Origin of the sequence: Streptomyces sp. NPDC041068 (assembly GCF_040647455.1) — a bacterium.
Taxonomy (GTDB): Bacteria; Actinomycetota; Actinomycetes; order Streptomycetales; family Streptomycetaceae; genus Streptomyces.
Genome location: NZ_JBEZCG010000011.1, coordinates 281,496 through 374,978, shown reverse-complemented (window position 1 = coordinate 374,978; position 93,483 = coordinate 281,496). Strand labels below are relative to the sequence as shown.

Below are 93,483 nucleotides of genomic sequence, written 5' to 3'. Positions count from 1 at the left end.
CGTGCGGCGGTTTTGCGGTGCGCCCCGGCGGGGTCTGATACTCGGCCCGCGGGGCAGTTGGCCGGTGTTTCCCGCGGGGGCGCCCCCCCCCGCCCCCCTTCACTCCCCCGCCCCCACCGGAGCCCTCTTGAACCGCATGCCCAGCACGCATCGCATGCCCAGCGCCGATGTCCTGGACCGGGTCCGCGACATCCCCCTCTACCGCGCGTCCGTCGAGCGCGGCGACTTCCCGATCCTGGAGAAGCCGGAGATCGCCCGGGGCTTCCCCGACAACTGGATGACCCCCGAGCTGTCCCGCGCCCTGGAGACGGGCGAGGCCGAGTTCGTGCTGTCCACCGGGACCAACCACGCCCGCATGCAGCTCATCCGGCCGCCGTACTTCCTGCTCCGCTCCTACTACCGCCTGTGGAGCGAGCACCCCGATCTCGGCCCCCTCTGGCACGAAGGGGCCCGCCGTGTCTCCCTGACCACGGTCCTCGCCACCGAGCACGTCGCCCGCGTCAACGCCGCGAAGCCCGGCACGACGCCGGGCGAGCGCTGGCTCGACGACCGCACGCTTTACCTCAACCGCCGCCTGGACCCGGCCGGTTGGGAGCGATCCGAGGTCGAGCGCATCCTCAAGGAGATCCGGGAGGCGGCCGCCGCGCACCCCCGGGGCGCGTACCTCCTGGACTGCTCCGGCTACCACCTGGCACACCTGGTCCGCAGGGTCACCGAGTGGGACCTGTGGGACGCCTTCCCCCGGCCGGCCGGCATCATCCACGCGTACGAGTACACACCGCTGAACGTCCGCGCGTATCTGCGCGACCACTTCGACTGCCCCGTCGTCGACCTCTTCGGCAGCACGGAGCTGGGCTACCTCTTCTACAGCGAGGCGGACGGCCGCTACCGGCCCTATCTGCACGACATGAGCGTGGAGTTGATCCCGGTGGAGCCGGGCAGCGGCATCCACAGCCTCATCGTCACGAGCGTCCGCAACCCGTACATGCCCCTGGTCCGCTACCGCTCCGGCGACTGCGTCCGCACCCACGACGGCGGCGCCGACCCGGAGAAGATCGCCTCGTTCTGCGGCCGCGAGAAGGAGCTGCTGCCCACGCCCGACGGGCCGGTGGCGCAGGCCGATCTCGACACGCGCGTGGCCGACGCCTCGCCCCGCGTCTTCCTGCACCAGCTGCACCTGAGCGGCGAGGGCCACGCCCTCCTGTGGTGCACGACCTTCGACGGCGCACCGCTCACCCCCGGAGAGGAGGCCGAACTGTCCGCTACCGTCGGCGAGTTGACCGGGCGCCGCTGCCGAGTGGAGCACCGCGCGCACATACCGATCGGACGCTCCGGCAAGTACGCCTGGCTGACCACGCCCTAGCGACGACCGACAGGAATCCCCCATGCACACGACCGCACCGCCCGCCGACACCACCTCCGCCGCGGCCCCCACCGCCGAGGAACTGCTGGGCACCGAGCTCCACGAAGAAGTGGTACGGCACTTCGCGACCAAGCCCGTCGCCCCGAGCATCCCCTACGTCACCCACCAGGTCCGCGAGTGTCTCCGCTACCTCTACCTGGTCTCCCGCCACCCCGACCGGCTCGGCGGTCTGTTCCTCCCCGTCGAGCAGGACATCGACGAGATCTGGCACTACCTCATCCTGCAGACCCGCGAGTACCGCGAGCTGTGCGAACAGCGGCTCCCCGGCGGCCACTTCATCCACCACCGCAGCATTTCGTACGACGCCTACCAGGAGGCTCCGGGACGTGCGACGGCCGCGGAGGAGGCGCTGCGGTGGATCCCCCTGTACACCGCCGCGTTCGGGCCCTTCGACGAGGACGCCCTGCCGCACTGGACCGTCGTCCGGTTCCTCCACGACGAACTGGGCCTGTCCCTGGCGGAGATCGCGGCCCACGCCGAGGGCTCAGACGGCTGACCCGGCCGAATCGGCGGTGCTCTCAAGACCGGCCGTCCGGGCGAGGAGCCACGACGTCAGCCGCCCGACACGCTCCTCCCGCTCGGGCGGGCGGCGGCTGAGCAGGTGGTAGCTGGTCCCGTCGGGCACGAAGCCGAAGGGGGCGACGAGTTGCCCCCGCTCCAGGTCGTCGTGGACGACGGCGTACGGCGCGATCGCGACCCCGACACCCGCCGTGGCGGCCTGGAGCGTCAGATAGAAGTGTTCAAGGGTCTGTTCGGACACGGGCTCCGCCCCCAGGCCGGTGATGCCGCGCCAGTCGTCCCAGGCCCGTGGGCGTGTGCCGGTGTGCAGCAGGACTGCGTCCCTCACCCCGGCGCCGTCGGTGAGGCGCGATGCCAGGTCGGGTCGGCAGACCGGCCCGATCCGCTCCCCGAACAGCCGTGTGCGGCTTGCCTCTTCGGGCAGCGCGAAGTCGTCCCTGCGGATCGCGAGGTCGATGCCGTCCCGCTCGAAGAAGACGGGGCCGCCGCCCGCCGACAGATGGACGGTGAGGTCGGGGACGCTCTCCGTCAGGTCGGGCAGCCGCGGGATCAGCCAGCGCATCAGGAGCGTCGGCTCGCACGAGAGCGTGAGCGGTCCGGCGGGCGTACGCCGTGAGATCTGCCGGGCCGCGCCGTCGATCTGGTCGAGCGCGTCCCTGACGACGGCGGCCAACTGGCGCGCCTGCGGGGTCGGCCGCAGGGTGCGTGCCCCTCGTACGAACAACGAGACGCCGAGGGCCCGCTCCAGGTTCTGTATCTGCCGGCTCACCGCGCCGTGCGTCACATGCAGTTCCCGTGCCGCCGCGGTCATGCTCGCGTGGCGGACGGTTGCCTCGAAGGGCAGCAGGGTGTTCAGAGGGGGAAGGGCCGACCAGCGCATCCGTGAACTCTAGTCACAGCTCTCGTGACAATGAATCGTTTGTCCAGGGCTTTTTCCTGCACGACCATTGATTCCGTCACAGTCACAGGCGCTGTCACGTCACCGGCACATCCACAGTCACGGCCACGGCCACGGCCACGGCCACGGCCACGGTCACAACGGCAGCCGACCGACGGAGGGATGGGGCATGACAGCGCTCGACGGTTCCCGGCACGGCGGCATCGCCGTGCTCGCGGACGACCTCACCAGTGCCGGGGACGGAGCCGCGCCCTTCCGCCGGGGCGGCCACGCCGCACGCATCCTGTTCTCCGCCCCAACGGCACCGCTCCCGGGTGGTCCGGGCGTGACCGCGGTCGACCTCGGGACCCGGCTCCTGGACGAGACGGCCGCCGCGGCGCGGACCGAACGGGCGGCGCGTGCGTGCACCGCTTCCCGACTGCTGCTCAAGACCGTGGACTCCACCCTGCGCGGCCATGTCACCGCGGAGGTCCGTGCGGCGTGGGCGGGTTCGCGGCGCAGTGCCGTCGTCCTCGCCCCGGCCTTTCCCGCCGAGGGCAGGGTGACGGTGTCGGGGGTCCAGTACGTACGTGGTGTGCCGGTCCACGAGAGCGAGTACGCCCGCGATCCGGTGCACCCGGTGCGCTGCTCGGACCTCGCGGCGGTGTTCCCCGAGGCCGTGCGGGCCACCCCCGACCGTGCGGCGGAGCTGCCCCGACTCATCGACAGGGGCGGCCTGATCGTCTGCTCCGCCCGCACCGACGCCGACCTCGACCGCCTGGTGGCGGCGGTGCCCGACCTCGCCGACGTGCTGTGGGTCGGCTCCCCCGGGCTCGCGGCCGCCCTGGCGCGGCGGTGCGCGCGCACGGACGGCGACGCGCTCCCCGTGCCCCTGCCCGCGCTGCGGCCGCTCGTCGCCGTCGGCAGCGCCAACCCCGCCACGAGGCGGCAGCTGACGGCGCTGCGTGCCCGCGCCGACGTCCAGGGGGTCACCGTCGGCGACGATCCTGCCGGGGAGGCCCGGACGCTGCGCTCCCTGACGGCCCCGGTCCTCACCCTGGGGACGCCCGACGCGCGCCGCCCCGCGCCCGTCGCGCAGACCCTCGCCCGCTCGCTCGCGGCACACGTGCGCGCCCTGGTCGACGAGCGCCTCGTCGACGCGCTCGTCGTGACCGGCGGGGAGACCGCCGCGACCGTGCTCCACGCCCTCGGCACCACCGGCATCGACCTCACCGACGAGCCCGAAACCGGCGTCGCCCGCGGCACCCCGCTCGAACGGCCCGACCTGCCCGTGCTGGTCAAGGCGGGCGGCTTCGGCGACGACGACCTGCTCCTGCGGCTGTGCCACCTCGTCCGGCACCCCGCCGACACGCCCCTGCGACCGCGAGGAGAGCACGCATGACCCCGATCGCCCTCACCATGGGTGACCCCTGCGGCATCGGCCCCGAGATCACCCTCAAGGCATGCGCCGACCCGCGGCGGACCGTGCCCGTCGTCGTCATCGGCGACCCCCAAGTCCTCGCCCGCGCCGACGCGTTCACCGGCACCGGCCTCATCTCGCACCTCATCACCTCCGTCGAACAGGCGACGTACGCACCGGGCACGGTGGATGTCATCGCCGGGAGCGATCTGCCCGCCGACCTGCCCTGGGGCGCCGTCGACGCACGGGCGGGCGCCGCGTCCTTCGCGTACGTCCGCCGCGGCGTCGAACTGGCCCTGGACGGCGCGGTCCGCGCCCTGGTGACCGCGCCCGTCAACAAGGAGGCGCTGCGCCTGGGCGGTGTCCCCCACCCCGGGCACACCGAGATCCTCGCGGACCTGTCCGGCACCCGTGACTACGCGATGATGATGGTCAACGACGACCTGCGGGTGGTGCTCGTGACCGTGCACCAGTCCCTGCGCACCGCCCTCGACGCGATCGACACCGCGCGCGAACTCGACGTCATCCGGCTCACTCATCGCACGCTGGCGCGCGGTGGCCTGTCCGCGCCGCGCATCGCGGTCGCGGGCCTGAACCCGCACGCGGGCGAGAACGGCCTGTTCGGCCGCGAGGACCTGGATGTCATCGCCCCTGCGGTCCGCGCGGCACGGAGCGAGGGGATCCTGGCCAGCGGACCCTGGCCGGCCGACACCGTCTTCATGCGGGCCCGCGCCGGGGAGTTCGACGCCGTGGTCGCGCAGTACCACGACCAGGGGCTCATCCCCGTCAAGTACCTCGGGCTCGAACACGGCGTGAACGTCACCGTCGGACTGCCCTTCGTCCGCACCAGCGTGGACCACGGCACCGCCTTCGACATCGCGGGCCTGGGCAGGGCCGACCACACCAGTCTGCTCACCGCCCTGCGGCACGCCGCCCAACTCACCGCCACCTGAGCCGGAGGACCACCGTGGACTTCATCTTCATGCTCACCCGCGACGACCGCACCGTCACCGACTGCCTCGACGTCCTCGACGCCGTGCGGGGCCTCGGCATCACCCACATCGGATTCAAGGACGTCGGGGTCGACCGCGAGACGCTCACGCAACTGCACGACTCCCTCAGGGAGTTGGGGGTGACCACCTACCTCGAAGTCGTCAGCACCGACCGCGAGCAGGCCCTCGCCTCGGTCCGCACCGCCGTCGAACTCGGCGTCGACTGGCTCATGGGCGGCACCTGGATCGAGGAGACCCTCGCCCTCCTGGACGGCACGCCCGTGCGGTACCTGCCCTTCGCCGGAGAGCCCCTGGGCCATCCCACGCGTCTGGCCGGTGATCCGGCGCGCGTCGCCGACGACTGCCGGCGGGCGCGCGCGGCGGGCTGCGCGGGCGTCGACCTGCTCGCGTACCGTGCCGTCGACGCCGAACCGCTCGCCCTGGTCCGCGCCGCCCGTGCCGCGACCACCGGCCGTCTCGTCGTCGCCGGTTCGATCACCACCACCGATCAGATACGGGAGCTCGCGGCGGCAGGAGCCGACGCCTTCACGATCGGCTCCGCCGTCTTCGACGGCTCCCTGCGGCCCCGCACCGGGACGCTCAGGTCCCAACTGGCCGCGGTGGTCGGCGTGAGCGACTGGTCCTGACGGCTCCTAGTCCTGGTAGACCTTGTTCGTGCCGGGGCCGCCCGACAGGGTGTCGTTGCCCGGACCGCCGTGCAGCAGGTCGTCGCCACTGTTGCCGTAGATGACGTCGTCGCCCGCCTCGCCGTACAGCTTGTCGTTGCCGCGGCCGCCGAGGATCTTCTCGCCGTCCTTGCTGCCGCGGATCGTGTCGTCGCCGTCGCCGCCGGTCAGGGTGTGCCCCTGGCCGCCCGAGATCCCCTGCAGGGTGTCGTTGCCCGCGCCGCCGTCGCAGTCGTAGCGGCAGCGGGTCAGCGTGTCGTCGCCCGCGCCACCGAAGGAGCCCTCGCCGTAGACGCCACCGCCGCCCTCCAGGCGGTCAGCGCCGTCCTCGCCGTACTGAGAGGTCGAGCCGTCCCCCTTGAGGACGTCGTTGCCGGTGCCGCCGTGGGTCTGGAGGTAGGCGTGGTTGCCCGCGGCGACGGTCAGCTTGTCGTCCTTGTCCCCGAGGTAGCTGCCGAGGGTGATGAGGTCGGAGGCCCGGTCGCCCGGGTCCGCGATGGTGCACGTCACGGTGGTGCGGTCGGAGCCGTCCGGGTAGGTGCACTCGGTGTCGGTCGCCACGCTGATCGCGACGCGGTCGTCGATGGTGACGTCGAAGACGTACTCGTACTCGTCGATCTGGCGGTACTTGGTGGTGACGGTCACGTCGTTGACCTGGCCGGGGGCCGCGGTGTAGCTCAGGCGTGAACCCGAGACGGCCTCCACCGTCGCGGTCGTGGCATCGGCGGCCTGCGCCTGCGGGCCGGTGAGTCCGACGACCGCGGCCGTACAGGCCAGCGCGGCGGCGACGCCGAGCGGGCGCAGGCCGTGGGTCCGTAACGAACGAGCGAACATGCTTGATTCTCCAGGGAGTTCAGTGGTGCGTACGGCACTGCGTGTGCCGCGGGTGGCGTTCCCACCTCACCCAGGTCAGACGTGTTCCTCGGAACTCCGTTGTGTGCGGGCACCGCTTGTTCACCAGGGGTTCATCGCCCGACGCGGAGGGTTCATCACGGGGCCGCGGTCACTTTCCGGTGGCCGCCCGGTGGTCCAGCGTGCCGTGGTCGACCTTGCCGTTGGGCAGGCGCGGCAGCGCGGGCACGGCGATGACGCGGGCGGGCAGCGCGGTCGTGGGCAGGGTCCGCAGGAGCTGGGTCCGGATCCGCTGCACGTCGATCGCCTCGTCGGCGGCGGTGACGACGAAGCCGATCGGGCGCGGCCTGGCCGTCGCGGTGAGGCCGACGCCCGCCTCGACGACGCCGTCGCACGCGGTGAGGGCCTGCTCGATCTCGCCGCGCTCGACGCGCAGGCCGCCGAGTTTGAGCTGGTGGTCGGAGCGTCCGTGGAAGAGCAGTTCGCCGCCGTCCCCGAGCGTCACCAGGTCCCCTGTGCGAAAGCAGCGGGTGCCGTCGCGGGTGACGAAGCGGTTCCGCGCCGTGGGGGCGTCGGTGTCCGCCAGGCCGGGGCCCGCGAGCCACAGCTCCCCCGGCCCGCCGTCCGCGCCCGGGGCGAGGTAGGCGCAGACTCCCGTGACGGGGCGTCCGATGGGAACCGTGCGGGCGCGCGCGTCGGCGGGGGTGCAGGTGTGGACGGTCGCCCACACCGTGCATTCGGTCGGCCCGTACTCGTTGTGGAGCTTCGCCTGCGGGAGTTCGGCCATGTGCCGGGCCACGAGGGCGGGCGGGCAGCTCTCCCCGGCCACGATCACGGTGGTGAGCGTCCGCAGCCGCGGCGCGAGCCCGCCGCGCAGCGCAGCCCCGTACAGCGAGGGGACCATCAACAGGTGGGTGGCGCCATGGCGTTCGGCCGCGCGGGCCGTCGCGAGGAGGTCCCCCGGCCGCCCCTCGGGGATGACCAGAGTTCCGCCGGTGGCGAGGGTCCACCAGATGCCCGCCATGGAGCTGTCGAAGGAGATCGACGAGCAGAGCAGGAACACGCCGACGGGATCGGTGTAGTGCCGCAGGCGTGCGGCGGTGGACCAGCCCAGGGCGGTCGCGGGCACCGTGACGGGTTCGGGCAGGCCGGTCGAGCCGCTGGTGAAACAGGTGTACGCGAGGGTGCCGCGCCGCCCGGTGAACGCTCCGTCGGCCGCGGGGCCGAGATCCGCGGGGCCGAGGTCCGCGGGGCCGAGATCCGCGGGGCCTAGATCCGCGGGGCCGCAGGGGACGCGCTCCGGGCCACTGTCGCCCCAGGGGCGCTGTTGCGCATCGGTCTCCCCAGGCTCATCCGGCACGAGCGCGAAGCGGGCGCCGCTCCGCTCCGCCATGCGGCGCTGCCGGTCCTCGGGGAAGCCGGCGTCGACGGGCACGTAGCGACTGCCGGCCCGCAGGACGCCGAGCATCGCCGCGACCGCCCAGCGGGAGGCGGTGGCATGCACGACGACCGGCTCGTCCCGCCGGACGCCACGGGCGAGCAGCAGGCGGGCGACCGCCCCGGACGCCTCGTCGAGGGCGCGGTAGCCGAAGACGCCCTCACTGTCGACGACGGCGGCCGCGGCGGCACCGAGGCGCGGTTCGACGAGGTCCAGGATGTGCGGCGGGGAGCCCGCGAACGGCGGACCCTTCACCCACCGCCCCACGGAGGGGAGTTGGTCACCGATGGGCGTGCCGTCCACTTCAACAGACCAGTTCTGTCAGGGCGTTGACATAGGTCTCCACGGCTCGCTCCATCCACGCCGCGCTGAACAGGTGCGCGTCGTAGGTGACGTATCCGCCCGGCTCCTCGTCCCAGCGCATGGTCCACAGGAAGGTCAGCGGGATGGGCAGCGGAGGCTGGGCGTCCAGCGGCACGCGGTCGAGCGCGAGGGCGGGCGGCCGGTCCGACGCACGGGTCGGCGGGCGGACGATCATCTGGAACGCCGGGGCGACACGGTCCCGCGCGGTCATCCGCTCCAGGAGCCGCGGGCTCTGGCGCAGGACGGGGATCAGCGGGATGTCGTTCGCGTACGCCTCGCGGCACCGCCGGTCGACGCGGGGGCACAGCTCGCTCAGGCCGCCGGGGCCCGGGTTGTCGACACGGATCTGCAGGACGTTGAGCAGGAAGCCGACGGTGCCCCACTCCGACGGGATGCGGCCTGCGGTGATCACGGGGACCATCGCGTCCCCCGGTGGCAGCAGCGCGCCGACGAAGGCGGTCAGGAGCAGCGTGAACGGAGTGGTGCGCCCTCGCCTGGCGGCGGCCCGCACGGCGTCGCGCAGCCCGTCGTCGATCCGGAAGGCGTGCACGGCGGTCGGCCCCTGCGGGGCGTTCGGCGTCTGTGCGGGCAGGCCGAGGCCCTCGGCCCCGGCGAGCCGGTCGCTCCAGTACGGCAGGGCCTCGCCGATCCGGGCCTGCCACTTGTCGCTGCGGTCCTCGGCGGCGATGTCGGCGTACTGCATGACGTCGACGGGCAGGGGCCCTTCACCGCTCAGGCGGGCGGTGTAGGCGGCGACCAGATCGCGGGCGATGACGTCCTGCGACCAGGCGTCGGCCGCGATGTGATGGGCGACGAGCACGAGCAGCGACGTTCCTTCGTCGCCCTCGCGGCGGCCCAAGTAGGCCCACAACAGCGGGGGTTCGTCGCACGGGTGGGGCCGGGTGGTGACCGCGCCGATCCAGTCGTCGGCCGACTGCTGCGGGGCGAGGCGGTCGACACGGAGCCGGGCGGGCATGGGCGGAAGGACGCGCTGGCGAAGGACGCCGTCGTGGTCGCGCAAAAGCAGGGTGCGCAGCGCGCCGTGGCGGGCGACCACGTCGTCGAGCGCCTGCCGCAGCACCTGTTCGTCGACCGTTCCCGCCACCCGGTAGGCGGCGCGGACCAGGAAGCCCGGCTGCAGGACGGCGCCCGGAAGCAGCGTCTCGACCAGGTCCAACAGATCCTGGGCGTACGTCGCTTCGAACATCCCCTGGCTCGCGCCATGCGCTCCCCGGCTCGCTTCGTACGTCGACTGGGTCGCGCGGCCGTTCGTGTCGTCTGTCCCGCGGGGCGTGGCTGCCATCACCGCGCCACCTCCTTCCGCCTCGGCCGAACGCGTACGGGCAGGTGTGTGATGCCGGAGAGGAACGTGGAGCGCGCCCGCCGGGGCGCGCCCGTCACCTCGATCTCCTCGTACCGGGCGAACAGTTCCGCGAAGAACAGCCGCAGGGTGACGCGGGCGATGCTCGCGCCCGCGCAGTAGTGCGGGCCCGCGCCGAACGCCAGGTGACGGTTGGGGCGCCGGGACGGGTCGAAGACCCGGGGCCGTTCGAAGACCGCGGGGTCGTGGTTGGCGGAGCCGAGCCATGCGACGACCGCGTCGCCGCGCGCGACGGGCACGCCCGCGAGGTCGAGCGGTCGGCGTGCGTGCCGCATGAAGTGGCTCGCGGGCGAGGCCCAGCGCAGGGCCTCCTCGACGCAGCCGTCGATGAGTTCGGGGCGTGTGGCCCAGTGGGCGTAACGGCCGGTGCGGGAGAGTTCGAGGACGGTGGCGGGCGGGACATGGGCGAGGGTCACGCTGGCGCCGAGGAGCAGGCTGTAGCAGTTGGACAGGACCTCGCCGGGTGTGAGGCGCCGCCCGTCGACCTCCATGGCGAGGAGGACGTCCACGAGGTCGCCGTGGCCGTCCGCCGGTTCCCCTCTGCGTCGCCGGTCGCGCACCAAGTCGGCGAAGTACGCGAAGAGTTCGCGGTGTCCGCGCTCCAGGGTCGCCGCCGGGCCGCCGGGCAGCTGGTGCTCGGGGTCGTCCTCAGCCGCGCACATCATCGCCAGGCGGACCAGGCGGGGCCGGTCGGCTGCGGGCAGTCCGAGCAGCGGTCCGAGCACCACCAGCGGGAGCTGGGCGCAGGCCGCGGAGAGGTCGAAGGTGAGCTCTTCGCCGGGTGGGGCCTCGGGCAGCAGTTCTCGGACGCCGGCCCGGATCAGGTCGGCGTGTGCTTCCGCGGAGCGCAGGCGCAGGGCGCGGTGCAGCGGCGCCCGCATCCTGTCGTGGCGGGGCGGGTCGGTGACTGCCATCTGGCGTCCTGCCGCCGGGTCGTCGCGGCCCAGGAGGCTGAGCAGGGTGCCCTGTTCGGAGGTGAAACTCGCGTGGTCCTCCAGGACCCGTTCGACGTCCGCGTACCGGGTCACGGACCAGAATCCGAGGGTGTCGCTGACCGGCTGCCAGTGGACGGGCGCGCGCTCGCGCAGCGTGCGCCAGGCCGCGTGCGGGTCTCCTTCGGCGTACAGGTCCGGATCGGCGAGGTTCACCTCCGGGAACCCGGTGCTCACGGGCTCGGCTCCGGGGCCGCGCCGTTCTTCGCCGCCGCTTCGACGGCCTGCGCGAGGGCGGCGACGGTGGGCGTCAGGAACAGCGCGGCGGCGGGCACCTCGACGCCGAACTCCTGGTCGATGGCCAGCTGGAGCTCGGCGGCGAGCAGGGAGTCGCCGCCGAGTTCGAAGAAGTCGTCCTCGACGCCGATGGGAGCGATCTCCAGGCCGGCGTTCCAGAGTGCGGCGAGTCTGTGCTCGGTGGACGTACGGGGTGCGATGTAGTCGGTCGTCATGCCGAGCGCGTCGCGCGCGCCTGTGCCGTCGATTGCGAGACGGTCCTCCACCGGCATCAGCCTCCCCCAAGGCAGATCAGAACGGCGTTGGTTGATGCTGACATCACTGTGGTGACGCGGCAACGACGCTTTCCGGCCAAAAGGAAATCAGTGATGAACCGGACGAAGTGGTTCCCACCTGAGGGGAGTTCGGCCGCTCGGGGGCCCCTGCCAGGCGGGGTCTCTCTGCCAGGCGGGGGCTCCCTGCCGAAGGCCCTGCTACTCGGGGGCGTCGAACGTCCACGTCGCGGTGGCACCCTGGCCCACGACCAGCGTCGACCGGCCGATCCGCTCCGTGTGCCGCTGCTTCACGGGCTCGTTCAGGGCGAACGTGATCTTCTTCAGGCCCGCCTGCTCGCGTGTCGTCGCGTCGAGCCGGATCGTGGTACCGCCCCGCACCGCGACGATGCCGCCACCCGGAACGTCCTTCACGACGAACCCTCCGGCGCGCAGCAACGGCTCCGTACTGGTCACGTCGCGCCGGGACATCGCGAGGTGGATGGAGGTCACGTCGCGCATCCGGTGGTCGCGGTACTCGTCGTTCAGGTAGCGCTCGCGGCCCACGTCACCGGGGTAGTTGGGCGGCTCGGTCCTGCCGCGCGGGTCGGCGAAGTACTCCGGCCGGTACTCCATGCTCCAGGCGCCGAAGGAGTCGTACTCATTGGCGGGGAAGGCGAAGAAACCGTCGAACCACGGCACGGGGACGCCGTCGCCGAAGTCGCGCGTCTGGAGGAACTCGGTCGGGGTGATCCCCAGGTCGCGTACGCGTTGGTTCACCGTCGCCAAGTCGCCCGCGCGCTCGACCGAGAGCGCCGTACCCGTGGAGCCGAACGCGCCGTCCTTGCCCTCCAGGTCTCCGACTCCGAAGAGTTCGAAGTAGGTCTCGCGGCCCATCAGATAGCGGCCTTTCCATGTCCGCCCGTCGGACCCGGTGGTGGTGCGGACCTGGAAGTTGGCGAAGTCCCGCAGATAGGCGGAGTGCTCGACGGCGTCGGCGGTCTCGCGGTCGACCACGCCGTAGGCATGGTTGTAGAACAGCAACTGCCGTTCGGGAGAGGGCTCCTCCTCCTCGACCGGCGCCGCCCGGGCACTGCCTTGGACCGCCCAGACGAGGGCGGCGGCGAGCGCCACGACGAGGGCCATGACCATCCGCAACTTCCGGCGCAGCAGCATGCAGGCGATCGTAGGTCGGACAGAATCGCGGACGCTGTCGCTCCGGCCAGGACGGCGCAAAACCATCGGCGCGGTGCCTTGCGTGCTGTGGTGCGAGGGATCCTTGGGGTCATTGCGATCCATGGGGCGAGGGGTGTCTAAGGTCGCCTCCATGATCAGGAACACCTCATGACCCGGACGACGCCGCCCCGACCCCTCGACGTCGAGGCGCTCTTCCCCGAACTGGCCGCGCACCGCGGGACGACGACCCGGCTGCACCCGCGTCCGGGCAGCCCGGACGTTGCGTCCAGCTCCGTGGGCGGCCCCTTGCTGTGGCCCGCCCATGAGCCGTGGCCGGTGTGCACGGAACCGCACCGGCGCGGCCGCGGCCGCCGCATCGACGACATCCACCGGGAACGGCACGTCCTGTCCACGGCGACCGAGCGAGACCCGCACGCGCCGCTGACGGACGACGAGCGCCGGCTCCTGGACGAACTCGGCAAGGAACACCGCGTCACGGGCATCGCGGACACCGACCCGATCCCGATGATCGGCGTCGCTCAGCTGTACCGGCGAGACGTCCCCGACCTGCGCGATGGACCCGACGGCAGCGATCTGCTCCAGGTCTTCTGGTGCCCCTTCGACCGCCACGGCAGGACCGGGTACGGCATGTCCCTGGACCTTCGCTGGCACCGTTCGTGGGAGATCACGGAGGCCCTCACGACACCGCCGGTGCCCCAAGTCGTGGGCTACGAGGGGTATGTGGCCGAGCCGTGCGTGCTGCACCCGGAACAAGTCACCACCTACCCCTTCGCCGGTCTGCTGCCCGAGGAGCTGTGCGCCCGCATCGACGCCCGGGAAGAGGCCCTGGAGGAGGCGGCGGAGGAGGCCGATGCGCAAGACGATCCGGAAGAAGAGGCAGCCCCCGAACCACCCGCCTATCAGTACGACTTGTCCATTCCACCCGGCTGGCGCGCGGGCGGCTTCGCCTCCTGGCACCTGACCGATCCGGCCCGCATGGACTGCCTCACCTGCTCGACGCCGATGCACCTGCTGCTGACGATCGACAGCTCGGAGTGGGACGGCGGCAGCGGGAGCTGGACCCCGGTGGAGGACCGGGGCAGGCCCCCGTACCCCGCGGCCACACCGACCAAGGTCGTGGTGGGGCGCGCGGGCGAACTCAACGTCTTCGCCTGCCCGGCCGACCCGGGACATCCGCACCGCCACAGCATCCAGTAGCGGCCGATTTCCCCACGGCCGCTTCCCTGGGGTACGGTCTTTCACGTGCTCACCGCCGAACTCACGGCAGCGGGCCCGGCGTTGGTCGTCCAAGGAAAGACGCCCCGCTTCCTGCGGGGAAATGCAGGTGCAAGGCCTGCCCAGCGCTCGCGAAGGAAGGCCCCGGATCCCACGAGGAATCCGGGGCTTTCTGCTCGGCACACTCGCCCCCCCAGACGCCGCCGGTCGGCTGAACCGCCTGCGTTCCGGTGGTGACGCGAGAGCGCTGCGCGGTGCTCCGCACTTCAATCGGTGTGGGATTCGTGCCGGGGGTAGGCGTGAGGGTGAGCACGTGCACGAAAGCCCGTACGTGGGCGCCATCGACAGGATGCTCCTATTGCCCTCGGTGAACTCCCGCGCATCGAGGCAATAGTTGAGGCGGGTCGGCCGCGCCATAAGGGGGGAGCCGGGCGCGGCCGCGCCTGCATGTCCGTACCTCCGTCAGCGCAGCAGACCGGTGCGCCCCGCCCGTGCCGTGGAGACGAGCTCGGCCACCGTGGCCAGCTTGACCCGCGGGCGGCCATCGCCGCGGCCGCGCGTGACCTCGGCCCGTTCGATCGCGGCGAGACCCTTGGCGTCGACGACGTGGCGGTTGCGGCGCCGCACGAGACGGTGGAAGGCCCGCGGCGCGTGCCGCGGGGCGGGGAGCGCGCCCGCGACCGCGTCGGCGAGGAGCGTGGAGACGGTCTCGGCGGCGCAGGTGCGGTTGGCCCCGATGCCGCCGCTGGGCCCGCGCTTGATCCAGCCCACCACATAGGCGCCCGGCAGGCCCGTGACCCGGCCTCCCTCGTGCGGCACGGTGCCCGTGGTCTCGTCGAAGGGCAGTCCGGTGACGGGCACGCCGCGGTAGCCGATCGCGCGCAGCATCAGGCCCGCAGGAATCGTCCGCTCCCCGGCGTCCGCCGCAACCCGCACGCCCTCGACCCGGTCCGCGCCGACGACCTCGGCGGGTTCGCAGTGGAAGCGCAGCACGATCCTGCGGCCCGGCTCCGGCGGCGCGGCCCAGTCGGGGCGAGCGCGCGTGACGCCTTGCAGGACCGCCGCCTTGTCCTTGGCGCCGGCCGCTTCGACGGCGGGCGCGACGCGGGGGTCATGGTCGTCGACGACCAGGTCCACGCCGGGCAGGTGCTTGAGGGCGAGCAGTTCGGACCTGGTGTACGCGGCGTCCTCGGGGCCGCGCCGGGCGAGCAGGACCACCTCGTGCACCCTGCTGTCGCGCAGGGCCCGCAGCGCGTGGTCGGCGATGTCGGTGCGGGCGAGGGTGTCGGGGTCGGCGAGCAGGATCCTCGCCACGTCCAGGGCGACGTTGCCGTTGCCGACGACGACCACGCGCTCGGCGGACAGGTCGATCGCGTCCGGCGCCGCGTCCGGGTGGGCGTTGTACCAGGCGACGAACGCGCTCGCGGAGATACTGCCGGGCAGGTCCTCGCCGGGGACCCCCAGGCGGCGGTCGGCGGATGCCCCGACGGCGTAGATCACCGCGTCGTGGTGGGCCGCGATCTCCTCCGGGGTGACGTCGGTGCCCACGTCGAGGCCCAGGTGCATCCGCACCCTGGGGTGCGCGTGGAAGCGGGCGAAGGTCTCGCCGACCTTCTTGGTCGCGGGGTGGTCCGGCGCCACGCCGTAGCGTACGAGGCCGCCCGCCACCGGCAGCCGGTCGATGAGCGTGACCTCGGCGCTGGTGTGCAGCAGCAGGTCCTGGGCGACGTACATGCCCGCGGGTCCGGTGCCGACGACGGCGACCTTCAGCGGGGCGAAGTCGGCGGGCAGGACACGCGGAAAGGACGGCTCGCCCCAGACGTGGAAGTTCGGCCCGGCGGGCGCCGGTTGGGGGGCCTCGTCCTCCGCCTCGCCCTCGAAGTACGCCGCGTTGATGTCGGCGTACTCCTTCTGTGCGAGCGGCAGGCTGTCCACCGGGAAGATCGCGTCGACGGGGCAGGCATCCGCGCAGGCCCCGCAGGCGATGCAGGTCTTCGGGTCGATGTGCAGCATCTCCGTGCTGCCGAACGCCCGCTCCTCCGGTGTGGGATGAATGCAGTTGACCGGGCACACGGCGACGCAGGTGGCGTCGCTGCAGCAGGTCTGGGTGATGGCGTAGGTCATGTCCGTCTTCTCGGCTCGGCTCGTCTCGGCTCGTCTCAGATGAGGTGGGCGCGCTTGTAGAAGACCAGGGCCGGCCTGGTGAGCAGACCGCACGAGGCCAGGAACTCCATGAGGCCCGAACAGCTGGAGCGCATCATGGACTTGTGGTGCTCGTTGGCCCTCGCCTCGGTGACCGCGCGTTCCTCGTCGAGCCCCGCGTTCGCGTAGACCTTCCGGTTCACCATGCTGGTGACGATGACGTACGACGCGATGGCGATGATCAGGGCATTGATCTGGCGGCGTGCCCGGCCTGCGCCCGCCAGTTGCTTGCGCGTCTGGTCGCGGGCGAACTTCATGTGCCGCGACTCCTCGACGACATGGATGTTGTTGATGGTGCGCACGAACGGCACGACCCGCTCGTCGCGCATCCAGTCGCGCTGCATGACGTCGAGCACCTCTTCGGCCACCAGGATCGCCGCGTAGGCGGCCTCGCCGAAGGCGACCGACTTGAAGACCCTGCCCAGTTCGGTGGCGAAACGGTGCGGGCGGTAGGCGGGGGCGCCGAGCTTCTGGGCGCCGCGGGCGAACATGATGGAGTGGCGGCACTCCTCGGCGATCTCGGTCAGCGCCCACTGGACCTCGGCGCCGGTCGGGTCCTTGGCGTAGACGTCGCGCAGCACCATCTGCTGCAGGATCATCTCGAACCAGATGCCCGTGCTGGCCACCGACGCGGCTTCCTGCCGGGTCAGTTCCTTGCGCTGCTCCTCGGTCAACTCCCGCCAGTAGGCGGTGCCGTAGAGCGTGCTCCACTCCGGGCTCGCGCCGTGGAAGTCGCGGTCCAGCGGCGTCTCCCAGTCGACCTCGGTCGCCGGGTCGTACGCCAGCACGGCGGCCGAGTCCAGCAGCCGCCGGGCGACGTCGCCCTCCGGGGAGTCCCCTGAGGAGCCCTCCGGGGAGTGGCCCTTCGTGCTCGGCCGAACAGTGCTGCTTGCCATGCTGCGGCTCCTTGACTCAGACGTCCGGGCAGCGGAACGCAGCGCCCCCGCAGGGCAGGCCGCGACCCCCTTGTTAGACAGAACGTATAACAAGGGGGTCGGGCGCGCCTACCCTCGGGTAAGTACGAGATTGAACGGACCTCGCGCGGGATTCACGCGGGCCGACTCGTGGCTCACTCGGACAGGGCCGACTCCGGAATACTCTCGGCGGCCCGCCTGCTCGGGGCCGGCCATGTGATCTGCGTACTGCACGCGGACACGACCAGCGCGGACGCGGCGACGGCCGCCAGGCCCCACACCAGGCTGCTCGCGTTCGCGATGAACCCGATGAGCGGCGGCCCCGCGAGCAGACCCGTCGTCCCCATGGCGGCGACCAGGGTCAGCGAGTCCGAGCCCTGTCCGGCCGCGGCCACATAGACGCACGGTGTGACGGCCGCGATGCCGAGGCCGACGCAGGCGAAGCCGAGCAGCGCGGGTACGAGGCCGCCGCTGAGCAGGGCGAGGGCCAGACCCACTCCGGCCAGCGCGCTGCCGTACAGGACGATGCGGCCGTCGCCCCAGCGGCTGCGCCAGCCGTCGGCGAAGAGGCGGGCGACGACCATCATTCCGGAGACGACGGCGATGCCCAGGGGCGCCAGTTCGGGCGAGGCGTCGACGACGTCCTTGAGGTAGAGGGCCGACCAGTCGTTCATGGAGCCCTCGGTCACGGTGCCGAACGCCATGGCGACGCACATCCACAGCGTCACGCGGGTCGGCATGGCCCACTTGCGGGACTTCTTCTTCGCCGACTGCTCCTGGTCCTGCTGCGCCTCCTTCTCCCTCCCCTTCTCTGCGGTCCGGTCGTCCGTCAGGAGTCCGGTGCGCGCCAAGCCCACCAGCAGCAGCATGAGCAGCGCGGCCGCGCCGAAGTGCACGGCCACCGTCGACGTCACCGCGTTCATGCCGGAGGCGAGCAGCGCGGCGAGCAGGGAGCCACCGCTGAACGTCGCGTGCAGCCGGGCCATGGCGTTGCGCTCGTACCGGCTCTCCAGCGCGGCGCCCTGCGCGTTCATGGCGACGTTCAGACAGCCCACCAGGACACCGTCGACGCACATCACCAGGAGCGCCACGGGGTAGTTGGGCGCCGCGGCGAGCGCAAGGAGGATCAGCGCGAGCAGGAGCGCGGAGACGAGCGCGAGGCGCTGCGAGCCCAGGCGCCTCATCAGCACCGCCACCACCGGGAACGACACGGCCGCGCCGACTCCGGCGGCCATGAGCAGCACGCCGACCTCCGCCGCGGTCAGGTCGAGGTCGGTCTTGATGGCGGGGATCCGCGACGCCCAGGTCGCGTACTGGAAGCCGAGCGAGCAGAACAGGGCTGCGATCGCCAACTGGCCGCGGTGGAAGGGATCACGCACGCGGAGCACCCGCATCAGCCCACATTCCTGTTTCTCCCGGCGACGACACCTCGGCCGTCACCGCCTTGGACATGTACACAGCGGTCGGGCCGTATCCCGCGGGGGCGGCGCCGTCCCGCGCGGTGAAGCCGCGGGCCGACCAGAACGTCTCGCTGCCGCCGACCGCGATCAGGGAGATCCGCTCGTACCCCTGGGCCAGGGCCGTGGCGGTGAGGTGCCCCAGGAGGTGACGCCCGAGCCCCCGGTGGCGCACGTGCTCCGCGACGACGATGTCGTGCAGGTGCAGATTGCGCGAGGGGAGCGCCGCCCCCTCGGTCCCGCGCAGGTCCGGGTATGCGGACTCCGGGTAGGGCAGGGCCAGCAGATAGCCCGCGAACTGCCACCCCAGGTCGAGCGCGAAGCACGTGGAGGGCGACGCCCGCATCCGGGACTCCAGCTCGGCCCGGCCCTCGGAGAGGCCGAGCGGGGTGTAGGCGCGGGACTCCAGCGCCGCGATGTCGTCCCAGTCGCCGTCGGCTATGGGACGTACGCGTATGTCGTCGATCATGCGCTCTCGCCGTCTATCCAGGTGTACGGAAGCGGGCTGAAGCCGTTGAAGCCCTGCGTCATGTAGCTCGTCGCGTACGCGCCGCTGGAGAGCACCCACACGGGGTCGCCCGACGCGAGCTCCTTGGGCACCGGGATCAGGCCGTGCTCGTGGGAGTAGGCGTCGTCGCTGTCGCAGGTGGGGCCCGCCACCACGGCGGGGACGGACTCGGCGCCCTGGTGCGAGGGGAAGACCAGGCGGTACTGCAACTGGTCCATCTCGTAGAGGCCGTTGAACTTCCCGCAGCTCAGATAGAGCCAGTACTGGCGCTCGCCGTCGGGCCTGCGCCGCGCGGACAGACGCGAGACGTGCGCGCGGATCGCCCCGTGGTCGGCCACGAGATGGCGCCCCGGCTCGACGACGAAGTCGAGGCGGTGGCCGGGGAGCTCACCGAGGCGGGCCATGCCCTCGCGGATGACGGCGAAGATCTTGTCCATCGGCGGGTCGAGCGGGGTGCCGTGCTTGTCGCGGTACCCGCGCGCGGGCAGCCCGCCGCCGAGGTTGACGTGGTCCAGGGCGATCCCGCGCGAGGCGAGGGCGTCCAGGACGTCCGCGATGAGGTCGAAGGCGCTGTGCCAGGCCTCGGCCGTCATCTGCTGGGAGCCGACGTGCACGGAGAGACCGGCGGGCACGAGGCCGAGCTCCCGCGCCGTCTCCAGCACGGTCACCGCGTCGTCGGGCGAGCAGCCGTACTTGTTGCTGAGCCCCCAGAGCGCTCCCTCGCCGCTCGTCGCGAGCCGGCAGAACACCCGGCTGCCCGGGGCGTGCCGCGCGAGAGCCCGCACGTCCTCCAGGCTGTCGGTGGCGAAGTCCCTGATGCCGAGCCGGAACGCGTCGGCGATGTTCCGATCCGACTTGACGGTGTTGCCGTAGTGCATCCGGCCGATCGGCACACCGGCGGCCAGGGCCTGCTCCACCTCACGGGGGCTCGCCGCGTCCACTCCGCAGCCGCGCAGCGCCAGACGGGCGAGCACCTCGTCCACCGGGCACGCCTTCATGGCGAAGCGGACGGCGACGCCCGGGAGTTCGCGGCGCAGCGCGTCGTAGCGCTCCTCGATGCCGGTCAGGTCGAAGACGATCTGGTCGCGGTCGGCGGCCGCCAGGGCGTCCAGGAGCGGTGCGGCGTCGTGCTCGGTCAACGAGCCGTGCGCCTCGCGCGGCCCGTGGGTCGTCGTCGCGCTCATCCGGAATGCTCCACCGTGGGCAGCGGTCCCGTGTCCCTGCTCGCGCGCACCAGGGGCTCCCACGCCTCGATCAGCAGGGCGAAGTCCTCGATGTCGCTCCGCGCCTCGTCGAGGAGGCGTTCGCGGCGCGCGGCCAGGTGGTCGGCGAACTCGGCGTACCTGCCGCCCAGTCGGCGGTAGGAGGTGTCGAGGCGGTCCAGGCGGTCGATGTTCTCGACCTGTTCGAGCAGGGTGCTCTCCCGGGCGAACTCGGCGACGACGGACGCGCGGACATGCCCGTTCCCGTCGAGGAGTGCCTCGCCCGCCGCGGTCATCCGGTCGTAGATGTGGTTGAAGTAGAGCATCGACAGGAAGAACTTGGCGAAGCGCGTCTGGTACGCGAGGAAGCCGGCGTCCGTCCTGCGTTCCGCGGTGTAGAAGTTGACGATGTTGCGGTTGTGCAGGACGCCGGGCAGCGCGGCGTCGTGGACCAGGTGGATGAGGAAGTAGTCGCTGCCGATGGTGTCGGTCGCGGGCGGCAGCGGAACACGCTCGTGCACGCCGTGGAAGCTGATGTTGCACATGTCGACGCGCATCGGGTCGACCAGGGTGAGCGTGGCGTGGTCGCGCGCGAAGAGCTCGGTGCCCGCTCCGCGGAAGGACTCCTCGACGAGCTCCCGCTTCTGCTGCGCGGTCCAGTCGGTGGGCGCCCAGAGGCTGACCACGTCGTGGTAGACGTCCGGGTCGATGCGCTGGATCTCGCCGATGTCCACGGAGAGTTCGCCCACGAAGGAGCTGCCCACCATCGCCACGCGCTTGTGCGTGTGGCGGTCGTCGAGGACGGTCTCGGTGACGCCGTGCGCCGCGTCCGCGGCGGGCCTGCCCAGCGACATCAGCTCGTGGTGGACGGGGAAGACGGGCTCGCCGTCGACGCTCTGGTAGCGGCTGTCGGAGTCCCTGCGGTGGACGGACTCGCAGCCCAGCGCGGCGGCGATGAGGAAGGCGCGGTTGGTGCAGGCGCCGTAGGAGAGGCCGTCCGGGAGCATCAGTTCGAGGAGCAGGTCGGGCTTGGCGGTCCCGGAACCGGCGATCGCCCTGCGCAGGAAGTCGCGCTGCGTCGGCTCGTCGAGGTGGTGCACGACGACGCCGGGCACGGCCGGAAGGGCACGTGCCGCGCGGGCGTGGGCGGCGAACGTGGCGGTGTCGGAGGAGTCCAGGATCAGCAGGTGCACCTCGACGTCGAAGTGCGCGGCCGCGTACGCGGCTTCCTCGCCGATCGCCGCGATCGTGTCCGGGCAGGCCCTGTTGGTGGGCAGTGTCAGGCAGATGCGTCGCATGCGGCTTCCCCGTTCCAGGACTTGAGGCCGAGCAGCTTGGCCCCCAGGTCGTTGAGCGCGGCGGTGCCGTACCGGAGGGACTCGTGCTTGTGGGCGTTCCCGAGGAGCGTGGCGTTCCACTCCGGCGTGCTCAGGTTGCTCCAGGAGTCGACGCGGGAGCGGCGCAGCGTCTCGTGGGACTCCAGCGCGGGCATCATCGAGAGGTACTGGACCGCGCGGACGCCGTCCTTCGAGGTGTTGGGCGCGACGCCGTGGGCCAGCAGGCCGTTCCAGATCAGCAGATCGCCGGCCTCTAGCTCCGGGCGGACCACGGGCATCTCCTCGCGGTCGATCGCGGGGCGTATGGGGTCGCGGTCGTCGGGCTGGAGGGCCTTCCACCGGTCGAACCGGCGGAACAGCTCGGGGCAGCACTGGAAGCCGCCGTGCTCCTGCCGGGTGTCGTCCAGGGCGATGATCCCCTGGACGCGCTGGGGCAGCACGCCGAGGGTGGTGTCGACGTCCCAGTGGAGGTTGATGTCGAAGCCGCGCTCGGTGGGCGCGATCAGGGAGCGCGAGCGGTTCTTGACGTTGGGCGGGTTGAGGTTGAGCCGGTCCAGGGTCACCCAGAGCTCTTCGCAGTCCCAGACGTCGACGAACGCGTCGTACACCCGCTGGGTCTGGCGGCTGTCCCAGATGAGCTGGTGGTGGTAGGCCTCGACGAAACCGTAGACGTGCAGTTCGCGGTCGAGGTCCGAGCGGAACTCGCGGTCCTCGTACCAGGTCTCGGGGCGGCCGCGGTCCAGGCCCTGGAACTCCCAGGCGAAGTCGAGGAGGTCCTTGGCGGCCTCGGACGGGATGGCCTGCTTGACGACGACGTAGCCGTACGTCTGCCAGTGGGCGAAGTCCTCTTCGGACAGGACCCTGAGCGGGCGCGTCTTCTTCAGGTCCCGCAGCTGCGTTTCGGCCAGGTACGTGTCGGCGTCCGCGCTGAAGTACGGGACGTCCGAGGGGGCTCGGTGGAGGTAGCGGTCACTCGCTGCCATGTGGTGCTCCAAGGTCGGGTTTCTTACTTCCGGCGGCAGGTCTCCACGCCGGGGTCGGCCGGGACCACTTCAGGTCCGCCGGGGCAGCGCGTGTCGCGCCCACCCTCTGTCGAACTTGCGTCCCACCAAAATGGACTAGACCAACTCCGGCTGTCAACAATTGAATTGGGCGCCTTTGTAGCCAAAAAGGCCATATTTACGCCCAGTTCACTCCCCCGTCACGTGATGCCCACGCAAAGATTTCGCCCTGGGCAACTGCCGCCCCACCGACGCTAGTTGGTCCAGACCATTGATCGGTACGGCCGCCAGGTACGACCGCTCGGACGCCGTCCATGTCCGCTCGGACACCGGGCATGGCCCGTACGGGTCAGGCCGAACGGGTAGATCGCACCGTCGGGCGACCCCTGTGACGCGCACGGGTGAACCCGCTCCGGGAATCCCGAACACGGAGCCGCATCGGTGGCTGGATGGCTGCCATGCCCTCCCCCACCCGGCACCGCCTGCGCGCCGCCACCGCCGCCGTCGCCCTCGCCCTCGCCCTCGCCGCGAGCTCCGCGCTCGCCACCGCCCTGCCCGCCCATGCGGGGCCGCTCCCCGCTCCCGAGAAGCCCAGGAAGGCGTACGAGGAGTACGTGGCCCTCGGCGACTCCTGGTCCGCGGACGTCGCCCTCCTGACCAACGTCTCCACCGAGCACACCCCGTACGCCTGCTTCCAGTCCACGTGGAACTACCCGAAGAAGGTCGCCCAGGCGCTCGGCGTGAAGACGCTCCGCGACGCCACGTGCGGCGCCGCGACGACCGAGGACTTCGACAAGGCCCAGGACATCAACCACCTGGGGCTGTTCCGGGGCACCAACCCGCGCCAGTTCGGCCGCCTCTCCCCCCGCACCGACCTGGTCACGATCGGCATCGGCGGCAACGACGCGGGCCTCGCCGGCGCCGCCGCCTCCTGCTTCAACCTGCTGCCGTCCCTGGAGCTGGCACCCGGCCTCGCCCTGCCCGCTCCCCTCGGCGGCCAGTGCAAGAAGGGCTGGGTCGACCGCGGCGTCGACCTGATGTCGCAGCGGATCGCCACCGTCGACGACAAGGTGTACGGGGCCCTGAAGCGCACCCACGCGCTCTCCCCCGACGCCACCGTCCTCGTCGTGGACTATCTCGCCGGGGTGCCCATCGACCGCGGCTGCTACCCGTACGTCCAGGTCAACGACGGCGACCTGATGTGGCTCGGCGAGAAGCTCAAGGAGATCAACGGAGCGCTGGCCGAGGCCGTGCGACGCGCCAAGGCCGACATCGAGGACTTCGACGTACGCCTGGTGGACACCTACAGCGGCAGCGTGGGGCACGACGTGTGCAAGCTGCCCGGCACCAAGTGGGTGGAGGGCTTCATCCCGCTGACCACCAACCCGCCCGGCCTCGCGGTCCCGCTGCACCCGAACGAGCTCGGCGCCGATCACCAGGCGGCGACGGTCCTCAAGACGCTCGGGAAGAACTAGCATCCGCATGCATTGACGCCTCACGGGGCTCGGTTCAGGGTGTTGCGCACCCTGAACCCACCTCCTGAGGAAAGGCTCCTCTCATGGCATCTCCCATGGCTCCTCCCACGGCTTCTCCCGTGCGAAGACGCGTCTTCGTCCGTGGACTGGCCGCCGTCGGCGCCGGATTGGCCCTGCCCCTCCCGCTCGCCGGCATCGCCACCGCCCGGCCGTCGTCCGCCGCCGGCTCCTGGCAGGAGGTCCCCGCGCCCGTCGGGCAGCCGGCCTCCCATCTGGTCTCCGTGGCCGCCGCCCGGCCCGACCTCGCGTGGGCCGTGGGCGAGCACAACCGCTACGGCGGCACCGACGGCACCCCCGTCTCCCTGAGCTGGAACGGCACCGCCTGGACCCGGGACGACCTGTCCCACCTCACCTACAAGGGCGCCTTACGTGCGGTCGCCGTCGACCCCGCGGGCTCCGCGGCCTGGGCCCTTGGCACCGACACCGCCGGGCACGACCAGCTCCTCGCGTGGGACGGCGCGACCTGGCGCGAGGCCGCTTTCCCCGGGCGCGGTGAGCCCGGGACCCGCCTCACGGATGTCGCGACGGGGCCCGACGGGGTGTTCTGGGTGTCGGGGCGGCACGGCGACCGGGCCGGGCTGCTGCGCGGTGGCGGCGGCACCTGGCGCTGGTGCAGGCCACTGCCGGACGCGGCCGCGCCGACGCCGTCCGGTGTCACGGTGACGCCCGGCGGCGAGGTGTGGGTGTTCGGCGACGTCATCGCCCGCTGGGACGGCGCCTGGACGGTGGTGCCGCGCGCGGTCGGCATCCGGGCCTCGGTGACGGGACTGCTGCCGGTCGCGCACGACGACATCTGGCTGACCGGCTTCGCCTACGGCGTGGGAGGCCCACCCGGCAAGCCGCCCGGCATCAGGCTCGAACACTGGGACGGCGCCCGGTGGATCAGCCCCGGGGCGCCGTTCGGCGTCGGCCTGTTGAGCGGCATCGTGGGAGACGACCGGGGCCGGCCGGACGTGATCTCCGGCTGGGACTTCTGGGACCAGAAACGCGCCCACTACCTGCGCTGGAACGGCACGACCTGGATCAGCGAGCGGGGCCCCGAGACCCCCGACGCCTACATGCCGGAGGCCATCACCCGGATTCCGGGGACGAACGGCTGCTGGTCGGTGGGCACGACCTCCTTCTCACCGTACCCACCGGCACACCTCCGCGTGGAGCGGTTCGGCTAGCCGCCGGTTCCGCTGGCCGCCGGTCCCACCCCGCGGCGCGACGCCGAAGTCGAACGCGACCGTTCCCGGGTCGACCGCCGTGACTCCGCCGTCGACGGTCAGCATGGACGTCGCCTACGCGGCGTCGGCGACGCCGTCGCGCAGCGCGGCGACCGCGACGACCGCGGTGACCGCGGTGACCGGGCCGCGGGTCTTCAACAGGTGCGGCAGCGCGGTGCGCAGCAGCAGGAAGGGCCCGGTGAGGTTGGTGCGCAGGACGGTCAGGACGGTGTCCCCGTCCTCGACGGAGATGTCGCCGACCGCGCCGCTGCGCCCGACCCGGCACTGAGCACGAGCCCCTCGACGCGGCCGTACACCTCGACGGCCGCGGCGACGAGTCCGGCGACCGCCTCGGGGTCGCCCGCGTCCGCGGGGTGGGCCAACGCCCCTGCCCCTTCGGCGAGTTCACGCAGCGGATCGGCGCGGCGGCCGGAGATCACCACGCGGTGACCTACGGCGCGCAGCTGCCGCGCGGTGGCGGCACCGATGCCGGTTCCGCCGCCCGTGACGATGACGACTCAGCTCTCCGTCAAGTCTGTTCAGCCTCCGAACGCGGTCGTGAGCGCAGGCCGCGATCATGCGGAGCGGCCTGCTCACGGCCGCGTTCGGAGGCCTGTCGGGCGGGTGCGGCTACTCGTCGATCGCCTCGCCGAACGCCGCGCCCGTGCCCGGTGCCCCCAGCGACGCGGCGCCGTAGGTCCAGGCGCCGGAACCGGTGATGCCGCCCGACCCGGCGGACAGGACCCACACCACGCCGTCCCCGGCGTTCTCACCGGGCGCGGCGGCGAGAAGCCCGAAGCGGCCGTCGCGGTTCGGGTCCGTGAGCCGTACCTGCGCGCCCCACTTGTCGCCCTTCTCGGGCACGCCGGGGATGTCCGCGGAGTCCTGGTCGAAGGACTTCGCGCCGGTCGCCGTCAGGCCGTACTCCCCGCCGCGCAGCACCCAGACGGCGCCCGCGTCGGCGACCGTGCCGATGTCCTCGCCCGGCGCGCCGATCGCGACGTCCGCGTAGCCGTCGCCGTTGGTGTCCGCGACGGACAGGTCCGCGCCCCAGCCGTCGCCGCGCTCGGCGGTGCCGGGCACGCCCGCGGAGTCCTGGGTCCACCACTTGGCCTCGTCGACGAGGCCGTCCGGGGTGCCGTAGCGCACGCCGACCAGGCCGCCGGTCATCGTCTCGCCGCCGTCGTCCGGGGACGCGGGCTCGCCGGTCACCAGGTCGTCGTAGCCGTCGTGGTTGATGTCCCCGGAGGCCGCCGCGGGGCCGCCGCGCAGGTCGCGCTTGTAGGAGAGTCCTTCGGCGCCGCCCGTGTAGAGCGTGGACCAGCCGTGGCCCGGCTCCTCGCCCACGGACACGCCGGACACGACGAGGTCGGCGTAGCCGTTGTCGTCGTAGTCGCCCGTGGTGAGCGACTTCGGCAGGATGTGGCGCTGCTCGGCGGCCGGGGAGAGCCGCTCGACGGCCTGCCGACGCAGCGGGGCGCGCTCGCCGGTCCGCTCCCCGGTTCGCTCGCCGGCCTGCGGAGCGGCCTCGTACGCGAAGAGCTCCAGGTCGTCGCGGCCGAGTACGGCGAGCAGGTCGCCCGGCGTCTCGTTGGTGAAGTGGGCTGCGGCGAGTCCCACGCCGAACTGCTCGCCCTTGGTGGGCTCCTGGGTCTGCAGCCAGTCGCTGGCCGATCCGGTGAGCCCCGTCTTGGAGCCCCACAGGATCGCGACGCCACCGGCGTCGATCGTGTCGCCGATGTCCTCGCCGGGGATGCCGACGATCGCGTCGTCGTAGCCGTCACCGTCGAGGTCACCGGTGGCGACGGCCTTGCCGAAGCCGTCGCCCGCCTCGGCGGCGCCCGCGACACCGGCCGTCGACTGGCTGAATCTGGCGACGTCGCTGGTGCCGATGCCCCTGGTGGATCCGTACTGGACGGTGACGAGTCCCGCGCCCTTCTTGCCGCTGACCGTCGCGCCGGGGGCGCCGACCAGGACGTCTTCGTATCCGTCGCCGTTGAAGTCGCTGTTGCGGTCGTCGGCATGGGTCCCCCCAGGGGTGCCGGCGTAGGCGGAGGGGGCGGCGACGATACCGGCCCCGGTCAGCAGGAGGAACGATGCCGCGGCGAGGGCGGCCGAACGGTTCTTGCGCACGAGCGGCTCCTGTGAAGGAAAGGTGGCCGGGCAGCGCGGGGGGTGTCCGGAAAGGGCCCGTTCCTTGTCCGGCGCCCTGTTCGACACAGGATGGGGCGCGAGGGTTGTACGGGGTTCACCGATCCATGCGTACAGGGTTCACCGACCGGTGCGTACGGACATCACCGATCGGTGCGGGAGCGCGAACTCGCAGGTGCCGGGCCTCACTTCCAGCCGTACGCGTACGCCGCGACCCAGGTGACCTCCAGCTGTGCGCTGCTGCCCGGCGCCGCGCCCGGACCCTCCAGGGCGCTCTCGTTCTGCAGGACCCAGGACAGCGGCTGGTCCGGCACGCCCCGCGTGTCGTGTCCCGTCTCGCGTCCGTCGACGAAGAAACGCACGTGGCCCGGGGTCCACTCGGTGGACACGGTGTGCCACCGCGTCCACTCGTCGGCGCCGCGGAACGAGCCCTGTTCGCCGCCGCCGCAGGGGTGGTGGAAGGCGCTGAGGGGCCCGGTCCACTCGCCTTCGGGGTGGTCCATCTCGCAGCCGCCGCCGTAGTGCAGCCAGGCCGACTTGTAGCCGGGCGCCTGCTCGGTCACCTTGATGCGGGCGCTGTACTTGCCGTACTTCATCTGCATGACGGCACGTGGTACAATCGCCGCGGCGTGGACGGGCCCTCCGTCGTCGGGACGCCACATGCGGATGCGCATGCGGCCGTCGCCGTTGGCCGCAGGGCCCACGCTCACGGTGTCCTCGGGGTGGTAGACGCCGACGACGTCGCGGTCGCGGTCGCCCGCCGTGTCGCGCCAACCGGTGGGGTACGCCCACCAGTTGTCGCGGTAGGCGCCGTCGAGTCCCGCGCAGTACGCGGCGGAGGTGTCCGTGTGGTGGTCGCAGTCGCTGAACGCGCCCAGCGGCACCCGGTCCCCGTTGAAGTCCTCGGCCAGGACCTGCCAGAACGGTCCGCAGTCCCCGCGCGGCAGATCGGCGCCGGCGTCCCGGCAGGCATCCGCCGACACCGGGGCTCCTCCTGCGCTGGGGATGCACAGCAGGGCGGCGAACAGCGCCGCCCCGAGCGTTCCGACCACGACCGGACGTCTGCGCCGCCGACCCGTCGCCGCGTGTGATCCCATCGCGCCGCCTCCGCTCCACGAGGACGCCCCACAGGATGGGGTCATCCTCGTGGAGCGCGCGGCGCCCCGCCAGGGGCCGGGGCCATCCGGCGCCCGTCGTGTCCGCTACAGCCTCGCGGCCAACAGCTCCTTGGTGTAGAGCTCTTGGGGATTGTCGAAGACGTCGTCCCGCGTGCCGGTCTCGACGATCTCGCCGTGACGCATCACCGCGATGCGGTCGCACAGATGGCGTACGACGGCGAGGTCGTGCGAGACGAACAGGAGCGAGAGCCCGAGCTCGTCCCGCAGGTCCATCAGGAGATTGAGGACCTGCGCCTGTACCGACACATCGAGGGCGGAGACCGGTTCGTCGGCGATGATCAGGCGCGGGCGGGGTGCAAGGGCCCGTGCGATGCCGATGCGCTGGCGCTGGCCGCCGGAGAACTCGTGCGGGTAGCGCGGCAGATGGGCGGTGTCCAGGCCGACCTGTTCGAGGAGCTCGGCGGCCCGTTCGCGGCGCTCCGCGCGGCTCATGTCCGTGTGCACCCGCAGGGGCGTGGTGACGATCTCCTCCACGGTCCGGCGCGGGTTGAGCGAGGCGTACGGGTCCTGGAAGACCAGCTGGACCTCGCGGCTGAGCGTGCGGCGCAGGGCGGTGTCCTCGGCGGCACGCGAGATGTCACGGCCGTCGAAACGGACGGTGCCGCCGGTCGGCTTCCGCAGCCCCGCGAGGACGCGGGCGGTGGTGGACTTCCCTGACCCGGACTCCCCGACGAGCCCGAGCGTCTCCCCCTCCGCGACGCTCAGGCTCACCCCCCGCACGGCGTGCGTACCGGGGCGCCGCCGCCCGAGCAGAGACCTCCCGGAGCCGAACTCGACGTGCAGGTCGGCCACTTCGGCGAGCGGCTCCACAGGCGCGCCGGTCGCGTGGGGTCCCACAGGCGCGCCGGTCACGCGGGATCCCGCAGCCGCACCGGTCACGCGGGGCCCGTCCGCCGCTCCCCACACCCGTGCGTTCGTACGGGCCTCCGGCTCCGGGTCGTCCACCGTCGGGAGGCGGGTGCCCGGCACCGTGTCCAGCGACGGGGCCGCGCCGATGAGGGCCCGGGTGTAGGGGTGCTCGGCCTCGGTGAGGAGTCGGTGCGTGGGTCCCGCCTCCACCACGTGGCCGTGGCGCATGACCAGCATGCGGTCGGTGGCGGCGGCGACCATGTCGACGTCGTGCGTCACCAGGACCACGGCGGTGCCGAACTCGCGCTGCAACTCCGCGAGGACGTCGAGGACTTGGCGCTGGACACGCGCGTCGAGCGCCGTGGTCGGCTCGTCGGCGATCAGCACGTCGGGGTGGTTGATCAGCGCCATGGCGATCATCACGCGCTGGCGCATCCCGCCGGAGAACTGGTGCGGGTAGTCACGGGCGCGGGCGGCCGCGATGCCGACCCGCTCCAGCATCTCCACGACCCTGGCCCGCACCTGGCCCCGGCCCGCCCCCCTGTGGTGCAGCCGGTACGCCTCGGCGAGCTGGTCGCCCACGGTGTGGAAGGGCGAGAGCGAGGCGAGGGCGTCCTGGAACACCATCGCGATGCGCCCGCCCCGCAGCGCCTTCAGCTCGGCCTCGCTCGCGCCGACGACAGCGGTGCCGCCGACCTCGACGGTGCCCCTGACGGTCGTACGCGCGGGATCGTGCAGCCCCATCGCGGCGAGCCCCACGGTGGACTTCCCCGATCCCGACTCCCCCACCAGGCCGAGGACTTCGCCCCGCGCCAGGTCGAAGGAGACGCCCTCGGCGGCGGTGACGGTACCGCGCGGCCCGGTGAAGGACACGGTCAGGTCGCGTACGTCCAGCACGACTTCCCGCCGCGTCGCGTCAAGGACGGCTTCTCGCTGCGTCATGCCAGCCTCACCCTCGGATCGAGCCAGGCCACGACCAGGTCGGCGACGGCCACGAACACCACCACGAAGAACGCGGCGATCAGTACGGTGCCGACGACCGTCGGCAGGTCGTTCTGGGTGACCGCGTCGACGGCGAGCTTGCCGACCCCGCTGAGCCCGAAGACCGTCTCGGTGATGAACGCGCCGCCGAGCAGCGCCCCGACCTCCAGTCCGAGGAGCTGCACGATCGGTGCGGCGGCCCCGCGCGCCGTGTACTTCAGATGGGTGCGCAGGACGCCGAGCCCCTTGCCGCGCGCGGTGCGCACGTACCCCTCGTGCATCACCTCGAGGAGCTGGGCGCGGGAGAGCCGGGCGAACACGGCCGCGTTGACGAACCCGAGCACCAGGCAGGGCAGCAGCAGCCCCGAGAGCCAGGCCGCAGGATCCTCGCCCGGCGGGGTGTAGCCGGGCAGCGGCAGCCAGCCCGTGGAGTACACGAGGAGGTACTGCAGCGCGTAGCCGAGGAAGTAGATCTGCACGCTGGCGCCGATCAGGGTGAAGCCGGACAGGAACCGGTCACCGAGGCTGCCCCGGCGCAGTGCGGAGACGAAGCCCGCCCCGATGCCCGCCACGAGGATGACGACGAGCGCGCCGCCGGCCAGCGACAGCGTGACCGGGAAGCGGCTCGTGATCGCGGAGAGCACCGGCTCGTGCAGCGTGTACGAGTAGCCGAGGCACGGCGCGCCGCAGGCGATGGCGCTGCCGTCGACGTCGGTGATGGTGCGGCCCGCGACCAGGCCGCGCAGATAGTCGGCGTACTGGGTGAGGATCGGCTGGTCCAGGCCCATGCTGTGGCGCACGGCCGCGATCTGCGTGGCGTCGCACTTGGGCCCGCAGGCGATCGTCGCCGGGTCGGACGGTGCCGCGTAGAAGAGGGCGAAGGCGGTGGCGGAGATGGCGAACAGCACCGCCACCGCCTGAAGGCCGCGCCTCGTCAGATAGGTGAGCATGGGTCAGGACTTCTTCAGGTACAGCCAGGCGGGGCTGATGGTGCCGTAGATGGGGTGGATGAAGGCACCGCCGACGTTCTCGCCACGGGCCTGCTGGACGCGCTGGTGCAGGAAGGGCACGAGCGGCACGTCCTTCATGATGATGTTCTTCTCCAGCGCGACGAGGGCCTTGGCCTTCTCCGTCGCGTCGCCGATCCTGGCGATGCGGTCGAGCTCCTTGTCGACGGCCGGGTTCTTGTAGCGCGGGTCGTTGTCGAGGCTGTCGCGGCGGCTGTCGAAGCGGTAGGGGACGCCGGTGGCCGGGGTCGGCCAGTCGACCGAGCTGCCGGACATCCACAGGTCGTACTTCGGGTCGGCGTTGCGCGCGACCTCGTTGGTGAACGCGGGCAGCGGCATCGGCTTGGTGACCAGGGTGATGCCCGCCTTGCCGAAGGCCTCGACGAGCACCTGCGCCATCCGGTCGTTGGCGGCGGTCGCCTCGTAGGCGTAACTCAGGCTCTTGACCGGCTTCTCGGCCTTGGCGAGGTGCTCCTTGGCCTTCTTGATGTCGCCGGTCGGCGCGACGGGATAGATGTCGTACTTCTCGTAGCCGACGATCGCCGGTGAGGAGTACGTGGTGGCGATGTCGCCCATGCGCGGGCCGCCGAGCGCCTGCCGCGCCTGCTGGCGCGGGAAGAGGTAGTGGATGGCCTTGCGGACCTCGGGGTCGGCGACCCGGTCGTTCCTGGCCACCAGGTGGTACGTGAAGGCGCCGCGCCGCCCGTCGACGACGAGGTCCTTCTTCTTCGGGTCGCGGGTGGCCTCGCCGTACAGCTCGGGCGGCAGTTCGTTCTTGGTGGTGACGGTGTTCGCGCCGTCGCCGCGCCCGTTGAGGATCTCCTGGGCGGTGTTGAGCTCCTTCTTCTCGAAGGTGAACTCGAACTTGTCGGCGTACTGGTGGCGGATCGGGTCGGTCTCCGCCTTCCAGTGCGGGTTCCGCTCCAGGGTCATGCTCTGGTTCTGCCGGTGCTCGACGATGCGGTACGGGCCGGTCGCGAAGGGCTTGAGGTCGTACTTCGCGCCGGTGTCCTTGTCCGGGCGCACGGGCGAGGAGGAGGACTGCGCCGCCATGAACGGCACGTCGGACTGCGGCTTCTTGAAGTGGAAGACGATGGTCTTGTCGTCCGGCGTCTCGATGCCCTTGAAGTCGCCGTCCTTCTTGGGTCCGCCGTAGACCTTGCGGGCCTGGGCGAGGTCCTGCTTGCCCGTGAGCCACTGCGGCCAGTAGGGCGGGCCGAGTTCGAAGCCGGGCGCGAAGGTGCGCTCGATGCCGTACTTGATGTGCTTCGAGGTGATCGGCTTGCCGTCCTCCCAGGCGATGCCGTCCTTGAGCCTGTACGTCCAGGTGCGGCTGCCGTCGGAGGGCTTGCCGGTGTCGGTGGCGAGGTCTCCGACCAACTTCGGCTTGCCGTCGACGACTTGGTACTGGGTCAGCTGGCGGCCCCACAGCAGCGAGGTGTTGTACGCCTCGCCCGCGTAGATCTTCTGCGGGTCCAGGTGCGAGTAGTCCCGGAGGTTGGCGACATGGACGGTGCCGCCGCTCTTCGCTCCCTCGACGGCGGGCGCCGGGCCCGCGCTGTCCTTGGCGGTGCCGATGCCCGCGGTGAGGTTCGCCTCCTCGCTCACCGACGGCGTGTCGTCGCCCTTCGCCCCGGCACCCGACGAGCACGAGCAGAGCACGAGCATGGCGGAGACGGCGGCGACGGCCGGCAGAGCTGCGCTGCGCGGGCTGATTCTGGGCATGACGAACTCCCTTGAAGGGGTGACGGGTTGACCTGAGAGAAATGAGCAGAAGACGGAGAGCGGGAGCTCTCAGCGGCGCGTACGAGGATCGAGCGCGTCCCGCACCGAGTCGCCGAGCAGATTGAAGGCGACGACGAAGACGAGGATCGTGACGCCGGGGAAGAACATGTACGTCGGGTCGTCGTAGAAGACCTCGGCCCCGCGGGCGATCATGCGCCCCCAGTCGGGGATCGGCTCGCTGATGCCCACGCCGAGGAAGGAGAGCGCGGCCTCGGCGGTGACGATGCCCGGCAGGGCGATGGTGATGTGCACCAGGACGGGCGCCCATACGTTGGGCAGCAGTTCGCGGAAGACGATGTGCCTGCGGCTCGCGCCCACGGCCCGCGCGGCGTCGACGAACTCCCGCTCCCGCAGGGAGCGGACGGTCGTACGCAGCATCATCGCGAGCGGCACCCAGCCGAAGGCGGCGAAGACGAGGACGAGCACGGTGAACTGCATCCACGCCGGTTCGTTCTCGCCGGGCGACACGAACCGCGTCTGGATGATCGGGCTCAGGGCGAGGAACAGCAGGAGGGTGGGGAAGGCGAGCAGGACGTTGCAGACGAAGGTGAAGGCCCGGTCGGCGAGCCCGCTCAGATAGCCGACGGTCACCCCGAGGACGACTCCGACGACGGCGATGAGCACGATCGACGCGAGGGCGACAAGGAGCGAGGTGCGTATCCCGTACAGCAATTGGGTCAGCACGTCACGGCCGAGGCCGGGCTCGATGCCGAACCAGAACTCGCCGGAGATCCCTCCGTTGGGCAGCACCGGAAGACCCTCCGCGCTGAGCAGCCCCGGCTCGTTCTGGCCGTAGTGCTCGGTGGGGTTCTTGCCGTAGAGGAGGGCGACCAGCGGCGCGCCGAGCGCGAGCACGGCGAAGAGGAGGACGACGCCCAGCGAGGCGAGGCCGAGCCGGTCCCTGCGGAACGCCTCGATGGCCACGGCGAACGGGCCACGTGGTTCCTGCGTCTGTAGGTCGGCCATGTGCTGCCGTGCTCCTGGTGCTCGTGCCCGCACCGGGTCACGGATGCGGGCCTTGAATTCGTTCCGGCGTCGCGGAAAGGGTGGTCCGCGCCTGGTTGCGGAGAATTACAACACCGCCGAAAGCGGCCCTGCCACATGCGCGGACGCCGTTCACGGCGAACGTGTTCGGTACGTTTCGGGAGCCTTTCGCGGGGACGGGAATTGTTCATGAAGCGGCAACAGCGGTCGGAATTGTTCATGACGAACCAGGACATATGAACCATCGCCCTGCACCCACTCGTTACCTTGTGAGCTCGCCCACACCCCTTCGCATGGCAGACAGCTGGCGCACACCACCAATGATTCGAAGCTCATGAGCGGGCACTGCCTTCTCAAGCCCTTGGCATCCCGCACATGTCAGAGATGCGCCCCCGATGGCCCAGTACTCATCCTTTGCAGTGCTCTTCCTATGAAGCGCGGATCGGTTCAAAGGCTTCGGGCGCCATTCGTGCGAGCCTCCTCCACGTCTCTTTGACCATGTGAGGAGCTGATGTGCACGTGACCTTCCCCTCCCTCGTCCATTCCGGGATGAGGTACCTCTGTCTCCTCGGCATGGTGGCCGGCTCCGGTCTGTCCGCCACCCCTGCCCTCGCGCACACCTCCCCGGGGCCGGGCCCGGCCCCCGCCAAACCCGCCAACTCTGCCGTTGCCTCTGCCCTCGCCAAGCCGCTGCCGGGCGGACTCGGCCCGTGCGTCCCGGGCAACTGCCCGAGCGGCGGCTATCCGCCGATCAACAACGGGTCGATCCAGTACCGCGACAACGCCATCAACGTGTACGTCGGCCAGGACTTCCTCGTCCGCGAGAAGGCCGCGGAGGCCGAGGGCCGCGTCGTCGTCCTCGGCGACTTCGACCAGGACAAGGCCGACGGCGTCAGCGGGATCTACAACGTGGGCGAGGCGGGCGTGGGCTCGCGGGTCACCCCTGATGAGGGGGCGGACTGGCTCACCACCGGGGGCGACGTCACCATCGCCACGGGCGAGCGGCTGCTCGCCGAGAAGGGCGTGGTGCGGCACGCCGGTACCGCGTCCGGCACGATCGTCAGCACCGTGACCCAGGACGACAACGCCGCCACCCCCTATGTCCCGCTGCGCGACCAGCTGACCGAGGCCAGCCAGTGCTACGCCCACCCGACGGGCGGCTCCAGCACGCGCCCGCCCACCGGCACGGCCGTCCACGCCGGCGGCGAGACCCTGTTCACCGGTGACGGCACGTCCAAGATCCAGGTCTTCAACGTGGACTTCGACCTGATGGGCGGCTCCGGCGGCCAGGAGGGCATCCGCTTCGAGAACATCCCCGACGACGCCACGGTCCTGGTCAACATCCTCGGCACCAACCGCACCATCAACACCTACAGCGGCACCATCGACGACAGCAGCCAGCTCAACAAGATGCGCAGCCGGCTGCTGTGGAACTTCCCCGACGCCACGTCAGTCGAGATCAAGGGGACGGGCCAGTTCCAGGGCAGCGTCCTGATCGGCAACCAGGGCTCGATGGCCACGGTCAGCGTGCCCGGCATGAACGGCCGCTTCTTCACGACCGGTTCGCTCACCCACACCAGCGCGTCGGGGGGCGGCGGCGGTCAGGAGTTCCACAACTACCCCTTCGAGGGGGACCTGCCCGACTGTGCCATCGCGCCCACCGAGGGCGAGGTCAAGGTCGTCAAGACCGACGAGGACGGCGGCAAGCCGCTCGCGGGCGCCGAATTCGAGCTGTGGCAGGAGACCAACGGCGTCGACGGCCTGCAGACCGACGGCGACGATCCGGACACGAAGATCGGCAGCCCCTGCACCACCGACACCCCCGGCGAGTGCGTCCAGACCGTGCCCCTCGGCACGTACTACTGGCGCGAGACCAAGGCCCCGAACGGCTACGACCTGCCCGACCCCGCGGTCTTCGGCCCCCTTGAGCTGACCGAGGCCAACGCCGACAAGGGCGTCTCGGTCACCGCCACCAACAAGAAGAAGCCGGTCGTCGTCAAGGGCGACGTCACCGTCGTCAAGAAGGACAAGGACACCGGAGCCCCGCTGCCCGGCGCCGTCTTCCAGCTGTGGCACGAGACCAACGGCGTCGACGGCCTCCAGCAGGACGGAGCCGACCCCGACACCGCCACCGGCGCACCCTGCACGACGACCGCCACGGGCGTCTGCCGCAAGAACGTCGAGACCGGCACCTACTACTGGGTCGAGACCAAAGCCCCCAACGGCTACGACCTGCCCGACCCCGCGGTCTTCGGCCCCCTTGAGCTGACCGAGGCCAACGCCGACAAGGGCGTCTCGGTCACCGCCACCAACAAGAAGAAGCCGGTCGTCGTCAAGGGCGACGTCACCGTCGTCAAGAAGGACAAGGACACCGGAGCCCCGCTGCCCGGCGCCGTCTTCCAGCTGTGGCACGAGACCAACGGCGTCGACGGCCTCCAGCAGGACGGAGCCGACCCCGACACCGCCACCGGCACGCCCTGCACGACGACCGCCACCGGTGTGTGCCGCAAGAACGTCGGCATCGGCACGTACTACTGGGTCGAGACCAAGGCCCCCAACGGCTACGACCTGCCCCTGCAACCGGTCTTCGGCCCCCTCGTCCTGACCGCGGCGAACGCCTCGAAGGGCGTCTCTGTCGAGGCGCGCAACACGATGCAGCGCCACCCGGGCGTCACAGGTGAACTCACGGTCGACAAGCGGGACAAGAAGACGGGCAAGCCGTTGTCCGGTGCCGTCTTCCAGCTGTGGTGGGACAACAACGGCACGCCGGGCCTCCAGACGTCCGGCGCCCGTCGCGACACCCTTGTCGACCCGGGCTGCGCCACGGACGGCCGGGGCCGGTGCGAGTTCCGCGACCTGAAGCTCGGCTCGTACTACCTCAAGGAGACGGCTGTTCCCGACGGTTACGTCCTGCCGAAGAACACCGTGAGCGGCCCGCACAAGGTCACCGCGGGCAACGCGGCCAAGGGCGTCACGGTGAAGCTCACCAACCAGCGCGGCGGAGGCAAGAAGGGCAAGTAAACGCCCCACCGCTCCACTCCGGGCACGGTCGGCGTCAGCCGCCCGTGCCCGGCTTCGTTCCCCAGATGTAGAGGCGGTCGCCCTTCTTCAACAGGGCGTAGAGCCGCTTGGCGTCCCCCACGGCCAGGTTGACGCATCCGCCGGAGCCGGAGGAGAACAGGTCGTGGCGGGTGCCGTGGAGGGCCTGACCGCCGTTGAAGAACTGCGCGTACGGCATGGGGACGTTGTAGATCGTGGAGAAGTGATCACGGTTCTTCCAGTAGATCCGCTGCCAGCCGCGCCGGGTCTCCAGACCGTCCCTGCCCGTGCGGATCGGCACGGGGTCGAAGACGAGCCTGCGGCCCTTTTGCACCCACAGGATCTGCCGGGTCAGGTCCACGCAGGTGACCCGGTAGGACTTCACGGGGCAGCCGCGCCTGGCCCCGGGGTCGCGCCGGACGCGGTCGGCGACGACCAGTCGGTAGGTGCGCAGGGAGGCCCTGCCGTCCGCGGGCTGGATCCGCAGCCGCTGCTGCAGCCGCCGGATCGCGACGCAGTCGGCGGCGGACTGCCGGCCGTCGACCGGGAGGCGCAGTTCGCGCTCCAGCTCGCGTTGGTAGGGGGCGGTACCCGCCCTGCACGGTGGTTCGGCGGTTCCGGCCGGTTCGGGGGCCGCCATCGCCTGCGACGACGGAACGGCCAGGGACAGGGCGGCGATCGACGGGATGAGCCAGCGCATCGCCCCAGCTTCGCCGCTGGGCACCGCGGCACCCGGCGACACGGCCCGACAATCCCACGATCGGTCCATGCGCGAGCCCCCGCGGCTGTCTCGCAACCCTGTTGCAACGTGCCGAGGCGAAGGATCGGCGCATGGACCGCCATGAGACGAACATGGACCGCCTCGAGACGAACGCCGACACCGCGCGCGTGGAGCTGACCCCCGCCGCCGCCGAACTCGTACGGCGGCTTCGCCGGGCGCACGGGCCGCTCATGTTCCACCAGTCCGGCGGCTGCTGCGACGGCAGCGCGCCCATGTGCTATCCGGACGGCGAGTTCCGCACCGGCGACTCCGACGTGTGCCTCGCCTCGCTGACGGTCGAGGGGGTGGCGGAGCCCGTCGCGTTCTGGATGTCGAAGAGCCAGTACGCGGTGTGGAGCCACACCCGGCTGATCGTGGACGTCGTGCCGGGGCGGGGCAGCGGCTTCTCCCTGGAGGCACCCGAAGGCGTACGTTTCCTCATCCGTTCCCGGGTGGTCGGAACATAGCCACCACACCCTGGTGAACTCCCCTGGCCGCTGGGACAGTTGGGTGGCCAAGCCGACCCCAGGGGGGATCTGTGACACGGCACGAGCAACGCAGTGGACGGTTCGGACGGTTCAGAGCGGCCTGCACGCTCGTCACCGCGCTCGGCACGCTGGCCGGTGCCGCTCTTGTGGGAGCGGTGCCGGCCAGCGGCGCTGTCGGGGACGCCGAGCGGTCGGCGGTCACCGAGATCGCGCCCGGCGTGGAGTACCGCTACTTCGACATACCCGCGTCGCGCGGCACGGCCCGCGCCCACGTCCTCGACGTGGACCTGCGTGACCCGCGCACGAGTGTGGACCTGCTGTATCCCGGCAAGGTCGCGGCACGCGCCCCCGTCTCCGCGCTCGCGGACGGGGCCGGTGCCGTCGGCGGGATCAACGGCGACTTCTTCAACATCACCGAGACCCAGCATCCCGGCGTCGAGGCGACCGGCGCGGCCGTCGGCCCGGCGATAGCGAGCGGTCACGCGCTCAAGGCCGCCGTTCCCGACGGTCAGCGCTTCGGGCCCGCGATGCCGCCGGGCGTGACCACGCGGGCGGTCCTCGGCGTCGGCTACGACCGCAGGGCGCGCCTGGACGACATCGCCCTGGACGGGCAGATACGCACCCGGGACTCCCGGCTTCCGCTGGGCGGCCTCAACCAGTACGCGCTGCCGGTGGGTTCCGTCGGCGCGTTCACCGACGACTGGGGTTCCGTCTCACGGGTGCGCGCGACCTGCGGCACGGACACCAACCGGGGCGCGCCGTGCAGCACGGACACCGCCGAGGTGACGGTCCGCCACGGGCACGTCGTGGCGATGGCCGACACGCCCGGCAGCGGTCCGATAGCCCGCGACACCACGGTCCTGGTCGGCCGCGAGGCGGGCGCGCAGGAGCTGCGGAAGCTGTCGCCGGGTGACCGGGTGCAGGTCAGGCACCGTCTGGTGGCGGCCGATTCACGCATACCGTTCCGCTTCGCGCTCGGTGGCTACCCCGTGCTGCGGGGCGGCGTTCCGCTGCCCGGACTCGATCCCACCGTCGCGGCGGTGCGGACCGCGGCCGGGATATCCGACGACGGCCGCCGCCTGCTGCTGCTCTCGCTCGACGGCTCCCCGGAGTTCCGGACGGGCCTGACGATCGCCGAAGTCGCCGAGACGCTCCGGGGGTTGGGCGCCAGGGACGGCTTCAGCCTGGACGGCGGCGGATCGTCGACCCTGGTCTCCGCCACGGCCACGCTGGTGGCGCGGGCGCCGGGAGCCGATGCCGTGACCGTGCGCAACAACCCCAGTGGCGGGGCGGAGCGCCCGGTGCCGAACGGCATCGGCGTGTTCTCCTGGACGTAGGACCCGCTCACTCCGTGTCGCGCACCGCCACGAGTCCGTTGAAGACGCCCACATAGGCCGTCCCGTCGGGCCCCAGCGTCACGGGCGCCCAGTTGTTGTCGTACGCGATGCCCGTACCGGCGAGCCGCTTCCACAAGGTGTCGCCGGTACGGAAGTCGACCGCCGTGAGGTACCAGGCGTCGATGCCGAGGCTGTTGGGCTCCTTCGTGTAGAAGTACAACAGGCCGCCCGCGGTGGAGAGTTTGGGCACGGTCGACGGGGCGCGCTCGTCGCTCTCCCACGCCGTGTCGCAGCCGCTGCCGTCCTCGCGTACGTCGATCCTGCTGACGCCGCCGACGACGGTGCGGCCGAAGGTGAGCGAGGTGATGTTCTCGTAGCCGTAGTTGTTCTCGACGACGATACTGTCGCCCCAGGTGATCAGGGAGTTGTCGGTGGTGGACGCGCCGGAGCCGAAGACGGGGACCTTGCACACGAGGCGCTTGTCGTCCGGCACGTCGGCGCCGCGCCGGTAGACGAGGACGTTCATGCGGTCGTCGGCGTTGTCGGTGATCGCCACGTACGCGTCGCGCTCACCGAAGAGGTCGGGAGTGGTGCCCGAACCCTGGTTCACCGAACCGGGTTTGGTGCCGGTGCCGCGGTCGTAGGTCTGGCGCCAGACGGCCTTCGGGGTGCCGTCCGCCGCGGCCTCGAAGCTGTAGAGGGCATGGTCGGAGACGATCGACACACCGTCCTCGGCGACGGAGAACGAGTTCTGGATCTCCTCGCCCTCCAGCCTGATGGAGCGGATGTCACCGGACTTCGGGTCGACGGTGCCGATGCGGCCCTGCCGGGTCACCCACCAGATGCGCCCCTCCCAGTCAGGCATCACGGAGGTGACCGGGTCGCACTCGCCGCTCGGATGGAGGTTGGTCCAGCTCATGCAGTCGTGCGGGACGTGCGCGGTCAGGTCCCACTCCTTGTCGACGACGAAGCGCCAACTGCCGTCCGCCGCCTGCTCGTGGGCGAGCCGGACGATGTGCTGGCGGGAGTCGGCGAGGACGAGCCGGTCCTTGTTGTCCAGGTACGAATAGGCGCCGCCCGACGTGTCCTTGAAGATCTTGGAGAAGTCGAGGCGCGTGATGGCCTCGACGGTCGAGGGGCGCTGCGGCAGCTTGTACTCGGCGAGCGTGTCGAGGCTCTTCGGGTCGAGCAGCTTGACCAGGAAGCCCGTGAAGGTGCCGCACACGGTGACGATGCGGCCGTCGCGGTCGAAGGTGACCGTGGCGCACTCGCCGCCGAGCGCCGCCATCTTCTCGCTGTCGACCGCGGGCTTCTTCCCGAGCGGTCCGCTCCAGGGGTACGTGCCGCTGCCCGCGGCGTCGGCGTGCATGCCGCTGCGGCCGTTGGCGGCGAGGAAGGGGTGCTGGGGCGGCGGAGTGCCGGGCAGCGGTCGGGCATCGGCGGGCGCGCCCTCGTAGCTGTCGACGAGCCGGTGGCCGGGGGCCTTGGGGATGTCGTCGGCGTACGCGGGGCCCGCGAGGGACACCGTCAGGGCCACGGCGGTGGCACAGGTGAGGCGGCGCAGTCTGCTGGACATGCGCCGAAGCTAGGGCCGCCCTCTTGAAGTGTCCATGAAATGGCGTCAGTTGTTCACGAAGCCGCAAAGAACGATCACGGCCGGGTCCCGGCGGGCGCAACGGTCACGGCTGGAGCCCGCTGACGATGTCGGCGGTGGCGCTCAGGCCGTCGCGGATGGTGGGCGCCACGCTCGTGCTCGCCAGATGGAAGCCCAGCAGCGCGCAGACCACGGCATGGGAGGTCTTCAGCGCTCCGTTGCGCAGGAACACCACTGCAAGAATCAGGAGCAGCAGCACCACAGAGATCGAAACGGCCATGGGAAGTACCTCCTCCGCCACGCGACACCGCGGCTTTCGGCCGTCAGTGTGGCGTGGCGGAGGGCGCGTCCGGGCGTCAGACCTGTGCTCCGAACGGGTTCTGTGCACGCGGGCGTTGATCGGCGGACATCACCTGTCGTGGGCGTCGAGGAAGGCCTCGAGCCCGGCGAGGTCGTCGGTGTTGAGATGGTCGACGCCGGCGGCGAGGAGCTCGCCCCAGACCGCGTCACGCTGGGGGCCCGGCAGATCGGGCGTCGCCCAGAACCGGACCCGCTGCCCGCGCTTGTGGGCGCGCGAGACGATGCCGCGCAGCTTCTCGCGCTCGGCCGCCGGGATCGGACCCGTGCCCTGCCAGCTGAAGTTGAGGGACCAGTTGTCGCTGATCAGCGGGATGAGCGAGGCGGGCGCCGCGGTGCCGAGGTCGGCGAGACGCCCGTCGTAGAAGGCGTGCCGCACCCGCTGCGCCTCCATCGGGGCACGGGCCGCGCGGTCACCGGAGACGACAGCGGTGACGGCGCCGCGGCGCACCTTCCCGTAGGCGTACGACGTGAACAGATGCCGGAAGGGCCGCAGATGACGATGCAGCTCGGCGTACGTCGACGCGCCCTCGGTCTTGATGTCGACGAGCAACTGGAAGGGGATGCGGTGGTAACCGCGGTACACGGACCCGTGGTTGGCGCGTATCCGCGCGGCCAACGGCTCCAGATAGAGCGACTCAAGGGTACGGCTGGGGTCGAGGTCCACCGGATCGTGAGCGACCAGGAGTTGCCCGTCGACGAGGAAGATGTCGGCCTCGACGCTGCCGAACCGATGGTCGAGCGCGTCGAAGAGGGGCCGGGGGTGTTCGTAGTCGTTGTGGGCATGGGCGCGGATCAACGGCTTGGGGTGGTGCCCGCGCCCACTCGCATGCGCATAGGCGGGCATCGCGACGCTGCCGGCGAGAGCGGCACCGAGGGTGGTGAGGGCTCTGCGACGGGTGGTGTGAACCATGTCTGCCTCCCGGAAGGACGAGTACGGCCACAAGGCCGAGCACGACGACGGACGGAACCTCAGTGAGTATGAGGCCCCACCCATGCCAAGAAACCCACCCGGTCCAGGAGTTGGCGCTATCGACGCCCGGCGTTCACGCCCGGCCCGCGAACACCTCCGGATTGGCGCAGTGGGCCAGTGGTTCGTTGCGGAGGTAGCGGGCCACCTCGGCTGCGACGATTCGGGATGCCTTGTGTGCCACCTCCTGGCTGGCGCCCGCGATGTGGGGGGTCATGACGATGCCGGGGGTGCGCAGGAGACGGGAGTCGGTGGGGACTGGCTCCTGGGGGTAGACGTCGAAGGCGGCGCCCGCGAGTCGGCCCGCGTCCAGGGCGTCGCAGACCGCTTCGTAGTCCAGGAGGGCGCCGCGGGCGCAGTTGACGAGGACGGAGCCGCGGGGCATCCGGGCGATCTGGGCGGCGCCGATCATGTTCTTCGTCTCGTCCGTCACGCGTGCGTGCAGGGAGACGATGCGGGAGCGGGTGAGCAGTTCGTCCAGGGAGACCTGTTCGGCGATGCCGGTGAGCAACTCCGGCTTGACGTAGGGGTCGTGGACCAGGATGTTCGCGCCCATGGCCAGCAGGACCTTCGCGACGCGGCTGCCGATCGCGCCGTAGCCGATGAGGCCTACGGTGGCGCCCTCGATCTCGATGCCGCAGTTGTCGTAGTCGTAGTAATCGCCGCGCCAGACGCCCGCGCGCAGGTCGGTGTGCGTGTCGCCGACGCCGCGGGCCGCGGCGAGGAGCAGCGTGAGGGTGTGCTCGGCCGTGGCGACGGCGTTGCGTCCGGGGGCGTAGCAGACGGCGACGCCGTGCCGCGTGGCCGCCTCCAGGTTGGCGTTGACGGGACCGCCCCGGCTGATGCACATCAGCTTCAGGTCGGGGCAGTTGGCGAGAATCCGCTCGGTGAGGGGCGCCATCTGCGTGACGCAGACCTCGACGCCCTGGAGGGCCTCGATGAGCTCGTCCTCGGTACCGGAGGCTTCGATGACCTCGCCGACGGGCCCGAAGGGGGTGTGCGGCCAGGGCAGGGTGAGCTCGCGCACGTCGACGGCGTCCGCGGTGGCTGCGCGGACCTCTTCGGTGAGCAGGCGCGGGAGGACGAAGTGGTCGCCTGCGGCGAGGACGGTGGTGCTCATGAGGGTTCTTCCTTTTGTGGGTCGGGTCAGGCGGCGGGTACGGGCGCGACCGCGGCCGGCGCGTTCAGGCGCAGCAGCGACATCCGGCCCTCGCGCAGCCGCAGTTCGGTCAGGGCGCCGTTGTGGAGCGCGGGGAAGACCCGCCGGTAGTCGGCGAGCGGAATGCCCAACTCGCGGCAGAGGAGCAGGCGTACGAGGGTGGAGTGGGCGACCACGAGGACGCGGCCGTCGGGGAAGGCGTCGGCGAGGTCGACGAGGGCCGCGCTCGCCCGCTCGGCCGCCGCCCGCGGGTCCTCACCACCCGGCAGATGGTGGGCGACCGGGTCGCGCAGGAACGCGGCGAGTTCCTCGGGGAACCGTTCGCTCATCTCGTCCCTGGTCAGCCCCTCGCCACGGCCGAAGTCGATCTCCAGAAGCCGTTCGTCGACCCGTGGGACCAGGCCGAGCGCCTCCGCCGCGGGCTGCGCGGTGAGGCGTGCGCGGGTCAGCGGGGAGCTGACCACGGCGTCGATCCGCTCCCCCGCGGCCCAGGCGCCGAGCGCGGCGGCCTGCAGCAGGCCGCGCGAGGTGAGGTCCACGTCGGTGCGCCCCGCGTAGCGGTTGCCGTCGTGCCAGACGGTCTCCCCATGGCGTACGAGGATGAAGTCGGTCACTGGCCTGCCCTTTCGTGGTGATGAGTGCCGGGAGCTTCGTGGTGATGAGTGCCGGGAACTTCGTGGTGATGAGCGCCGCGAGCGCTGCCTGCGCGCTCCCTCGCGTGCGCGGCGACGGTCCCGTCCAGCCAGCCCCGTTCGACCAGCGCGTCGACAAAGGCGAGATAGACGGGCGTCCAGCGGGCCGTGCGCGCCGGGTCGGGGAAGATCTCCTCGCCGATGCGGACCATCGCGGCCGCGGCGTCCTGGACGGAGACCCCGCCGGAGGTGGCGGCGAGGACCGCCATGCCGATGGCGCCCTCGGCCTGTTCGGGGAGCCACACGGAACGGCCGAGCACGTCGGCACGGAGCCTGCTCCAGTAGCGGTTGCGGGCGCCGCCTCCGGTGAGGGTGAGCGGCCCGTCGACGGGGGCGCCGATCAGATCGAGGTAGTCGAAGCAGAGCCGCTCGACACACGCGACGCCCAGGAGGTGCGCGTGGAAGCGTTCGGCTTCGTCCACGGGCTCGCCGAGGACGAAGGGCCGTGCGTCCGAGGCACGGAAGGGGAAGCGCTCGCCGCCGGTGGAGACCAAGGGGTACGCCACCGCGTCGGAGTCGGACTCGGCCGCGAGGACGGTGAGTTCATCGAGGTCGGCGCCGGGGAACTCACGGGTGACGACGCCCGCGCCGCTGCTGGAGGCGCCGCCCGGCAGCCAGCTGTCGCCGGGGCCGCGGTGACAGTAGACGACGCCGCCCGGGTCGCGCACCAGGTGCGGGCTCATGCCCTTGAAGACGAGGGTGGTGCCGAGCACCGAGTTCCAGGCGCCCGGTGTGAGGGCGCCCGCGCCGATCTGCGCGGCGCAGCCGTCGGTCATGCCCGCGACGATCGCGGTGCCCTCGGGGATGCCGGTCGCCTCGGCGGCGTCCGCGCAGACCGTGCCGAGGACGCTTCCGGGGCGTACGACCTCGGGCAACAGGGCGTCGGGGACACCGAGTTCGGCGTATTCCTTCAGCGGCCAGCGCTCCTCGGTGAGGTGGTACCCGCTCTTCAGGGCGTGGCTGGCGTCGCTCGGCACCTGGTGCCCGGCGAGCCGCCAGGTGATCAGGTCGGGCTGGTGCAGGAGGCGGACCCCCGTGCCGGCCGCCGCGGGCTCGTGCTCCAGGAGCCAGAGCAGCTTGGGCAGCGCCCAGGACGGCTGCATGGTGCGGTAGCCGAGCTCCTGCCAGACGTCCGCGCCCGCCGCGTTGGCGCGCGCGGCCTGCTCGGCGGCGCGCCCGTCGTCGTACATGAGGCCGGGCGTCAGCGGTGTGCCGGACGCGTCGGCGAGGAGGATCGTGCCGGAGGTGCCGTCGATCGCGAGACCACGGACCCGTCCGGCGTCGATGCCGGACAGTGCCTCGCGACAGGCCTCGGCGAGTGCGTCCCACCACTGCGCCGGGTCCTGCTCGTGACGATTGCCCTCGCGGCGGCTGGTGAGCGGGCGGGACGCGGCGGCGAGCACCTGTCCCGTGGAGTCGACGGCGACGCAGCGGGCGCTCTGGGTGCCGAGGTCCAGGCCGAGCCAGACGGCGTCCGTGGGCAGTTGCTCAGGCACGGGGATCTCCTTGTTCATGCGCCGTACGAGGGTCGTGGGTCGTACGAGGGTCGTGGGTCGTACAAGGTTCACGTGCCGTACGAGGTCCCGGGACGGGACCACGGGCGGGGCCGGGGAAAGGGGCGGAGGCGGCCGCGCTCCAGCCCGCGTCGCGCGCCAGGCCCCGCCAGCTCAGGAACGACTCGTACAGTCCCGCGTAGTACGCGGACCGCTCCGGGTCGGGCTCCCAAGTGGTCCGCATCCGCACGTACTTGGCGGCGGCGCTGTGCATGCTGGACTCGGCGCCGCTGAGCACGAGGCCGGTGAGGAAGGCCCCCTTGGCGCCGAGCTCGGTGTCGCCGGAGCGGGCCGTGGGGACGCCGGTCGCGTCCGCGATGAGCGCGCACCACTCGGCGCTGTTGGCACCGCCGCCGCACAGCCGCAGCTCCGTGACCGCGGTGCGCGAGGCGACGAGCGAGTCGCGCAGGACGAGGGAGAGTCCGTCGAGGACGGCGCGGGCCAGGTCGGCCCGGGTGTGCTCCAGGGAGAGCCCCCAGAACGAGCCGCGGGCGCGCGGGTCGAGGAAGGGCGCCCGCTCGCCGGCGGGCGAGAGATAGGGCAGGAACATCAGTCCGCGGGCGCCCGGTTCGGACGTGAAGGCCAACTCGGCGAGCTCCGGCGGCCCTTCGAGGTGGAGGGTACGGGCGACCCAGCCCAGGACCTCGGCGCCGTTCAGGGTGGGGAAGGCGCGCAGGATCCGCTCGCGGCCGCGGTAGGCGATGTTGATGCCGGACGGCTCGCCGCTGGTGTCGACGTCCTTGCGGACGATCTCGGTGCAGAGGGTGGTGCCGAGGATGCCGCACGCCTGGCCCGGGTTGACGACGCCCGCGCCGCGCGCGGTGGAGGCGATGTCGTACGGCGCCATCACGACGGGAAGCCCCGCGGGCAGGCCGAGTTGGGCGGCCGCCTCGGAGGTGATCTCGCTGATGCGCTCCTGCTCGCCGAGGACCTTCGGAAGGAGGCGGGCGCAGGAGCTGAGGCCGAACAAGTCGACGATCCCGGGGTCGTAGTCGCCCGTGGCGTGGTCGAGGAAGGGCGCGGAGGCGTCGGACTCGTCGGTGGCGGTGACGCCGGTCAGGCGCAGGAACAGCCAGCCCGCGGCGGTCAGCGAGGCGGCCGAGCGGGCCAGGCGCCGCGGGTCGTGCGAGCCGAGCCAGCTGAAGATCGCGTTGGGCATGCCGCTGCAGGTGAGGGAGCCGTTGCGGCGGAAGGCCTCTTCAAGGACGCCCTCGCGCTCCCAGCGGGTGAGGATGTCCCCCGCGCGCCCGTCGGACCACAGGATCGCGGGCCCGGTGGGGCGCCCCGCGGCGTCGACGAGCCAGGCCCCGTCGCCCTGCGCGGTGAACGTCACCAGCCAGACGGGGTCGGTGACGTCGGACAGGGCGTTGCGGACGGTGTAGACGACGGCGTGCCACACGGTGTCCATGTCCTGCTCGGCCCAGCCCGGGTGGCGGCGGTCCACCTCGGTGGCGAGCCGCGAGACGGCGAGTTCGTTGCCCTGGTCGTCGAAGACGACCGACTTGATCATCGTGGTGCCGACGTCGATGGCGAGTACGGACATGGTCACAGTCCCTTCGGGGCGGGCGCGGCGACGAGTCCGTCACCGGCGGCGGGGGCGGGAAGCGGCTGTGGCAGGCGTACCGCGGAGTCGGCCGCGGGGGTAGACGACCCGGAAGCGGCATCGGGGGCAGTGGTCCTCAGGAAGAGCGTGAGCAGCGCGCTGATCGCGTGGAACCCGGCGAAGATCCACACCACACCGCCCACCCCCAGCGGCCCGAGGAAGAGACCGACGACGAGGGGTCCTACGAACGTGGAGGCACCGGCGCCCAGATTCAGGGCGGCCATGGCCTGGCCCTTGTGGGTGGGCGCGATGGCGGTCATCAGCGCGGAGAGCGGGACGTACCCGGAGAGGGTCGCGCCGTAGAGGACCGCGACCAGCACGCACAGGGCGTACTGCGAACCGACCGCGGACGGGACGTAGTACAGGACGAGGGTGGAGAGCGTGCAGCCCACGCCGCCGAACCAGGCGACGGTGGTGCGCCAGCCGACCTTGTCGCCGACCATCCCGAAGAGGAGGTTCGTGACGATGTTGGTGGCGAACATCAGGGCGAGCAGCCGCAGCCACTGCGCGTCGGAGAGCCCGATCTCCTTGACGAACCAGGTGGGGAGCATGACCAGGAAGCCGAACTGCGACGCGGTGTTGAGCATCCGCACCACCGCGCCCGCGCCCACCCTGGGGTTGCGGCAGAGGATCGTCAGACTGCCGACGAGCCCCGCCATCGGGCTCTCCCCCGCCGGAGCGAGGCGCCCGGACCCGGTGGGCTCCCGGATCAGGAGGAGCGGTACGAGCCCTCCGACGACGACCACGCCGAGCGCGGCCCACAGCGTGCCGAGCTCCCCGATGTGCGGGATGAGGAGGCTGGCGGTGAGCGAGCCGAGCGTGGGGAGTCCGGCGGAGAACGCCGACCAGAACCACCCCATGGCGCTGCCCATCTGCCGCTGCGGCGCGACCGCCGCGATCCACACCAGGAAGGCGTACGCGAAGAGCGGGAAGGCGAGGCCGCGCAGTCCGTAGCCGAGGAGCAGCAGCGGGTACGCCTCGCTGGGGATCGCCACGGTCAGGAAGAACACATGCGTGACGGCGAAGGCGACGAGACCGAGCCACATCACGCGGCGCGGCCCCCACAGGTCGGAGAGCGCCCCGGCGAACCAGGCGGCGACGGCGCCGGTGACGCCGTAGACGGTGAAGACCATCGCGACGTCGGAGGCCGGGATGCCGAGGCCCTCCAGGTACGGCGAGAGATAGCCGGCCTCGACGCCGACGCCGGTCATGAAGATCAGGAGCCCCAGGTATCCCCAGGAGAGGGCGGGCGGAATGCCGAGTCGTGTGAAGACGGAACTCGGGGTGTTCGTCATTGAAGCTCCCCTGCGGCAATGGCGGCGACGAGTGCTGGCAGGAACGAGCTAACAGCTGGCTGAAAATCCACGTCAATCACTTGCCGACATCTCCCGTGACAAGGGACTTCCGCCGTGTGAGAAGGACTTGGGTCCCCCGGCTCCCAGCAGCGCGGCGGCCCGCCGACCACCCGGACGTCCTGTGAAATCCATGAGATCATCACTCGGAGACTTCACATGGTGCGGCAGGCGGAGCACGGTGCGGCAGGCGGAGCACGGTGCGGCGGCGGGCGGGAAGAGGAGCGCGGCATGGCGACGGCGGACCGGGCGGACGTGCGCGGGGCGCGGCGCGTGCGCATCCGCGAGGCAGTGGTCGCAGGCGGCTTCGTGCGCGCCGCGGACCTCGCCGACGAGTTCGGCGTCAGCTTGATGACGATCCACCGCGACCTGGACTTCCTGCAGACACAGGGCTGGCTGCGCAAGGTGCGCGGCGGGGCGACGGGCCTGCCGTCCGCGCAGTTCCACGGCAGCGTGGCCGAGCGCATGTCGACCATGGCGCAGACGAAGCAGCAGCTCGCGCGGGCCGCGGCGCGGGAGCTGGTGCCGGGGCAGACGGTCCTGCTCGACGACAGCACGACGTGTCTGCACCTGACGCGGCTCCTGACCGAGCGCACGCCGCTGACGGTGATCACCAATTCGCTGCCCGCGATCACGGCGCTCGCCAAGGAGCCCGGCGTCTCACTGATCGCGCTCGGCGGCAGCTACTTCCCCGCGTACGACGCCTTCATGGGCCTGCACACGGCCGACAGCGTCGAGGCGTTCCGCGCGGACGTCCTGTTCATGTCGACGACCGCGGTGACGCGCGGTCGCTGCTATCACACGTCACCGGAGACGGTGCAGGTCAAGCGGGCGATGATGGCAGCGGCGACGCGCCGGATCCTGCTGGCCGACCACACGAAGTTCACCCGCGACGGCCTGTACGCGCTGGCACCGCTGTCGGACTTCGATCTGCTGGTGGTGGACGACGGGCTGGGACAGGAAGAAATCAGGGAGATCCGCACGGGCGGTACAGAAGTGCGGGTCGTGCCACGCCTCTGAGGGGCAGCACCCCGTAAGGGGCGCGGGGAACTGCGCGACAAGCCACATCGAACGCGCACCCCGAAGCAGGCGGGCCGCGGCACCCCCTACCCGGACAGTGCCTCCCACCGAACAGTCCGATCACACCACCGCTCAAGCAACACGCGGTCATGCCCGACAGCCAACAGCCCCGCCCCGGACTCCGCCCGGTACTCCTCCACGGCGTGGACCAACGCCGCCGTCGTCGACGCGTCCAGCATCGCCGTCATCTCGTCACAGATGAGCCACCGCGGCCGCAGCACCAACGCCCGCGCCAGGCAGGCCCGCTGCAGCTGACCATCGCTGACCTCGTGCGGGCGGCGGCCCAGCAGGTCGGCGCCGAGCCCGACGACGGGCGTCAACTCCGCCACGCGCGCGGCGACTTCGGAGGCCCGCCCCACCGCCCGCAACGGCTCCGCGATCAGGTCCGTGAGCGTGAGGCGCGGATCGGCGGACAGCCGCGGCTGCTGGAAGACGACGCCGAAGGCGGTCCGCTGCTCGCGCGGCGCGCGGTGACGCCAGCCCTTGGCGGCCGCCCCGTCGATGACGACCTGCCCGGCGTCGGGCCGGTGCAGAAGCGCAGCGACCCGCGCCAGCGTCGACTTGCCGCAACCGCTGGGGCCGAGCAGCCCGACCGACTCGCCCGGGGCGACGGACAGGTCGACGTCCCGCACGACGGGGGCACGGCGGTCGTATCCGGCGGTGATGGCGCGCAGTTCAAGCACGGGGCGCCTCCAGCACGTCCGCGTGGGGATGGTGGCAGGCGGCCCCGCCGCTGAGCGCGGGCACGGCCGCGCACGCCTCGTCGGCGCGTTCGCAGCGCGCCGCGAACGCGCACCCCTCGGGCAGCGCGGACAGCTCGGGCGGCATGCCTGGGACGGGCGTGAAGGCGCGCTCGGGCAGGGCGTTCAGGAGCCCTCGGGCGTAGGGGTGCCGGGGGCCGGGAGTACCGAAGAACTCGGCGGCGTCGGCGAGTTCGACGACGCGGCTCGCGTACATCACGGCGACGCGGTCGGCGATCCGCTCCGCGGCGGCCAGATCGTGGGTGATCATCAGCAGCGCGCGGTCCTCGCCGACGTGCCGGCGCAGTTCGTCGACGGTGCGGTCCACGAGGTCGCGGTCGAGTCCCGTGGTCGGCTCGTCGGCGAGCAGCAGCGGGGCGTCGCCGATGAGGGCGAGGGCGGTGGCGGCGCGCTGGGCGAGGCCGCCGGACAGCTCGTGCGGGTAGCGGTCGAGGTGCCCGGTGGGGAAGGCGGCGCGCTCGGCGGCCTCGACGGCCGCGGCCCGCAGCTTCGGCCTGCGGACGCCCGCGAGCTCGCGCAGGGTCTCCTCCAGCTGGGAGCGCACGGTCCGTACCGGCGTCAGGTGCGCTGCGGGACTCTGCGGTACGAGGCCCACGCGCCGCCCCCGCACGGTGCGGGCAAGGGTCCGCTCGTCGGCGGTCAGGAGGTCGACGCGGTCCGTGCTGCCGGTGCCGGCGAGGAGCGCCGACCCGGCGGTCTCCGCGTTCCGGGGAAGCAGGCCGAGCAGCGCGGAGGCCAGCACGGACTTGCCGCAGCCGCTCTCGCCGACCAGGGCGAGGCACTCGCCCGCCGCGAGGTCGAAGGTGGCGTCGGTGACGGCCGAGACGTGCTTGCCGCCGCGCATGCGGAACCGTACGGAAAGGCCCTGAACGGAAAGGACGGGAACCGTCACAGCATGAGCTCCGATCGGCGCCGCGGATTGATCCGTTCCCGCCAGGCGCCCGCGAGGCCGGCGATCGCCAGCGTGGGCACGATGATGAACAGGCCGGGGAACAGCGTCGGCCACCAGTCGCCCGCGAGCAGCGAGCCGCGCGCGCTCTGCACGAGCGTGCCCAGGCTCGCCTGGTGGGTGGGCAGACCGAGGCCGAGGAAGGACAGCGCGGACTCGTGCCAGATGGCGTGCGGCACCATCAGGACGGCGGCGAGCCCTGCCTGCGGCAGGACGCCGGGCAGCAGGTGCCGCACCGCCACGCGCAGCCGCGAGGCGCCGCCGGAGATCGCCGCGTCGACGTAGGGGCGCGAGCGCAGGGAGAGGACCTCGGCGCGCACGATGCGGGCGGTGGACAGCCAGTGCGTGAGCGCCACGGAGACGACGACCGGCCACACCCCGGGGCGGAACATCGCGACGATGAAGATGCCCAGGAGCAGGTGCGGCACGGACGAGAAGACGTCCACGAGCCGCATCACGACCCGGTCCACCCAGCCCCCGGAGGCGGCCGCGAGGGCGCCCACGGCCGTGCCGATCACCGTGGCGACGACCGCCGCGACGACCCCCACGAGCAGCGAGACCCGCAGCCCGTAGACACAGCGCAGCAGCAGATCACGGCCGACGTCGTCGGTGCCGAAGAGGTGCTCCCAGGACGGCGGCTGGAGCTTGGCGGCCAGGTCGACGGCCTGTTCGTCCAGGTTCACCAACGGCGGCACGACGAGGACGGCGAGGACGACCGCGGCGACGATCACCGCGGAGGAACGCACCCGCCACGCGCGCGTGGAGCGACGTGCGCCGCCTTGGGCGCGCCATGCGAGGCCGGCCGCATCGGCTTTCTCAGCCTTCTCAGCCTTCTCAGCCTTCTCGGCCTTCTCAGCCTTCTCAGCCGTCTCGGCCATCTCAGCCATCGAAACCCACCCTCGGATCGGCGAGGCCGTACAGGAGGTCGGCCACGAGGTTGCCCAGGAGGACCGCGACCGTGGCGAGCGCGGTCAGCGCGGCAAGCAGCGGGAAGTCCACGGACGTCGCGGCCTGCACGGTGGCCGCCGCGATGCCGGGCCAGCTGAAGACGGTCTCGACCAGCAGCGCCCCGGTGATCAGCTCGGGCACGCGCGAGCCGACGAGCGTGAGCACGGGCAGCATGCCGGAGCGCAGGGCGTGCCCGAGCAGGACGGTCCGTTCTGCGAGGCCACGCGCGCGTGCGCCGCGCACGGGGTCGTCACCGAGCGCGTCCCCGACGCCCTGGCGTACGTACAGCACGAACCAGGGAAGCTGCGAGATCGCGAGCACGCCCGCGGGCAGCACCAGATGGCTCGCGACCTGTCCGGCCGTCACGGTCGAGCTCGCGGTGTCGGTGAGGCCGCCCGAGGGCAGCACGCCGAGCTTCAGCGCGAACAGCCACACGGCGAGCAGGCCGAGCCAGAAGGGCGGCGCCGCTTCGAGCGTGTACGCGAGGGACGTCACGACGCGGTCGAGCCACCCGCCCGGGCGGCGCGCGGCGAGCACGCCGAGCGCGGTGCCGAGCAGGATCGCGACGACGAACGCGGTCGCGGCAAGCAGCACCGACCAGCCGATGCGCTCGCCGATGGCGTCGGCGACGGGCTGGCGCAGGGTGCTGGAGTTCCCGAGGTCACCGGTGAGGGCCGAGGTGAGCCAGTCCCACCACTGCCCGGCCAGCGGCTTGTCGACGCCGAGGTTGGCGCGCAGCTGGTCGAGGTTCTCCTGCGACGCGGTGAGCCCCGCCGTGCCCGCGTAGGCCTTGACGGGGTCGAAGGGCGAGGCCGCGGCGACGGCGAAGACGCCGAAGGTGACGACCAGCATGACGGGGACGGCGAACAGGGCCCGCCGGCCCACGAGCCGTGCCATCGGCCCCCAGGGAAGGCGGCACGCCGCCGCCTTCCCCGAGGACTTCGGTATCGCCGTCGTCACTTCTTCGGCTGCCAGTCCTCGACGTTCCACCAGGGGCCGGAGGCGAGGCCGTGGTCGTGCGGCTCGACCTGCGTGGACAGGTCGCCGAAGCGCTTGTCGACGACGTAGAGGTGGTCGATGTGCGTGAGGAAGGTGTAGCCGGGGTCCTTCACGAGCTCGCGCTGGATGGTGTCGTACGCCTTCTGGCGCTCGGCCCGGTCACCGCTCTTGCGGGCGTCCTCCAGGGCCTTGTCGACCTTGGCGTTGTCGTAGTGCGCCATGTTGTTGAAGCCGTCACCGGCGAGCGAGGACTTCAGGAGCGTGTACTGGTCGAAGTCCGGGTCGGCCGGGGAGCCGCCGCCAGCGAGGACCGCGTCCTTGGGCATGCGGGGCTCGATGACCTCCCACGTGCCGGACTGCACCTCGACCTTGATGCCGAGCTTCTTGGCGTCGGAGGCGTAGGCGAGGGCGTGGTCCTGGCGGAGCTTGTCGCCGGAGAGGTACCAGAGCGGGAACTTCGCCTGGACGCCGTCCTTCTCACGGATGCCGTCCTTGCCCGGCTTCCACCCCGCGTCGTCGAGGATCTTCTTGGCCTTGCCGGCGTCGAACTTGCGCTCGGTGCCCTTGGTGAACCAGGGGCTGTCGGTCGGGACGGGCCCGTAGGCCTCCTTGCCCGCGCCCTCCAGGATCGAGTCGACCATGGCCTTGCGGTCCACGCCGATGTCGAGGGCACGGCGGATGCCGGTGTCGCCCGTGACCTTGTTGCCGGAGGGCAGCGTCACCACGCGGTAGTCGAAGGTCTTGGCGGCGTAGGTCTTCTTGTTGCCGTCGTCCTTGTACTTCCTGGCGAGGTTGGGCGGCAGGATGGCGCCGTCGAGCTCACCGGCGTCGAGCCGGGTGGAGCGGACGTCGTCGTCCTTCATGATCGCCATCGTGAAGTTCTTGACCTTCGGTGCGCCGCCCCAGTAGTCGGGGTTGGCCTTGAAGATCAGCTTCTCGCCCTTGGACCACTTCACGAGCTCGTACGGGCCCGTGCCGACCGGCTTGGTGCTGAAGTCGCCGGTGTTCACGTCCTGCTTGCCCGCGATGTGCTCGGGCGCGATCGGCAGAACGGTGCGCTCGGCGAACGGCGCGTACGGGTACTTCAGGTGGAAGACGACGGCGTCCTCGCCCTTGGCCTCGACGCTCTTGAGGGCGTCGAGCTCGGTCTTCGAGGCGTTGTTGGTCTTCTTGTCGAGGATCGTCTCGTACGTGAAGACGACGTCCTTGGCCGAGAAGGGCTTCCCGTCGCTGAACTTGACGCCCTTGCGGAGCTTGTACGTGTAGGTCTTGCCGTCGTCGGCGACCTCGGGCAGCTCGGCGGCGAGCGCGGGCTTGAGCTTCATGTCGGCGTCGTGCGTGAGCAGCCCGTCGAAGATCTTCGAGTTGCCGTCCTTGCCGTAGCCGAGGAGAGGGCTGAGGGTCTCGGGCTCGTACGCGATGCCGACGACCGCCGAGTCCTTCGCGCCACCCGTGCCGCCGCCGTCACCCGGCGCCGAGCAGGCGGAGGCCGCGACCGCTATCGCGGCCGCCGTCGCCAGCGCGCCTGTGCCCCGTATCGATCGGGCCCTCATGCTCCACACCCCTACCGAAGATCATCTGCTGTTGCGAACGGTTCGCAATTATGCCTTACGTAAGGAAGGGGTAAAACGCGCAGCCCGCACGCGGTACGTGCGGGCTGCATCAAAAAGGGGACCGACCGCTCGGGGCAAGGAGACCCGGCCGCTCGGGGCAAGGGGACCCGGCCGCTCAGGGCGCCCTGAGGTCGACGAGATCGGCCAGTGCCTCGCGGTGCCGACCTGCCGTGCCGCAGCCGATCGAGTCGGCCTTGGCGCGCTTCAGGCAGAGGTGCACGGGGTGCTCCCAGGTCATGCCGATGCCGCCGTGCAGCTGCAGCGCCTCCTCGGCGGCGCGCACCGCGACGGGCGAGGCATAGGCCTGCGCGAGGGCGGTCGCGACGTCGGCGTCCTGGCTCCCTGAGGCGAGGGCGTCGGCCGCGTTCCTGGCGGCGGCGCGGGTGTTGACGACCTCCAGCCAGAGCTGGGCGAGCCGGTGCTTGAGCGCCTGGAAGGAGCCGACGGGCCTGTTGAACTGGTGCCGCTCCTTCGTGTAGCGGACGGTCTCCGTCAAGCACCAGTCGGCGAGGCCGAGTTGCTCGGAGGCCAGCAGCGCGGCACCGGCGCGCAGCCCGCGCCGCACGGCCGCGTCGGCGTTCCGGGTGAGCGCACGCGCGTGTGCCGCGTCGAAGGTGGCCGTGGCGAGCGGCCGGGTGAGGTCCAGGGAGGTCTGCGGCGTGACGGTGACGCCGTCCTGGTCCGTGTCGACCGCGTAGAGCGCGCCGTCAGCCGGGACGAGCAGCACATCGGCGCAGGACGCGTCCGCGATGCCGGTCAACTCGCCGTGCAGGGCGCCGCCTTCATGGCGTACGGATACGAACGGGGCACCGGGCGCGGCCGCGAAGCCGACCGCGAGCGCGCCGACGGTACGCCCGCACGCCATGGCGCCGAGCAGCTCGGCGGCCTCGGCCGCCGGGCTCCCCTCGGCCGCCCCGCCGCCCTCGCCCTCCACGCACGCGAGCAGCGCCTCCGTGGCGACGACGGCACTGGTGAGGTAGGGCACGGGCGCCACGGCCCGGCCCAACTCCTCCAGGACGACGGCCGCTTCGCGGTGCGTGGCGCCCTGGCCGCCGAGCTCCTCGGGCACCAGGAGACCCGCGAGGCCCATGCCGTCGCCGAGGGCCTTCCACAGCTCGCGGTCGTGCGGCCGGCCGGTCTCGACGCGCGCGAGGACGGCGGTGGCGTCGCAGCGGTCGGCGAGCAGGCCGCGCACGGCCGAGCGCAGCGCCTCTTCCTCTTCGGAGTAGAGCAGGTCACTCATCGCGCGAGGTCCTTCCAGGCGACGTCCTTGTCGGTGCGCGGCTCGGCGGGCAGGCCAAGGACGCGCTCGGCGACGATGTTCAGCAGGACCTCACTCGTCCCGCCCTCGATGCTGTTGCCCTTGGACCGCAGATAGCGGTAGCCGGCGTCGCGTCCCACGAAGTCGACCAGTTCGGGCCGCCGCATCGTCCAGTCCTCGTACAACAGACCTTCCTCGCCCAGGAGTTCCACCTCCAGGCCGCTGATCTCCTGGTTGAGGCGGGCGAAGCCGAGCTTCATGCCGGAGCCCTCCGGACCCGGCTGGCCCGCGACGAGCTGCTGGCGCAGCCGCTCCCCGGTGAGCCGCGCGACCTCGGCCTCCACCCAGAGCTTCACCAGGCGCTGGTGGAGGTCGTGTGTGCGCAGCTCGGGGCGTTCGCGCCAGGTCGCGGCGACCGGGCCGATCATGCCGCCCTCGCGCGGGATGCGCATGCCGCCGATGGAGACGCGCTCGTTCATGAGGGTGGTCTGCGCGACCTTCCAGCCGTCGCCGACCGCGCCGAGGCGGTGCGCGTCGGGGATGCGTACGTCGGTGAGGAAGACCTCGTTGAACTCGGCCTCGCCGGTGATCTGGCGCAGCGGCCGCACCTCGACGCCCGGGTCGGTCATGTCGCACACGAAGTACGTGATGCCGCGGTGCTTGGGCTGCTCCGGGTCGGTGCGAGCGATGAGGATGGCCCAGCGGGCGTTGTGGGCGCTGGAGGTCCACACCTTCTGCCCGTTGACGATCCAGCCGTCGCCGTCCCGTACGGCGCGCGTGCCGAGCGCCGCGAGGTCGGAGCCCGCCCCCGGCTCGCTGAAGAGCTGGCACCACACCTCCTCGCCGATCCACAGCGGGCGCAGGAAGCGGCGCTTCTGCTCCTCGGTGCCGAAGCCGAGGACGGTCGGCGCGGCCATGCCGAGGCCGATGCCGATGCGGCGGGGATCGTTGTCGGGCGCGCCCGCGGCCTCCAGCTCGGCGTCCACGACGGCCTGCAGGGAGCGCGGCGCCCCGAGCCCGCCGAGGCCCTCGGGGTAGTGCACCCAGGCGAGCCCGGCGTCGAAGCGGGCCTTGAGGAAGTCCGTGCGGTCCGTGCTCGCGGGCGGGTGCGCGGCGAGGAACTCCTGGGTGCGGCTGCGCAGTTCGGCGGCGTCCGTCATGCGGCACCCCCGTGCGGAAGGACCGCCACGCGGCCGGTCGTGACGCCGTCCGCGACGCGCTGCACGGCGGCCGCGGCCTCGCCCATCGCCACCCGCTCGCTCACCAGCGGCTTGATGGCACCCTTGGCGGCGAGCTCGGTCAGGGCCTCGTGGCAACGCAGGACGGCCTGCGGGTCCTTGGTGTTGTACAGGCCCCAATGCAGGCCCACGATCGAGTAGTTCTTCACCAGGGCGTGGTTGAGCGCGGGCGAGGGGATCGCGCCGCTGGCGAAGCCGACGACGACGATGCGGCCCTCGAAGGCCACGCACTTCGCGGACTTGGCGTACGCGTCGCCACCCACGGGGTCGTAGATCACGTCGGCACCGCGGCCGCCGGTGGCTTCCTTGACGGCCGCGATCACGTCGTCCGTGCGCCGGTCCAGGACGACGTCGCAGCCGAGCCGGCGCGCGGCCTCCGCCTTGTCCTGGCCGCCGACGACACCGATGACCTTGGCTCCTGCCGCCTTGCCGAGCTGGACGGCCGCGCTGCCGACGCCGCCCGCGGCCGCGTGCACCAGGAGGGTCTCGCCCGCTTGGAGGTGCGCGCGGCGGTGCAGGGCGAACCAGCCGGTCTGGTAGCCGATGTGCAGCGCGGCGGCCTCCGCGTCGTCCAGCGCGTCGGGGGCGGGCAGCAGGGCGGCGGCGTCCGCGACGGCGTACTCGGCGAAACCGCCGTACGGCAGCGCGGGGTTGGCGATCACGCGCCGGCCGTCCTCGGTCTCGCCGCAGATCTCCACGCCGGGGGTGAACGGCAGCGGAGGCCTGACCTGGTACTGGCCGCGGCAGAGCAGAGCGTCCGGGAAGTTGATGTTCGCGGCGCGGACCAACAGCCGGACCTGCCCCTCGCCGGGCTCGGGGCGGTCCACCTCCGCGAGGCGCATCACCTCGCCCGGCTCGCCGTTCTCGTGCACTTGCCATGCCTGCATGCGGGGCCTCCACGGGGCTGTCGTAGACCGTGCTCGACCGCATACTAAGCGGTCGCTTGCCCCCAGGGGAACAGTGCGGAAAAGGTCAGTCCGCGCTCCCCTTGCCGCCCCTCTTCGCGGGGCGCGCCCGGACATGCATCCGCTCGCCCTGCGGCCCGAACAGGCTGATGAACTCAGCGCCTCCCTCGCTCGTCGTCCCGAACCAGTGCGGCACGCGGGTGTCGAACTCGGCGGCCTCGCCGGGGCCGAGCACCACGTCGTGGTCACCGAGGATCAGACGCAGCTTTCCCGACAGCACGTACAGCCACTCGTACCCCTCGTGTGTCTGCGGGTCCGGGACCGCCGCCGTGCGGGCGGGCTCGACCACCTTGTACGCCTGGAGGCCGCCGGGCTGGCGGGTCAGGGGCAGCATGGTGCGGCCGTGCCGGACGATCGGCTTGGCCCGGACCCGCGGGTCGCCCACGGGCGGGGCGCCGACCAGCTCGTCCAGCGGGACCTGGTGGGCGCGGGCGATCGGCAGCAGCAGTTCGAGGCTGGGCTTGCGGTGACCCGACTCCAGGCGGGACAGGGTGCTGACCGAGATGCCGGTGGCGGCGGACAGACCCGCGAGGGTGGCGCCGCGCTCCTTGCGGATGCGGCGCAGCCGGGGGCCGACCTCGGTGAGGACCTGATCCATCGCTTCCGGCGCTTCCGTCTCTTCGCTCATGCCTCCACTATGACTCAGTTCTTGCAATATCGGCAAACAGACTTGTCAATCATGCACCTGGGGGGTCATGGTCCGAAGGAAGGTGGTCACCGTGACCCGGATGTGACCCGGATCGAGAGCCAGAGGGAGAGCGCGATGAGGGAGAGAGCGATGAGGAAGCGGAGCACGACGGGGAACCAGGCGTACGACGTGGTGGTCGTCGGAGGCGGCACGGCGGGGCTGAGCGCGGCCCTCGTGCTCGGCCGGTCCCGGCGGCGGGTCCTGGTGGTCGACGCGGGCGAGCCGCGCAACGCGCCCGCGGCGCACATGCAGGGCTACCTGTCGCGGGACGGCATGCCGCCCGCCGAGTTCCTCGCCGAGGGACGACGGGAGCTGGAGCGCTACGGGGTCGAGGTCGTGCGCGACCGCGTGACGGCGCTGTCCCCGGACGGCGAAGGGGAGTTCGAGGTCGGGCTCGCGGACGGCGGGGCGGTGCGCGCGCGGCGGGTCGTCGTGGCGACGGGAGTCGTGGACGAGCTGCCCGACGTGCCGGGGCTCGCCGAGCGCTGGGGCCGCGACGTGCTGCACTGCCCGTACTGCCACGGCTGGGAGGTACGGGACGAGGCGTTCGGCGTGCTCGCCCCCGAGCCCTTCAGCAGCCACCAGGCGCTGCTCGTCACCCAGTGGTCCACGGACGTGACGCTGTTCCTGGACACCGTGCGGGAGCTGCCCGACGCGGAGTGGGAACGCCTCGCGGCGGCCGGGGTCCAGGTGGTGGAGGGCGAGGTCGCGGGCCTGGAGGTCGAGGGCGACCGCCTGACGGGCGTACGACTGGCGGACGGCAGGGTCTTGCCCCGCTCGGTGCTGTTCGTCGCATCGAAGCCGGTTCCGCGGGAGGACCTCCTGGGCACGCTCGGCGTGGAGTTCAGGGACACGCCGTTCGGTGCGTACCCGGTGGTGGACGAGACGTTCCGCACCACGGTCCCGGGCGTCTGGGCGGTGGGCAACGCCGCGGGCCCGATGGAGCAAGTGATCAACGCGGCGAGCGCCGGCTACCGGGCGGGCACGGTGATCAACGCCGAGCTCCTGATGTCGGACATCGAAGCGGAGGCGGCCCGGCGGCGGGCGGGCGTGTTCACACCGGAGACGGAGGCGGCGGTGGCAAGGGCGTGCACGGCTTGACGGCCTGAGCGCCCCCGCGAGGGACGCGGGGAGCTGCGCGACCAGCCACGGACCACCCACAGCCGACACACGCCCCCGCCGACCGTCAAAAGGCGTCGCCCTTGACCAACGCATGCAGATGCTGGTCATGCCATCCATCCCCGTGCAACAACGCCCCCCGCATCGTGCCCTCAAGCCCGTACCCGGCCTTGGCCGCCACCCGGCAGGACGCCGGATTGGCCACGGAGTGGCACAGCCGCAGCCGGTGCAGGCCGAGGTCGTCGAAGGCCCAGCCGCTGACCCGCCGCACTGCCTCCACGACGACACCGCCGCCGCGCGCAGCCGGAAGCAGCCAGTACACGATCTCCGCGCTGCCGCCCGCGAGGTCGATGTCGCCCCACCCGATGAGCCCGATCGCCTCGCCGCCCTCCGGCCGGGCGACCGCCCAGACCGCGCCCGTCTCGGCCCGCCAGCGCTCGTGCATGCGCTCGATCCTCCTGGCCGCCTCCTCCCGCGACTCCACGGGCAGGAGGTTCCACCGGCTGATCCCGGGGTCCCGCCCCGCGGACGCCAGCGCGTCGGCGTCGGCGTCGTCCAGTCGCCAGGGACGGAGTTCGAGTCCGCGGGGAAGGTCGAGCACGGGCTGCGCGACACCGGCCATGCGACCTGCGGGAACGACCGGCGGTACGGGCAAGTTGGCGATCATCGCCGCATGCTGCCACAGCCGTCGGGCGTACGGAATCGGATATCGGGCATGGAGGTTTCGCCCCGTACGCGGTATCGATGCGCGCATGACGGACGACGAAGCGCCGCGATCCTGCGCACCCGGCCGCGCCCTGCCCGGTCTGCCCGCCCCTCCCCCGCCCGGCGCGAGCGCGCTGCCGCCCGGCACGTACGACGGGACGGTCGTCCTCGTCACCGGCGGCGGCACGGGCCTCGGCAGGGCCGTCGCCGCGGAGTTCGCGCGGCTCGGCGCCGACCTGGTGATCGCGAGCCGCAAGGAGGACCAGCTCGAGGCGGCTCGGGACGAACTGACGGCGCTGGGCGGGCGGGTGACCGCCGCGGTCTGCGACATCCGTGACGCCGAGCGCGTCGCCGAGGTCTTCGACGCGACGCAGGAGGCGTACGGCCTGCCCGATGTCCTGGTGAACAACGCCGCCGCCAACTTCCCCGTCCCCACGGAGGACATGTCGCCGAACGCCTGGCGCTCGGTCGTGGACATCACGCTCACCGGCACGTTCCTGATGACGCGCGAGTTCGGCCGCCGCCACCTGGCCGCGGGCACCCCGGGTTCGGTCATCGACGTCGGCGCGTCGTACGCCTGGACGGGCGGCCCCGGATTCGCCCACAGCGCGGCGGCCAAGGCGGGCGTCAAGAGCCTGGTCGAGACCCTCGCCGTGGAATGGGGGCCGTACGGAATCCAGGTCAACGGCCTCGTGCCGGGCCTGATGCCGCACGACGACATGACCGCGGACATCCGCGGCAACCTCGACCGGGCCGGGGACACGGCCGCCCGCCAGCCCGCACTCCGCGTCGGCCTGCCCCGTGAACTGGGCTGGGCGGCCACGTTCCTGGCCTCCCCGTACGCCCGCTTCATCACGGGCCACACCTTGGTGGTGGACGGTGCGAACTGGCAGCGGCGCGCCGTGGTGAGCCCGCCGGTGACGACGGTGCGCGAGCAGCTGGGGAGGGGCGAGTTCACACCCTGAGCCGCCCCCCCCCCCCCGGATCCCGCACCGTGAGCCCCCCGGCCCGCTCTCACTTCCCCTCGAACGAAGCCGCCCGCCCCGCCGCCTTCGCCCCGTACCCCTCCCGCGAGTCCTCCGACGTGAGCGTGATCGCCGCGTTCATGGCCACGCGGTCGAGCGCCCCCGCCATCCCCGCGTCGGCGTACGCGTCGATCCCGCGCTTGACGCCCTGCACGGCCAGCGGCGCGTTCGCCGCGATCTCGGCGGCCAGCGCATGCGCCGTCTTCGCCAAGTCGCCGCCCGGGACGACCTGTTGGAGCAGGCGCAGCCGCTCGGCCGTGGCGGCGTCGATCCGGCGCCCCGTGAACGCGAGCAGCTTCGCCCAGCCGGCGCCGGCCTCGCGGGCGATGCGCAGATCGCCGCCCGCGTCCACGGCGACGCCGAGCTGCGCCTCGGGCAGCGCGAACACCGCGTCGTCCGCCGCGATCCGCACGTCCGCCATCAGGGCCAGTTCGAAGCCGAACCCCAGGCAGTACCCCTGCACGGCCGCGACGACCGGCTGCGGCAACTCGGCGAAGACGCGGAAGCGCTCGTGGACCCAGCGCATCGCCTCGTAGTAGTTGCGGGCACGCTCGGCGCCGGAGCGGCCCGTGATCGCGCCGCCCGGCGCCGTGATGTCGATGCCCGCGCAGAACGCCCGGCCCTCGGCCCGCAGCAGCACCGCCCTGATCGAGTCGTCGAAGCGGATCCGGTCGGCGAAGAGGCCCAACTGCCGGGTGGATTCCCAGCTCCACGCGTTCAGCTTGCGCGGGCGACAGAGGGTGAGGACGCCGAGCCCGTCCTCGACGTCGAGGCGAAGACGCTCCTCGCCCTCCGGGATGTCCCTGCCGATGGTGTCGATCATGCGCGCTCCCCTGCACCGACGGACCTGATGGCCCGTCAGACTAAGGGTGCGGACTCACGGACAGAAGACGCCTGCCGACCATCGGCACACGACGCCTACCGGCTGAAGACCTCGAACCCCACCGCGGGCTTCCCGCCGAAGCGCGGGGCCAGCGCCTGCGCGTTGCCGGTGAGGAACGTACGGCAGTACTTCTCGGGCTCCTCGTCCGTCAACGCCTCGATGTAACTGCGGTGTTCGAGGAGCGAGGCCACCGAGCGGTCGAGGCCCGCCGACGCGTCCGCGGCGTGCGTGGGCGTCGACGAACCGGCGACGGCGACCCACCGCACGCCGTTCCAGGGCTCAAGGCCCTGCTCCTCGATCAGCTCGGGGAAGATCCAGCGGTTGCCCGCGTCGGCAGCGGCGTCCAGCGTGGCGCGGCCGACCGCGACATGGTCGGGGGTGTTCCAGGCGACGCCGCCCCAGGTGTCGCGGTGGTTGAGCGTGATGACGAGCTCGGGGCGGTGACTGCGGATCGCGGCGGCGATGTCGCGGCGCAGCGCGATGCCGTACTCGATCACGCCGTCCTTGTGGTCGAGGAACTCGACGGTGTCCACGCCGACGACGGCCGCGCTGGCCCGCTGCTCCCGCTCGCGCAGCGGCCCGCAGGTGGCGGGGTCGATCGTGTCGATGCCCGCCTCGCCGCGGGTCGCCAGGAGGTAGGCGACCTCGCGGCCGCCGTCCGTCCAGGACGCGATGGCCGCCGCGCACCCGTACTCCAGGTCGTCCGGGTGGGCGACGACGGCGAGCGCGCGCCGCCAGTCGTCGGGCATGGGCGCGAGCTGGTCGGCGGGCGCGGCTGTGCTCTGCGGCTCGGTCATGATCCCCACCCTATCGCCGGGGCGCGACAACGAGTTGGGCCGACCGAAGGCCTCGTCGCTCAGCCGGGGCCCACGCCGTGCGCCTCGCCCCGGACCCATGCCTCGGCCCGGACCTGCGCCTCGCCCCGGACCTACGCCTCGCCCCGCGTCATCGCGATGAGCCGGTCCAGCACACGCGGCCCGCCCACGCGCAGCCCGTCGTGCTCGAACTCGTCGGTCACCCAGGTGCGCAGGCCCCCGATGGAGCGGGCGGTGCGCAGGGAGTACTCGACGTCGACGTACATGTCGTCGTGGTAGACCGACGCGGCCGCGGGCACCTCGTTCGCGGCGAGGCGGTCCAGGTCGTACAGGCGCGGCCAGTCGGTGCGCGCGGCGACGAGTTCGGCGGTCTCGCGCAGCGGGCGCAGCGCCGGGTCGCTGTCGAACATCCAGCGCTGCACAGCCTCGCCGGTGAACAGCAGCGGCGCGTCGCCCGTCAGGGCCTTCTCCGTGTCGAACTGCGGGAATTCGGTGCGCACCCGCTCGGCCGCCCAGGCGGTGGGCCGCTCGCCCTGGCCGTAGATCGCCTCGTGCAGGACGGCGAAGAGCGGGTTGCCCGCGTACGACAGAACGGCCTGCACGTTCTCCTGGAAGGCGTCGGAGAGCTCAGGCCCCGAGGGAGTGCGCACGAAGGCGTCCTCGATGAGGTAGTGCAGGCGGTGGCTGCCGTCGCCCGTGCCGAGCAGTATGCCGAGCGACTGGAAGGCGGGCACGGTCAGCTTGTAGCCGCCGTTGAGAACCGGCTCGTGCTCGGCGAGGTACGCGGCGATGCGGCGGGCCCGCTCCACGTCCTGGGGGTAACGGGCGTAGTGCGCGGCGGTCTTGCGCTCCATGCGGGGGTAGGTCGCCCGGTACACGTCGTCGGCGTGGCCGTCGAGCGAGGGCAGGCCGCCGGTGATCAGCGCGGTCTCCAGGCCCTCGGGCGCCGCCGACAGGTAGTGCGTGGCGCAGAACCCGCCGAAGCTCTGCCCGAGGACGCTCCAGGGGGCGCCGCCCGTCACCTCGCGGCGGATCGCCTCGCAGTCGCGGACGATGGAGTCGGCGCGGAAGTGGGCCAGATAGTCGGCCTGTTCGCGGGGGCCGCCGCGCAGCGGGAGCGTCTGGCGGTTGGCGGGCGTGGAACTGCCGGTGCCGCGCTGGTCGACGAGCAGGACGCGGAAGTCCTGCAGGGCGCGGCCGAGCCAGGACTCCTTGCCACTGAAGCGGGTCGCCCCGAAGCCGGGGCCGCCCTGGAGGTAGACCAGCCAGGGAAGGTCGGCGCCGCCCCGCGCGGCCGACACCACCTCGCGGGCGAAGACCTCGATCCGCTCCCCCGCCGGATCGTCGTGGTCGAGCGGCACGTCGAAGCGGCGGTCGGTGAGGACGACTCCGGGCTGGCGGTACGTGTCGAACAAGGCTGCTCCCAAGCTGTGGTGTGCGGATCCTTGCCCTCCAGTCCAGCACACCCGCCGCACCGGCCGCCCTCGGGGCGGAACATCGTGGACCTGCGGCTGCTCACAGGAATGCCTGCGCACCTGGGGCGACCCGCTGCGTCCTCGACTCCCTGACGCTCGCCCACCGCAGGGCCCCGCGCGCCCGGACGACTCCCGCAACGCACCGCGCCCGCGTACGCTGCATCCATCCGATGATCGACAAGGAGGAACCCGCGATGCGTGTCGCCCTGTTCCTGACCTGTGTCAACGACACGCTCTATCCGGACACGGGCCGCGCAGTGGTGAAACTGCTGACCAGACTGGGAGTTGACGTCGACTTCCCGATGGACCAGACCTGCTGCGGACAGGCCCACTACAACACCGGCTATCGCCATCAGGCAGAGCCCCTCGCGCGGCATTTCTCCGATGTCTTCGGTTCGGATGCGTACGACGCGATCGTGACACCGTCCGGGTCGTGCGGGGCCATGGTCCGCGAGCTGTACCCGCGCATGGGCGAGCGGGCGCGCGCGGAGGGCCGCGGCGACGGCCTCGCCCGCACCCTCGCCCCGGTCGTCCCCAAGACGTACGAACTCACGGAGTTCCTGGTGGACGTCCTCGGCGTCACCGACGTCGGCGCGTACTACCCCCACAAGGTCACCTACCACCCGACCTGTCACGGCCTGCGCTCCCTCGGCCTCGGCGAGCGGCCCGCCCGACTCCTCCGGGCGGTCGAGGGACTTGAGCTCGTGGAGCTGCCGGGGGCCGAGGAGTGCTGCGGCTTCGGCGGCACCTTCGCCGTGAAGAACTCCGATGTCTCGGCGGCGATGGGCGCGGACAAGGTGCGGCACGCCGAGTCGACGGGGGCCGACGTGCTGTGCGCGGCGGACAACTCCTGTCTGATGCACATCGGCGGCACGATGGCCCGGCTGCGCACGGCCGTGCGCCCCGTCCACATCGCGGAGATCCTAGCGAGCACGGAAGAGGAGCCCCTGTCATGAGCGGCGGCACATTCGTCGGCATGCCCGCCTTCCCGAAGGCCGCGCACGAGGCGGTCGGCGACGCCACCCTGCGCGCCAATCTGCGGCACGCCACCCACACCATCCGCGACAAGCGGGCCCGCGCCGTGGCCGAGCTCGACGACTGGGCCGAGCTGCGCGAGGCCGGACGGCGCATCAAGGACCACACGCTGCGCCATCTCGACCGCTATCTGGTGCGGTTGGAGGAGTCGGTGGTGCGGGCCGGCGGCACCGTGCACTGGGCCGCCGACGCCGACGAGGCCAACCGCATCGTCACCGACCTGGTCAAGGCCACCGGGGAGCGTGAGGTCGTCAAGGTCAAGTCGATGGCCACCCAGGAGATCGGCCTCAACGAAGCCCTTGAAGCGGAGGGCATCCACGCCTACGAGACCGACCTCGCCGAGCTGATCGTGCAGCTGGGCCACGACCGGCCCTCGCACATCCTGGTGCCCGCGATCCACCGCAACCGCGGCGAGATCCGCGACATCTTCCGCAAGGAAATGGCGAGTTGGGGCCGCCCGGCACCCGAGGGCCTGACCGACACGCCCGCCGAGCTCGCCGAGGCGGCGCGGCTGCACCTGCGCGAGAAGTTCCTGCGCGCCGAGGTCGGCATCTCCGGGGCGAACTTCATGGTGGCCGAGACCGGCACGCTCGTCGTCGTGGAGTCGGAGGGCAACGGCCGCATGTGCCTGACCCTGCCCGAGACGCTGATCTCCGTGGTCGGCATCGAGAAGCTCGTCCCGACCTGGCGCGACCTGGAGGTCTTCCTCCAGACCCTGCCCCGCTCCTCGACGGCCGAGCGCATGAACCCGTACACGTCGATGTGGACGGGCACGACCGACGGCGACGGGCCGAGCACCTTCCACCTCGTCCTGCTCGACAACGGCCGCACCGACACCCTCGCCGACGAGGTCGGCCGCCAGGCCCTGCGCTGCATCCGCTGCTCGGCGTGCCTCAACGTGTGCCCGGTCTACGAGCGCGCGGGCGGGCACGCGTACGGCTCGGTCTACCCGGGCCCGATCGGCGCGATCCTCAGCCCTCAACTGCGGGGCACCCAGAGCGAGATCGACGCCTCCTTGCCGTACGCCTCCTCGCTCTGCGGCGCCTGCTACGAAGTGTGTCCGGTCGCCATCGACATCCCCGAGGTCCTCGTGCACCTGCGGGAGCGCGTGGTGCAGGGCGGCGAGGTCACGCGGCGCGGCGTGAAGGTGACGCTGAAGCCTGCGAAGGGGCACGCGGCGGAGCGGGCGGCGATGCGGGCCGCGGGCCTGGCGTTCGCCCGCCCCGGTGCGCTGCGCGCGGGCCAGCGCCTCGCCTCGCGCACCCGGCGGCTCCACCCGCGCACGCTGCCCGGTCCCGGCCGGGCCTGGAGCGCTGCACGGGCGCTGCCGAAACTCCCCGCGGAGCCGTTCCGCGACTGGTGGCAGCGGACGAACGGCGGCAAGGACAGCGGGAAGGGCGGCGCCAAATGAGCAGCAGGGACCGGATCCTTGGCCGGGTGCGCCGGGCGCTCGCCGACATGCCGGAGGACGAGGCCGCGTACGAGGCCTACGAGACGGCGGTGGACCGCGGATACGCCCGCGAGCACGGCGCCCGCACCACCGAGCAGAGCGTCGACCTGCTGGCGGAGAACCTCGCGGACTACCGCGCGATCGTGCGTCGCTGCACGGCGGAGGAGTTGCCGGAGCTCCTGCCGCGCCTGCTCGCGGAGCGTGGCGCGCGCACCGTCCTGGTCCCGCCCGGTCTGCCGCCGCACTGGTCGGCGGCCGCCGACGCCGTGCGGGTCCACGACCGGGCGGCGAGCACCCCGAACGAGCTGGACGAGGTGGACAGCGTCATCACGGGATGCGCCGTGGCCATCGCCGAGACCGGCACGATCGTCCTGGACGGCTCCCCCGATCAGGGCCGCCGCCGCATCACCCTGGTCCCGGACCACCACATCTGTGTCGTACGCGTGCCCGACCAGGTCGTCGGCTCCGTGCCGCAGGCCCTCGAACGGCTGGACCCGGCCCGTCCGCTCACCTGGATCTCGGGACCCTCCGCGACCAGCGACATCGAGCTGGACCGGGTCGAGGGAGTGCACGGACCGCGCACCCTGGAGGTGGTGCTGATGAGCGGAGAGTGACGGGCGCGGCTAGCGTGAGGGGATGATCCGGTTCGAGCAGGTGACCAAGCGCTACCCGGACGGCACGACGGCCGTGGACGACCTCTCCTTCGAGGTCGCCGAGGGCGAACTGGTCACACTCGTCGGCCCTTCCGGCTGCGGCAAGACCACCACGATGATGATGGTGAACCGCCTCATCGAGCCCACGTCGGGCCGCATCTTCGTGAACGACGAGAACATCGCCGACGTCGACCCGGTGCGGCTGCGCCGCCGCATCGGCTACGTCATCCAGCAGGTCGGCCTCTTCCCGCACCGCACGATCCTCGACAACACGGCGACCGTCCCCGCCCTGGTCGGCTGGAAGAAGGCGAAGGCGCGGGCCCGCGCGGCGGAGCTCCTCGACCTGGTGGGCCTGGCCCCCAAGACGTACGGCTCGCGCTACCCCGAGCAGCTGTCGGGCGGCCAGCGTCAGCGCGTCGGTGTGGCACGGGCGCTCGCCGCCGACCCGCCCGTCCTCCTGATGGACGAGCCGTTCGGCGCGGTCGACCCGGTGGTGCGCGAGCAGCTGCAGGACGAGTTCCTGCGCATGCAGGCGACCGTGCGCAAGACGGTCCTGCTCGTCACCCACGACATCGAGGAGGCGGTCCGCCTCGGCGACCGCATCGCGGTGTACGGACAGGGGCGCATCGAGCAGTTCGACACCCCGGGGGCGGTGCTCGGGGCGCCCGAGACGCCGTACGTCGCCGAGTTCGTGGGCGCCGACCGGGGCCTCAAGCGCCTGTCGGTCACCGAGATCCAGACGGACGACCTGGAGGAGCCGCCGATCGCCCGCCTCGACGAGCCCGCCGCGCAGGCCGCGGCCCGGCTGCGCGAGGAGGAGGCGCGCTGGGCGGTGGTCCTGGACGCGGACGGCGATCTGCACGGCTGGGTCGGCGTCGACGAGGTCGCGCTCGCCGGCGCCGGCGGCACGGTGGGCGACCTGGCCCACCGCATGAACTCCTGGGTCCCGATCGGCGCCCCACTCAAGCAGGCGTTCGGCGTGATGCTGCAGCACGACGCGGGCTGGGTGGCGGTCCTGGACGGCGCGCGCTTCCTCGGGGTCCTGACCCCGGCGAAACTTCACGAGGCCTTGCGCCGCTCGGTGGACGCGGACGCGTTGGGCGTGACGCGGGATCAGGTGGAGTTCGATTCGGTGGCCGACGCGTAAGGGCTCCGCCGACGGTCCTTCGTCCGCGGGTTCGTCGTGGCTGGTCGCGCAGTTCCCCGCGCCCCTGAAGGGGCGCTACAGCAGCCCCTTGCCTTCCAAGTAGGCCTGGGCCACGTCCTCCGGCAAGCGCCGCCAGCTGTCCACCTGCTCGTTCATCGACGCCAAGTCCTCCGTCGTCAGTACAGGATTGAGCCGCCCGAGCGCGGCCGCGACGCCTTCGCTGCCCGCCCGGGAGCGATTGACCACGGGCACGATGTAGTCCGCGTTCTGCAGATTCTTGTCGTCCTCCAGCAACACGAGCCCGAAGTCGTCAAGGGTCGCATCCGTGGACGTGGTCAGGACCATCTGGTCCTGCCCGCCTTGCACGGCCTTCTTCGCCTGCGTCGTACCGACCCCCTTGGGATCGACCCCCGTGATGTCGATCCCGTACACCTTCTTCAACCCCGGTGCGCAGTAAGGGCGTTGCACGCACTCGTCGCCCGCGGCGAGCCGCACCTTCAGCCCCGACTTGCCGAGGTCGCTCAGCGTCTTGAGCCCGTGCTGCTCGGCGTACGACGCGGCGACCGCGAAGGCGTTCTGGTCCACGGCCTTGCCGGGGTCGAGGACGCTGAGGCCGCGCGGGGTCGCGAGGCGGCGCAGGGCCTTCATGGTGGTGTCGAGGTCGGGTGAGCCGACGGGCGTCGCGTCGGCGCCGTTCTTCTTGGCGTTCAGCCAGTCCGCGAAGGTCGCCGCGTACTCGGGGACGACGTCGATCTGGCCGGACTCCAGGGCGGGTTCGTAGAGTTCGCGGTTGGCCACGGAGAGGATCTCCGCACCGTATCCGGCCTTCCTCAGGAGCAGCGCGTACATCTGGGCGAGCAGGTCGGACTCGGTGAAGCCCGCGGAGCCGACGACGAGGTGCCTGCTGTCGCCCGGGGGCGCGGTGACCTCGCCCTGGTTCTCCAGGGAGGGCCCGGTCGCGCAGCCGCTCACGAGGACGAGGAGGGCCGCGGCAAGCCCCGTGCGGCGCCTGGTGAGACCGGTACGTCGCCTCATCCGGCCCTCCCCCGCGCCCGCGCCCACCCTGGCGCGAACCGTTCGGCCACCTCGAAGACGCCCTCGACGAGCAGCGCGAACACCGCGACGAGGACGGCGCCCGCGACGACCTGCGGGGTGCTGGCCAGGTTGAAGCCCGCCGTGATGATCCGGCCGAGCCCGCCGCCGCCCGCGAGCGCGGCGATGGTGGCGGTGGCGACGAGCTGCACGGCGGCGATGCGGACCCCACTGAGCACCAGCGGCAGGGCGAGCGGCAGCTCGACCTTCCACAGCATCTGCCGCCCGGTCATGCCCATGCCCCGCGCCGCGCGCACCACGTCGCGGTCGACGCCGCGCATCCCCACGTACGCGTTGGTGAGCAGCGGCGGCACGGCGAACAGCACGAGGGCGACGACGGTCGGGCCCTCGCCCCACGTGCCGAGCGGGGTGAGGAGCAGCAGGACAAGGACCGCGAAGGTCGGCACCGCGCGCCCGACGTTGGAGATGTTCACGGCGAGCGCGCCGCCCTTGCCGAGGTGGCCGAGGACGAGCGCGATCGGCAGGGCGATGAGGCAGCTGATCAGCAGGCAGACGACGGTGAGGACGAGGTGCTGGGTGAGCCGGTGCCAGATGCCGTCGTCGCCCGCCCAGTGCGCGGAGTCGGTGAGCCAGGCCCAGGCGTCGCCGAGCGTCTTCATGGGCCCACCGCCCTCGACGCCCGCTCCCAGGGGGTCAGGATCCGTTGGACGCCGAGGAGGAGCAGGTCGGCGGCGACGGCGATGACCACGCACAGGACGGAGGCCGTGAGCACCTGCGCCTTGAAGTAGGTGTTCATGCCCGCGTAGATGAGGTTGCCGAGGCCGCCGAAGCCGACGATCGCGCCGACGGTGACCAGCGAGACGGCGGAGACCATGGCGATGCGCAGCCCGGCCATGGCGGCGGGCAGCGCGAGCGGCAGTTCGACGGTGAGCAGCAGCCGGATCGGGCCGTAGCCCATGCCGCGGGCGGCCTGCCGGGTCTCCTCGGGGACGGCGCGCAGACCGGCGAGGATGTTCCGCACGAGCAGGGTGAGCGAGTACAGGACCAGGCCCGCGACGACGAGGGACGCCGAGAGCCCGTACACCGGAAGCAGCAGCGAGAACATCGCGAGCGAGGGGATCGTGTAGAGCACGGTGGTGAGCGCGAGGACGGGGCCCGCGGCCCAGCCCCAGCGGCGGGCGAGCACGGCCAGCGGCACGGCGACGACGAGCGCGATCAGGACGGAGACGGCGGTCAGCTGCAGATGCTGGACGACCGCGTCGATCAGGATCTGGCGGCGGGTGCTCAGATACTCACCGCAGATCCATTCGTTGCGCGCGAGGCAGTCGTCGGGAGGCGCTCTCACCCGTCCATTCAAGTCTCGGGCGCCGGGGGACGGCGCGTTCTGGTGACCCGTACGGGTCCGACCCTGAGACATCCCCCACCTGTCCCGGATATGTGTCAGGCCTGTCCCTGATATGTGTCAGGAATCTTTGACAGGATCTTGGCCACATGTCAGCGTTTCTTGACAGGCGCGAACAGGCGCGAAGGAGAGAGGCCGCGATGGCCGAGGAACCGGCTCTGGAGCCGACGGGCGACGAGCTGCTGAAGGCACTCACCGCCCTGGGCAATCCGCACCGCCTGCGGATCGTCGCGGCGCTCACGGAACGCCGCAACTACGTCAGCGCGCTGGCCCGCGAGATGGGCATGGGCCGGCCGCTGCTGCACATGCACCTGAAGCTGCTCGAAGGGGCGGGCCTCATCATCGGATCGCTCGAAGCGGGAGAGGACGGCAAGATCATGAAGTTCTACGAAGTGGCCCCGTTCCTCTATGAGTTGACTCCTCAGCTCGTCCTCAGAGCGGTCCCGACGCTCACCGACACCCGCAAGAAATCCGTGACATCCGTGAAAGAGGAAGTGAAGTGAACGGACAACTGGTGACGCTGGCCGAGGGCGATTACGTGGGCGATTGGGTCGGCGCCGTCGGCGCCGCCGGCTTCTTCCTCCTGCTGATCGTGATCGTCTGGCAGATCGCCGCCACCTGGCGCGCCAGGATGCTGGCCGCCCGCGAGGAGCAGTACAAGACGCTCGCCGCGAGGTACGCGCAGCTCCTGGAGGACAACGTCGAACTGCACCGGCGCTCCCTGGAGGAGCTGCGGCAGACCCGCGAGGAGCTGGCGCAGACCCGGCACTCGATCGGCTCGATGGAGAAGATGATGCGCGAGATCGAATAGGGGCGAAGGCACACCGTTCGGCCCCGCGAGGCGGTGCGGCCGGGAGCGGCAACTCCCGACCGCACCAGGGGCGAACACACCCGGGGCATCCGTCCCGGACACACATCCACCTCACCGCGGCAGGTCCTCACAACCTCGTCGCCGCGGTGCGGGTCCCGTGCGCCTCGTGCCGGTCGATGCGACCGGCGGCGCGCTCACCTCACAAGGAGACTACTCATGCGTCCGCTGTTCCAGCGCATCGCCCGTGCCCCCTCGGGACGGCGCGCCAAATGGCTCGTGCTCGCCGCCTGGCTGATCCTCGCCGTGGCCCTCGGCCCGCTGGCGGGCAAGCTCGGCGACGTCGAGGACTCCAGCGCCAACGCCTTCCTGCCGCGGGGCGCCGAGTCGGCGCGGGTCAACACGGCCCTTGAGGAGTTCCACGCCGACACGGTCATGCCCGCGGTCGTCGTCTACACCGGCGAGGGCGCCCGCGAGAAGGCGACGGCCGACACGAGCGCCTTCCAGAAGCTCGCCGCGGACGGCGAGCGCGTCAGGCCGCCCGTGCCGTCCGACGACGGCAAGGCCCTCCTCAGGGTCGTACCGCTGGACACCGAGGACGAGATCACGGACACGATCGACGAGCTGCGCCGCATCGCCGACGCGCACGCGCCGCCGGGCGTGGACGTCGAAGTCGGCGGCCCCGCGGGCTCGTTGACCGACCAGGTCGCCGTCTTCGACAGCCTGGACTCGACCCTGATGATCGCCACGGGGGCGGTCGTCGCCGTCCTGCTCCTCCTCACGTACCGCAGCCCGATCCTGTGGCTCTTCCCGCTGCTCTCCGTCGCCTTCGCCGCGGTGCTCACGCAGGTGGGTACGTACGCTCTGGCGAAGTACGCCGGGCTGCCCGTCGATCCGCAGAGCGCGGGCATCCTGATGGTCCTCGTCTTCGGCGTCGGTACGGACTACGCGCTGCTGCTCATCGCCCGCTACCGCGAGGAGTTGCACCGCCACGAGGACCGGCACACGGCGATGCGGATCGCCCTGCGCCGCTCGGGCCCGGCGATCCTCGCGTCGGCGGGCACCATCGCGGTCGGCCTGGCCTGTCTGGCCTTCGCCGACATCAACTCCTCGCGCTCGCTGGGCCTCGTCGGCGCGGTCGGTGTGGTCTGCGCGTTCCTCGCGATGATCACCGTGCTGCCCGCGCTGCTCGTCGTCGCGGGCCGCTGGGTCTTCTGGCCGTTCGTGCCACGGCACGGCACCCCCGCGCGCAAGGAGCGCACGGTCTGGTCGCGCGTCGGGACCACGGTCGCGCACCGTCCCCGCTGGTCGTGGATGATGTCCGTCGCCGTGACCGGCGTCCTGGCACTCAGCGCGACCGGCATCACCCTGGGTCTCACCCAGTCCGAGATGTTCCAGGACAAGCCCGAGTCGGTGACCGCCCAGGAGAGGATCGCCGCCCACTACCCGTCGGGCGCCTCCGACCCCGCCAAGATCGTCACCACCTCCGCCAAGGCCGCGCAGGTCAGGGCGGCCGCCTCCGGCGTCGAGGGAGTGGCCCGGGTCGAACCCGGCGGCGACCGCACGCCCGACGGCCGACTGGCCCAGCTCTCCGTGGTGTTGAAGGACGCCCCGGACAGTCGGGCCGCCAAAAACACCGTCGACGCCCTGCGGGACGCCGTCCACGCGGTCGACGGCGCGGACGCCCTCGTCGGCGGCACCACCGCGCAGACCCTCGACACCCAGCGGGCCGCCGACAGGGACCTGAGCACGGTGATCCCGATCGTCCTGCTCGTCGTACTCGTCGTCCTGATCGGTCTGTTGCGGGCCCTGGTCGCGCCGCTGCTGCTCCTGGCCACGGTCGTCCTGTCGTACTTCGCCGCGCTCGGCACGTCGAACATGCTCTTCGAGCACGTCCTCGGCTTCGCGGGGGTGGACTGGTCGATCCCGCTGATGGGCTTCGTCTTCCTGGTGGCGCTCGGCATCGACTACAACATCTTTCTGATGCACCGCGTGCGCGAGGAGGTCGCGCGCCTGGGCCACACCCGCGGTGTGCTGGAGGGCCTGACGAGCACGGGAGGCGTGATCACCTCCGCGGGCATCGTGCTCGCGGCGACGTTCGCGGTCTTCGCTGGGCTGCCGCTGGTGACCATGGCCCAGATGGGCGTGATCGTCGGCCTCGGCGTCCTGCTGGACACCTTCCTCGTGCGTACGGTCCTGGTGCCCGCCCTCGCCCTGGACCTGGGCCGGTGGTTCTGGTGGCCCGGCAGGCTCTTCGACGCGCTGGGCCGACGGCGCGACGGCGACGGGGCCGACGACCGGGCGCCGTCCGAGCCGCGGACCACGGCACACGAACCGGCGTGAGCCGGGAGGGGGTCGGCGTCAGCCGGCCCCCTCGCGCGTGGGCCGCGCGGGCTGTGCGCGCAGCGCGTCGACGGCGATACGGGCCGCGGTGCCGATGACGGCGTCGGCCGCGGGCAGGACGGCGGCGGTGCTCGCGGCGCGAGTGAAGACCGCGACGGCGTAGCGCCCGCCGTCGGGGTATTCGATGACGCCCACTTCGTTGCGCAGGGTGGGAAGGCTGCCGGTCTTGCCCGCGACGTGCACGTCGTCGAAGGGGAAGCCCGATGCCATCCGGTGCGGCCAGACCTGCAGGCCGAGCAGGCGGCGCATCGCCGCGCCGTGCTCGGGCGTGCAGGCCTCGTCGCGCCAGACGGCGCCGAGCAGCCGGGTCATGTCGCGCGGCGTGCTGCGGTTGGTGCGGGCCGGGTCGAGCGCCCGCAGCCGCGCGATGACGTGCGGATCGGCCAGGGCCTGCGCGCCGCCGGGGCCCGCGTCCTCCTTGACGGTGGCGAGGAGTTCGCTGAAGCCGTGCGTGGCGTGGGTGCGGTCGAGGCCGAGCCGGTCCGTGGTGGCGTTCACGGCATCGAGGCCGACGCGCTCCAGGAGGAGGTCGGCCGCGGTGTTGTCGCTGACGGCCATCATCAGGAAGGCGACGTCGCGCAGGGACATGCGGACGGGGTCGAGCATCGCCGCGAGCCCCGTGGGCCCCGGGGTGCGCCCGTCGGCGGGGCACTCGATCTGCTCGGTGAGGTCCAACTGTCCGGCCGCGGCCTGCTGGTGGAGCGTGAGGAGCAGGCAGAGCTTGTGCACGCTGGCGGTGACGACCGGCTGGTCCGCGCCGTCGTCGAGCTCCGCGCCGGAGTCGATGTCCAGGGCGTGCAGCCGGCCCGTGACGCCCGCCGCGGCGAAGGCCTCGCGCAGGAGGCCGCGGGTGTTGGTCACAGGTAGTACTCCGCCGCCGGGCGCAGATGGACCGGGCGGGAGTTCGCCGGCACGTCGGTGGTCACCGCGGCAGTTTTCCACATGGCGTGCGTGGTCGCCTCGGCGAAGGCGGTGACGGCGGCGTCACTGCGCCCCTGAGGCCAGGCCACCGAGCTGCGCAGGGCCAGGGGCGCACCGGCCAGGGGGCGCCACACGATGTCCGGGTCGTCGCCCGCCGCGTCCGCGGGGCGGGCCTCGCGCGGCCTGAAGGCGACGGAGCCCGCGGAGCGGATCAGGCCGCGGATGAAGCTGGTGCCCTGGCCGTGCCGGATGGCGGCGGGGGTGTAGCCGTTGCGGGCGCAGGTGGTCAGGAGGTCGTCGTGGAGGGCGGGGGCGTTGGCCCGGGGGAAGAGGATCAGGTCGTGGTCGCGCAGGGCGGTGAGCGGGACCTCCGCCAGGGCCGCGGCCGGTGCCTCGCGCGGCAGCAGCACGCCCAGCTCGCGGCGCAGGACCGGGCCGAGTCCGAGGCCCGTGACGTCGCAGGGGTGGTGGATGAGCCCCACGTCCAGGTCGTGCGAGGCGAGGCGGGCGAGCTGTTCGGCGGTGGGGAGTTCGTGCAGCTCCAGTTCCACGCCCTCGTGACGGCGCTGGAACTCCGCGAGGATCTCGGCGACGGTCTCGCCCGCGATGTCGGGCGGCAGCGCGGCGCGCAGCAGGCCCGCGTCGCCGTCCCGGATGCGGCGGCTCGTGGCCATCAGCGCCTCGGCGCGGGCGAGGAGTTCGCGGGCCTCGTCGAGGAGGAGCGTGCCGCCCTTGGTGATGGTCACCTGGCGGCTGTTGCGCTCGAAGAGCCGCACCCCCAGCTCGCGCTCCAGGCGCTGGATGCGCTGAGACAGGGGTGGCTGGGCCGTACCGAGGCGGGCCGCGGCTCGACCGAAATGTGACTCTTCTGCAACAGCCACAAAGCACCTCAGGTGCAGTATCAGGTCCACGAGCAGGAACGATATCCCAGATTGATGATTACGGTGACCATATCCATCTTGGACATCTGCAAGACGGAACTGCTCTCATCAGGCAATGAACAGGACAATGAGGCACATAGCCGTCTTCTGCGGGGTCCTGGTGATGTCCCTGCTGGTGCGCGCCACCTGGGTGCAGTTCGCCAGGAGCGAGGATCTGGCCTCGCACGAGCGCAACCTGCGCGTCAAGATCGACGCGTTCGGTCAGCCGCGGGGCGACATCATCGTCGGCGGCGACCCGATCACCGGGTCCGTGGCGACACCGGGTTCGAACTTCAAGTACAAGCGCGTGTTCAAGAACGGCCCGATGTACGCGCCGATCACCGGCTACTTCTCGCAGGCCCAGGGCTCGACGTTCCTCGAAGGCGTCGAGAACGACGTGCTCAGCGGCAAGGACCGCAGGCTCCTCGGCGGCCCCCTGGACGTACTGACCGGCGAGAAGCCGCGGCCCGGCGACGTCATCACCACCATCGACCCCAAGGCGCAGAAGGCCGCGTACAAGGGCCTCACCGATCTGGACGCCAAGGGCGCGGTGGTCGCCCTCGATCCGCGCAGCGGCAAGATCCTCGCGATGGCGAGCACGCCCTCGTACGACCCGTCGGTGTTCGCCGGCATCTCCCGCAAGGAGAGCGAGGCCTTCCAGAAGCTGGACAAGCGGAAGGACAAGCCGCTCAACAACCGGGCGACGCGCGAGACCTACCCGCCGGGGTCGACCTTCAAGATCCTCACCGCGGCCGCCGCCCTGGAGCACGGCACCATCACCGACATCGACGCCAAGTCCGGTGCCCGCGCCCCCTACCGGCTGCCGCTGAGCACCACCGAGATCGGCAACGTCGTCCCGAACTCCATGTGCGACAAGGTGTCCTTGAAGACCGCCATGCAGTGGTCCTGCAACAACGTCTTCCTCGACGCGGCGCTGAAGACCGGCAAGGACAAGATGCGCGAGACGGCCGAGAAGTTCGGCTTCAACGAAGAGCAGTTCACGCCCGTGCGCTCGGCGGCCAGCACCTACCCGGAGCAGCTGGACAAGCCGCAGACCGCGCTGACCGGCATGGGACAGGGCAGCGTGACGAGCACCCCGCTGCAGATGGCGATGACCGTCGCCGGGCTCGCCAACGACGGCAAGGTGATGAAGCCGTACATGGTGGACGAACTGCGCGGCCCCGACCTGGCGGTGATCGAGAAGTCCGAGCCCGAGGTGCTGAACCAGGCCGTCTCCGCGGACACCGCGAAGAAGGTGCAGGCGATGATGGAGCACACGGTGACCGACGGCACGGCGGACAAGGTGCGGATGGAGGGCGTCACGGTCGGCGGCAAGCCCGGCACCGCCCAGCACGGCGCCGACGTCCGCGACGAGCGGCCGTACGCCTGGTTCGTCTCGTACGCCAAGCAGGCCGACGGCAGCTCGCCCGTCGCGGTCGCCGTCCTGGTCGACCCCGAGGACATGGACATCTCCCGCTCGGAGATCGCGGGCGGCCGGCTCGGAGCGCCGATCGCGAAGGCGGTCATGGAGGCGGTGCTCAAGCGCTGAGCGCTCCGCCGACATTCCGGCGCGCCCGCCGCGGGTGCGGCGTGGCTGGTCGCGCCCGCGCGGCGGAGCCGCACGTGTCCCGGCCCGCGCCGCTTCGGAGCACTGCCGCACCGCACCGGACTCACCAAGCCCCTCTCGGGGCGACGGCGCCCCGCGTGGCAGGGCCGCCCAACTCCCTTGCGCACCGCTCGCATTGCGGCCTCCGCCGCCCGCTCCGAGGTCGACAGCGGCGGGCGCAGACACCATCATGGGTGCGTCATGGAGACTTCGGGTCCGGTGCTTCGTTCTCGGCCGCGCGGCGGCCGGGTACGGCCTGCGTCGCCGACGGCGGCGGCACGGACCGCGGTCCTCTTCCTCGCGGGCACCCTCCTCACCGTCGTCTGTCGGTGGTGGCGGCTCCAACTGGCCCATGGCGTCCCGGTCGACACCGCCCGCCATGGCGTCCTGCGGCGCGTCGGCCGCGAACTCCGCTCGGCGTACGGCGCCTTGGCACGTCTGTTCCGCCCGGCGCGCGGTCCGTTCACGCTTCCGCCGCCGCGTCCGGCCCCGCCCCTTCCCACGGGCCCGGCCCACGCGTCACCGCTCCCGCGTCTCCTCCTCGCGGACGCGCTCGTACGGCGGGGTCCGCCCGCCCATCCGCCGCTCGCCGTCTGAACCGTGCCGAGGCACGGGGACGGGAGCGGCCGCGGCATGCCCGCTTCCGCGCGTTCGCCACCCCAGCCGATGTCGGCGCCGCACCCGTGCCCCGCCCCTGAGGGAGCACGAGGGACGACGGCGCCCAGGAGGGACCCCCATGGCCACCACCATGTCCACGACCGTCGTCATCGGGGCGGGCCCGTACGGCCTGTCCACCGCCGCCCACCTGCGGGCGCGCGGCCTGTCCGTCCGGGTCTTCGGCTCGCCCATGGCGAGCTGGGCCCGTCACATGCCCGCCGGTACGCTCCTCAAGTCGCCGTCCGCCGCCTCCGCCCTCGCCGCGCCGCGCGAGGGCTTCACACTCGACGCCTACTGCCGCGAGGCCGGCGGCGAGCCCCGGCTCGGCGCCCACGACCCGGTGCCCGTGGACCTGTTCATCCGCTACGGCAAGTGGTTCCAGGAGCGTCTTGTGCCCCGCGTCGAGGACGAGAGGGTGGCCGTGGTCGACCGGGTCCCGGACGGCTTCCGCGTCAAGCTCTCCTCGGGCGAGGAGTTCCGGGCCGCCGCCGTGGTCGTGGCCACCGGCCGCTCGGGCTTCGCGCACCTCCCCGAACCGCTCGTCGCGGCCGCGCCCGAGGGCCCCTCCGCGCTGGGCCCGATCTCGCACAGCTCGCAGCACACCGATCCGACGCGGTTCACCGGGCGCCGTGTGACCGTCGTCGGGGCGGGTCAGTCCGCCCTGGAGAGCGCCGCGCTGCTGCGCGAGGCGGGTGCCGACGTCCAGGTGCTCGCACGCGGCGCGGGGGTACGGTTCGGGGCCGCGCCGCCGACCCGTGCGCGCCGCACCCCGGGCCTCCCGGAGGACCGGCCCGGCGGGCTGTACCGCTTCGCCCGCCATGCCGCCGCGTTCCGCCATCTGCCCGCGGCCGCCCGACTCCGGCTCGTCCAGCGCGTGTTGGGACCGCGCGGTGCGTGGTGGCTCAAGGCGCGGCTCGAGGACCGGGTGCCCGTCCTCGCGCAGCGGTCCATCACCGCGGCCGATGCGTACGCGGACGGCGTCACCCTGCGGACCACGGCGGCGGACGGGAGCCAGGACACCGTCGAGACCGACCACGTCCTTGCCGCCACGGGCTACCGCGTCGACGTCGAAGCCCTGGACTTCCTCTCCCCCGAGCTCCAGGCGTCGCTGTCCAGGACCGGCGGATCTCCGCTCCTGGACAAGGGGTTCGCCTCCAGCGTGCCGGGCCTGTACTTCACCGGCGCATCGGCGGCGGCGACCTTCGGGCCCCTGCTGCGCTTCGTCTGCGGGACCCGGTTCGCGTCACCGCGTGTGACCTCATCGGTGGCCGCGCACTGCGACGACTGAAGCCCACCGGTACGCCGGTTCAGCGCGGCACGAGCAGCGCCACCAGCCGCTCCGTCTGCTCGCACGGGTCCGGCGCGCCGGCCCAGCCGGTCATCAGGAGGTGGTGGACGGTGCCGACCAGCGCGAGCGCCGTCGCCGCCGTATCGGTGCCCTGCGCGAGGCGCCCGAGCTCCACCTCGGCGTCCAGATAGGCGGTGAGCGCGTCCTGGATCGCGCCGAAGCCCGGCGCGCCCTCGGCCATCGCGTCGCGGATGCGCTGCGAGGTGCCGTTGCTGGTCATGGCGAGGCCGACGATCCGAGGGTCGAGGGAGTCCAGGAGGCCGAGCGCGACCGCGGCCAGGTTCTCCGCCACGGTGCCGAGGCCCGCCCTCCCCGGCAGCCCCTGGGCGTCGGCCGCGGCGCGCGCGAACCGGTCGAGCACCAGCTCGGCGACGAACGCGTCCACACCGCCGAAGTGCGTGTGCAGCACGCCCTTGGCGCAGTCCGCCTCGGCGGTGACGGCCCTGCTGGTCAGGGCCGCGACGCCGTCGCGGGCGACGATCCGCTCCGCGGCGCCGAAGAGCCGCTCGCGCAGGTCGGGGATCGCAACTCCACGGGGTGACATGGGCTTCTCCTGGGGCGAGTGCACGGACAGAACAGGTCTACGCACAGGGCGAGTTCACGGGTTCACCCATTCCACCATTGCCAGAATGGGCACTCGCCCATACTGTTTGGGCGAGCGCCCATTCTATCCCGCGGGCGCCTTGACCACGCAGGGGGTACAGCGTGCCGAAGATCGTCAACACCGAGCAGGCCCAGGCATGGAACGGTTACGAGGGAGAACACTGGGCCGACAACCAGGACCGCTGGGACGCGGTCAACGCCGGCTTCAACTCCCCACTCCTGGAGGCCGCTTCGATCGGGGAGAACGACCACGTCCTGGACGTCGGCTGCGGGGCGGGGCAGACCACCCGGCTCGCCGCGCGCCGGGCGATCGGCGGCCACGCCCTGGGGCTCGACCTGTCCGCTCCCATGCTGGCGCGCGCCCGCAGGACCGCCGAGCAGGAGGGCCTGTGCAACATCTCCTTCGAGCAGGGCGACGCCCAGGTACACACCTTGGCACCGGCCTCGCGCGACATCGCGATCAGCCGCTACGGCGTGCTGTTCTTCACGGATCCCGTGGCCGGCTTCGGGAACATCCTGCGGGCGCTGCGGCCCGGCGGGCGGGCCGCGTTCATCTGCGGTGCGTACCCCGAGGACAACGAATGGCTCCAGGCGTTCGCGGCGCTGCGCGACATCCTTCCCGTCGGAGGCTTCGGCGAGCCCGGCGGGCCCGGCATGTTCTCGCTCGCGGACGTCGACAGGACCCGCGGGGTGCTGGTCGCCGCCGGGTTCGGGCACGTCCGGGCGGCGCGTGTGGAGACGTACGGAGTGTGGGGGCGGGACGCGGCCGACGCCGCCGACTTCCTCCTCGGCTCCGGCCCCGGACACCATCTGACCGGCCAGGTGGCACCCGAGGTCGAGGACCGGGCCCGCCGACGCCTGACGGAGCATCTGCGCCCTCACGAGGCGGACGGCACGCTGCGGCTGCGCAGCACGGCCCTGCTGGTGACCGCCGTCCGGCCGTGACACCGGCCGAGGCATCGCGTAGCCCCGCCCGTAAATCGCGTAGCCCCGCCCGCAAATACGGTGAGCGAAGATCGCGTGGGCGGCAGACTCCCCCCCATGACCGGATCAGACCTCAAGGCCGACCTCCAGATCTACCTCCAAGACGCACGCGACGTACTGCTCCGGAAGCTGGAGGGCCTCTCGGAGTTCGACATACGCCGCCCCCTGACACCGACAGGCACCAATCTGCTCGGCCTGGTCAAGCACGTGACCAGCGCGGATGCGCTGTACTTCGGCGCCACCTTCGGGCGGCCGTTCGACGCGCCCGGCCTGTGGATCACGGGGGACGCGGAGACGAACTCCGACCTGTGGGCGAGGGCCGACGAGTCCCGGGAGCGAATCGTCGGCCTCTACCACTCGGTGTGGACCCACTCGGACACGACGATCGACGCACTGGAGCTCGACGCCGTCGGCCGGCTGCCGACGGACGAGCAACCCGAGTTCACTCTGCACCGCATCCTCGTACACATGATCGCCGAAACGCAGCGCCATGCCGGACATGCCGATGTCGTACGGGAGTTGATCGACGGGACCACCGGATTGCGGGACGGCAGCGACAACATGCCGCCCCGCGACGCGGCGTGGTGGCGGGACCATCGCGACCGGGTGGAGCGCGCGGCGAGGCAGGCCGGTGCCTGACGGCCGCCGACGACCGGCGCGCGCGGAAGAACAGTCGCGCGCGCCGGTCGCACCGTTTCCCTGAGGTTCCCTCAGATCTTCTCAGGCCACGGCGGGTTGGACCTCAGGAGCCGTGCCGCTCAGGCGCCCCGCACGGTGCAGTGCGTACAGGGATCCCGCGCAGGCCAGGCCGAGGACGAGCAGCGCGAGCCAGGGCAGTGCCGACATGCCGGCCTCGCGCGCCGCGTCGAGGGAGGCACCCGTGAGCAGATTGCCCAAGGTGATGCCGACGCCGCAGATGGTGTTGTAGAAGCCGTAGTGCGTGGCGACGAGGCGGTCCCCCGAGAGCTGGACGATGGTGTCCATCTCGAAGGGGTACGCGATCATCGTGCCCAGGGCGAGCAGCAGCGCCGCCAGCATCGGCGGGACCGCGGCAAGCAGCCAGCGCCCCGCTCCCCCGTCGGGCACGGGCACCGCCGTCGCCGCGAGCAGCGGCACGAACGCCAGACCCATCGTCAACAACCCCCAGGCCAAGGCCGATCCCGCCGTCAGCCGCTCCTTGCACCGGGCGGTCACGCGGGTCTGCGCGAGGATCGTGGTGAGCCCCGACACGGCGAAGAGCAGGGCAACGGCCACGGTGCCGAACCGCCCGCCGCCGCCCAGGCGTTTCACCTCCAGCGGCAGCGCCAGATACACCTGGAAGGTCAGGACGTACGAGCCGATCATGGCCGTCGAGAAGAGCAGGAACGGCCGGTTGCCTACGACGCTGCGCCACTGCGCGAGGATCCCCTGCCCGGCGCCCTTGCCACGGTCCTCCGCGTCGTTCCCCCTGCGGGCGGGCAGCGACCGGATCTGCACGACGCTCAGCAGCGCGAAGACGGCCGCCGCGACGACGCAGGTGATCCTGAAGTCGACCCCCGTCAGGAGCATGCCCACCAGCGGGCCGAGCAGGATGCCCGCCTGGTAGAAGACGTTGAACAGCGCGAAGGCCTCCACGCGGCGCTCCCCCGCGTCGGCGGCGAGATAGGCCCGCACCGCGGGGTTGAACAGCGCTCCCGCGAAGCCGGCGGCCGCCGAGGCGACGATCAGCGCGAGGACCGAGTCGACGAGTCCGAGCGTCGCGAAGCCGACGGTGCGCAGGACGCATCCGGCGACGATCAGCGGCTTGTAGCCGAACCGGTCGGCGAGGGTGCCGCCGACGAGGAACATGCCCTGCTGGCTGAAGTTCCGCACGCCGAGGACGAGTCCGACGAGCCAGCCCGCGAGGCCCAGGGTGCCGGACAGGTGCTGCGCCAGATACGGCATCAGCATGTAGAAGCCGAGGTTGATGGTGAACTGATTGATCAGGAGCAGCTGGACGCTCCGGTCGTAGGACCGCAGCTGCGTGAGGGTCGTCTTCACCGCGCCTCACCCTCGACGTCCGCGCCCCCGGGCAGGGCGAGCATCGGATCGTGGACGGTCGAGCAGCGGGTCCAGCGGGTGACCTCCTTCTCGTCGGGGCGGCCCACCACGTCCGGCTCGGGCGCCGGGGGCAGGTCCAACAGGCCGTGCCGGGCGCAGAATTCGTCGTCGTACACCGTTTCCAGATAGCGCTGGGGCCCGTCGGGGAAGACCGCGACGATGCGTGTGTCCCGGGGCAGCGTCCGGGCGAGCCAGCCCGCCACGAGCGCGACAGCGCCGACGCTCCAGCCACCGGTCGCGTAGTGGGAGGTGGCCAACTGCCTGCAGGCCCAGACGGATTCGGCGGGCGAGACCCAGTGCACCTCGCTGAAGTTCTCGTACGCGACGTTGCGCGGGTAGATGCTCGACCCCAGGCCGCGCATGAGCCTGGTCCTCGCGGGCTGGCCGAAGATGGTCGAGCCGACGGTGTCCACGCCGACCAGGCTCAGTTCGGGGTAGAGCTGCCGCAGGACCCGGGAGATGCCCGCGGAGTGCCCGCCGGTGCCGACGCTGCACACGAGGACGTCGATGTGGCCGATCTGCGCGGCGAGTTCGAGGGCGAGCGGGGTGTAGGCGGTGACGTTGTCGGGGTTGTTGTACTGGTCGGGGCACCACGAGCCGGGGTGTTCCGCGAGGAGTTCGGCGACGCGGTCGCGGCGGGCCTGCTGCCAGCCTCCCGTCGGGTGCGGCTCGGGCACCATGTCGACGGTGGCTCCGTAGGCGGCGAGCAGCCGGATCATGGAGGCTTCCAGGCCGGGGTCGGTGACCAGGGTGACGGGGTGCCGGTGAACCGTTCCGGCCAGTGCGAGACCGAGGCCGAGGGTGCCGCTCGTCGACTCGACGATGCGGCAGCCGGGCTTCACGTCACCGCGGGCGCGGGCGCGTTCGACCATGTGCAGTGCGGGGCGGTCCTTGATGCCGCCGGGGTTGAAGCCCTCCAGCTTGGCCCAGAAGCCCCGTCCGGGCGGGGTGAAGGGCCGGGAGACGTGCAGAACAGGTGTGTTGCCGACGAGGCCGGGCAGGGTGGACCCGGCAGGGATGAAGTCGTGCGCGGTGGGAGAGTTCATCTCTTTCGCTTCTTCGCTCTCGGTCGGTGTGGACGCATGGGGACGCTCGTCTCGCGCGCCGCCGGGAGGGCGCGGCGCGCGGCGGTCCGGCAGAGGGCGCCGGCCGCTGGGCGGCTCCTATATGCGCCATCGACAGAGAGAGTTGAGGGCAGACCGTCCTCCGCCGGGAACCGCCTTCGGTGCGGTGCTCGCTGTGCGGAGCACGGGGGTGTCCACCGGGTCCGTCGGCGACTCCGACGTCACGGCGGCCACGAGCGGAAGGACACGGGCCGACGACTGGACGGCGGCCTCGGGGCCGGGCTCATGGCAGTGGTCCGGGGAGGCAGGCGCGTCGAGAACCACGCGCTGCCCCCCGTGAATCTCTGCAGGTGCGTGGAGGCCGCCACTGAGGCATGTGAGCAGCATGAGCAGCAAGATGTGCAACGCGGCATGAAGACACAGGCGAGGCAGCACAGAACCTCCGCGCGGTGAGGGGTGTGGTGAGCAGTGCGGTACCGCCAACCGCCCCCGCGCCGCGCTCACATGCGGCGCCGTGCGCGGGAGGTCGGACGCGATGAACCCGCCGACGGCGCGGAGCCGGGCCCGGACATGACTCCGGGTCGGTCAACCACCGCTGGAATTGGGCAAGTTCAGATAAGAGCTCGGAGAAACATTCGGAGAAGAGCTCGGAGAACAGCTCCGACGTCGACCTAGATGCGCAGGATCGTGCAATCCGCGGCGTGCGCTATCGGGACCACGAAGTCCCGTCCGGCCCGATGCGAGGCGCCCGTCAGCGCGGGCGCCCCGTCGCGCCGGTTCGAGTCGAGCGGGGAGAGGCAGGGCGTGTCCACATCGGGGCCTTGCGGGGGCTGCCCGAGGGCGCACTCCTCGACGGCGTGCTGCCGGTGGTCGTGGTGATGCCCGCCCGGAGCGTGCAGCCCGCCCGGCTCCCCGGCCACAGCGCTCTCGGCGACGAGGTGACGGCCCGTGACATCCGGGTCGGCCACGTGCGTGAACACCAGGCAGAAGACGAACAGACCCAACCCCACAACCCGGCACAGAACCGCTGTCGAGCGGCTCCGCCGTGTACCGGGAGGAGACCAGGCCGTAATCACGCCGTGATACTAACCCGATCTCGCGGACCCCGACATCCCGACCCACAAGAACACAGCGTGAACAAGCCACCCACGCACACCCTCACCATGAACCGCCCCTCAACTCCCCTTGCCCACAGGGCAGTCACCCGAGATGCGAACACTCAACCGAAGGCACAGCCCGAACACCTGCCGGAGCAGCACCAGCTCGACGGAGCCGAGCCCGCCGACCTTGGAGCAGGAGCCGGACGCACCACCGGAAGCGATCTGCTTGATCATGAGTTCCATGGGCCACAGCATACCCCTTGGGGGTATTGACCATTCAGGGTCGGGCCCTTCGGCTTCCCTGGGCCGTCCCGCGGGGCCGGGCGGCGGTCACAGCGGGAACCCCGCGCCGAGGGTGTCGTACGGATCCAGGGTGAACCGGTGCTCGCCGGTGCGGTGGGTGGTACCGGTGACGTCGGTGACGAGGCCGTCCGCCGCGCTCACCGAAGGGACGACCCGGCCGGTGAACACCGTTCCCACGATGGACTCGTGAGTCAGCGTCAGGTCGAGTCCGTCCCCCAGGCGCCCCTCGTCCGCGAGCAGGGCGAGCCGGGCCGAGGTACCGGAGCCGCAGGGCGAGCGGTCGATCTGCCCGTCGGCGAACACCGTGACGTTGCGCTGGCGCGGCCCGTCGGGGGAGTCGGGGAGGTCCTCGTGAAAGATCACGCCGTAGACGCCCGAGAGGAGCGGCCCGTCCGGATGCCGGGTGGCGGGGTGGGCGCCCAGGGCGGCGCGGATCTCCCCGCCGGCCGCGAGCAGCGCGGGCAGCGAGGCCCGGTCGACGGTCAGCCCCAGATCGCGCACGGCGACCGAGGCGTAGCAGGCACCGGCGTACGCGATGTCGACGCCCACCGCGCCGAGGCCGGTGGTCACGGGCACCCCGCGGGCGGTGACACGGGCCGGGACGTTGCGGAAGGTCACGCCGCTGGTGCGGCCCGCGACGCGGTGCACGGTCGCGGTGACGCGCCCCGACGGCACGTCGATGCGGACCTGGACGTCCCCTTCGTCGGGGGCGACGACGAGCCCCGAGTCGACCGCCCACGCGCCGAGGGCCATCGTGCCGTGGCCGCAGGCGGTCGAGTAGCCGTCCTTGTGCCAGAACAGCACGCCCAGATGGGCGCCGTCGTCGTCCGGCGGAACGACGAACCCGCCGTACATGCCCGCGTGCCCGCGCGGCTCCTGGACCAGGAACCTGCGTACGTCGTCGACGGGTCCGGGGCGCGGGGCGGTGCCGGACCCGCCGGGCCCGATGACGGTGGCGCGCCGCTCGGCCACGCCGTCCCCGGGGATCGGCGGCAGCCCGGCGGCGGCCGTGTCGACGATGCGGAAGGGCTCACCTCCGGCGTGGTAGTCGACGGTGCGGATGGCCATGGGGGCGGGTTCGGTGGCGGCGAGGGTCGTCATGCGTCAGTAATATGTCACACACTTCTGATGCCGCCCAACCGGAACACCGCCAAGTACCGGTCGGTGAGGGAGAGTTGGGCGGTCGCCAGCAAGCAGCCATCCTGTCTCGCACTACGACACGAAGCCGCGGGTGATGTGCGTCCCCGCCCCGACGTTCTCGGCCCGGTAGCCCGACTCCCCCACACAGTCGCTGTACTCGTAGTTGGCCCGCGACGTGCCGGTCAGGCCGCCCGCGTCGGTGGAGGTGGGGCCACCGAAGACGACGTCGGACCTGGGCATCTCGGCGCAGCCGGGAATCCCCGCGTAGTACTCGACGAACCCGCCCTGGGAACCCCGCATGTTGCCGCTGCCCGCGGGCAGCGTCCAGGTCCCCAGGTGGGTCTCCTTGCCGCTGACCGTGTCCCGCGCCGTCCCGGTCCAGGTGTCGCTGCCGCCGCGCTCCACCGTGATGTCGTAGCGGTGGCCGTACACGGCGTCGAAGTCCACGGCACAGGTCACGCCGGGCCCGCCGTCCGCACCCTCGTGACAGAGCGGGTCGGAGGTCTTGGTCCCCGCGACGAAGCTGGAGAAACGGGCGGACAGCCTTTCCCTTCCGCCGCTGTTCGCGCGGGGCTGGAGGCCGGTGTATCCGACGTCCGGGGCGTTGGTGAAGCCGAACTGCTGGGCGAAGTAGATCCCGCTCTTGTGGGCGGTCGCGGGGTTCACGGTGATGGGGAAGGTGAGGTCGGTCAGCCCGGCGGACGGGGCGCCCGCCACCTGCCAGCTCACCGAGACGTTGCCGCCCCCGACGTCCGCGGACGCGGATTGCGACGTGACCATGACAAGCACTGCTGCCGCGGCGACCGCGGCGCATCGACGAAGGACCGGGAAGGACATGTGCCGTTCCTCTCTGGGGGGTCTCACGCGCCTCGCTGGAGCCGACTCCCTGGAGCGGCGCTCAGGACCGCGTGGCTCAGAACCGGTTGGCTCAGGACTGGTGGCTCAGGACTGGTGGCTCAGGACTGTTTCGTCCAGGACTGGTTGTACGCACACCGAAGGAGCCCCGCCATGGACGAACGCGCGGGCGGGCTTGGACTCTTCACGTCCACGGCCGTCCCGCGGCCGTCCACCGGCCGGGGCTCCTTCAGGGGTTGTACGTCACTCCTGCGCGAGGGCGTCCAGCGGATTCATGGCGGCCGCCCTGCGGGCCGGCAGCGCCGCCGCAACCACGCCGACCACCAGCGACACCAGGCACACGCCGAGCAGCGTCCCCCAGGGCAGCGCCAACGCGTACTGCTCCACCGCGCCGCCCGCGAGTGCGCCGACCGCCCATGCCCCGAAAAGACCGACCGCCAGGCCGAGAAGCGTGCCGAAGGCGGCGACGGTCACCGCCTCCAGGCGGATCATCCGCCGGATTCCCGCGCGGTCCATGCCGATGGCGCGCAGCATGCCGAGCTCGCGCGTCCGCTCCGAGACCGACATGGCCAGGGTGTTCACGATGCCGAGCACACTGATCACGACGCCGATGGCGAGCAGCCCGTACATCAGGGTCAGCAGTCCGCCCATCGTGCCCGCGGCCTCGCGGACGAGCTCCTCCCGGTCCTGCACCTTGAGCAGCGGGCTCCTGCCCACGGCCGTACGCAGCCGCTCCTCGGTGGCCGTCGAGAGCGAGCCGTCCTCGGTACGGACGAGGATCCGCTGGACGGAGCCCGGCTCGAAGCTGTGCCGCCGCACCTCGCTCAGGGCACCCAGCGCGTCATGGGCGGTGGGGTTGTCCTGGTAGACGCCCACGACGGTGTACCGCGCGAAGTCCTCGTCCCCGCCCACGCCCATACGGGCGTTGAGCTTGTCACCCGTACGCACCCCCTGTTCCCGGGCGAGGGTGCTCGAGACGGCGATCCTGCCCGGCCCGAGGTCGTCGAGGGAGCCGCTGACGAAGTCGAGCTTCATGGTGGCGCCCGCGGTGTCCGGGTCGACACCGGTGAGGTCCCGCACCATGCCACCGGTGAACAGCGTGGTGTCCGTGACGGCGGCCGCGGTCCGTACCCCCGGGGTCTCGGCGACCCGGCGCACGGCGGCGGGGTCGATGCCGGTCGTGGTGGAGCGGGTGCCGATGACGTACTCGGCGCCGAGGCCGGCCGCGGCCTGACGGTCGAGCGCCCGCCCGGTGGAGTTGCCGATGACGGCGAGCCCGGCGACCAGTGCCGTGCTGATCAGCAGGGTGGCGGCGGTGGCCGCCGTACGCCGCGGGTCGCGCAGCGCGTTCTCCCGCGCGAGACGTCCTGCGACACCGAACCGGCTCGTGAGCCGCCCGGTCAGCCGGATCACCGGGGAGGACAGCAGCGGCGCGAGGACGATCACGGCGACGACGAGGACGGCGCAGCCGAGCATCGCGTTCCGCAGGTTCTCCTCCGAGGCGTCCTTCGCCCCGGTGAGCGACACCAGCAGACCGGCGCCGAGCACGAGCAGGGCGCATCCCACCGCGCCACGGATCCTGGACCGGCCGGTGGAGGGCGGCTGTTCGGCCGTGCGCAGCGCCTCGACCGGCGCGATCCTCGCCGCTCTGCGGGACGGCAGCCACGCGGCGAGCACGGTGACGCCCACGCCCACGACGAGCGCCGCCACGACGGGTCCCGGGCCGATCACCAGGGGCCCGTCGGGCTGCGGATCGGCGTCGGTGCCGAGGACGTCGGGCAGTACGGAGGCGATGCCGAGGCCGAGCAGGAACCCCGCCACCGACGCGGCGAGGCCGACCAGGAGGGCTTCGAGGAGGACGGAGCGGACCACCTGACGGCGCGAGGCGCCGATCGCCCGCAGCAGGGCTATCTCGCGGGTGCGCCGCGTCACGAGCATCGTGAAGGTGTTGATGATGAGGAACGAGCCGATGAACAGCGCGACTCCGGCGAAGACCGTCGCCATCTTGGCGTTGCCCCGGGTCAGGGTGTCGACGAGGACGGACTGCTGCTGGGCCTGGGCGGTGCCGGTCGTGGCCTCGGCCCGGTCGGCGGGGAGCACCGCGGCGACCCGTTCGGCGAGCTCGGACTCGGCGGTGCCGGGCGCGGCCGACAGGTCGATCCCGGTGTAGTGCCCGGGGGACGCGAAGAGCCGCTGGGCCGTGGCCTTGTCGAACAGGACGAGGGTGCCGCCCGCGGTCACCCGGGTGTCCTCGGTGGAGACGATGCCCACGAGCCGCTTGGTCATGACCGGCCCTTCGGTGGCCACCGTGACCTTGTCGCCGAGGCGGAAGCCACCGGCGGCCGCGGTGCCCCTGTCCACGGCGATCTCGCCGCCGTCACGCGGGGCACGGCCATCGAGCAGCGGATGGCGGCTGTCCTTGCCGTCCTTGCCGGGTACGTACGCGGATCCCTGGTGCGCCCATGCGTCGTCGGCCCGCATCGGGGTGCCGTCCGCGTCGTTCAGGACGGCCGAGCCGTCGGCGGTCGGACGCACGGCAAAGACGCCGGGCACACCGGCGAGCTTGTGCGCGAGCGCGTCGTCGAGCACTCCGGCGCGCCGGTCGGGGGCGGCGCCCGGCGGGGGGTCCTTCGGGGTCACGGTGACGGCGATGTCCGCGAAACTCTTCGACGCGGCGGCGCGCTGGGCGGCCGCGGAGGAGTCCATGAAGACGAGGGTGCCGGAGACGAAGGCGACGCCCAGACAGACCGCGAGAACGGTCATGACCAGGCGGGCCTTGTGCGCGAGCACGTTGCGCAGGGCGGTACGGAACATGGGGATACGGGTCCTGGGGTGGTGGGCTCGATGGATACGGGCGGCCGGGTCAGCTCGTGCGGGCCCCGCTGTCGTACTCCTTCATCCGGTCGAGGACCCGGTCCGGGGTGGGCCGGGCCATCTCGTCGACCAGGCGGCCGTCGGAGAGGAAGACGACGCGGTCTGCGTAGCCCGCGGCGACGGGGTCGTGGGTGACCATGACCACCGTCTGGCCCAACTCGCGTACGGAGTCGCGCAGGAAGCCGAGGACTTCGGCGCCCGCTCGGGAGTCGAGGTTGCCGGTCGGCTCGTCGCCGAAGACGATCGCCGGGCGTGAGACCAGGGCGCGGGCCACGGCGACGCGCTGCTGCTGCCCGCCGGACAGCTGCGCGGGCCGGTGGCCGAGGCGCTGGGAGAGGCCGACCATGGACACCACGTGGTCGAGCCACTGCCGGTCGGGGCGGCGCCCCGCGATGGTCAGCGGCAGCGTGATGTTCTCCAGGGCGGTCAGCGTCGGCATCAGGTTGAACGCCTGGAAGACGAAGCCGATCCGGTCGCGGCGCAGCGCGGTGAGCCGCCGGTCGTCGAGCGTGCCCAGCTCGGTGGTGCCGATGCGCACGGAACCGGAGCTGAAGGAGTCGAGCCCCGCGGCGCAGTGCATCAGCGTGGACTTGCCGCACCCGGAAGGACCCATGATCGCGGTGAACTCGCCCTCCCGGAAGGAGACGCTGACGCGGTCCAGGGCCACGACGCGGGTGTCTCCGCTTCCGTAGACCTTCGAGAGGTCGGTGACGGCTGCCGCGATGCCGGTCGGGTGCGGCGTGAACGTGTCCAGGGGTGGGGCGGTCACGAGGACTCCTCTTCGGAGGGCTTCGGGTGCGATGGCCGTCCGCGTCCGCTGATGTGGACGGCGCACACCAAAGGTGTCCGGAGGAGGTATCAGGACCTGAGCGGCGATGTATCGGCGACCGCTTCGCCTCGTATCGGTTCTGCGTACGAGGCGTACAAGGCATACGAGGTGTACGGGGCGTATGGGGTGTACGAGCTGTACGAGGTGTACGAGGTCTATGAGTCCTACGTAGCTGCCGGGCCGTCAGTCCGGCAGCCGCAGAGTGGCGACCGCGCCGCCGTCCGGGGCGTTGTCCAGGCGCAGTTCGGCGCCGAGGAGCCGTGCCTGGCCCAGGGCGATGGTCAGTCCGAGGCCGTGCCCCGAGCCGCGCTCCTTCGCGCCCGTGTGGAACCGGCGCGGTCCCTCGCGCAGCAGGTCCTGGGGGAAGCCGGGGCCGTGGTCGCGCACGACGACCGTGCGGCCCTCGACGGTGACCCGCACCGGGACGGCCCCGTGCCGGTGGGCGTTGACGACGAGGTTGCCGACGATCCGCTCGAGGCGGCGCGGGTCGGTCTCCACGGTCGGCGCGTCGGTGTCGGTGACGGTGACGTCGGTGTCGAAGCCGGTGCGTGCCACGGCCTCCAAGACGACCGCGTCGAGCGGGACACGGGCATGGGCCGGCTGTTCGGCGCCCGCGTCGAGGCGGGAGATCTCCAGGAGGTCCTCGACCAGACCGCGCAGATCGCGCACCCGGGCCCGC

At 71.9% G+C, this 93,483-nt stretch carries 84 protein-coding genes (1 of these 84 cut by a window edge); 26 read left to right on the top strand and 58 right to left on the bottom strand.

Annotated features, from left to right (window positions below; genetic code table 11):
- Positions 1-136 precede the first annotated feature (136 nt).
- Entirely contained in the window at positions 137-1,363 is a 1,227-nt protein-coding gene (locus AB0B50_RS26605; RefSeq protein ID WP_362336836.1) for a hypothetical protein, read from the top strand.
- A 22-nt stretch (positions 1,364-1,385) separates the two neighbouring features.
- Positions 1,386-1,919, top strand: coding sequence for a hypothetical protein (locus tag AB0B50_RS26600; RefSeq protein WP_362336833.1), 534 nt, complete (start codon positions 1,386-1,388; stop codon positions 1,917-1,919).
- Here the strand turns inward: AB0B50_RS26600 and AB0B50_RS26595 are convergent.
- The gene (locus AB0B50_RS26595) at positions 1,908-2,822 is read right to left on the bottom strand and encodes a LysR family transcriptional regulator (RefSeq protein ID WP_362336830.1); all 915 of its coding nucleotides are present in this window, start codon (positions 2,820-2,822) and stop codon (positions 1,908-1,910) included. The two genes, AB0B50_RS26600 and AB0B50_RS26595, sit on opposite strands and share 12 nt — an antisense overlap.
- Positions 2,823-3,009: 187 nt before the next feature.
- On the opposite strand from AB0B50_RS26595, the gene AB0B50_RS26590 reads away from it, so the two are divergent.
- The 3 genes from AB0B50_RS26590 to AB0B50_RS26580 are packed head-to-tail and all read left to right on the top strand — an operon-like array spanning position 3,010 to position 5,878.
- Positions 3,010-4,221: a four-carbon acid sugar kinase family protein gene (locus AB0B50_RS26590; protein WP_362336826.1), complete on the top strand. Its 1,212-nt coding sequence runs from the start codon at positions 3,010-3,012 to the stop codon at positions 4,219-4,221.
- Complete coding sequence (gene pdxA, locus AB0B50_RS26585; protein ID WP_362336823.1) at positions 4,218-5,192, top strand: 4-hydroxythreonine-4-phosphate dehydrogenase PdxA; 975 nt, start codon at positions 4,218-4,220, stop codon at positions 5,190-5,192. The genes AB0B50_RS26590 and pdxA overlap by 4 nt, the downstream gene beginning before the upstream one ends.
- A 14-nt stretch (positions 5,193-5,206) precedes the next feature.
- Complete coding sequence (locus AB0B50_RS26580; RefSeq protein WP_362336820.1) at positions 5,207-5,878, top strand: HisA/HisF-related TIM barrel protein; 672 nt, start codon at positions 5,207-5,209, stop codon at positions 5,876-5,878.
- Positions 5,879-5,884: 6 nt separating this feature from the next.
- Here the strand turns inward: AB0B50_RS26580 and AB0B50_RS26575 are convergent, their stop codons facing one another.
- From AB0B50_RS26575 to AB0B50_RS26550, 6 genes are all read right to left on the bottom strand, one after another.
- Positions 5,885-6,751 (bottom strand): calcium-binding protein, encoded by an 867-nt coding sequence (locus tag AB0B50_RS26575; RefSeq protein ID WP_362336817.1) that lies wholly within the window; start codon positions 6,749-6,751, stop codon positions 5,885-5,887.
- Positions 6,752-6,920: 169 nt separating this feature from the next.
- Positions 6,921-8,510 (bottom strand): amino acid adenylation domain-containing protein, encoded by a 1,590-nt coding sequence (locus AB0B50_RS26570; protein ID WP_362336815.1) that lies wholly within the window; start codon positions 8,508-8,510, stop codon positions 6,921-6,923.
- 1 nt (position 8,511) lies between these two features.
- Positions 8,512-9,873: a condensation domain-containing protein gene (locus AB0B50_RS26565; protein WP_362336812.1), complete on the bottom strand. Its 1,362-nt coding sequence runs from the start codon at positions 9,871-9,873 to the stop codon at positions 8,512-8,514.
- Positions 9,873-11,120 carry a cytochrome P450 gene (locus AB0B50_RS26560; RefSeq protein WP_362336809.1) on the bottom strand — a complete coding sequence of 416 codons (1,248 nt, stop codon included), beginning with the start codon at positions 11,118-11,120 and terminating at the stop codon, positions 9,873-9,875. The genes AB0B50_RS26565 and AB0B50_RS26560 overlap by 1 nt, the downstream gene beginning before the upstream one ends.
- Positions 11,117-11,446 (bottom strand): phosphopantetheine-binding protein, encoded by a 330-nt coding sequence (locus tag AB0B50_RS26555; protein ID WP_362336806.1) that lies wholly within the window; start codon positions 11,444-11,446, stop codon positions 11,117-11,119. The genes AB0B50_RS26560 and AB0B50_RS26555 overlap by 4 nt, the downstream gene beginning before the upstream one ends.
- A 207-nt stretch (positions 11,447-11,653) precedes the next feature.
- Entirely contained in the window at positions 11,654-12,607 is a 954-nt protein-coding gene (locus AB0B50_RS26550; protein WP_362336803.1) for a DUF5829 family protein, read from the bottom strand.
- A 168-nt stretch (positions 12,608-12,775) separates the two neighbouring features.
- On the opposite strand from AB0B50_RS26550, the gene AB0B50_RS26545 reads away from it, so the two are divergent.
- Positions 12,776-13,825: a hypothetical protein gene (locus AB0B50_RS26545; RefSeq protein ID WP_362336801.1), complete on the top strand. Its 1,050-nt coding sequence runs from the start codon at positions 12,776-12,778 to the stop codon at positions 13,823-13,825.
- Positions 13,826-14,305: 480 nt separating this feature from the next.
- Here AB0B50_RS26545 and AB0B50_RS26540 read toward each other — a convergent pair whose 3' ends face one another.
- From AB0B50_RS26540 to AB0B50_RS26510, 7 genes are all read right to left on the bottom strand, one after another.
- Entirely contained in the window at positions 14,306-15,967 is a 1,662-nt protein-coding gene (locus tag AB0B50_RS26540; protein ID WP_362336798.1) for an FAD-dependent oxidoreductase, read from the bottom strand.
- A gap of 35 nt (positions 15,968-16,002) precedes the next feature.
- Positions 16,003-16,941: a diiron oxygenase gene (locus AB0B50_RS26535; RefSeq protein WP_362336795.1), complete on the bottom strand. Its 939-nt coding sequence runs from the start codon at positions 16,939-16,941 to the stop codon at positions 16,003-16,005.
- A 173-nt stretch (positions 16,942-17,114) separates the two neighbouring features.
- The gene (locus AB0B50_RS26530; protein WP_362336792.1) at positions 17,115-18,353 is read right to left on the bottom strand and encodes an MFS transporter; all 1,239 of its coding nucleotides are present in this window, start codon (positions 18,351-18,353) and stop codon (positions 17,115-17,117) included.
- Entirely contained in the window at positions 18,331-18,885 is a 555-nt protein-coding gene (locus AB0B50_RS26525) for a GNAT family N-acetyltransferase (protein ID WP_362336789.1), read from the bottom strand. Before AB0B50_RS26525 ends, AB0B50_RS26530 begins: the two co-directional genes overlap by 23 nt.
- Complete coding sequence (locus AB0B50_RS26520) at positions 18,882-20,108, bottom strand: type III PLP-dependent enzyme (protein ID WP_362336787.1); 1,227 nt, start codon at positions 20,106-20,108, stop codon at positions 18,882-18,884. Before AB0B50_RS26520 ends, AB0B50_RS26525 begins: the two co-directional genes overlap by 4 nt.
- Positions 20,105-21,424, bottom strand: coding sequence for a DUF6271 family protein (locus AB0B50_RS26515; protein WP_362336784.1), 1,320 nt, complete (start codon positions 21,422-21,424; stop codon positions 20,105-20,107). The genes AB0B50_RS26520 and AB0B50_RS26515 overlap by 4 nt, the downstream gene beginning before the upstream one ends.
- On the bottom strand, positions 21,406-22,446 hold the full coding sequence (locus AB0B50_RS26510; RefSeq protein ID WP_362336776.1) for a phytanoyl-CoA dioxygenase family protein: 1,041 nt from the start codon (positions 22,444-22,446) through the stop codon (positions 21,406-21,408). Before AB0B50_RS26510 ends, AB0B50_RS26515 begins: the two co-directional genes overlap by 19 nt.
- Before the next feature lie 476 nt (positions 22,447-22,922).
- Between AB0B50_RS26510 and AB0B50_RS26505 the strand changes: the two genes are divergently transcribed.
- Together AB0B50_RS26505 and AB0B50_RS26500 are read left to right on the top strand one after the other, a co-directional pair.
- A complete protein-coding gene (locus tag AB0B50_RS26505; protein ID WP_362336773.1) occupies positions 22,923-23,939 on the top strand; it encodes an SGNH/GDSL hydrolase family protein in 1,017 nt (338 codons plus the stop codon).
- Between the two features lie 119 nt (positions 23,940-24,058).
- Positions 24,059-25,168: a hypothetical protein gene (locus AB0B50_RS26500; RefSeq protein WP_362336770.1), complete on the top strand. Its 1,110-nt coding sequence runs from the start codon at positions 24,059-24,061 to the stop codon at positions 25,166-25,168.
- Between the two features lie 260 nt (positions 25,169-25,428).
- Here the strand turns inward: AB0B50_RS26500 and AB0B50_RS26495 are convergent, their stop codons facing one another.
- The 7 genes from AB0B50_RS26495 to AB0B50_RS26465 all read right to left on the bottom strand — a co-directional run bounded on the left by AB0B50_RS26495 (position 25,429) and on the right by AB0B50_RS26465 (position 34,124).
- Positions 25,429-25,671, bottom strand: coding sequence for an SDR family oxidoreductase (locus AB0B50_RS26495; RefSeq protein WP_362336882.1), 243 nt, complete (start codon positions 25,669-25,671; stop codon positions 25,429-25,431).
- Between the two features lie 166 nt (positions 25,672-25,837).
- Positions 25,838-27,340, bottom strand: a complete 1,503-nt coding sequence (locus AB0B50_RS26490; RefSeq protein WP_362336767.1) for an esterase — start codon at positions 27,338-27,340, stop codon at positions 25,838-25,840.
- Positions 27,341-27,543: 203 nt separating this feature from the next.
- Positions 27,544-28,455 carry a glycoside hydrolase family 16 protein gene (locus AB0B50_RS26485; RefSeq protein ID WP_362336764.1) on the bottom strand — a complete coding sequence of 304 codons (912 nt, stop codon included), beginning with the start codon at positions 28,453-28,455 and terminating at the stop codon, positions 27,544-27,546.
- Between the two features lie 105 nt (positions 28,456-28,560).
- Positions 28,561-30,327 (bottom strand): ABC transporter ATP-binding protein, encoded by a 1,767-nt coding sequence (locus AB0B50_RS26480; RefSeq protein WP_362336761.1) that lies wholly within the window; start codon positions 30,325-30,327, stop codon positions 28,561-28,563.
- Positions 30,324-31,316 carry an ABC transporter permease gene (locus AB0B50_RS26475; protein ID WP_362336758.1) on the bottom strand — a complete coding sequence of 331 codons (993 nt, stop codon included), beginning with the start codon at positions 31,314-31,316 and terminating at the stop codon, positions 30,324-30,326. The genes AB0B50_RS26480 and AB0B50_RS26475 overlap by 4 nt, the downstream gene beginning before the upstream one ends.
- 3 nt (positions 31,317-31,319) lie before the next feature.
- The gene (locus tag AB0B50_RS26470) at positions 31,320-33,098 is read right to left on the bottom strand and encodes an ABC transporter substrate-binding protein (RefSeq protein ID WP_362336755.1); all 1,779 of its coding nucleotides are present in this window, start codon (positions 33,096-33,098) and stop codon (positions 31,320-31,322) included.
- Between the two features lie 69 nt (positions 33,099-33,167).
- The gene (locus tag AB0B50_RS26465; protein WP_362336752.1) at positions 33,168-34,124 is read right to left on the bottom strand and encodes an ABC transporter permease; all 957 of its coding nucleotides are present in this window, start codon (positions 34,122-34,124) and stop codon (positions 33,168-33,170) included.
- 537 nt (positions 34,125-34,661) lie between these two features.
- On the opposite strand from AB0B50_RS26465, the gene AB0B50_RS26460 reads away from it, so the two are divergent.
- A complete protein-coding gene (locus AB0B50_RS26460; protein WP_362336749.1) occupies positions 34,662-37,163 on the top strand; it encodes a SpaA isopeptide-forming pilin-related protein in 2,502 nt (833 codons plus the stop codon).
- A gap of 34 nt (positions 37,164-37,197) precedes the next feature.
- Here AB0B50_RS26460 and AB0B50_RS26455 read toward each other — a convergent pair whose 3' ends face one another.
- On the bottom strand, positions 37,198-37,821 hold the full coding sequence (locus AB0B50_RS26455; RefSeq protein ID WP_362336879.1) for a L,D-transpeptidase: 624 nt from the start codon (positions 37,819-37,821) through the stop codon (positions 37,198-37,200).
- A gap of 191 nt (positions 37,822-38,012) precedes the next feature.
- Between AB0B50_RS26455 and AB0B50_RS26450 the strand changes: the two genes are divergently transcribed.
- Positions 38,013-38,408 (top strand): DUF779 domain-containing protein, encoded by a 396-nt coding sequence (locus AB0B50_RS26450; protein ID WP_362336747.1) that lies wholly within the window; start codon positions 38,013-38,015, stop codon positions 38,406-38,408.
- 71 nt (positions 38,409-38,479) lie between these two features.
- Positions 38,480-39,766: a phosphodiester glycosidase family protein gene (locus AB0B50_RS26445; protein ID WP_362336744.1), complete on the top strand. Its 1,287-nt coding sequence runs from the start codon at positions 38,480-38,482 to the stop codon at positions 39,764-39,766.
- A gap of 7 nt (positions 39,767-39,773) precedes the next feature.
- Here AB0B50_RS26445 and AB0B50_RS26440 read toward each other — a convergent pair whose 3' ends face one another.
- From AB0B50_RS26440 to AB0B50_RS26405, 8 genes are all read right to left on the bottom strand, one after another.
- Positions 39,774-41,342: a hypothetical protein gene (locus tag AB0B50_RS26440; RefSeq protein ID WP_362336741.1), complete on the bottom strand. Its 1,569-nt coding sequence runs from the start codon at positions 41,340-41,342 to the stop codon at positions 39,774-39,776.
- Positions 41,343-41,445: 103 nt separating this feature from the next.
- Positions 41,446-41,640 (bottom strand): hypothetical protein, encoded by a 195-nt coding sequence (locus AB0B50_RS26435; RefSeq protein WP_362336738.1) that lies wholly within the window; start codon positions 41,638-41,640, stop codon positions 41,446-41,448.
- A 129-nt stretch (positions 41,641-41,769) separates the two neighbouring features.
- On the bottom strand, positions 41,770-42,630 hold the full coding sequence (locus tag AB0B50_RS26430; protein ID WP_362336735.1) for a phosphatidylinositol-specific phospholipase C/glycerophosphodiester phosphodiesterase family protein: 861 nt from the start codon (positions 42,628-42,630) through the stop codon (positions 41,770-41,772).
- Positions 42,631-42,763: 133 nt separating this feature from the next.
- Positions 42,764-43,807, bottom strand: coding sequence for a 2-hydroxyacid dehydrogenase (locus AB0B50_RS26425; protein WP_362336732.1), 1,044 nt, complete (start codon positions 43,805-43,807; stop codon positions 42,764-42,766).
- Between the two features lie 26 nt (positions 43,808-43,833).
- On the bottom strand, positions 43,834-44,460 hold the full coding sequence (locus tag AB0B50_RS26420; protein WP_362336729.1) for a histidine phosphatase family protein: 627 nt from the start codon (positions 44,458-44,460) through the stop codon (positions 43,834-43,836).
- Positions 44,457-46,034, bottom strand: coding sequence for an FGGY family carbohydrate kinase (locus AB0B50_RS26415; protein ID WP_362336726.1), 1,578 nt, complete (start codon positions 46,032-46,034; stop codon positions 44,457-44,459). The genes AB0B50_RS26420 and AB0B50_RS26415 overlap by 4 nt, the downstream gene beginning before the upstream one ends.
- On the bottom strand, positions 46,027-47,634 hold the full coding sequence (locus AB0B50_RS26410; RefSeq protein ID WP_362336723.1) for an FGGY-family carbohydrate kinase: 1,608 nt from the start codon (positions 47,632-47,634) through the stop codon (positions 46,027-46,029). The genes AB0B50_RS26415 and AB0B50_RS26410 overlap by 8 nt, the downstream gene beginning before the upstream one ends.
- A gap of 2 nt (positions 47,635-47,636) precedes the next feature.
- Positions 47,637-48,989, bottom strand: coding sequence for an MFS transporter (locus AB0B50_RS26405; RefSeq protein ID WP_362336720.1), 1,353 nt, complete (start codon positions 48,987-48,989; stop codon positions 47,637-47,639).
- Between the two features lie 288 nt (positions 48,990-49,277).
- Between AB0B50_RS26405 and AB0B50_RS26400 the strand changes: the two genes are divergently transcribed.
- Entirely contained in the window at positions 49,278-50,066 is a 789-nt protein-coding gene (locus tag AB0B50_RS26400) for a DeoR/GlpR family DNA-binding transcription regulator (protein ID WP_362336718.1), read from the top strand.
- Between the two features lie 86 nt (positions 50,067-50,152).
- Here the strand turns inward: AB0B50_RS26400 and AB0B50_RS26395 are convergent, their stop codons facing one another.
- The 9 genes from AB0B50_RS26395 to AB0B50_RS26355 all read right to left on the bottom strand — a co-directional run bounded on the left by AB0B50_RS26395 (position 50,153) and on the right by AB0B50_RS26355 (position 59,488).
- Complete coding sequence (locus AB0B50_RS26395; RefSeq protein WP_362336715.1) at positions 50,153-50,809, bottom strand: ATP-binding cassette domain-containing protein; 657 nt, start codon at positions 50,807-50,809, stop codon at positions 50,153-50,155.
- Positions 50,802-51,731: an ABC transporter ATP-binding protein gene (locus tag AB0B50_RS26390; protein ID WP_362336712.1), complete on the bottom strand. Its 930-nt coding sequence runs from the start codon at positions 51,729-51,731 to the stop codon at positions 50,802-50,804. Before AB0B50_RS26390 ends, AB0B50_RS26395 begins: the two co-directional genes overlap by 8 nt.
- Positions 51,732-51,775: 44 nt before the next feature.
- On the bottom strand, positions 51,776-52,723 hold the full coding sequence (locus AB0B50_RS26385) for an ABC transporter permease (protein ID WP_362336709.1): 948 nt from the start codon (positions 52,721-52,723) through the stop codon (positions 51,776-51,778).
- Complete coding sequence (locus AB0B50_RS26380; protein ID WP_362336706.1) at positions 52,716-53,681, bottom strand: ABC transporter permease; 966 nt, start codon at positions 53,679-53,681, stop codon at positions 52,716-52,718. The genes AB0B50_RS26385 and AB0B50_RS26380 overlap by 8 nt, the downstream gene beginning before the upstream one ends.
- Before the next feature lie 59 nt (positions 53,682-53,740).
- The gene (locus AB0B50_RS26375; RefSeq protein ID WP_362336703.1) at positions 53,741-55,336 is read right to left on the bottom strand and encodes an ABC transporter substrate-binding protein; all 1,596 of its coding nucleotides are present in this window, start codon (positions 55,334-55,336) and stop codon (positions 53,741-53,743) included.
- 175 nt (positions 55,337-55,511) lie between these two features.
- A complete protein-coding gene (locus AB0B50_RS26370) occupies positions 55,512-56,639 on the bottom strand; it encodes an acyl-CoA dehydrogenase family protein (RefSeq protein ID WP_362336700.1) in 1,128 nt (375 codons plus the stop codon).
- Positions 56,636-57,817, bottom strand: coding sequence for an acyl-CoA dehydrogenase family protein (locus AB0B50_RS26365; protein WP_362336697.1), 1,182 nt, complete (start codon positions 57,815-57,817; stop codon positions 56,636-56,638). The genes AB0B50_RS26370 and AB0B50_RS26365 overlap by 4 nt, the downstream gene beginning before the upstream one ends.
- A complete protein-coding gene (locus AB0B50_RS26360) occupies positions 57,814-58,782 on the bottom strand; it encodes an NADPH:quinone oxidoreductase family protein (protein ID WP_362336694.1) in 969 nt (322 codons plus the stop codon). The genes AB0B50_RS26365 and AB0B50_RS26360 overlap by 4 nt, the downstream gene beginning before the upstream one ends.
- A gap of 85 nt (positions 58,783-58,867) precedes the next feature.
- The gene (locus AB0B50_RS26355) at positions 58,868-59,488 is read right to left on the bottom strand and encodes an XRE family transcriptional regulator (protein ID WP_362336691.1); all 621 of its coding nucleotides are present in this window, start codon (positions 59,486-59,488) and stop codon (positions 58,868-58,870) included.
- A 150-nt stretch (positions 59,489-59,638) separates the two neighbouring features.
- Here AB0B50_RS26355 and AB0B50_RS26350 point away from each other — a divergent pair, with 150 nt between their 5' ends.
- Positions 59,639-60,649 (top strand): NAD(P)/FAD-dependent oxidoreductase, encoded by a 1,011-nt coding sequence (locus AB0B50_RS26350; RefSeq protein WP_362336688.1) that lies wholly within the window; start codon positions 59,639-59,641, stop codon positions 60,647-60,649.
- Positions 60,650-60,734: 85 nt separating this feature from the next.
- Here AB0B50_RS26350 and AB0B50_RS26345 read toward each other — a convergent pair whose 3' ends face one another.
- Complete coding sequence (locus tag AB0B50_RS26345) at positions 60,735-61,334, bottom strand: GNAT family N-acetyltransferase (protein WP_362336685.1); 600 nt, start codon at positions 61,332-61,334, stop codon at positions 60,735-60,737.
- 85 nt (positions 61,335-61,419) lie between these two features.
- Here AB0B50_RS26345 and AB0B50_RS26340 point away from each other — a divergent pair, with 85 nt between their 5' ends.
- A complete protein-coding gene (locus AB0B50_RS26340) occupies positions 61,420-62,337 on the top strand; it encodes an SDR family oxidoreductase (protein ID WP_362336682.1) in 918 nt (305 codons plus the stop codon).
- A 49-nt stretch (positions 62,338-62,386) separates the two neighbouring features.
- On the opposite strand, the gene AB0B50_RS26335 is transcribed toward AB0B50_RS26340, so the two are convergent.
- From AB0B50_RS26335 to AB0B50_RS26325, 3 genes are all read right to left on the bottom strand, one after another.
- Positions 62,387-63,220: an enoyl-CoA hydratase/isomerase family protein gene (locus tag AB0B50_RS26335; protein WP_362336679.1), complete on the bottom strand. Its 834-nt coding sequence runs from the start codon at positions 63,218-63,220 to the stop codon at positions 62,387-62,389.
- A 95-nt stretch (positions 63,221-63,315) separates the two neighbouring features.
- Entirely contained in the window at positions 63,316-64,077 is a 762-nt protein-coding gene (locus AB0B50_RS26330; protein WP_362336676.1) for a PIG-L deacetylase family protein, read from the bottom strand.
- 131 nt (positions 64,078-64,208) lie between these two features.
- Complete coding sequence (locus AB0B50_RS26325; protein ID WP_362336673.1) at positions 64,209-65,510, bottom strand: alpha/beta fold hydrolase; 1,302 nt, start codon at positions 65,508-65,510, stop codon at positions 64,209-64,211.
- A gap of 254 nt (positions 65,511-65,764) precedes the next feature.
- Here AB0B50_RS26325 and AB0B50_RS26320 point away from each other — a divergent pair, with 254 nt between their 5' ends.
- The 4 genes from AB0B50_RS26320 to AB0B50_RS26305 are packed head-to-tail and all read left to right on the top strand — an operon-like array spanning position 65,765 to position 69,855.
- A complete protein-coding gene (locus tag AB0B50_RS26320) occupies positions 65,765-66,526 on the top strand; it encodes a (Fe-S)-binding protein (RefSeq protein WP_362336671.1) in 762 nt (253 codons plus the stop codon).
- Positions 66,527-66,546: 20 nt separating this feature from the next.
- Complete coding sequence (locus AB0B50_RS26315; RefSeq protein ID WP_362336876.1) at positions 66,547-68,016, top strand: LutB/LldF family L-lactate oxidation iron-sulfur protein; 1,470 nt, start codon at positions 66,547-66,549, stop codon at positions 68,014-68,016.
- Positions 68,013-68,669, top strand: coding sequence for an LUD domain-containing protein (locus AB0B50_RS26310; RefSeq protein ID WP_362336668.1), 657 nt, complete (start codon positions 68,013-68,015; stop codon positions 68,667-68,669). Before AB0B50_RS26315 ends, AB0B50_RS26310 begins: the two co-directional genes overlap by 4 nt.
- Positions 68,670-68,691: 22 nt before the next feature.
- Complete coding sequence (locus AB0B50_RS26305) at positions 68,692-69,855, top strand: betaine/proline/choline family ABC transporter ATP-binding protein (RefSeq protein WP_362336665.1); 1,164 nt, start codon at positions 68,692-68,694, stop codon at positions 69,853-69,855.
- Between the two features lie 75 nt (positions 69,856-69,930).
- Here the strand turns inward: AB0B50_RS26305 and AB0B50_RS26300 are convergent, their stop codons facing one another.
- Genes AB0B50_RS26300 through AB0B50_RS26290 form a run of 3 tightly spaced genes read right to left on the bottom strand, consistent with a single transcriptional unit; the run spans position 69,931 to position 72,253 of the window.
- Positions 69,931-70,890, bottom strand: a complete 960-nt coding sequence (locus AB0B50_RS26300) for an ABC transporter substrate-binding protein (RefSeq protein WP_362336663.1) — start codon at positions 70,888-70,890, stop codon at positions 69,931-69,933.
- The gene (locus AB0B50_RS26295) at positions 70,887-71,567 is read right to left on the bottom strand and encodes an ABC transporter permease (RefSeq protein WP_362336660.1); all 681 of its coding nucleotides are present in this window, start codon (positions 71,565-71,567) and stop codon (positions 70,887-70,889) included. The genes AB0B50_RS26300 and AB0B50_RS26295 overlap by 4 nt, the downstream gene beginning before the upstream one ends.
- The gene (locus AB0B50_RS26290; RefSeq protein ID WP_362336656.1) at positions 71,564-72,253 is read right to left on the bottom strand and encodes an ABC transporter permease; all 690 of its coding nucleotides are present in this window, start codon (positions 72,251-72,253) and stop codon (positions 71,564-71,566) included. The genes AB0B50_RS26295 and AB0B50_RS26290 overlap by 4 nt, the downstream gene beginning before the upstream one ends.
- 197 nt (positions 72,254-72,450) lie before the next feature.
- Here AB0B50_RS26290 and AB0B50_RS26285 point away from each other — a divergent pair, with 197 nt between their 5' ends.
- From AB0B50_RS26285 to AB0B50_RS26275, 3 genes are all read left to right on the top strand, one after another.
- Positions 72,451-72,813 (top strand): winged helix-turn-helix domain-containing protein, encoded by a 363-nt coding sequence (locus tag AB0B50_RS26285; protein ID WP_362336653.1) that lies wholly within the window; start codon positions 72,451-72,453, stop codon positions 72,811-72,813.
- Complete coding sequence (locus AB0B50_RS26280; RefSeq protein ID WP_362336650.1) at positions 72,810-73,121, top strand: hypothetical protein; 312 nt, start codon at positions 72,810-72,812, stop codon at positions 73,119-73,121. The genes AB0B50_RS26285 and AB0B50_RS26280 overlap by 4 nt, the downstream gene beginning before the upstream one ends.
- 216 nt (positions 73,122-73,337) lie before the next feature.
- Entirely contained in the window at positions 73,338-75,461 is a 2,124-nt protein-coding gene (locus AB0B50_RS26275; protein WP_362336647.1) for an MMPL family transporter, read from the top strand.
- A gap of 18 nt (positions 75,462-75,479) precedes the next feature.
- Here AB0B50_RS26275 and AB0B50_RS26270 read toward each other — a convergent pair whose 3' ends face one another.
- The gene (locus AB0B50_RS26270; protein WP_362336644.1) at positions 75,480-76,382 is read right to left on the bottom strand and encodes a serine hydrolase; all 903 of its coding nucleotides are present in this window, start codon (positions 76,380-76,382) and stop codon (positions 75,480-75,482) included.
- Entirely contained in the window at positions 76,379-77,323 is a 945-nt protein-coding gene (locus AB0B50_RS26265) for a LysR family transcriptional regulator (protein WP_362336641.1), read from the bottom strand. Before AB0B50_RS26265 ends, AB0B50_RS26270 begins: the two co-directional genes overlap by 4 nt.
- 115 nt (positions 77,324-77,438) lie before the next feature.
- On the opposite strand from AB0B50_RS26265, the gene AB0B50_RS26260 reads away from it, so the two are divergent.
- From AB0B50_RS26260 to AB0B50_RS26250, 3 genes are all read left to right on the top strand, one after another.
- Positions 77,439-78,911, top strand: a complete 1,473-nt coding sequence (locus AB0B50_RS26260; RefSeq protein WP_362336638.1) for a penicillin-binding protein 2 — start codon at positions 77,439-77,441, stop codon at positions 78,909-78,911.
- Between the two features lie 258 nt (positions 78,912-79,169).
- Positions 79,170-79,565, top strand: coding sequence for a hypothetical protein (locus tag AB0B50_RS26255; RefSeq protein ID WP_362336636.1), 396 nt, complete (start codon positions 79,170-79,172; stop codon positions 79,563-79,565).
- A 139-nt stretch (positions 79,566-79,704) separates the two neighbouring features.
- On the top strand, positions 79,705-80,913 hold the full coding sequence (locus AB0B50_RS26250; RefSeq protein ID WP_362336633.1) for an NAD(P)-binding domain-containing protein: 1,209 nt from the start codon (positions 79,705-79,707) through the stop codon (positions 80,911-80,913).
- 19 nt (positions 80,914-80,932) lie between these two features.
- On the opposite strand, the gene AB0B50_RS26245 is transcribed toward AB0B50_RS26250, so the two are convergent.
- Positions 80,933-81,517, bottom strand: coding sequence for a TetR/AcrR family transcriptional regulator (locus AB0B50_RS26245; protein ID WP_362336631.1), 585 nt, complete (start codon positions 81,515-81,517; stop codon positions 80,933-80,935).
- Positions 81,518-81,678: 161 nt separating this feature from the next.
- On the opposite strand from AB0B50_RS26245, the gene AB0B50_RS26240 reads away from it, so the two are divergent.
- The gene (locus AB0B50_RS26240; protein WP_362336628.1) at positions 81,679-82,521 is read left to right on the top strand and encodes a methyltransferase domain-containing protein; all 843 of its coding nucleotides are present in this window, start codon (positions 81,679-81,681) and stop codon (positions 82,519-82,521) included.
- Positions 82,522-82,617: 96 nt separating this feature from the next.
- A complete protein-coding gene (locus AB0B50_RS26235) occupies positions 82,618-83,199 on the top strand; it encodes a DinB family protein (protein ID WP_362336625.1) in 582 nt (193 codons plus the stop codon).
- Between the two features lie 81 nt (positions 83,200-83,280).
- Here AB0B50_RS26235 and AB0B50_RS26230 read toward each other — a convergent pair whose 3' ends face one another.
- The 9 genes from AB0B50_RS26230 to AB0B50_RS26190 form a co-directional block, all read right to left on the bottom strand.
- Positions 83,281-84,579: an MFS transporter gene (locus AB0B50_RS26230; RefSeq protein ID WP_362336622.1), complete on the bottom strand. Its 1,299-nt coding sequence runs from the start codon at positions 84,577-84,579 to the stop codon at positions 83,281-83,283.
- Positions 84,576-85,685, bottom strand: a complete 1,110-nt coding sequence (locus AB0B50_RS26225) for a PLP-dependent cysteine synthase family protein (protein ID WP_362336619.1) — start codon at positions 85,683-85,685, stop codon at positions 84,576-84,578. The genes AB0B50_RS26230 and AB0B50_RS26225 overlap by 4 nt, the downstream gene beginning before the upstream one ends.
- A 689-nt stretch (positions 85,686-86,374) precedes the next feature.
- The gene (locus AB0B50_RS26220) at positions 86,375-86,707 is read right to left on the bottom strand and encodes a hypothetical protein (RefSeq protein WP_362336617.1); all 333 of its coding nucleotides are present in this window, start codon (positions 86,705-86,707) and stop codon (positions 86,375-86,377) included.
- A gap of 171 nt (positions 86,708-86,878) precedes the next feature.
- Positions 86,879-87,046 (bottom strand): hypothetical protein, encoded by a 168-nt coding sequence (locus AB0B50_RS26215; protein ID WP_362336614.1) that lies wholly within the window; start codon positions 87,044-87,046, stop codon positions 86,879-86,881.
- A gap of 87 nt (positions 87,047-87,133) precedes the next feature.
- Positions 87,134-88,207: a proline racemase family protein gene (locus AB0B50_RS26210; protein WP_362336611.1), complete on the bottom strand. Its 1,074-nt coding sequence runs from the start codon at positions 88,205-88,207 to the stop codon at positions 87,134-87,136.
- Between the two features lie 111 nt (positions 88,208-88,318).
- Positions 88,319-89,026 carry a hypothetical protein gene (locus AB0B50_RS26205; RefSeq protein WP_362336608.1) on the bottom strand — a complete coding sequence of 236 codons (708 nt, stop codon included), beginning with the start codon at positions 89,024-89,026 and terminating at the stop codon, positions 88,319-88,321.
- A gap of 318 nt (positions 89,027-89,344) precedes the next feature.
- The gene (locus AB0B50_RS26200) at positions 89,345-91,915 is read right to left on the bottom strand and encodes an FtsX-like permease family protein (protein ID WP_362336605.1); all 2,571 of its coding nucleotides are present in this window, start codon (positions 91,913-91,915) and stop codon (positions 89,345-89,347) included.
- A 49-nt stretch (positions 91,916-91,964) separates the two neighbouring features.
- A complete protein-coding gene (locus AB0B50_RS26195) occupies positions 91,965-92,729 on the bottom strand; it encodes an ABC transporter ATP-binding protein (RefSeq protein ID WP_362336873.1) in 765 nt (254 codons plus the stop codon).
- 258 nt (positions 92,730-92,987) lie between these two features.
- Positions 92,988-93,483 carry the 3' end of a HAMP domain-containing sensor histidine kinase gene (locus AB0B50_RS26190; RefSeq protein WP_362336602.1) on the bottom strand. Its footprint extends 758 nt past the window's final position, so only the last 496 of its 1,254 coding nucleotides appear in the window; the start codon falls outside the window, past its right edge; its stop codon occupies positions 92,988-92,990.

Coding starts and splice junctions, on each gene's coding strand:
- AB0B50_RS26605 (WP_362336836.1), top strand. CDS start 137: ATGCCCAGCACGCATCGCATGCCCAGCGCCGATGTCCTGGACCGGGTC.
- AB0B50_RS26600 (WP_362336833.1), top strand. CDS start 1,386: ATGCACACGACCGCACCGCCCGCCGACACCACCTCCGCCGCGGCCCCC.
- AB0B50_RS26595 (WP_362336830.1), bottom strand. CDS start 2,822: ATGCGCTGGTCGGCCCTTCCCCCTCTGAACACCCTGCTGCCCTTCGAG.
- AB0B50_RS26590 (WP_362336826.1), top strand. CDS start 3,010: ATGACAGCGCTCGACGGTTCCCGGCACGGCGGCATCGCCGTGCTCGCG.
- pdxA (WP_362336823.1), top strand. CDS start 4,218: ATGACCCCGATCGCCCTCACCATGGGTGACCCCTGCGGCATCGGCCCC.
- AB0B50_RS26575 (WP_362336817.1), bottom strand. CDS start 6,751: ATGTTCGCTCGTTCGTTACGGACCCACGGCCTGCGCCCGCTCGGCGTC.
- AB0B50_RS26565 (WP_362336812.1), bottom strand. CDS start 9,873: ATGGCAGCCACGCCCCGCGGGACAGACGACACGAACGGCCGCGCGACC.
- AB0B50_RS26550 (WP_362336803.1), bottom strand. CDS start 12,607: ATGCTGCTGCGCCGGAAGTTGCGGATGGTCATGGCCCTCGTCGTGGCG.
- AB0B50_RS26545 (WP_362336801.1), top strand. CDS start 12,776: ATGACCCGGACGACGCCGCCCCGACCCCTCGACGTCGAGGCGCTCTTC.
- AB0B50_RS26540 (WP_362336798.1), bottom strand. CDS start 15,967: ATGACCTACGCCATCACCCAGACCTGCTGCAGCGACGCCACCTGCGTC.
- AB0B50_RS26535 (WP_362336795.1), bottom strand. CDS start 16,941: ATGGCAAGCAGCACTGTTCGGCCGAGCACGAAGGGCCACTCCCCGGAG.
- AB0B50_RS26530 (WP_362336792.1), bottom strand. CDS start 18,353: ATGCGGGTGCTCCGCGTGCGTGATCCCTTCCACCGCGGCCAGTTGGCG.
- AB0B50_RS26525 (WP_362336789.1), bottom strand. CDS start 18,885: ATGATCGACGACATACGCGTACGTCCCATAGCCGACGGCGACTGGGAC.
- AB0B50_RS26520 (WP_362336787.1), bottom strand. CDS start 20,108: ATGAGCGCGACGACGACCCACGGGCCGCGCGAGGCGCACGGCTCGTTG.
- AB0B50_RS26515 (WP_362336784.1), bottom strand. CDS start 21,424: ATGCGACGCATCTGCCTGACACTGCCCACCAACAGGGCCTGCCCGGAC.
- AB0B50_RS26510 (WP_362336776.1), bottom strand. CDS start 22,446: ATGGCAGCGAGTGACCGCTACCTCCACCGAGCCCCCTCGGACGTCCCG.
- AB0B50_RS26505 (WP_362336773.1), top strand. CDS start 22,923: ATGCCCTCCCCCACCCGGCACCGCCTGCGCGCCGCCACCGCCGCCGTC.
- AB0B50_RS26485 (WP_362336764.1), bottom strand. CDS start 28,455: ATGGGATCACACGCGGCGACGGGTCGGCGGCGCAGACGTCCGGTCGTG.
- AB0B50_RS26480 (WP_362336761.1), bottom strand. CDS start 30,327: ATGACGCAGCGAGAAGCCGTCCTTGACGCGACGCGGCGGGAAGTCGTG.
- AB0B50_RS26475 (WP_362336758.1), bottom strand. CDS start 31,316: ATGCTCACCTATCTGACGAGGCGCGGCCTTCAGGCGGTGGCGGTGCTG.
- AB0B50_RS26470 (WP_362336755.1), bottom strand. CDS start 33,098: ATGCCCAGAATCAGCCCGCGCAGCGCAGCTCTGCCGGCCGTCGCCGCC.
- AB0B50_RS26465 (WP_362336752.1), bottom strand. CDS start 34,124: ATGGCCGACCTACAGACGCAGGAACCACGTGGCCCGTTCGCCGTGGCC.
- AB0B50_RS26455 (WP_362336879.1), bottom strand. CDS start 37,821: ATGGCGGCCCCCGAACCGGCCGGAACCGCCGAACCACCGTGCAGGGCG.
- AB0B50_RS26450 (WP_362336747.1), top strand. CDS start 38,013: ATGGACCGCCATGAGACGAACATGGACCGCCTCGAGACGAACGCCGAC.
- AB0B50_RS26440 (WP_362336741.1), bottom strand. CDS start 41,342: ATGTCCAGCAGACTGCGCCGCCTCACCTGTGCCACCGCCGTGGCCCTG.
- AB0B50_RS26435 (WP_362336738.1), bottom strand. CDS start 41,640: ATGGCCGTTTCGATCTCTGTGGTGCTGCTGCTCCTGATTCTTGCAGTG.
- AB0B50_RS26430 (WP_362336735.1), bottom strand. CDS start 42,630: ATGGTTCACACCACCCGTCGCAGAGCCCTCACCACCCTCGGTGCCGCT.
- AB0B50_RS26425 (WP_362336732.1), bottom strand. CDS start 43,807: ATGAGCACCACCGTCCTCGCCGCAGGCGACCACTTCGTCCTCCCGCGC.
- AB0B50_RS26410 (WP_362336723.1), bottom strand. CDS start 47,634: ATGTCCGTACTCGCCATCGACGTCGGCACCACGATGATCAAGTCGGTC.
- AB0B50_RS26405 (WP_362336720.1), bottom strand. CDS start 48,989: ATGACGAACACCCCGAGTTCCGTCTTCACACGACTCGGCATTCCGCCC.
- AB0B50_RS26400 (WP_362336718.1), top strand. CDS start 49,278: ATGGCGACGGCGGACCGGGCGGACGTGCGCGGGGCGCGGCGCGTGCGC.
- AB0B50_RS26390 (WP_362336712.1), bottom strand. CDS start 51,731: ATGCGCGGCGGCAAGCACGTCTCGGCCGTCACCGACGCCACCTTCGAC.
- AB0B50_RS26385 (WP_362336709.1), bottom strand. CDS start 52,723: ATGGCTGAGATGGCCGAGACGGCTGAGAAGGCTGAGAAGGCCGAGAAG.
- AB0B50_RS26380 (WP_362336706.1), bottom strand. CDS start 53,681: ATGGCACGGCTCGTGGGCCGGCGGGCCCTGTTCGCCGTCCCCGTCATG.
- AB0B50_RS26375 (WP_362336703.1), bottom strand. CDS start 55,336: ATGAGGGCCCGATCGATACGGGGCACAGGCGCGCTGGCGACGGCGGCC.
- AB0B50_RS26370 (WP_362336700.1), bottom strand. CDS start 56,639: ATGAGTGACCTGCTCTACTCCGAAGAGGAAGAGGCGCTGCGCTCGGCC.
- AB0B50_RS26365 (WP_362336697.1), bottom strand. CDS start 57,817: ATGACGGACGCCGCCGAACTGCGCAGCCGCACCCAGGAGTTCCTCGCC.
- AB0B50_RS26360 (WP_362336694.1), bottom strand. CDS start 58,782: ATGCAGGCATGGCAAGTGCACGAGAACGGCGAGCCGGGCGAGGTGATG.
- AB0B50_RS26355 (WP_362336691.1), bottom strand. CDS start 59,488: ATGAGCGAAGAGACGGAAGCGCCGGAAGCGATGGATCAGGTCCTCACC.
- AB0B50_RS26350 (WP_362336688.1), top strand. CDS start 59,639: ATGAGGAAGCGGAGCACGACGGGGAACCAGGCGTACGACGTGGTGGTC.
- AB0B50_RS26345 (WP_362336685.1), bottom strand. CDS start 61,334: ATGATCGCCAACTTGCCCGTACCGCCGGTCGTTCCCGCAGGTCGCATG.
- AB0B50_RS26340 (WP_362336682.1), top strand. CDS start 61,420: ATGACGGACGACGAAGCGCCGCGATCCTGCGCACCCGGCCGCGCCCTG.
- AB0B50_RS26335 (WP_362336679.1), bottom strand. CDS start 63,220: ATGATCGACACCATCGGCAGGGACATCCCGGAGGGCGAGGAGCGTCTT.
- AB0B50_RS26330 (WP_362336676.1), bottom strand. CDS start 64,077: ATGACCGAGCCGCAGAGCACAGCCGCGCCCGCCGACCAGCTCGCGCCC.
- AB0B50_RS26320 (WP_362336671.1), top strand. CDS start 65,765: ATGCGTGTCGCCCTGTTCCTGACCTGTGTCAACGACACGCTCTATCCG.
- AB0B50_RS26315 (WP_362336876.1), top strand. CDS start 66,547: ATGCCCGCCTTCCCGAAGGCCGCGCACGAGGCGGTCGGCGACGCCACC.
- AB0B50_RS26310 (WP_362336668.1), top strand. CDS start 68,013: ATGAGCAGCAGGGACCGGATCCTTGGCCGGGTGCGCCGGGCGCTCGCC.
- AB0B50_RS26305 (WP_362336665.1), top strand. CDS start 68,692: ATGATCCGGTTCGAGCAGGTGACCAAGCGCTACCCGGACGGCACGACG.
- AB0B50_RS26300 (WP_362336663.1), bottom strand. CDS start 70,890: ATGAGGCGACGTACCGGTCTCACCAGGCGCCGCACGGGGCTTGCCGCG.
- AB0B50_RS26295 (WP_362336660.1), bottom strand. CDS start 71,567: ATGAAGACGCTCGGCGACGCCTGGGCCTGGCTCACCGACTCCGCGCAC.
- AB0B50_RS26285 (WP_362336653.1), top strand. CDS start 72,451: ATGGCCGAGGAACCGGCTCTGGAGCCGACGGGCGACGAGCTGCTGAAG.
- AB0B50_RS26275 (WP_362336647.1), top strand. CDS start 73,338: ATGCGTCCGCTGTTCCAGCGCATCGCCCGTGCCCCCTCGGGACGGCGC.
- AB0B50_RS26260 (WP_362336638.1), top strand. CDS start 77,439: ATGAACAGGACAATGAGGCACATAGCCGTCTTCTGCGGGGTCCTGGTG.
- AB0B50_RS26255 (WP_362336636.1), top strand. CDS start 79,170: ATGGAGACTTCGGGTCCGGTGCTTCGTTCTCGGCCGCGCGGCGGCCGG.
- AB0B50_RS26250 (WP_362336633.1), top strand. CDS start 79,705: ATGGCCACCACCATGTCCACGACCGTCGTCATCGGGGCGGGCCCGTAC.
- AB0B50_RS26245 (WP_362336631.1), bottom strand. CDS start 81,517: ATGTCACCCCGTGGAGTTGCGATCCCCGACCTGCGCGAGCGGCTCTTC.
- AB0B50_RS26235 (WP_362336625.1), top strand. CDS start 82,618: ATGACCGGATCAGACCTCAAGGCCGACCTCCAGATCTACCTCCAAGAC.
- AB0B50_RS26225 (WP_362336619.1), bottom strand. CDS start 85,685: ATGAACTCTCCCACCGCGCACGACTTCATCCCTGCCGGGTCCACCCTG.
- AB0B50_RS26215 (WP_362336614.1), bottom strand. CDS start 87,046: ATGGAACTCATGATCAAGCAGATCGCTTCCGGTGGTGCGTCCGGCTCC.
- AB0B50_RS26210 (WP_362336611.1), bottom strand. CDS start 88,207: ATGACGACCCTCGCCGCCACCGAACCCGCCCCCATGGCCATCCGCACC.
- AB0B50_RS26205 (WP_362336608.1), bottom strand. CDS start 89,026: ATGGTCACGTCGCAATCCGCGTCCGCGGACGTCGGGGGCGGCAACGTC.
- AB0B50_RS26200 (WP_362336605.1), bottom strand. CDS start 91,915: ATGTTCCGTACCGCCCTGCGCAACGTGCTCGCGCACAAGGCCCGCCTG.